The organism is Janthinobacterium sp. Bl 1, assembly GCF_058215535.1.
In genome coordinates, this window is the sequence record NZ_CM177086.1 from 3249383 (window position 1) to 3363191 (window position 113809).

At 62.2% G+C, this 113809-nt stretch carries 101 protein-coding genes, 3 tRNA genes and 1 pseudogene (2 of these 105 cut by a window edge); 60 read left to right on the forward strand and 45 right to left on the reverse strand.

The genetic code is table 11. From position 1 onward, the window contains the following. The 3 genes from otsB to AC4BCN_RS14445 all read left to right on the forward strand — a co-directional run. A protein-coding gene (gene otsB, locus AC4BCN_RS14435; protein ID WP_139091834.1) for a trehalose-phosphatase crosses the window boundary here: on the forward strand, positions 1–300 show its 3' end. Its footprint begins 462 nt before the window's first position; 300 of the gene's 762 nt are visible here — the last part of the coding sequence; its start codon lies off the left edge, out of view; the stop codon is at positions 298–300. Positions 301–303: 3 nt separating this feature from the next. Beyond that, positions 304–2145 (forward strand): glycoside hydrolase family 15 protein, encoded by a 1842-nt coding sequence (locus AC4BCN_RS14440; protein ID WP_139091833.1) that lies wholly within the window; start codon positions 304–306, stop codon positions 2143–2145. A gap of 98 nt (positions 2146–2243) precedes the next feature. Continuing rightward, positions 2244–2603 carry a hypothetical protein gene (locus AC4BCN_RS14445; protein WP_034751161.1) on the forward strand — a complete coding sequence of 120 codons (360 nt, stop codon included), beginning with the start codon at positions 2244–2246 and terminating at the stop codon, positions 2601–2603. Between the two features lie 40 nt (positions 2604–2643). On the opposite strand, the gene AC4BCN_RS14450 is transcribed toward AC4BCN_RS14445, so the two are convergent. Then, positions 2644–3567, reverse strand: a complete 924-nt coding sequence (locus tag AC4BCN_RS14450) for a LysR family transcriptional regulator (protein WP_490491007.1) — start codon at positions 3565–3567, stop codon at positions 2644–2646. A 119-nt stretch (positions 3568–3686) separates the two neighbouring features. Here AC4BCN_RS14450 and mdcA point away from each other — a divergent pair, with 119 nt between their 5' ends. Genes mdcA through mdcH form a run of 9 tightly spaced genes read left to right on the forward strand, consistent with a single transcriptional unit; the run spans position 3687 to position 10973 of the window. Beyond that, complete coding sequence (mdcA, locus tag AC4BCN_RS14455) at positions 3687–5360, forward strand: malonate decarboxylase subunit alpha (RefSeq protein WP_490491008.1); 1674 nt, start codon at positions 3687–3689, stop codon at positions 5358–5360. A gap of 17 nt (positions 5361–5377) precedes the next feature. Continuing rightward, entirely contained in the window at positions 5378–6244 is an 867-nt protein-coding gene (locus tag AC4BCN_RS14460; RefSeq protein ID WP_490491009.1) for a triphosphoribosyl-dephospho-CoA synthase, read from the forward strand. Further along, on the forward strand, positions 6231–6539 hold the full coding sequence (locus tag AC4BCN_RS14465) for a malonate decarboxylase subunit delta (protein ID WP_034751150.1): 309 nt from the start codon (positions 6231–6233) through the stop codon (positions 6537–6539). Before AC4BCN_RS14460 ends, AC4BCN_RS14465 begins: the two co-directional genes overlap by 14 nt. Further along, positions 6536–7390 (forward strand): biotin-independent malonate decarboxylase subunit beta, encoded by an 855-nt coding sequence (locus AC4BCN_RS14470; RefSeq protein WP_490491010.1) that lies wholly within the window; start codon positions 6536–6538, stop codon positions 7388–7390. The genes AC4BCN_RS14465 and AC4BCN_RS14470 overlap by 4 nt, the downstream gene beginning before the upstream one ends. After that, entirely contained in the window at positions 7387–8199 is an 813-nt protein-coding gene (mdcE, locus tag AC4BCN_RS14475; RefSeq protein WP_490491011.1) for a biotin-independent malonate decarboxylase subunit gamma, read from the forward strand. The genes AC4BCN_RS14470 and mdcE overlap by 4 nt, the downstream gene beginning before the upstream one ends. Before the next feature lie 54 nt (positions 8200–8253). After that, positions 8254–8673 carry a malonate transporter subunit MadL gene (madL, locus tag AC4BCN_RS14480; RefSeq protein WP_490491012.1) on the forward strand — a complete coding sequence of 140 codons (420 nt, stop codon included), beginning with the start codon at positions 8254–8256 and terminating at the stop codon, positions 8671–8673. Further along, on the forward strand, positions 8666–9430 hold the full coding sequence (gene madM, locus AC4BCN_RS14485) for a malonate transporter subunit MadM (RefSeq protein ID WP_490491013.1): 765 nt from the start codon (positions 8666–8668) through the stop codon (positions 9428–9430). Before madL ends, madM begins: the two co-directional genes overlap by 8 nt. Then, entirely contained in the window at positions 9430–10038 is a 609-nt protein-coding gene (locus tag AC4BCN_RS14490) for a malonate decarboxylase holo-ACP synthase (RefSeq protein ID WP_490491014.1), read from the forward strand. Before madM ends, AC4BCN_RS14490 begins: the two co-directional genes overlap by 1 nt. Beyond that, positions 10035–10973 (forward strand): malonate decarboxylase subunit epsilon, encoded by a 939-nt coding sequence (mdcH, locus tag AC4BCN_RS14495; protein WP_490491015.1) that lies wholly within the window; start codon positions 10035–10037, stop codon positions 10971–10973. The genes AC4BCN_RS14490 and mdcH overlap by 4 nt, the downstream gene beginning before the upstream one ends. On the opposite strand, the gene AC4BCN_RS14500 is transcribed toward mdcH, so the two are convergent. The 3 genes from AC4BCN_RS14500 to AC4BCN_RS14510 all read right to left on the reverse strand — a co-directional run bounded on the left by AC4BCN_RS14500 (position 10970) and on the right by AC4BCN_RS14510 (position 14833). Next, positions 10970–12652, reverse strand: a complete 1683-nt coding sequence (locus AC4BCN_RS14500) for a TonB-dependent receptor domain-containing protein (RefSeq protein ID WP_490491016.1) — start codon at positions 12650–12652, stop codon at positions 10970–10972. The genes mdcH and AC4BCN_RS14500 overlap by 4 nt on opposite strands. A gap of 9 nt (positions 12653–12661) precedes the next feature. Beyond that, entirely contained in the window at positions 12662–13273 is a 612-nt protein-coding gene (locus AC4BCN_RS14505; protein WP_490491017.1) for a TonB-dependent receptor plug domain-containing protein, read from the reverse strand. Positions 13274–13585: 312 nt separating this feature from the next. Next, the gene (locus tag AC4BCN_RS14510) at positions 13586–14833 is read right to left on the reverse strand and encodes a PepSY-associated TM helix domain-containing protein (protein WP_490491018.1); all 1248 of its coding nucleotides are present in this window, start codon (positions 14831–14833) and stop codon (positions 13586–13588) included. Positions 14834–15082: 249 nt separating this feature from the next. On the opposite strand from AC4BCN_RS14510, the gene AC4BCN_RS14515 reads away from it, so the two are divergent. The 5 genes from AC4BCN_RS14515 to AC4BCN_RS14535 are packed head-to-tail and all read left to right on the forward strand — an operon-like array spanning position 15083 to position 18926. Next, on the forward strand, positions 15083–15913 hold the full coding sequence (locus AC4BCN_RS14515) for an alpha/beta fold hydrolase (protein WP_490491019.1): 831 nt from the start codon (positions 15083–15085) through the stop codon (positions 15911–15913). Between the two features lie 11 nt (positions 15914–15924). After that, a complete protein-coding gene (locus AC4BCN_RS14520) occupies positions 15925–17460 on the forward strand; it encodes a hybrid sensor histidine kinase/response regulator (RefSeq protein WP_490491020.1) in 1536 nt (511 codons plus the stop codon). 25 nt (positions 17461–17485) lie between these two features. Then, positions 17486–18004 (forward strand): hypothetical protein, encoded by a 519-nt coding sequence (locus AC4BCN_RS14525; protein WP_490491021.1) that lies wholly within the window; start codon positions 17486–17488, stop codon positions 18002–18004. A gap of 17 nt (positions 18005–18021) precedes the next feature. Continuing rightward, positions 18022–18507, forward strand: coding sequence for a hypothetical protein (locus AC4BCN_RS14530; RefSeq protein WP_338678568.1), 486 nt, complete (start codon positions 18022–18024; stop codon positions 18505–18507). 14 nt (positions 18508–18521) lie between these two features. Continuing rightward, entirely contained in the window at positions 18522–18926 is a 405-nt protein-coding gene (locus AC4BCN_RS14535) for a hypothetical protein (protein WP_338678569.1), read from the forward strand. Positions 18927–18985: 59 nt separating this feature from the next. Here AC4BCN_RS14535 and AC4BCN_RS14540 read toward each other — a convergent pair whose 3' ends face one another. The 3 genes from AC4BCN_RS14540 to AC4BCN_RS14550 form a co-directional block, all read right to left on the reverse strand. Then, complete coding sequence (locus AC4BCN_RS14540) at positions 18986–20203, reverse strand: MFS transporter (protein ID WP_035818476.1); 1218 nt, start codon at positions 20201–20203, stop codon at positions 18986–18988. Between the two features lie 294 nt (positions 20204–20497). After that, positions 20498–20914 carry an SRPBCC family protein gene (locus AC4BCN_RS14545; RefSeq protein ID WP_338678571.1) on the reverse strand — a complete coding sequence of 139 codons (417 nt, stop codon included), beginning with the start codon at positions 20912–20914 and terminating at the stop codon, positions 20498–20500. A gap of 21 nt (positions 20915–20935) precedes the next feature. Next, the gene (locus tag AC4BCN_RS14550; RefSeq protein WP_338678572.1) at positions 20936–21952 is read right to left on the reverse strand and encodes an aldo/keto reductase; all 1017 of its coding nucleotides are present in this window, start codon (positions 21950–21952) and stop codon (positions 20936–20938) included. 102 nt (positions 21953–22054) lie between these two features. On the opposite strand from AC4BCN_RS14550, the gene AC4BCN_RS14555 reads away from it, so the two are divergent. Both AC4BCN_RS14555 and AC4BCN_RS14560 read left to right on the forward strand, forming a co-directional pair. Beyond that, entirely contained in the window at positions 22055–22978 is a 924-nt protein-coding gene (locus tag AC4BCN_RS14555; protein ID WP_338678573.1) for a LysR substrate-binding domain-containing protein, read from the forward strand. A gap of 30 nt (positions 22979–23008) precedes the next feature. Continuing rightward, complete coding sequence (locus AC4BCN_RS14560; protein WP_338678574.1) at positions 23009–23473, forward strand: DUF421 domain-containing protein; 465 nt, start codon at positions 23009–23011, stop codon at positions 23471–23473. A gap of 92 nt (positions 23474–23565) precedes the next feature. Here the strand turns inward: AC4BCN_RS14560 and AC4BCN_RS14565 are convergent, their stop codons facing one another. The 4 genes from AC4BCN_RS14565 to AC4BCN_RS14580 form a co-directional block, all read right to left on the reverse strand. Beyond that, entirely contained in the window at positions 23566–25776 is a 2211-nt protein-coding gene (locus AC4BCN_RS14565) for a hypothetical protein (protein WP_338678575.1), read from the reverse strand. Positions 25777–26042: 266 nt separating this feature from the next. Continuing rightward, the gene (locus AC4BCN_RS14570; RefSeq protein WP_128139403.1) at positions 26043–26516 is read right to left on the reverse strand and encodes a DUF6328 family protein; all 474 of its coding nucleotides are present in this window, start codon (positions 26514–26516) and stop codon (positions 26043–26045) included. A gap of 87 nt (positions 26517–26603) precedes the next feature. Continuing rightward, a complete protein-coding gene (locus tag AC4BCN_RS14575) occupies positions 26604–27311 on the reverse strand; it encodes a hypothetical protein (protein ID WP_490491022.1) in 708 nt (235 codons plus the stop codon). Positions 27312–27420: 109 nt separating this feature from the next. Further along, complete coding sequence (locus AC4BCN_RS14580) at positions 27421–27633, reverse strand: hypothetical protein (RefSeq protein WP_034751103.1); 213 nt, start codon at positions 27631–27633, stop codon at positions 27421–27423. Positions 27634–27891: 258 nt separating this feature from the next. Between AC4BCN_RS14580 and AC4BCN_RS14585 the strand changes: the two genes are divergently transcribed. Next, positions 27892–28311, forward strand: coding sequence for a YidB family protein (locus AC4BCN_RS14585; protein ID WP_034751100.1), 420 nt, complete (start codon positions 27892–27894; stop codon positions 28309–28311). Between the two features lie 167 nt (positions 28312–28478). Here AC4BCN_RS14585 and AC4BCN_RS14590 read toward each other — a convergent pair whose 3' ends face one another. From AC4BCN_RS14590 to AC4BCN_RS14600, 3 genes are all read right to left on the reverse strand, one after another. After that, positions 28479–29504, reverse strand: coding sequence for a LacI family DNA-binding transcriptional regulator (locus AC4BCN_RS14590; protein ID WP_223279010.1), 1026 nt, complete (start codon positions 29502–29504; stop codon positions 28479–28481). Between the two features lie 238 nt (positions 29505–29742). Then, complete coding sequence (locus AC4BCN_RS14595) at positions 29743–31641, reverse strand: Ig-like domain-containing protein (RefSeq protein WP_490491023.1); 1899 nt, start codon at positions 31639–31641, stop codon at positions 29743–29745. Beyond that, positions 31638–31814 (reverse strand): hypothetical protein, encoded by a 177-nt coding sequence (locus AC4BCN_RS14600; protein WP_490491024.1) that lies wholly within the window; start codon positions 31812–31814, stop codon positions 31638–31640. The genes AC4BCN_RS14595 and AC4BCN_RS14600 overlap by 4 nt, the downstream gene beginning before the upstream one ends. Before the next feature lie 179 nt (positions 31815–31993). Between AC4BCN_RS14600 and AC4BCN_RS14605 the strand changes: the two genes are divergently transcribed. From AC4BCN_RS14605 to AC4BCN_RS14625, 5 genes are all read left to right on the forward strand, one after another. Next, positions 31994–33244 carry an Hsp70 family protein gene (locus tag AC4BCN_RS14605; RefSeq protein ID WP_139091813.1) on the forward strand — a complete coding sequence of 417 codons (1251 nt, stop codon included), beginning with the start codon at positions 31994–31996 and terminating at the stop codon, positions 33242–33244. Between the two features lie 38 nt (positions 33245–33282). Then, complete coding sequence (locus AC4BCN_RS14610; RefSeq protein ID WP_490491025.1) at positions 33283–33912, forward strand: 3'-5' exonuclease; 630 nt, start codon at positions 33283–33285, stop codon at positions 33910–33912. 182 nt (positions 33913–34094) lie between these two features. Beyond that, complete coding sequence (locus tag AC4BCN_RS14615; RefSeq protein WP_139091812.1) at positions 34095–35483, forward strand: tetratricopeptide repeat protein; 1389 nt, start codon at positions 34095–34097, stop codon at positions 35481–35483. A 102-nt stretch (positions 35484–35585) separates the two neighbouring features. Continuing rightward, positions 35586–36062, forward strand: coding sequence for a DUF4262 domain-containing protein (locus AC4BCN_RS14620; protein WP_490491026.1), 477 nt, complete (start codon positions 35586–35588; stop codon positions 36060–36062). Then, on the forward strand, positions 36059–36487 hold the full coding sequence (locus AC4BCN_RS14625) for a DUF6386 family protein (protein WP_490491027.1): 429 nt from the start codon (positions 36059–36061) through the stop codon (positions 36485–36487). Before AC4BCN_RS14620 ends, AC4BCN_RS14625 begins: the two co-directional genes overlap by 4 nt. Positions 36488–36509: 22 nt before the next feature. On the opposite strand, the gene AC4BCN_RS14630 is transcribed toward AC4BCN_RS14625, so the two are convergent. Continuing rightward, positions 36510–38297: a GGDEF domain-containing protein gene (locus AC4BCN_RS14630; RefSeq protein ID WP_034751085.1), complete on the reverse strand. Its 1788-nt coding sequence runs from the start codon at positions 38295–38297 to the stop codon at positions 36510–36512. A gap of 414 nt (positions 38298–38711) precedes the next feature. Here AC4BCN_RS14630 and AC4BCN_RS14635 point away from each other — a divergent pair, with 414 nt between their 5' ends. Continuing rightward, positions 38712–40907: a prolyl oligopeptidase family serine peptidase gene (locus AC4BCN_RS14635; RefSeq protein ID WP_490491028.1), complete on the forward strand. Its 2196-nt coding sequence runs from the start codon at positions 38712–38714 to the stop codon at positions 40905–40907. A 93-nt stretch (positions 40908–41000) separates the two neighbouring features. On the opposite strand, the gene AC4BCN_RS14640 is transcribed toward AC4BCN_RS14635, so the two are convergent. From AC4BCN_RS14640 to AC4BCN_RS14665, 6 genes are all read right to left on the reverse strand, one after another. Next, positions 41001–41897, reverse strand: coding sequence for an STM4011 family radical SAM protein (locus AC4BCN_RS14640; protein WP_490491029.1), 897 nt, complete (start codon positions 41895–41897; stop codon positions 41001–41003). Next, positions 41891–43270: an STM4012 family radical SAM protein gene (locus tag AC4BCN_RS14645; protein WP_490491030.1), complete on the reverse strand. Its 1380-nt coding sequence runs from the start codon at positions 43268–43270 to the stop codon at positions 41891–41893. Before AC4BCN_RS14645 ends, AC4BCN_RS14640 begins: the two co-directional genes overlap by 7 nt. Beyond that, the gene (locus tag AC4BCN_RS14650) at positions 43267–44109 is read right to left on the reverse strand and encodes an STM4013/SEN3800 family hydrolase (RefSeq protein WP_490491031.1); all 843 of its coding nucleotides are present in this window, start codon (positions 44107–44109) and stop codon (positions 43267–43269) included. The genes AC4BCN_RS14645 and AC4BCN_RS14650 overlap by 4 nt, the downstream gene beginning before the upstream one ends. Next, a complete protein-coding gene (locus AC4BCN_RS14655) occupies positions 44102–45178 on the reverse strand; it encodes an STM4014 family protein (RefSeq protein WP_490491032.1) in 1077 nt (358 codons plus the stop codon). The genes AC4BCN_RS14650 and AC4BCN_RS14655 overlap by 8 nt, the downstream gene beginning before the upstream one ends. Before the next feature lie 6 nt (positions 45179–45184). Then, the gene (locus AC4BCN_RS14660; protein WP_490491033.1) at positions 45185–46111 is read right to left on the reverse strand and encodes an STM4015 family protein; all 927 of its coding nucleotides are present in this window, start codon (positions 46109–46111) and stop codon (positions 45185–45187) included. A gap of 93 nt (positions 46112–46204) precedes the next feature. Continuing rightward, on the reverse strand, positions 46205–46777 hold the full coding sequence (locus AC4BCN_RS14665) for a helix-turn-helix domain-containing protein (RefSeq protein WP_490491034.1): 573 nt from the start codon (positions 46775–46777) through the stop codon (positions 46205–46207). Positions 46778–46995: 218 nt separating this feature from the next. Here AC4BCN_RS14665 and kbl point away from each other — a divergent pair, with 218 nt between their 5' ends. From kbl to AC4BCN_RS14680, 3 genes are read left to right on the forward strand one after another with little or no spacing between them, the layout of a single operon-like run. Further along, the gene (gene kbl / locus AC4BCN_RS14670; protein WP_490491035.1) at positions 46996–48219 is read left to right on the forward strand and encodes a glycine C-acetyltransferase; all 1224 of its coding nucleotides are present in this window, start codon (positions 46996–46998) and stop codon (positions 48217–48219) included. 20 nt (positions 48220–48239) lie between these two features. Further along, complete coding sequence (locus AC4BCN_RS14675) at positions 48240–49205, forward strand: NAD-dependent epimerase/dehydratase family protein (RefSeq protein WP_490491036.1); 966 nt, start codon at positions 48240–48242, stop codon at positions 49203–49205. Positions 49206–49251: 46 nt separating this feature from the next. Further along, positions 49252–50664 carry an L-serine ammonia-lyase gene (locus AC4BCN_RS14680; RefSeq protein ID WP_490491037.1) on the forward strand — a complete coding sequence of 471 codons (1413 nt, stop codon included), beginning with the start codon at positions 49252–49254 and terminating at the stop codon, positions 50662–50664. Positions 50665–50820: 156 nt separating this feature from the next. Here the strand turns inward: AC4BCN_RS14680 and AC4BCN_RS14685 are convergent, their stop codons facing one another. Continuing rightward, positions 50821–51564, reverse strand: coding sequence for an AAA family ATPase (locus tag AC4BCN_RS14685; protein ID WP_490491038.1), 744 nt, complete (start codon positions 51562–51564; stop codon positions 50821–50823). A gap of 269 nt (positions 51565–51833) precedes the next feature. On the opposite strand from AC4BCN_RS14685, the gene thrC reads away from it, so the two are divergent. The 3 genes from thrC to moaD are packed head-to-tail and all read left to right on the forward strand — an operon-like array spanning position 51834 to position 54806. Further along, complete coding sequence (thrC, locus tag AC4BCN_RS14690; protein ID WP_490491039.1) at positions 51834–53315, forward strand: threonine synthase; 1482 nt, start codon at positions 51834–51836, stop codon at positions 53313–53315. Further along, positions 53315–54541, forward strand: a complete 1227-nt coding sequence (locus AC4BCN_RS14695; RefSeq protein ID WP_490491040.1) for a molybdopterin molybdotransferase MoeA — start codon at positions 53315–53317, stop codon at positions 54539–54541. Before thrC ends, AC4BCN_RS14695 begins: the two co-directional genes overlap by 1 nt. Before the next feature lie 10 nt (positions 54542–54551). Continuing rightward, positions 54552–54806 carry a molybdopterin converting factor subunit 1 gene (moaD, locus tag AC4BCN_RS14700; RefSeq protein WP_139092810.1) on the forward strand — a complete coding sequence of 85 codons (255 nt, stop codon included), beginning with the start codon at positions 54552–54554 and terminating at the stop codon, positions 54804–54806. A 41-nt stretch (positions 54807–54847) separates the two neighbouring features. Here moaD and AC4BCN_RS14705 read toward each other — a convergent pair whose 3' ends face one another. After that, on the reverse strand, positions 54848–55081 hold the full coding sequence (locus AC4BCN_RS14705; protein WP_139092809.1) for a hypothetical protein: 234 nt from the start codon (positions 55079–55081) through the stop codon (positions 54848–54850). A gap of 152 nt (positions 55082–55233) precedes the next feature. On the opposite strand from AC4BCN_RS14705, the gene AC4BCN_RS14710 reads away from it, so the two are divergent. Then, positions 55234–56490, forward strand: a complete 1257-nt coding sequence (locus AC4BCN_RS14710; protein ID WP_490491041.1) for a TIGR03862 family flavoprotein — start codon at positions 55234–55236, stop codon at positions 56488–56490. On the opposite strand, the gene AC4BCN_RS14715 is transcribed toward AC4BCN_RS14710, so the two are convergent. The 6 genes from AC4BCN_RS14715 to hpnC form a co-directional block, all read right to left on the reverse strand. Further along, positions 56477–57283 (reverse strand): head GIN domain-containing protein, encoded by an 807-nt coding sequence (locus AC4BCN_RS14715; RefSeq protein ID WP_490491042.1) that lies wholly within the window; start codon positions 57281–57283, stop codon positions 56477–56479. The genes AC4BCN_RS14710 and AC4BCN_RS14715 overlap by 14 nt on opposite strands. Before the next feature lie 10 nt (positions 57284–57293). Continuing rightward, the gene (locus AC4BCN_RS14720) at positions 57294–58082 is read right to left on the reverse strand and encodes a DUF1700 domain-containing protein (protein ID WP_490491043.1); all 789 of its coding nucleotides are present in this window, start codon (positions 58080–58082) and stop codon (positions 57294–57296) included. A gap of 28 nt (positions 58083–58110) precedes the next feature. Then, positions 58111–58266, reverse strand: coding sequence for a hypothetical protein (locus tag AC4BCN_RS14725; protein ID WP_161781480.1), 156 nt, complete (start codon positions 58264–58266; stop codon positions 58111–58113). A gap of 124 nt (positions 58267–58390) precedes the next feature. Further along, entirely contained in the window at positions 58391–59764 is a 1374-nt protein-coding gene (gene hpnE, locus AC4BCN_RS14730) for a hydroxysqualene dehydroxylase HpnE (RefSeq protein ID WP_490491044.1), read from the reverse strand. After that, positions 59757–60590, reverse strand: a complete 834-nt coding sequence (hpnD, locus tag AC4BCN_RS14735) for a presqualene diphosphate synthase HpnD (RefSeq protein WP_139092815.1) — start codon at positions 60588–60590, stop codon at positions 59757–59759. Before hpnD ends, hpnE begins: the two co-directional genes overlap by 8 nt. Before the next feature lie 46 nt (positions 60591–60636). Then, positions 60637–61518: a squalene synthase HpnC gene (gene hpnC, locus AC4BCN_RS14740; RefSeq protein ID WP_490491045.1), complete on the reverse strand. Its 882-nt coding sequence runs from the start codon at positions 61516–61518 to the stop codon at positions 60637–60639. Between the two features lie 288 nt (positions 61519–61806). Between hpnC and AC4BCN_RS14745 the strand changes: the two genes are divergently transcribed. From AC4BCN_RS14745 to AC4BCN_RS14755, 3 genes are all read left to right on the forward strand, one after another. Continuing rightward, positions 61807–62970: an efflux RND transporter periplasmic adaptor subunit gene (locus AC4BCN_RS14745; RefSeq protein WP_490491046.1), complete on the forward strand. Its 1164-nt coding sequence runs from the start codon at positions 61807–61809 to the stop codon at positions 62968–62970. After that, complete coding sequence (locus AC4BCN_RS14750) at positions 62967–66065, forward strand: efflux RND transporter permease subunit (RefSeq protein WP_490491047.1); 3099 nt, start codon at positions 62967–62969, stop codon at positions 66063–66065. Before AC4BCN_RS14745 ends, AC4BCN_RS14750 begins: the two co-directional genes overlap by 4 nt. Before the next feature lie 173 nt (positions 66066–66238). Next, positions 66239–66321 (forward strand) — tRNA-Leu (locus AC4BCN_RS14755). 59 nt (positions 66322–66380) lie between these two features. Here the strand turns inward: AC4BCN_RS14755 and AC4BCN_RS14760 are convergent. Together AC4BCN_RS14760 and AC4BCN_RS14765 are read right to left on the reverse strand one after the other, a co-directional pair. Further along, entirely contained in the window at positions 66381–67940 is a 1560-nt protein-coding gene (locus AC4BCN_RS14760) for a hypothetical protein (protein WP_490491048.1), read from the reverse strand. After that, positions 67903–68085, reverse strand: coding sequence for a hypothetical protein (locus AC4BCN_RS14765; protein WP_139092802.1), 183 nt, complete (start codon positions 68083–68085; stop codon positions 67903–67905). The genes AC4BCN_RS14760 and AC4BCN_RS14765 overlap by 38 nt, the downstream gene beginning before the upstream one ends. Positions 68086–68685: 600 nt before the next feature. On the opposite strand from AC4BCN_RS14765, the gene tig reads away from it, so the two are divergent. From tig to AC4BCN_RS14805, 8 genes are all read left to right on the forward strand, one after another. Next, entirely contained in the window at positions 68686–70026 is a 1341-nt protein-coding gene (gene tig, locus AC4BCN_RS14770; RefSeq protein ID WP_139092814.1) for a trigger factor, read from the forward strand. Between the two features lie 85 nt (positions 70027–70111). Further along, positions 70112–70729, forward strand: coding sequence for an ATP-dependent Clp endopeptidase proteolytic subunit ClpP (clpP, locus tag AC4BCN_RS14775; protein WP_374106865.1), 618 nt, complete (start codon positions 70112–70114; stop codon positions 70727–70729). Between the two features lie 200 nt (positions 70730–70929). Beyond that, entirely contained in the window at positions 70930–72198 is a 1269-nt protein-coding gene (gene clpX / locus AC4BCN_RS14780; RefSeq protein WP_034787303.1) for an ATP-dependent Clp protease ATP-binding subunit ClpX, read from the forward strand. 276 nt (positions 72199–72474) lie between these two features. Then, on the forward strand, positions 72475–74886 hold the full coding sequence (lon, locus tag AC4BCN_RS14785) for an endopeptidase La (protein WP_490491049.1): 2412 nt from the start codon (positions 72475–72477) through the stop codon (positions 74884–74886). A 204-nt stretch (positions 74887–75090) separates the two neighbouring features. After that, on the forward strand, positions 75091–75363 hold the full coding sequence (locus AC4BCN_RS14790; RefSeq protein ID WP_010398442.1) for an HU family DNA-binding protein: 273 nt from the start codon (positions 75091–75093) through the stop codon (positions 75361–75363). Positions 75364–75488: 125 nt separating this feature from the next. Beyond that, a tRNA-Asp gene (locus AC4BCN_RS14795) sits at positions 75489–75565 on the forward strand. 16 nt (positions 75566–75581) lie between these two features. Then, positions 75582–75658 (forward strand) — tRNA-Asp (locus tag AC4BCN_RS14800). 410 nt (positions 75659–76068) lie between these two features. Further along, positions 76069–77994 carry a SurA N-terminal domain-containing protein gene (locus AC4BCN_RS14805; RefSeq protein ID WP_490491050.1) on the forward strand — a complete coding sequence of 642 codons (1926 nt, stop codon included), beginning with the start codon at positions 76069–76071 and terminating at the stop codon, positions 77992–77994. 229 nt (positions 77995–78223) lie between these two features. Here the strand turns inward: AC4BCN_RS14805 and AC4BCN_RS14810 are convergent, their stop codons facing one another. After that, positions 78224–78913: an arylesterase gene (locus AC4BCN_RS14810; protein ID WP_490491051.1), complete on the reverse strand. Its 690-nt coding sequence runs from the start codon at positions 78911–78913 to the stop codon at positions 78224–78226. Between AC4BCN_RS14810 and AC4BCN_RS14815 the strand changes: the two genes are divergently transcribed. Next, a complete protein-coding gene (locus AC4BCN_RS14815) occupies positions 78912–79664 on the forward strand; it encodes an ABC transporter ATP-binding protein (protein ID WP_046685128.1) in 753 nt (250 codons plus the stop codon). The two genes, AC4BCN_RS14810 and AC4BCN_RS14815, sit on opposite strands and share 2 nt — an antisense overlap. A 108-nt stretch (positions 79665–79772) precedes the next feature. On the opposite strand, the gene AC4BCN_RS14820 is transcribed toward AC4BCN_RS14815, so the two are convergent. After that, positions 79773–81317, reverse strand: a complete 1545-nt coding sequence (locus tag AC4BCN_RS14820) for an NAD(P)H-hydrate dehydratase (protein WP_490491052.1) — start codon at positions 81315–81317, stop codon at positions 79773–79775. A gap of 132 nt (positions 81318–81449) precedes the next feature. Between AC4BCN_RS14820 and AC4BCN_RS14825 the strand changes: the two genes are divergently transcribed. Beyond that, a complete protein-coding gene (locus tag AC4BCN_RS14825) occupies positions 81450–85022 on the forward strand; it encodes a hydantoinase B/oxoprolinase family protein (protein ID WP_490491053.1) in 3573 nt (1190 codons plus the stop codon). Here AC4BCN_RS14825 and AC4BCN_RS14830 read toward each other — a convergent pair. Then, complete coding sequence (locus AC4BCN_RS14830) at positions 85004–85942, reverse strand: AraC family transcriptional regulator (RefSeq protein ID WP_490491054.1); 939 nt, start codon at positions 85940–85942, stop codon at positions 85004–85006. The two genes, AC4BCN_RS14825 and AC4BCN_RS14830, sit on opposite strands and share 19 nt — an antisense overlap. A gap of 179 nt (positions 85943–86121) precedes the next feature. Here AC4BCN_RS14830 and AC4BCN_RS14835 point away from each other — a divergent pair, with 179 nt between their 5' ends. The 5 genes from AC4BCN_RS14835 to AC4BCN_RS14855 all read left to right on the forward strand — a co-directional run bounded on the left by AC4BCN_RS14835 (position 86122) and on the right by AC4BCN_RS14855 (position 93011). Then, the gene (locus AC4BCN_RS14835; RefSeq protein ID WP_072453737.1) at positions 86122–87168 is read left to right on the forward strand and encodes an NAD(P)-dependent alcohol dehydrogenase; all 1047 of its coding nucleotides are present in this window, start codon (positions 86122–86124) and stop codon (positions 87166–87168) included. A 419-nt stretch (positions 87169–87587) separates the two neighbouring features. Next, on the forward strand, positions 87588–90014 hold the full coding sequence (locus tag AC4BCN_RS14840; RefSeq protein WP_490491055.1) for a membrane-bound PQQ-dependent dehydrogenase, glucose/quinate/shikimate family: 2427 nt from the start codon (positions 87588–87590) through the stop codon (positions 90012–90014). Positions 90015–90025: 11 nt separating this feature from the next. Then, complete coding sequence (locus AC4BCN_RS14845; protein WP_128139372.1) at positions 90026–90667, forward strand: TetR/AcrR family transcriptional regulator; 642 nt, start codon at positions 90026–90028, stop codon at positions 90665–90667. Between the two features lie 209 nt (positions 90668–90876). Next, positions 90877–92316, forward strand: a complete 1440-nt coding sequence (locus tag AC4BCN_RS14850) for an IS1182 family transposase (protein ID WP_338678595.1) — start codon at positions 90877–90879, stop codon at positions 92314–92316. Between the two features lie 290 nt (positions 92317–92606). Beyond that, entirely contained in the window at positions 92607–93011 is a 405-nt protein-coding gene (locus AC4BCN_RS14855) for a hypothetical protein (RefSeq protein WP_034748574.1), read from the forward strand. A gap of 257 nt (positions 93012–93268) precedes the next feature. Here the strand turns inward: AC4BCN_RS14855 and AC4BCN_RS14860 are convergent, their stop codons facing one another. Then, complete coding sequence (locus AC4BCN_RS14860; protein WP_139091907.1) at positions 93269–93526, reverse strand: hypothetical protein; 258 nt, start codon at positions 93524–93526, stop codon at positions 93269–93271. A 395-nt stretch (positions 93527–93921) separates the two neighbouring features. Next, positions 93922–94263, reverse strand: coding sequence for a hypothetical protein (locus AC4BCN_RS14865; protein ID WP_338678598.1), 342 nt, complete (start codon positions 94261–94263; stop codon positions 93922–93924). Between the two features lie 793 nt (positions 94264–95056). Here AC4BCN_RS14865 and AC4BCN_RS14870 point away from each other — a divergent pair. From AC4BCN_RS14870 to AC4BCN_RS14880, 3 genes are all read left to right on the forward strand, one after another. Beyond that, positions 95057–95359: an HNH endonuclease gene (locus tag AC4BCN_RS14870; protein WP_490491056.1), complete on the forward strand. Its 303-nt coding sequence runs from the start codon at positions 95057–95059 to the stop codon at positions 95357–95359. Between the two features lie 169 nt (positions 95360–95528). Beyond that, on the forward strand, positions 95529–96029 hold the full coding sequence (locus AC4BCN_RS14875) for a MarR family winged helix-turn-helix transcriptional regulator (protein ID WP_490491057.1): 501 nt from the start codon (positions 95529–95531) through the stop codon (positions 96027–96029). A gap of 108 nt (positions 96030–96137) precedes the next feature. Continuing rightward, the gene (locus AC4BCN_RS14880; RefSeq protein WP_490491058.1) at positions 96138–97196 is read left to right on the forward strand and encodes a S41 family peptidase; all 1059 of its coding nucleotides are present in this window, start codon (positions 96138–96140) and stop codon (positions 97194–97196) included. A 298-nt stretch (positions 97197–97494) separates the two neighbouring features. Here the strand turns inward: AC4BCN_RS14880 and AC4BCN_RS14885 are convergent, their stop codons facing one another. Then, the gene (locus tag AC4BCN_RS14885; RefSeq protein ID WP_490491059.1) at positions 97495–99120 is read right to left on the reverse strand and encodes a response regulator; all 1626 of its coding nucleotides are present in this window, start codon (positions 99118–99120) and stop codon (positions 97495–97497) included. Between the two features lie 348 nt (positions 99121–99468). Between AC4BCN_RS14885 and AC4BCN_RS14890 the strand changes: the two genes are divergently transcribed. Beyond that, positions 99469–100533 carry a GGDEF domain-containing protein gene (locus tag AC4BCN_RS14890; RefSeq protein ID WP_490491060.1) on the forward strand — a complete coding sequence of 355 codons (1065 nt, stop codon included), beginning with the start codon at positions 99469–99471 and terminating at the stop codon, positions 100531–100533. A gap of 193 nt (positions 100534–100726) precedes the next feature. Continuing rightward, positions 100727–104764 (forward strand): phosphoribosylformylglycinamidine synthase, encoded by a 4038-nt coding sequence (gene purL, locus AC4BCN_RS14895; RefSeq protein WP_490491061.1) that lies wholly within the window; start codon positions 100727–100729, stop codon positions 104762–104764. A gap of 120 nt (positions 104765–104884) precedes the next feature. On the opposite strand, the gene AC4BCN_RS14900 is transcribed toward purL, so the two are convergent. The 3 genes and pseudogenes from AC4BCN_RS14900 to AC4BCN_RS14910 form a co-directional block, all read right to left on the reverse strand. After that, positions 104885–106009: a DUF4062 domain-containing protein gene (locus tag AC4BCN_RS14900; RefSeq protein ID WP_338678603.1), complete on the reverse strand. Its 1125-nt coding sequence runs from the start codon at positions 106007–106009 to the stop codon at positions 104885–104887. A gap of 213 nt (positions 106010–106222) precedes the next feature. After that, positions 106223–106321: a lipid II flippase family protein gene (locus tag AC4BCN_RS14905; protein ID WP_425323990.1), complete on the reverse strand. Its 99-nt coding sequence runs from the start codon at positions 106319–106321 to the stop codon at positions 106223–106225. A gap of 157 nt (positions 106322–106478) precedes the next feature. Next, positions 106479–106655, reverse strand: a pseudogene (locus tag AC4BCN_RS14910) (lipid II flippase family protein); the annotation flags it as partial. Positions 106656–106969: 314 nt separating this feature from the next. Here AC4BCN_RS14910 and AC4BCN_RS14915 point away from each other — a divergent pair. Further along, positions 106970–107425, forward strand: a complete 456-nt coding sequence (locus tag AC4BCN_RS14915) for a tellurite resistance TerB family protein (RefSeq protein WP_128139363.1) — start codon at positions 106970–106972, stop codon at positions 107423–107425. 32 nt (positions 107426–107457) lie between these two features. On the opposite strand, the gene AC4BCN_RS14920 is transcribed toward AC4BCN_RS14915, so the two are convergent. The 5 genes from AC4BCN_RS14920 to AC4BCN_RS14940 all read right to left on the reverse strand — a co-directional run bounded on the left by AC4BCN_RS14920 (position 107458) and on the right by AC4BCN_RS14940 (position 110471). Further along, positions 107458–107982, reverse strand: a complete 525-nt coding sequence (locus AC4BCN_RS14920) for a hypothetical protein (protein WP_490491062.1) — start codon at positions 107980–107982, stop codon at positions 107458–107460. Between the two features lie 95 nt (positions 107983–108077). Beyond that, positions 108078–108521 carry a hypothetical protein gene (locus AC4BCN_RS14925; RefSeq protein WP_490491063.1) on the reverse strand — a complete coding sequence of 148 codons (444 nt, stop codon included), beginning with the start codon at positions 108519–108521 and terminating at the stop codon, positions 108078–108080. A gap of 159 nt (positions 108522–108680) precedes the next feature. After that, entirely contained in the window at positions 108681–109073 is a 393-nt protein-coding gene (locus AC4BCN_RS14930; protein ID WP_139088875.1) for a hypothetical protein, read from the reverse strand. Between the two features lie 33 nt (positions 109074–109106). Further along, positions 109107–109556, reverse strand: coding sequence for a hypothetical protein (locus tag AC4BCN_RS14935; protein ID WP_490491064.1), 450 nt, complete (start codon positions 109554–109556; stop codon positions 109107–109109). A gap of 186 nt (positions 109557–109742) precedes the next feature. After that, complete coding sequence (locus AC4BCN_RS14940; protein WP_490491065.1) at positions 109743–110471, reverse strand: helix-turn-helix transcriptional regulator; 729 nt, start codon at positions 110469–110471, stop codon at positions 109743–109745. A gap of 277 nt (positions 110472–110748) precedes the next feature. Between AC4BCN_RS14940 and AC4BCN_RS14945 the strand changes: the two genes are divergently transcribed. The 3 genes in view from AC4BCN_RS14945 to AC4BCN_RS14955 are tightly spaced (at most 3 nt apart) and all read left to right on the forward strand, a layout consistent with a single transcriptional unit that may run on beyond the window. After that, positions 110749–111432, forward strand: a complete 684-nt coding sequence (locus AC4BCN_RS14945) for a vWA domain-containing protein (protein WP_490491066.1) — start codon at positions 110749–110751, stop codon at positions 111430–111432. A gap of 3 nt (positions 111433–111435) precedes the next feature. Next, entirely contained in the window at positions 111436–112203 is a 768-nt protein-coding gene (locus AC4BCN_RS14950; protein WP_490491067.1) for a PP2C family serine/threonine-protein phosphatase, read from the forward strand. Further along, a protein-coding gene (locus tag AC4BCN_RS14955) for a hypothetical protein (RefSeq protein WP_490491068.1) crosses the window boundary here: on the forward strand, positions 112200–113809 show its 5' portion. 742 nt of this gene lie beyond the right edge of the window; only the first 1610 of its 2352 coding nucleotides appear in the window; its start codon is at positions 112200–112202; the stop codon falls past the right edge of the window. Before AC4BCN_RS14950 ends, AC4BCN_RS14955 begins: the two co-directional genes overlap by 4 nt.

Consider the following 113809-nt stretch of genomic DNA (forward strand, 5'->3'; position numbering starts at 1 on the left):
CAAGCGTGCCCCGGTCTTTTGCTGTTGCATGGCAAAATGGTTCTGGAAGCCAAGCCGGCCGCCACGGACAAGGGCGGCGCCATCGCTGCCTTCATGGCCGAGGCGCCGTTCAAGGGACGCCGGCCCGTGTTCGCGGGCGACGATACCACCGACGAGGCAGGCTTTGCCTATGTTCAACAAATTGGGGGGCAGGGCGTGAAAGTGGGCAGCGGCCCCAGCGCCGCCAGCCTGCGCCTGGCCAGCCCGGACGTGCTGCGCACCGTATTGCTGGCCGCGTCCGTATCCCCGTTCAAGGAGTAGCCGATGACGACATCCTATGACACCCCCAGCGGCGCCCACGCGTCCGCCGCCACTGCGCCGCCGGCGCAAGCGTCCCTCAACTGCGGCGTGGTGGGCAATTGCGCCTTCAGCGCCCTGATCGACCAGGCGGGGCAAGTCGTCTGGTCGTGCCTGCCCCGTTTCGATGGCGACCCCGTCTTCAATACCTTGCTGGACGACACGGAAAACGGCAGCGTGTGGGCCATCGACATCGAGAATTTTGCCCGCAGCGAACAATTCTACGAGCCGAACACGGCCGTGCTGCGCACGCGGCTGTACGACACGGATGGACGCGGCGTGGAAATCACGGACTTCGCGCCCCGCTTCCTCAGCCGCGACCGCATGTTCCGCCCGCTGATGCTGATCCGCCGGGTGCGCCCGCTCGACCACGCCGTGCGCATCCGGGTGCGCCTGCGTCCCCGCTACGACTGGGGCAAGCTGGCGCCGCAGGTAACGCAGGGCAGCCACCACATCCGCTATGTGGGGCCGGATCAGACCTTGCGCCTGAACACCGATGTGTCGCTCAATTATGTGCTGAGCGAAACGTATTTCGTGCTGGGCGGCACGGCCAACTTCCTGCTGGGCCCCGATGAAACCCTGGCCGGCGGCATCGACGAGACGGCGCGCATCTTTGAAAAGGAAACCATCAACTATTGGCGCACCTACACGCGCCGCCTGGCCGTGCCGCTGGAATGGCAGGACGTGGTCATCCGCGCGGCCATCACATTAAAACTGTCTTTATATGAAGACACGGGCGCCATCATCGCCGCCATGACGACGAGCATCCCGGAAGCGCCTGGCAGCAGCCGCAACTGGGATTACCGCTATTGCTGGCTGCGCGACGCCTTCTTTGTCGTGCGCGCACTCAATAGTTTGTCGGAAGTGGGCACGATGGAAGAATATTTGCGCTGGCTGACGAATATCGTCGCCCGCTCGAAAGGCGGCCACATCCAGCCCCTGTACGGCATCGGCCTGGAAGAGCAGTTGCCCGAATCCATGCTCGACCACTTGCCCGGCTACCGGGGCAATGGCCCCGTGCGCGTCGGCAACCAGGCGCAGGAACACTTTCAGCACGACGTTTATGGCAACATCGTCCTGGGCGCGGCGCAGGCTTTCCTCGACCACCGCTTGTTCCACCGGGGCGGAAAAGCCGAGTTCGCCGCACTGGAAGCCGTGGGTGACCAGGCCTTCAAACTGCACGCGGAACCGGACGCGGGCATGTGGGAGCTGCGCACACGGGCCAGGGTCCACACCTCGTCCATGCTGATGAGCTGGGCCGCCTGCGACCGCCTGGCCAAGGTCGCCCATACACTGGGCTTGCCGGACCGCGCCGACCACTGGAACAGCCGCGCCGTGCTGATCCGCGAACGTCTGCTGCGCGAAGCGTGGAGCGAAGAGCGCCAGGCCTTCGCGGAAAGCCTGGGCGGGCGCGACCTCGACGCCTCCGTCCTGCTGATGGCGGAAGTCAACTTCATCGACCCCATGGACCCCCGTTTCATCGCCACCGTCGACGCGCTCGAAGCATCCTTGTGCGACGGCCCCTACATGCGCCGCTATGAAGCGCCCGACGACTTCGGCAAACCGGAAACCGCCTTCAACATCTGCACCTTCTGGCGCATCGACGCCCTGGCCCGCATCGGAAGAAAGGACGAAGCGCGCAAGATCTTCGAAACGATGTTGATGGCGCGCAACCACCTGGGTTTGCTGTCGGAAGATACGCACCCGGTGACGGGCGAGATGTGGGGCAATTTCCCGCAGACGTATTCGATGGTGGGGTTGATCAACTGCGCGGTGCGGCTATCGGCGCCTTGGGATAGTGCGATTTAATTGTGCCATGTCATTACCCGCCAGGTCATCACCAGCCTAGGTGCGCAGGAACACGAAATGCCGAATGGCATCCACACTGATCAATACGAAATACCGAGATGACGACCGCAAACGACATTTTAGCGACAATAAATGACAGCATTTTTCTTGAGACTATTTTCCAGAAAGATACTGATTGGGATGCTGTATTGTGCGCCAGGGAATCTGTTGAGTTTGATGGCGCATGGTGTGCCAGCTACGAAAAAGTGACCTCATCTTGTCCACCTGAAGGCGCCCTGGTGAAGGGGATCAGGGAGGTCGCATTCAAGAAAGTGTATCAAATCACTGAGAATTCCGACCTTGCTGGCTATGTGTCGGACGATATGGGCCTGATTGCACAGGCATGCCACGATAAAGTCGAGATCGACTTTATCGACAATCTCTGGAAAACCTATATGCGCGGAGAGTTTCCAACTTGAGCTGATACAGGCATGTTCGCGGCGCATCTGCGACGCCATTTCAGCTGCCAGTTGCGCGCTCGCGCCGCCCATACAACCTGCACTCCGCCGCCAGCGCCAGCAAATTCGGGTCGCGCTCGCGGCTGCTCAGCATCAGCAGGGTGATTTGCTGGTGCGAGCCGTAGCGTGCGTCAAGCGGGATCAGTTCGATGCGCGAGCTGAAGGCGCGGACCCGGCCCGGCAGCAGGCTGTAGCCGATGCCGCCGCTGACGAGGTTGATCAGCGAGAAGATGTCGCCGACCCGCATGGCCGTGTCGGGCACGAAGCCCGCCAGGTCGAACGCGTGGTTGAAGCTTTGCGAGGTGACGAAACCTTCGTTGAGAGTGACGAATTTGTCATTGCGCAGCTGCTGCAAGTCCACCGAGGCGGCGCCCGCATAAGGCGAGGCTAGCGGCGCGGCCAGGTAGACGTCGTCCTGGAACAGGGGCACGGCCACCAGCCCGGCATGCTGTTCTTCTTCCTGTACGCCGACGATGATGGCATCGAGTCGACCATCGGCCAGGCTTTGCAGCAGTTCGCGGTTCGAGCCCAGGGTCAGGTCGATGTCGAGACCGGGACGGCGCAGCTTCAGGGCGATCACCAGTTGCGGGATGCAGTGCAGGGTCAGGGAATACAGCGAACCGATCTTCAGGCGCACGGGGTTGATGCCCGACATTTCGCGCACCTTGCGCACGCCTTCCTCGCACTCGGCCAGCGCGCGCCGCGCTGATTCGGCAAAGGTGTAGGCCGCATGCAGGGGGATCAGGCTGCGGCCCTCGCGCTTGAACAGGGGGCAGCGCAAGCCGTCTTCCAGCGAGTGCAGGGCGCGGTGCACGCTGACCGTGCTCTGACCCAGCGCATCGGCCACCCTTGCCAGGTTGTTCAATTCCATAAAGCTGAGAAAAACTTCGAGCTTTTTCAGTGTGATTTCTTCATTGATGGCCATGATCACCGTGATTGTCGTGAGTTCATTAACTTCAGGGTAATGAACATGGTAGCAGGTTGATTGTCGCGGCCCCGTTTTCGCTCTATCGTCAAGGTTCGATAGCTTAATTCGGAGGCAAGATGTCAACCGCCACAGCAGCGCCAGCGCAGCGGCAAAAACAATGGGACACGCGGCGCACCGAGAAGCGCCGCCGCCTGGAAGCCGTGCGCCACTACGCGAGCGGTCCCGTGCTGCAACAGGGCGACATGGTCGCCGTGCTCGAAGCGCTGCTCGCGCCGGGTGACCGCGTCGTCCTCGAAGGCAATAATCAGAAGCAGGCCGACTTCCTCGCCCGCATGCTGACCCAGGTCAATCCCGACAAGATCAATCATCTGCACCTGATCATGCCCAGCGTCAGCCTGCCCGAACACCTGGACCTGTTCGAGCGGGGCATCGCCCGCAAGCTCGATTTTTCGTTTGCCGGCACGCAAAGCCTGCGCATCGCCCAGTTCCTGCAGGATGGCTTGCTGGAAGTCGGCGCCATCCACACGTATATCGAATTGTATGCGCGCCTGTTCGTCGACCTCACGCCCAACGTCGTCATGGTGGCCGGCTACATGGCCGACCGCCAGGGCAATCTGTACACGGGCCCCAGCACGGAGGACACGCCGACCCTGGTGGAATCGGCCGCCTTCCGCGACGGCATCGTCATCGCCCAGGTCAATCAGATCGTCGACGACGTCAGCGACTTGCCGCGCGTCGACGTGCCCGGCTCGTGGATCGATTTCGTCGTGCAATCCGACAAACCGTTCTTCATCGAACCGCTGTTTACCCGCGACCCGCGCGTGATCAAGCCCGTGCACGTGCTGATGGCCATGATGGCGATCCGCGGCGTGTATGAGAAACACCAGGTGCAGTCGCTCAATCACGGCATCGGTTTCAATACGGCCGCCATCGAGCTGATTTTGCCCACGTATGGCGAGCAGTTGGGCCTGAAGGGCAAGATCTGCCGCAACTGGGTGCTGAACCCGCATCCGACCCTGATACCGGCCATCGAGACGGGCTGGGTCGAGAGCGTGCACTGCTTCGGCGCGGAACTGGGCATGGAAGGTTATGCGGCGGCCCGGCCCGACGTATTCTTCACGGGCCGCGACGGCTCCATGCGCTCGAACCGCGCCCTGTGCCAGCTGGCGGGCCAGTACGCGGTCGACCTGTTCATCGGCGCCACCTTGCAGATGGATGGCGTAGGTAACTCGTCCACCGTGACGAATGGCCGGCTGGCCGGCTTTGGCGGCGCGCCGAACATGGGCCACGATCCGCATGGCCGGCGCCATCCGACGCCGGCCTGGCTGGACCTGATTGAGACGGACGACCCACTCGCGCGCGGCAAGAAGCTGGTGGTGCAGATGGTCGAAACGTTCCAGGACGGCGGCCAGCCGACGATCGTCGAATCGCTCGATGCCGTGGCCGTGGGCCAGGCCAGCGGCATGCCGCTCGCGCCCGTGATGATCTATGGCGACGACGTCACGCACGTGCTGACGGAAGAGGGCATCGCCTACCTGTACAAGGCCCGCTCGCTCGATGAACGCAAGGCCATGCTGGCGGCCGTCGCCGGCGTGACGCCGATCGGCCTGCGCCACGACCCGAAGACGACGGCCAAATTGCGCGCCGGCGGCCTGATCGCGCTGCCCGAGGATATCGGCGTGCAGCGCGGCGCGGCGAGCCGTTCGCTACTGGCCGCGAAAAGCATCGCCGACCTGGTCGAATGGTCGGACGGCCTGTATCAACCACCCGCCAAATTCAGGAGCTGGTAATGATTGCAATGAGCACAATGATGATGACACCGGTGCGGGAACGTGCTGCCACGTTGGGACGGCAAGTGCTGCAGGCGCTGCTCGACGAAGTGACCTTGACGCCGAAACCTGGCCTGGTCGACTTGCGCAGCCGTGGCGCCCACACGGACTTGAACTGGGCCCTGATGTGCCATTCGGCCTGCGTGCTGGAGCCCGTGTTTGCCGCCATGGCCGACGCCGGCGCGCAGAGTGAAGACGACGACTTGCTGCGCCAGCGCATCGGCGCCATCGGCCGCGATGGCGAAGCGCTGATGCTGGCAGCCACGGGCGGCGTGAACACGCACCGTGGCGCCATCTGGGCGCTGGGCCTCTTGGTGACGGCGGCGGCGCAGCAGGGCGCGCGCGGCGCATCGCTGGCACCAACAGCCGTGGCGGCGCGGGCCGGTGCGCTGGCCCGTTTGCACGACCGCGGTGCGCCTGGCGCCACCGGCAACAAGGGCGAGCTGGCATGCCGCCAGTACCAGGTCGACGGCGCGCGCGGCCAGGCCCGGGCCGGCTTTCCCCTGGTGACAGGCGTTGGGCTGCGTGCGCTGCATGCCTCTCGGGAGCGCGGCGACAACGAAACGACGGCGCGCCTGAACGCCTTGCTGGCGATAGTCAGCCAGCTGGACGATACCTGCGTGCTGTCGCGCGGCGGCGAATCGGCCTTGCTGGCAGTGCAGGCAGGCGCTGCGCGGGTGCTGGCGGCCGGCGGCGCGGCCACTGCCGCCGGCACCGAAGCGCTGCTGGCGCTGGAAGCGGTGGCGCTGGCGCGCGGCGTCTCGCCGGGCGGCGCGGCCGATCTGCTGGCGGCCACCCTGTTCCTCGACCGATTGACAGAAGGAGAAGCGCATGGAAACGCGTGACTATACATTCCCGGCCGGGCAGCCGGCGGCAGGGCGCGCGCTGGCCGGCGTCGTGGGCTCGGGCGACCTGGAAGTGCTGCTGCAGCCAGGCAGCGATGGCGTGACCCGCATCGTCGTCAACACCTCGGTCGATGGCAAGGGCGCCGTGTGGGATGCGCTGTTGCAGCGCGTATTCGGCGGCGAGCCGCTGCCGGCGGCGCGCATCGTCATCAACGATTGCGGCGCCACGCCGGGCGTGGTGCGCATGCGCATCGAACAAGCGTACGAAGAATTGCAAGCGGGGAGGGCGGCATGAGCACATTGCAGCAATTACTCGAGCGTGACAGCTTCATCGAACGGGGCGCGCGCAGCCGGGCCAAGGCCTTGCTGGATGCGGGCAGCATGCGCGAACTGCTCGACCCGTTCTGCGGCATCGCTTCACCGTGGCTGCCGCAACAAGGCGTGACGGCCCAGGCGGATGATGGCGTGGTGATGGCCAAGGGCCTGTTCGACGGCCAGCCGGCCGTGGTGCTGGCCATCGAGGGCGCTTACCAGGGCGGCAGCATGGGGGAAGTGGGCGGCGCGAAGATCGCCGGCGCGCTGGAACTGGCGGCGCGCGACAACCGCAACGGCATACCGACGCGCGCCGTGATCCTGTTCGAGACGGGCGGCGTGCGCCTGCAGGAAGCCAACCTGGGCCTCGCTGCCATTGCCGACATCCATGCGGCCATCGTCGACCTGCGCCGCTACCAGCCCGTGATCGGGATTACGGCCGGCACGGTGGGCTGCTACGGCGGCATGTCGATCGCGGCAGGCTTGTGCAGCTACCTTGTCGTCACGCGCGAGGCGCGCCTGGGTCTCAACGGCCCGGCCGTGATCGAGCAGGAGGCGGGCGTGGACGAATTCGACTCGCGCAACAAACCGTTCATCTGGAGCCTGACGGGCGGCGAACAGCGCTTCCACAGCGGCCTGGCCGACGCCTATGTCGAAGACGACACGGCGCAGATGTGCGCCACCGTGGCCGAATTGTTCGCGCGCGGCGTGCCAGCACAGCACCGCAGCAGCCAGGCCGACGTTTTCCTCGCCCGCCTGGCGCAAGTGGACGCCGGCCCGCAAGCCACGCCGCAAGCCGTGCGCACCATCTACAGCAAAGGAACCGCAGCATGAACGCCATCACCGATACGAGCCGCGGCGCCGTCTGGCTCGCGGCCCTGACGCAGCATGCCGCGCCGCTGCCTGATTACCCGCCTTCCGTGCGCGTGGTCGACGCGCCGCTGGCGGGCGAAGCGGCGCGCTACCTCGCCGTGCTGCCCGACCCGGACAACCGTTTTACGCGCGCCCGCAAGGGTGAAGTTGGCCTGGTCGAGGCGTGGCAGCTGGCGCGCGCCGTGCAGCAGGTGGTGCTTGAAGACCGCGAGTTGGCCGTGAAACGCCCCATCGTCGCCGTCATCGACGTGGCCAGCCAGGCGTATGGCCGGCGTGAAGAAGCCTATGGTATCCACCAGGCGCTGGCCGGCGCGGCAGGCGCTTACGCCGAGGCGCGCCTGGCCGGCCATCCCGTGATCGGCCTGATCGTCGGCAAGGCCATGTCGGGCGCCTTCCTCGCGCACGGCTACCAGGCCAACCGCCTGATCGCGCTCGACGACCCGCAAGTGATGGTGCATGCGATGGGCAAGGCGTCGGCCGCGCGCATCACCTTGCGCACCGTGGAAGCACTCGAAGCGCTGGCCGCCACCATCGCGCCGATGGCCTACGACATTGGCAACTACGCCACCCTGGGCCTGCTGTGGCAAACCTTGCAGGTGGCGCAGCCCGACGATCCGTCGGCGCAGGACGCGGCCGCCGTCGAGGCCTGCCTGCAGGCGGCCCTGGCCGACATCCGCGCCGACCCGCTGCCGGACCTGTCCAGCCGCCTGGGTGCACCACACCGCCAGGCGTCGGCAAAAGTCAGGGAGGTGCTGGGGCAGCAGTGGTAGGGGAAACAACAGAGAAGACAGCAAGTCATTCCATTCCTATAACGGAGACAAATCATGATCATTTACGGAACCGCACTGCTGGCGTTATGCCATTTGCTCGGCATCTTCCTGGGCGACCTGCTCGGGCAGCTGATGGGCGTCAAGACCAACGTGGGCGGCGTGGGCATCGCCATGCTGCTGCTGATCTGCGCCCGTCTCTACATGCAGCGGCGCGGCTGGCTGCCGCAGATGACGGAGCGGGGCGTCGAATACTGGGGCGCCATGTATATTCCCGTGGTGGTGGCGATGGCCGCGCAGCAAGACGTGGTGGCGGCCCTGCGCGGCGGGCCGGTGGCCGTGCTGGCCGCCATCGGTTCCGTGATCGTTTGCGGCGCAGTGATCTCGCTGATTAATCGTATGGAAAACCCGCGCATGGAAAGCCCGGCCGCCGTCGAAGCCGACTCGATGCTGATCAAGGAGCACCGTCATGCTTGAGCTCTTTGAAAAAGCCGCCATCCACAATGGCCTGGTGACGGCATTCGCCTTTGTCGGCCTGGTCATGCTGCTGTCGGTGGCGCTGTCGAAATATCTGACCTTCGGCCGCGTGCATGGCTCGGCCATCGCCATCGTGATCGGTCTGGGCCTTGCTTACTGGGGCGGCGTGCATAGCGGCGGCCACAAGGGGCTGGCCGATCTGTCGCTGTTCGGCGGCATCGGCCTGATGGGCGGCGCCATGCTGCGCGACTTCGCCATCGTCGCCACCGCCTTCGAAGTGCAGGCGACGGAAGCGCGCAAGGCTGGCCTGATCGGCGTCGTGGCGCTGATGCTGGGCGTGGTGCTGCCGTTTCTCGTCGGTGCCGGCGTCGCGTATGCATTTGGCTATTCGGACGCCGTCAGCATGACGACCATCGGCGCCGGCGCCGTCACGTACATCGTCGGCCCCGTCACGGGTGCGGCCATCGGCGCCAGTTCCGACGTCATGGCCCTGAGCATCGCGGCGGGCCTCATCAAGGCCATCCTGGTAATGGTCGGCACGCCCGCCGCAGCGCGTTTCCTGCGCCTGAAAACGCCGCGTTCGGCCATGGTTTTCGGCGGCCTGGCCGGCACCGTCAGCGGCGTCTCGGCGGGCCTTGCCTCCACCGACCGCAAGCTGGTGCCGTATGGTGCGCTGGTGGCCACGTTTCATACGGGCCTGGGCTGCCTGCTGGGACCGTCCTTGCTGTTCTTTGCCGTCAAGGCGGTGGTGGCTTAATGGAAGCTTGGCGCGCGCATGACTTGCTGTGGCTGGACGGCTTGCCGGACGGCGCATCCTTGCCCGCCTGGGCCGACTCTGCCTGGCTGCAGGCGGCGCCGCTCGTGGTGCGGCGCGCTGGCACGGCGCCCGGGCGCATCCCCGTGGGCTTGCGCGGCATGCTGCGCAGCGAGCGGCATGCGTGCGAAGTGGACGCTGCCGCCGTCGTGCGCCGCGTCACGCCGGAAATGCTGGTGCATGCGCCAGTGTCGGATGTTTCCTGCGCCGCGCTCGACGCGCTGCGGCTGGTAGCGCCGCTGCTTCACGCCACGGGCTGGCCTTGGGGGCCGACGGGCGGTGTCGGTTTCGCGCTGGCCAGCGGCTTGCCCGTGCTGCGCGCCGACAGCGACCTCGATCTCGTGCTGCGCATCGCCGCGCCGCCCGATGGCGCCCAGGCCGACGCCCTGCGCGCCATCGCGGCCACTGTCACGGCGTGCCGGCTGGACCTGCAGATCGATACGGGCCGTGGCGGCTTTGCGTATGCCGAGTGGGCGGCGGGGCGTGAGCGGGTCTTGCTGAAGACAGACCACGGTCCCGTGCTGACGGCCACGCCATGGGAGCTGGCATGAGCGTCTTGTTTACCTTTCCCGGCCAGGGCGCCCAGACTCCTGGCATGCTGCATGCGTTGCCTGGCGATGCGGCCGTGGCGGCGGCCCTGGCCGAAGCGGCTGAAGTGCTGGGCCACGATCCTTTGGCGCTGGACACGGCTGCCGCGCTGGCGTCGACGCGGGCCGTGCAACTGTGTTTGCTGATCGCGGGCGTGGCGGTGGCGCGTTCCCTGGCCGCACGCGGCGCGCTGCCCGACATGGTGGCCGGCTTTTCCATCGGAGAATATGCGGCGGCCGTCGTCGCCGGCGCGCTCGATTTCACCGACGCCGTGCGCCTGGTGGCGCGGCGCGGCGAGCTGATGGAACAAGCGTATCCGGCCGGCTACGGCATGGCGGCCATCATCGGCCTGGACCTGGCGCAGCTGGAACCCTTGCTGGCGCAAGTGCATGGCGCAGCAACCCCCGTGTATGTCGCCAATCTGAACGCGCCGCGCCAGGTCGCCATTGCCGGCAGCGAGTCCGCCTTGCACGCCGTGATGGTGCTGGCCCTCGCGCATGGCGCCAGCAAGGCCAAGCGCCTGGCCGTCAGCGTGCCGTCGCACTGCCCGTTGATGGAGGCTGCCGCGAGCGACATGGCTGCCGCCTTCGATGGCGTGGTCGTGCGCCGCCCATCGCTTGTCTACGTGAGCAGCAGCGCGGCGCGCGCGCTGTTCGACCCGGCCCGCATCCGCGACAGCCTGGCCGCCAACATGGCGCAGCGCGTGCAATGGTCCGCTACCGCGCGCCTGGCGTGGGAAAGGGGGGCCAGGCTGGCGCTGGAAATGCCGCCCGGCAGCGTCCTGACGCGGCTGACGGCGCCAGACTTCACGGATGGCGTGGCCATCTGCTGCGACGGCAACCGGGGCGACAGCCTGCTGGCGCTGGTGAGGCGGGAGCGGGATGGCGCCGCGCCTTAGAGCCTGGCGCTCAGTCCAATCTGGAAGCCACGGCCCGGCAAGGGCGCGATGTATTTCAGTGGGGAGTTGTGCGGCCTGGCATCGTCATCGAGGAGGTTGGTGCCGCTGATGAACACGTCGATGCCGGCAAACGGCGAATTCGGCACCTGCAGTGCGCGGCTCACCTGGAAGTTCACCATGGTGTAGCCGTCGAGCGGCACTTCCTCGCTGACGCTCTTGCCCAGGTACTTCTGCTTGTCGTACCAAGTACTGGAAAGCCTGGCCTTCCACCCCTTGTTTTCCCACAGCAGATTCGCGCCATAACGGTTGGTGGGCATGTTGGGCAGGTAGGCACCGTCGTTGTGCGCGCGCAGCTTGTCCGGATTGTCCGCCTTGTTCTTGACCAGGTCGGCAAAGGCGGAGATGTTCAGCTTGCCGTAGCCGCCAAGCTCAATGAGCTCCGAGGCGTCGATCTCGAATCCCTTGACCGTCGTATCGGTCTGCTTCCAATATTTCAATGGCAGGCGATTCGCCGTCTGCAGTCCCGAGTGGCCAAGATACAGAAAGTTTTCATACTTCATGACGTAGCCGGTGGCGGACAGCTGGAAGCCGCGATGGCCGAACAATCCGGTAAACTCGGTATTCCGCGCGCGCTCGGCTTTCAAATCCTGGTTGCCTTCTTCCTGGGTCATGATCGAATAGTGGCGGTTGCTCGCATACAACTCATTGACGTCGGGCGCTCTTTCCGACGAGGCATGGCGCAGCTTCGCACCGAACAGCTGGCCCAGCTTGGCCGAGGCCCCCAGGCTATAGCTGTTCAGGCTGAACGACCTGTCCTCGAGTTTGGCGTTTTTCGCATTCCTTGACGTCTTGAAGCCGCTGTTGTGGATGTCGTGCTCGACTTTTTCATGGCGAAAACCCGCATCGAAGGTGGCCCAGTCGACGTCGAGGCTTTCCTTGACGAACAGCGCGCTGCTGGCCGTGCTTGCGTCGGGAAGGTAAAGCTGCGGCCCGTTGCCGGTGATGTCGCGGGATTGATGGCTCAGGCCAAGCACGCCGCTCAATGGCCCCGCGCGCCGGTGCGCGAGCAGGAGCTCGGCTTGATTGGTGTCGAAGCGGTAGTCATTCGCCTTCGCCGCACCGAGGCGTTCTCCCGACGTATTGTTCAGGCGCGACACGCGCAACTGCGCGCTTTCCATATACGCGACGGGATCGCGCAGAGTGGCTTCCAGTGCATATTTATCCTGGCTGATCACGACGCCGACGGGTAACCCCTCGTCATAATTCGATCCGAAAGACTTGTTTTCCATGGAAAAGCCCGGCACGCCATAGTCGCTACTCTTGGTGTCGAGGCTGACGGCCACGTAACCGCGATCGAAAAAGTAGGTGCTGCCGACGGCAAAGTGGGAATTGCTGGCATGGCTGTTGCCCAGGGTGCCGTGGTAATCGGGTGTCACGTCCTTGTTGATCTTGTTCTGCACCGTCTTTGACGTGCCCGGCACGTAAGCGGGGTTGGCCGGATTGACGTAGGTCTTGCGCTGCCAGACGGACGTCGGCTGATTCGTATAGAAGGAAAAATCGCCATCCGCCCAGTCCGGATTTTCCGTCATGAACTGGTCGATAAACGGTTGCGAAGCCTTGTTATAGACTTGCTGGATCCTCGCTTCTTTCTGGCAACTGTCGGCCAGGAAGGTATTCACGCCGCCGTTTCATGGGAACAGCTGGCTGTTGCACACGCCGGCCTTGCTGTTGCCAGGAATATCGTAGTGCCCGATCTTCTGGAAGGACATCTGCAAATTCGTCGAGAAATGTTTGCCATCGTTGAAATTCATGCGCAAGCCTTGCGCGTCGGCATCGTTGAAGCCCTTGCGCAGGACAAATTCCAAATCCTTCGGCTTGTCCTCGATCTTCCTGGAAATGAGGCCGGAATCGACGTCCACGCTGCCGCCGATCGCATTGCCGCCGAAACGTACGCTGTCGGACGATTTGTTGACGGTCACGCTGCGCGCGAACAGCGGGTCGAACGGGATGTTGATGTCGCCGCTGAGCGCATTCATGCCGAGGATGGACTGGCCATCCTCGAGGATTTGCACGCGGCTGCCACTGAGGCTGCGAATCACGGGGGCGCCGGCATTCGGGCCGAAGGCGCTGCTTTGCACGCCGGAGAGATGCTCGAGCATGCCGCCCAAAGTCCTGTTCTGCGCTTGTGTATTTTCGACCAGCACGACGCTGTCGATGCTGGAAGGCCTGTCCGCGCGGACTTTGATGGTTTGCAGGGTGACGTCGTCCGCCGCGTAAGCGAGCGGGGTAGTGGACAGCATGGCGGCTGCGAATACGTGATGGCGCATAGGACTCTCTAAAAGGCGGTATGGGATGCTGGCGCTGGACGCAGGCGCAGCGCGAAGTGATAAATGCAATTGAGTTGCAATAATAGCTGGCGCCCAATGCTATTGCAAGTAAACTGCATTTGGTCGCACGGAAGGCGCAGCACGGACAGCCGGCATGCGCCGGCTACCGTGTAGCAAAGTGAGGAGGTGGGATGGCCGCTATTATTAGTTACGCGTTGCGCGTGTGCGGCGCAGGCTGAATGCGTCCGCCTGCGCCCTTGTGGAGCGGTTGCTTCAGCTGGATTGCTAGGGCTTTTTCGCCTGCAGGCGGCGCGAACGCCGCTTTCTTTCCCAGATGACGATGCCCGTCACGGACAGCATGGCCACCATCACGCCCATGAAGGACATCATGATGCGTCCCGGCATGCCGAGGATGCGGCCCGAATGCAGGGGGAATTGCAGTTGCACGAAGACGTCGGCGGCCGTACCTTCCCATGGCTTGTGCTGGCCGATGATGCTGCCGTCCATGCCATCGACGTACAGGTTCGACAAACCCATGCCGGCCGTGCCGAATTCATCGGCCGGGTCGAAGAAGGAGACGTTGTAGAACGAGTAATTGCCGCCGTAATAAATGCCGCCGATGGGGGAGGTGATGCCGCGCTGCACGGCCTGCTTTTTGGCGATGGCCACGGCTTGCTCGAAACCGATCGCGGGCTTGATGTAGGTGCCGTATGGCGCCGGCGTCTGCGTTTCGTACGGGCCCGGCGTGGTGGTCGAGACGAGCGACATGACGGGATAGAACACTTCGCGGTACAGGTTCAGCGAGAACGACGTGAACGCGACGACGATGATGATGGCCCACACCCACAGCCCCCCCGCGCGGTGCAAATCGAAATTGAGCTTGTAGCCGCCGGCCGCCCAGCGCACCACCCACGACGGTTTCCAGCGCTGCCACCAGTTGGCGGCGTCGCGGTGGCGCGGCGCCTCGTCCTGCGCACGCGGGCGCAAACGGCGCGGCGTGGTCAGATAAAACGCCACCATGCTGTCGAGCAGCCATATGAGGGCTACCGTCCCCATCAGCCAGTAGCCCCAGCGGTCCGTGCCCCAGAAGGCCGGTACGTGCAGGCTGTAGTGCAAGTGGCGCAAGAATGGCATCAGGCTGCGGCGCGACAGGGAAATGGCCGTCGAATCGCGCGTGCCCGTGATCTGCGCCGTGACGGGATCGATGTAGACGGTGTTGTAGTCGAGCACGAACGGCTTGTTCGTGGCCGGATCGGTGAGCGGGCGCACCATGAAGGCGCCCGCATGGCCTTCTTTCAGGCCCAAGGTCATGTAATTGACTTCCACGCGCGGGTCGGCGGCGGCCACTTTTTGCGCCAGCACGAACGGCGGCTGCAGGGCACCGCGGCCTGGCGTTTCCATGATGTCGGCGTTGAGCCATTCGTCCAGTTCGTGGTCCCACGACGTGACGGCGCCCGTGAGGCCCGCGACGATGAGGAAGAGGGCGATGGTGAGGCCGGCCCAGCGGTGTATGACAGTCCAGAAAGCGCGCATGCGGTACAAACCTTCAACATAAAACCGGCTTGTTGCCGCCAGCGGGCGCCACCGGGGCGCACAGGGAAAAGCCAAGTATGGGCCTGGTACAGGCCTGTTATTTTGATAATGGGAATCGTTCTCATTATCCGCCGTGGCGTGGCGTTTGTCCAGCGTCAATGGTGTTGCCTTGAGTCAAATGGCGCATGCTAAGATGCTAGCAAGAAGTTAATTTACATTCCACATGGAAATATTCAAGGTTGAAGCGGCATGCGTATAGAAGATCGGAACAATGTCCGCGTGAACGAACGCAACGATGCACCGCTGGCGGGCGCGGCAGCCACCATGGTCTTCATGCATGGTTTTGGCTGCGATCAAACCATGTGGCGCTATCTGGAGCCGCTGTTTCGTCCGCACTACCGCACCGTGCTGTTCGATCTGGTCGGCAGTGGCGCTTCCGACCAGGGCGCCTATGATTTCGATCGCTATGCGCGGCTCGATGCGCATGGCGCCGATTTGCGCCAGGTCATCCATGCCGTTGGCGGCGGTCCCGTGATTTGCGTCGGTCATTCCGTCAGCGCCATGAGCGCCTTGCTGGCCACGATTGCCGAGCCGGAGTTGTTCGCCGCGCAAGTCATGCTGGCGCCATCGCCGTGCTATGTCGACGATGCGGCGGCCGGCTACCGGGGCGGCTTCAGCCGTGCCGATATCGACGACCTGCTGAATGCCATGGACGCCAATTACCTGGGCTGGTCCGCCAGCATGGCGCCGGCCATCATGGGCGCGCCCGGGCAGTCGGCGCTGGGAGACGATCTTGTGAACAGTTTTTGCCGCACGGACCCGGCCATCGCCCGGCATTTCGCGCAAACCACATTTTTGTCCGACCACCGTGCCATCTTGCCGCGCAACAGCACGCCAGCCCTGATCGTGCAATGCAGCGACGACTTCATCGCGCCGCCGTCCGTGGGCAAGTACTTGCGCGAGATGCTGCCGCGCAGCAGCCTGCACGTGGTCGATAATGTCGGCCATTGCCCGCACATGAGCGCGCCCGATGCCAGCTACCGCGCCATCCGCCGCTTTCTCGACGGCCTGCACCTGTAATGCGCGACACCATGCCTTCCTTGCCTGATACCAGTACCTTGTTCCAGCACGCCGCCTGCGGCTTGCTGCTGTGCACGGCCGACGGCACCATCGTGCAGGCGAACGCCACCTTTTGCGGCTGGCTCGGCTATGGCGCCGAGGAATTGCTCGGGAAAAAGAAACTGCAGGATTTGCTGACCATCGGCGGGCGCGTGTTCCACCAAACGCACTGGCTGCCGCTGATGCAGGTGCAGGGCAGCGTGTCGGAAATTCTGCTCGACATGCGCCAGCGCCAGGGGCAATCCATACCGATGCTGTTCAACGCCGTGCGCCGCGTGCACGAGGGCGTGCGTTATGACGAGATCGCCGTCTTTGTCGCCAGCGACCGGCGCAAATACGAACAGCAGCTGCAGCTGGCGCGCAAGGAGGCTGGCGAACTCAACGAACGGCTGGCGGCCGCCGACCGGCGCAAGGACGAGTTCCTGGCGACCTTGGCGCACGAGTTGCGCAATCCGCTGGCGCCCATGCGCAATGTGCTGGAAGTGCTGCACCTGGCGCAGCTGGACGATCCGCAGCTGCGCTGGGCCCGCGACGTGCTGGGCCGGCAAGTGGCGCACATGACGCACCTGGTCGACGATTTGATGGAAGTGTCGCGCATCACGCAGGGGCGCCTGGAACTGCGCCGCGCCAGCGTGGAGCTGGCGCCCGTGGTGGAAGCGGCCCTGCACAGCGTGGCGGAACTGGCCGCGCAATCGGGCCACGCGGTGCACGTGGAGCAATGGCCGCAAGCCATCTGGCTCGACGCCGACGCCACGCGCCTGGGACAGATGGTCGCCAACCTGCTGACCAACGCCGTCAAGTACACGCCCGCCAACGGCATCATCGGGCTGGAAGTGGCGTGCACGGAAAACGACGTGCACATTACCGTGCGCGATTCGGGCATCGGCATCGCGCCCGAGCACCTGGACACGGTATTCGACATGTTTTCGCAGCTGGAGCCGGCCCTGTCGCTGGCACAGGGCGGCCTGGGCATCGGCCTGTCGCTGGTGCGCGGCCTGGCCGAATTGCATGGCGGCAGGATCAGCGCGCACAGCGATGGCGTGGGGCTGGGCAGCACCTTCATATTGCGCTTGCCGCTGCCCGCCGTGCCGCTGCAAGCGCCGCCCGAGCCCAACCGTCGCTTGCTGGCCGGCACGCGCGAGGGCAAGGTGCTGGTCATCGACGACAGCGCCGACGCGGCTGAAAGCCTGGCGCTGGCGCTCGACATCCTCGGCTACGAAGTGCGCACGGCCTACGACGGCCCGGCCGGCATGGCTGCGGCGCAAGTTTTCATGCCGCAAGTCATCCTGCTCGACATCGGCTTGCCGGACATGAACGGCTACGACGTGGCACGGCTGTTGCGTAGTGAACCCTGCGGCAAGGACGCCATCCTCGTGGCTGTCACGGGCTGGGGCCAGGACAAGGATCGCCAGATGGCATCCGATGCGGGCTTCGATCTGCACCTGACCAAGCCCGTGGATTTTTATGAGCTCGATGCGGTGCTGCAGAAGATGCTGCGGGCGGAGTGAGGAGGGCATCAGCAAAATGAAAATCATGGAACAACTGACAGAACTTGAAATCGCCGTTTTCCAGCTGCGCATGGGTTTCGCCCCGGCGGACCGCTGCGTGGATTGGGCCGTGGAACGCCTGCGTCTGGACCAGGAAGGCGACGACCTGGAGGTCGTGCTGCTGGCCAGCGCCCGTGGTGTTGAGGAGGTGCTGCCGCTGGCCGACGTGATCATCGAGCGCTACCGGGGCACGCAACGGCTCGATCAGCAATTCCTCGCTGGCAAATTCATTGTCGAGTTGCGCGCCGCCTATCTGGCAGGGCGGGAAAGCGCGTCTTCGCTCGATGCCATCTTTACCCGCTTGTACCCGGCGCTCGATTATCCCGACTGGCTGGTCATGCTGAGCCGCAATTGCGAGTGTGCGACGGACGTGGCCGATTTCGAGCAGCCGTTCGAACTGGAATTCGACTACATCGCAAGCTTGCGGGCAGAAGCTGGCGATGTCGGCGCCTTTGAGCGGCTGTATGACCGCGAGAGGTCGAACCGGCAGGGCGTGCCTTGCTGAAAGGAAGGAGAGCTGTCTTGTTGCCGATACCCGAAGCGGAGTTGAGCGCTGAAGACCTGGAAGATTTTGCCAGCCGCTACCTAGGCAAGCTGTTGTTTGTTTTCTCCCGCATCGAATTAAATCTGACGCTCAATCTTGTGGTCATGTCTGTCACGGCCACGATGGGCGAGTCAGAAGCGGCATTGTCGAACTGCTACTTTGCCAGAAAACTGGATTTTTTCCTGCGCTTCGCCGATGTATTGCATCAGGAGCGCGCCGATTTTCTGCTGGCATGCCATGCGTGGCATGCGGCAGCGAAGTCGATCTGCCTCAAGCGGAACCGGTTTGCCCACGGCCGCTGGGCCATCCTGCCGTCCACGCAGCAAGTGGTGCACGTGAGCGGTTATCCTGGCGGTCATCAGGACGAAGTACGCTATGCACTGGCGGATTTGCGTGCCATTGTGCTGGAGGCGGAAAACGTCCATGCGCAATTGCTTGAACTCATCAACAAGCAACTGTGCTGATGCATGATTAATATATGAAGAAAATCGATATTTTTATCTGTTCCCACGCCGGGATGCGCGCATGTGCCAGCTGGGAAGATGCCTTCGATGCGTTTCCCGTCACCGGCATCACCTTGCCAGGGGAACTGGATTTTGCGTCGCTGGGGCAATTGCTGACCCAGTCGGCAGAACAGGCGCTGCGGCCCCTGAGGATCGAGGGGCGGGACATTCACATATTCAATGATGCGATTGCGCAAGCGATAGGCCGGATGGCGGATGACGACTTGCTGGAGCTTGCCGTGGCATGGTCCAGAACGGCGCCATGGGCGGACCTGGATGTCCAGCCAATCGACCTGGCCGGATTTCTCCTGGAATTGAAGTCGAGCTGGCATCGCTCTGCCACGCCGGGCAAGGCGCTGTTTGCGTGGGTAGACGCCTAAGGCCGCCGGGCGCTGATGCACCAGCGGCCGCCTGAACAGGCCGCCGCTCACTGAACGGATCAAGCCGGTTGCGCGCCGCCCACATTGCGGCTGCGGTTTTCCACCAGCACGGAAATACCGAGCACGACGATGCCGCCGCAGGCCAGCATGGCGCCGACCCAGCCTGTCGAGCGCAAGCCCATGCCCATGGCGATGGCGATGCCGCCGGCCCAGGCACCCAGCGCGTTGGCGATGTTGAAGGCGGAATGGTTGAGGGCGGCGGCCACGGTTTGCGCGTCGCCGGCCACGTCCATCAAGCGCGTCTGCACGGCGGGAGCAACGGCGATGCCGGCGCCGATGGCGAACAGGTTGATGGCCGTCAGCCAGACGTTGCTGCTGGTGTAGGTAAATGCAGCCAAGGCGGCCACGTTCCACAGCAGCACGCCGAAGATGGTCCACAGGCGCGAGCGGTCGGCCAGCCAGCCGCCGATCAGATTACCCACGGTCATGCCGACGCCGATAATGGCCAGCAAGATGGAAATGACCAGGGGCGACACTTTCGTGATTTCCAGCAAGGTGGGGGTAATGAACGTGTAGACTGCGAACATGCCGCCGAAGCCAATCGCTACCATCAGCAGGGTCAGCCACACTTGCAGGCGGCGGAACACGCCCAGTTCGCGGCGCGGACTCGAGTCGCCAGCGGCGACCATCGGCACGAAGATGCGCACCATCAGCATGGTCAGCAAACCCAGCGCGGCGACGAGCAAAAAGGCCGAGCGCCAGCCCAGGGTCTGGCCGATATACGTGGCCAGCGGCACCCCGAAGATATTGGCCACGGTCAAGCCCATCAGGACACGGGCGACGGCCTGGCCCCGCTTGTCCGGTTCGGCTAGCGCGGCCGCCACCAGCGCCGCCACGCCGAAATAGGCGCCGTGCGGGATGCCGGCGACAAAACGCGCGACGACCAGCAAGCCATAGTTGGGAGCGATAGCGCTGAGCAAGTTGCCGCCAGCGAACATCAGCATCAAGCAGATCAGCATCAAACGGCGCGGCATGCGGGCCAGGAAGATCGTGATCAGGGGCGCGCCGACGACCACGCCCAGCGCATAGGCGCTGATCATGTGGCTCATCTGCGGCAAGGTCGTGCCCAGGTCGTCGGCCACCACGGGCAGGATGCTCATGGAGGCGAATTCGCCCGTGCCGATGGCGAGGCCGCCGATGGCCAGGGCCAGGTCGGCATAGCCAGCGCCAAAAGGCGCGGTGACGCGCGGTATCAATGGGTCTACGGATGCGTGCATGTTCTTGTTAGTTGGATAAGGAATGACAGGGTGGAGAGGCGTGCTGTGACTCAGCCGGAAGCGGCAATGCGCCGCCAGAACCGACGGCTGGCCGGTATTTTCGGGCTATATGAGCTGCCCAAAGACAACATTGTAAAAGATTCGGGCAAGTTCTGCCGGGAGCCGGCCAAAATATGCTGCACTGCACCCAACCACGCCTGCGCTTGTTGTTAACGATAACACGGAATCTGTCCGATTCCGTCACAGGGCGGGCGAAGAAATGCCGGCTGTGGCGGAATTGGTCTTCGCGGTTTGTTACTTCGATAATGATTGCTGCAGCGCTTCCAGGCCCGCCACGTAGATGCCGTGGAACAGCTCCGTCACTTCCTGCTCGCTCACGCCCACGGGCGTGAAGCGGCCCGACCAGCTGACCCGCGCGCCATCGCTGCCGGGAATCGCGCTCACTTGCAGGGTGGACAAATAATCGGTGGCGGGAAACGGCGCCTGCAGGATGGAGTAGCTGTAGCTGCGCGCCGCATTGTCGTACGCTTCCAGCTGCTCGACGATGACGTCGCCGGCCGGATTGGCCAGATGGCGGATGCGGCCCCCATCGCTGAGGGTGCTGCTGGGAATATACGGCAGCCAGTCGGGCAGCGAGTTGAAGCCGCCAATCAGTTGCCACACTTGCGCCGGTGTGGCGGCGATGTCGATCGAGGTGGTGGTATGGGCCATGGTGAATTCCTTATGTATATATTAGAGAGTGCTGCCGGGCAGCGGCGCGAATGGCGACACCAGTTGCTCGGCGCGCATGTCTTGCCAGAAGGCGGCGGGGATGACGCTGTTCAATGCTTGCTGGTCTTCGGCCAGGCGTTGCGGACGGCTGGCGCCGGGGATCACGGCGGCCACGGCCGGGTTGGCCAGCGAGAATTGCAGGGCGGCGGCCTTCACGCTGACGCCATGGCGCGCGGCAATGGCCTTGATGCGTTCCACTTTTGCAATGATCTCGGGCGAGGCTTTCTGGTATTCGAAATGCGCGCCACCGGCCAGGATGCCCGAGCTGTAGGGGCCACCGACGACGATGTCGACGTTCTGTTTCGCGGCGGCAGGCATCAATCGCTGCAGCGCCCGTTCATGGTCGAGCAGGGTGTAGCGGCCGGCCAGCAGGAAGGCGTCGGGCTGGGCTTCGGCCAGGTCCAGGGTCAGTTCCAGCGGTTCCACCTTGTTCACGCCCACGCCCCAAGCCTTGATGACGCCTTCTTCGCGCAAGCTGGTCAGTACGCGGAAGGCGCCTGTGCGGGCCGTTTCAAATTGCGCCAGCCAGTTGTCGTCGTGAAAATCCTGGGCGATGTCGTGTACCCAGACGATGTCGAGGTGGTCCGTATCCAGGCGTTTCAAACTGTCTTCGATCGAGCGCAGGGTGGCGTCGGCCGAGTAATCGTCGACGATTTTGTTCTTGCGGCCAAATTCGAACAAGCCGCCTTTTTCACCCAGTTCGCGGCTTGCCGGGTCTTCCAGTTCGTCGAGGATGAGGCGGCCGACCTTGGTGCTCAGTACGTATTCGTCGCGGCGGCGCTGTTTCAGGGCGGCGCCCAGGCGCAGCTCGGCCAGGCCGGCGCCGTAGAACGGGGCCGTATCGAAGTAGCGGATGCCCGATTCCCAGGCCGCGTCGACGGTCGCCATGGCTTCCTCTTCAGGAATGTTGCGGAACATATTGCCCAGCGGCGCCGTGCCGAAACCCAGTTTGCCTGTCAGTAAGTGTTTGATACTCATGATGTTTTCCTTCAATGTGTGGATCAGTGAAGACAGAATAGCTGGACAAGTTAAGCCTGTCCAAGACATAATTGGCGCAACTTGAGTCCTGAAAGGTCTGATATGCTGGACATCCGCCAATTGCAATACTTCATCGCCGTCGCCGAGGAAGAACACGTGGGGCGGGCCGCCGAGCGCCTGCATATTTCCCAATCGCCGCTGAGCCGGCAAATCGCCCAGCTTGAAGACAGGCTGGGCCTGACCCTGTTCGAGCGCAGCGCGCAGCGCATCCGCCTGACGCGCGACGGCCATACTTTCCTGGCCGAAGCGCGCGCTTTTATCACGCACGGGAATCGCCTGGAAGCGCTGGCGAAACGCCTGGGACGCGGCGACGAGGGCGGCCTGTGCATCGGCTATATCGAGAACGCCATGCATGCGGGCGTCCTGCCCGATGGCTTGCGCGCCTTGCGCGCCACGCGCCCACAGGTGCACATTGCCCTGTACAAGCTGCATTCTGCCGAGCAGATCGAAGGCTTGCGCCAGCGCAGCCTCGATATCGCGCTGCTGTGCGAACCGCCGCTGCCGAACGACCCCGACCTCGATTGCGCGCAAGTGCTGAGCGACCCCATGCTGCTGGCCTTGCCGGAGACGCATCCGCTGGCGCACAAGGCGGACCTCACGCCCGAGGACCTGGCGGGCCAGGAATGGATTGCCGTGCTGCACAAGGAAAGCGTGCTGAAACACGATAACTTTATCGCCGCCTGTGCGCGCGCCGGTTTTACGCCCGATATCCGCCTGGAAGCAACGGAACCGCTGACGGCGCTGGGCCTGGTGGCGGCCGGGCTGGGCATGGCCATGATCCAGCACAGCCTGCGCCAGCACGCGCCGGCCGGCGTGATCGTGCGCGCACTGCCGTGGTTCAGCTACCGCACGCCATTGTGGCTGGCCTGGCACAAGGTCAACTTGCGTCCGCTGGTGGGGATTTTCCGCGAAACGTTGCTGGAGCAGGCCAGCGGTGTTGCCATGCCGGAGCAAAAAGACGTATAAATAAGGCAATCATCTGTGGGGAGGATTGCCATGTTCGATCTGGATGTGCCGGTGTGGGAACTGGTGGCGCGCGCCGTCATCATCTATCTTGCCTTGCTGCTGATGGTGCGCATGACGGGCAAGCGGACTGTGGGGCAATTCACGCCGTTCGACTTGCTGGTCGTCATGCTGCTGAGCGAGGCGGTATCGAATTCCCTGTCCGGCGGAGACGAATCCGTTCCTGCCGGCTTGGTACTGGCGTTGACTTTGATCTGCCTCAACATGCTGATCGCATGGCTGAGTTCGCGCAGCCGCAAGTTCGCCGATCTGGTCGATGGCACGCCCGTGCTGCTGGGCCGCGACGGGCAGATTTTCGATGATGTCGTCAAGAAATGCCGGGTGGCCGGCGGCGATGTCGAGCAGGCGCTGCGCGAGGCCGATTGTCCGTTGGCGGACATGAAATGCGCGTTCCTCGAGGCAGATGGCAAGATCACCATTTTGCAAAAGGCGGGGTAGCGCCTTGCCCATGCTGCGTTTCCTTCCGCCGTGCGTTGCCTGCCGTCTCTGTGATTCCTGCCGCCACGGCGAGCCATGGCGGCAGGACAGGCTTACAGCGTGGTCTGCCGGGCAGTTCGCAGCGGAGGCGGGGCCATGACAGGCGTCTTGGCCAGCTGTGCTTTCAAACTTGCAAATAGCGACCAGCAGGGGATGGCCATCTTCTGGACTTGTTGCGCCTGCGGGCCGCCGGGCAGCTTGCTCCACGGTCCCACGTTGAGGCTGCCATCCTTGATATTGATGCTGTAGAGGGCCGTATACAGGGCTGGCGTATCGGTCGCGATGTAGGCGACTTCTCCGCCATGTTGTACAGCTGTAACGGTGCGTGTCGTGATGCTGGCGAACAGGGTGCCATCCTTGCACGGCGACAGCGATTGGATGCCGATCAGCGGCGGGTAGGGAATCCTCGCCTGGGTGTACCTGTCCCGCCACGTTTTGCTCGGATGGGTATGCGTGTCGCCGATCAGCGCTTCGGGGATATGGCTGATCCATCTGGGCGATTTGATGATGCCGCGTATACAACTGATGACCGAGGCGTGCGTGGCGCACGCCAGGCCCATCGGCCCAAAAACCCAGACATAGTAGGGATCGACATCGATACCGGTATAGCTGCCCCACGGCGCTGGCACGTAGCAGCGGGTATTTGACTGGTCGACGTAAAGCTCGCCGGAAGCGGCAAGGGCGCCGTACATGATGGAGTTGTAATGGTCCGTCCCTTGCAGGAGGGCCGGCAGCATGGCGGCCCCGTCCGGGTCATCGGGCAATGTCGCGGGTGGATGGGTGATGGCGCGGACGTTGACGACGCCGGCCTTGGTCGCCGGCTGCCAATTTCCGGCTTTCAACTCTCCGCTGTCATTCAATTGATGGAGCTTGATGGAGCCTTGCCTGCCTTCATTGCGCGCCGTGTAGACGAACGATGCGCGGCTGTCGTCGGGGGACGGCAGCGCCCAGACGTCATGGAATTTATCACCGGATACTTCTTTCATGTCCGACACTTCAATCGTGGTCGGATCCATCCAGCCGTGTTCCATGTCGCCGTTATCGGACGCGCTCCAGTGCTGGCAGAAGAAAAGGTGATAGCGTGGCTTCAGCGAGCCTGCCTCTGTCTTTGGCATCGTCAAGGCGAAGCGGCGGCCACGATTGCCATAGCCGATCTGGAAAGGCTTCCATTCGCCGGTCCGCGTGACGTTGCCTCCCGTCGCGGCGTAGAGGTTCTTGCTCATGTTGGTGCCGAGGTGAGCGAACAGGCCCCGGTCGCGGGCGACCGGTTCGATCGCCTTCAGGCATTCCAGCATCTGGGTGTTGCCGTCGTTCCACAGCTTGGGCAGCGCCTCCATGTCCGCTTCGAGCCGTATCAAACGGTCGTAGATCGCGTCATACTCGTGCGGCGTGTTCTTGTAGTCCGGATTTCGAATCGAGGCCTGCTCCAGCTGCCGCCCCACCATTTCATGGTCGACGAGGGACTCCAGCAGTACATGGGCGAGCAACGCATCGGCGTAGGTGCGGCAGAAAACGCCGAGGATTTCCGGCCATTTCTCCAGGTCCTGGGTTTTTTCGTCTTTCAGCCATTCGGCGGTCATCCATTTGTCGTATAAAACGGAAATAATGGTAAACGCATTATTTATTGAAATAATGCAACTATCGAGACATTTGTGGACCTTCACCCGATTCTCCACCGTGTTCAAGGGCGTCGGCAGAATTTCGGACAGATCCAGTTTGATGCGGCCTATGGTCGCCATATATTGATCAACCGCACTGCCATTGGCCTTGACCTCACGCAGTTTCTCATCCGCGTTCAACCCTTTCATTGCCTCAATGATCTGATCCTTGAGAGAAGGTTGCTTTGGCCCGAAATAGGTGAGCAGTTGACCGACAATGCTGAACAGGGCGCCGAATATCGCGCCGTACGGACCGGCGCCGGCTGACAGGCTGCCGATCAGCTGCATGCCGGCGGCGCAGATATCCATGATGGCGGCGCTGCCATTGATATAGTCGCCGGACTTGAAGGCGCTCGCCGCGGACAGCACGCCCTTGACCATGTTGGGCAAGTTCTTGTTGATGGCGTCCGTGACGTCCTTTGCATATTTCTTGGCTTCCGCGCTGGCGTTCTTGTCGGCCAGGATGCGTTTTGCACCTTCATACTCCGCCTGCATTTTCCATGTCGCTGCCTCGAAAGCCCTTGCTTGCGCGGGGTCCATGCTCGATTGCGCGTGCAAGGCCATCAATTCAATCTGCTTCTTGAGGAGGTCGAGGTCGGGATCCAAGTTGTCATCCTTTCAATGCGGGTTCGATACTAGTTGTACGAAGACAAAATATTGCATTCATACTAATCTTGGCGTCGAGGTGCGCAAGCTGTATTTGCATGACGGCAGCCGTGCTGATGGCCAGGACGGAGGAATCGCTCTGATGTCACTCGGAGACGGACGGCGCAAGGAATTTCTGATCCCATGGAAAATATTGACACGTAGAATATGAAAGCGACTATGCCTACGATAGTTGCCGGGCGCGGACTGGGCGCTGCCAGCTTCGCTTAGATTTTCTTGCTGTTCTTCAAATGCAGGGGCAGCCACCACCACATGCAAATGATGAGTGACCCCATCAGCACGCCGGCGATGATGCCGGCGATATGGCCGAACACTTCAGACATCACCAGGTTGGTGCCCAGAATAAACGCCAGCGCCAGGGAAAAGGCGCCGCACATCATGATGCGGTCGGCCACGCGCTTGAAACGTTCGCGGTCTTGCAGCGGGCGCATCACGCGGTGCTGGATGGCTGGCGCGCTGAGCAGTACCAGACTCGTCATGGAAAGGAAGAACGTCAGCAGGAAGACGACTTTTTCCGCCTGCACGATCTTCGCGAAGCCGCCATTGAAGGGCAGGATGATGAGGAAGGCCGTCAGCATCTGCGCGCCCGGCAAGAGGATGCGCAATTCGCTGAGCAGGTCGGACAAGTCGCCTTCGTCGCCTGGCTGGCCGTTTTCGTCCTGGTGTTGCGTTTGTGGCATGGGGCCGTCCTCGTGGTGGTGATGGGGCCAGTCTACGCACAAGCGCCAGGCCTGACTGTGGGCGGACGCACCAGCAGACGCATTGCGTCAGAACCATTGCGCGTAGCGCAGGCGCAGCCGCCACAGCGGCGTCGAGACGATGGCCGTGGCGCTGTGCGAAGCGTCGTGGCCGCAATGGCCGCAGCTGTGGCGCCGGTGCGGCGCCAGCGCGAAGCTGCCCAGGTCCAGGTGCGGATGGCCGCAGCGGGCGCAGTCGCTGCAGTCCAGCGGCGTGCCGGCCTGCAAGGCGGCGGTGAACGCTTGCGCGGCGGGCGGCGTGATGTTCAGCTGCACGACGTCGGGCGGGAACAGGCCGGGCAGGGCGCGGCAGTCGATCGCCAGCGCGGCCGTGTCACGCGCCAGCAGGGCGCCGCCGTCATCGGCCTTGGCGCGCAGTTGCAGCAAGCCATCCTGCCCCGTGCGCAAGGCCGTGGCGTGAAACTGACTGGGATCGAACAGCGCCGGATACAGTACATAGCCCATGGGACTGGCGTGCTGGCGGCAGCGCATCTGCCGCGTTGACTGCCAGTCGGCCACGTCGGCCTGCGTGCCCCAGTAGCACTGGTGCGTGCGGCACCAGTGGCGCGCCGCGCCGTTGCGGAACTTTCCGGCTGCCAGCAGATCGCACACGATGATGGCGTCTTCGCCCGCGCCGGCGCGAAAGTGGCCCGTGATGTGCTGCGTGGTGACGGCAAGGTGGCCCGTGCTCGCTTGCAGGGGCCAGCAGATGCCAGGCAGGGTCAGCGGCGTGGTCAACGGCGCCTCCGCACGGCTATCGGCTTGCGAGCCGATAGTGGGCCTGAATGAAAAAGCCCGCCGACTGTGGCGGGCTGTGCTGAGGGGAATGCCTGCGGCATGGCCCCGTTTATTCTTCCGTATCGGCCAGGGTAACGATGGCGCGTGCCCACTTCGAGTATTTCAGATTCGCCAGATCGCGCACGGTCTTGATATTGAACGCTTGCTTGAGGAGCTCCGCATCCTTCTCGCTCACGCCTTGTAGCGCATCGACGGGTGCATCAGCGATTTCCTTGAAGGTCTTTTTTTCGTAAGCCTTGTCTACCGCTTTATTGATGTTCATGTGTTGATACTCCTCAGTAAGTGGGAAATTAATTCTACACGTTTTTGCAAACTGTCAATTTACGCTTGCAAGTTGTGTTGAACTAAATATGATGGAGGTGGATGCCTCGACAGTGAGGCGATCTGTGCGTTCGCCTCAAGATTGCAATTGTAGCATTATTATTATTCATAGTATAATGATTTCCGTGGCGCGGAATGGTCTGTGCCATACCGAAGCCGCAGTCACGCGGCACCAATCGATAGCGTTCAGGAGAATACGATGAGTTTGCTAGATCAACTTGCAGGACAGGCGATGAGCGCTTTGGGCAACAAAAGTGCTGACGGGGAAGCCCCATCGGGATTGATGGCCAGCGTGATGGACCTGGTCAACCAGCACGGCGGCTTGCCCGGCCTGCTGCAGAAATTCCAGGAAAGCGGCCTGGGCGACCAGGTAGCCAGCTGGATCGGCACGGGCGCCAATGCGCCCGTCTCCGGCGAACAGATCAAGGATGCGCTCGGTAGCGACACGATCACCCAGATCGCTGAAAAAGCGGGCGTCGCACCGGACGCGGCCTCGGGCGGCCTGGCCGCCTTGCTGCCCCAGCTGATCGACAAACTGACCCCTGATGGTCAGGTACCGGAAGGCAATGACCTCGTCAGCCAGGGCTTGAATATGCTCAAGGGCAAGATCTTCGGTTGATTCCCTGGCCTTGAAATGAAAAACCTCGCAGCAATGCGAGGTTTTTTTATGTGCAAGGTTTTTGGCAGAGAAGTGCGAGCGTCTGAAAAACGCCTGTGGCTAGGCGCGGCCCCGAAGACAGTACGAATAGTACGGCGAGGGGCAGGCAACAACGCCACGGGCGTTTTTCAGGCGGCGGCCATCATGCCGAAATATGGCTGCTCGGCAGTCAGCCTCGCCGTACTCCCTTCGACCAGATACGAGCAATAGCGGCGCCGCTCGGCGATGCCGCCGCGCCGCTCCATCAGTTCGCCCAGCATGGCGACGGCATCGGTGGCCATCTTTTGCACGGGCTGGCGCAGGGTGGTGATGTCGTAGCTGAGCCAGCCCGATGCTTCCAGCGCGTCGAACCCGGCCACCGACATCTGCAGCGGCACCTCGATGCCCATCTGGTGGCGCGCCGTGTCCAGGCAGCCGATGGCCATGATGTCGTTGCCGCAGATGACGGCGTCCGGCACGCGTCCCAGGCGGTCGATGACCTTGCGCAAGCCGCGTCCGCCGCTGGCGTAATCGTAGTTGCCGCTGACGACGATGGGCGCGGGCAAGCCTAGGGTCAGCAAACGGTCCAGCATGCCGGCCTTGCGTTCCTGTGCAACGGCCGAGTCGCCGGGGCCGTCGATGATGGCGAACTGGCGGTGGCCCGCCTCGGCCAGGCGCGAGACGAGCAGGCGCGCCGCTTCGGCCTGGTCGCACAGCACGGCATGCACGGCGTGTTCGCGCGGGCTGCGGTTGAACAGCACCAGCGGCACGTCGCGCCGGCCGAATTCGGCCATCTGTTCGTCCGACAGGCAGGCGGCCACGATGGCGCCATCGACCTGGTACTGCCACACATCGCACAAGACCTTGCCGATGTCCGCTTCGCGCTCGAGGGTAAACAACAAAAGACGCTTGCCCTGGCGGGCGATTTGCTGGCTCAGGTCGGACAATACTTGCGGATAGTACAGATTGGCCAGGTTGGAAATGATGACGGCCACCAGGTTCGAGCGCCGCGTGATCAAGCTGCGGGCGGCCGCGTTGGGGATGTAGTCGAGGCTGATGGCCGCCTGCATGACTTTGGCGTGGGTGGCTGGCGAGACGCTGGCGCCGGGCTTGAAGCAGCGCGACACGGCCGATTGCGACACGCCGGCCAGCAGGGCCACGTCATACGAGGTCACGCGCCGTCCGGCGCCGGATACGGGGCGGGTGGCGGTGCTGGGTGTCCGGGCTACAGTATTCTTTTTTCGCATATTGGTCTGGCACGCAACCTGTCTCAAAGTATTCCTGCAGGCCCGGCCGCTTGTGGCGGCCTGGGCGGGAAAAATGAGCATAGCGAAAATATTTCCATGTGGCAAGACTGTTTTCTTATCCATGTTGCAAATAATTTGATTTAATGGCAAGTGGTATGCTTGCTTCTCAATCTGGACTGTCGCAGGGGCTGCTGCCATAGGGGCTGAGGCGTCCCGGCGGGTCCACGCGGCGGGCGCTGAAATCGCTGGCCAGGGTGGGTAAGGGCAAGTCCGCCGTGGCGCTCGCTTCCGTGCCGCTCACCGTGCCCCGCACAGTCAATGCGATGCGCACCCAGGAACCGAAGTTGCGCGGATAACTGACGGTGACGGTGGCCATGCCCAGCGCGTCGCTCAGGCCGCTTGCGCTGACGGTCAGGGGAATGCCCGGGTCGAGCACGCCATTGCCGTTGCCATCGTAGGCGGCGTCAAAAATACCATTGCGCAAGATGTCCTCGTTGGCGCAGCTGTAATTGGGCAGGGCCAGGCGCCAGACGCCCGTGTCGGGGAACTCGGGCTTGTCCGCTTGCCACACATAGTATCCCTTGGCATAGCGGCTGGGCCAGGCGGCGGCCGTGATGGCGACGCCGGGCACGGCGTTGCCGGCGCTGTCGGACACGAACACGGCAAAGTCCTTCTGCAGCACGCTGGCCGAATACTCGCGCAGCAGGCTGCCCGTACCCAGCTTGACCGACAGCGCTTGCCGCGCCACCGTCAGGTGCACGAGGGCCGTGGCCGCCGCTTGCGCAGCCCCCTCGATGCGGGCCTGGATCAGCACGCCGTCGCGGCCGCTGTCGGCCGGTCCCCCCACGTACTCGGCGCGCGCCAGGCCGTCGCTGCCCGTCAGCACCCGGCCCGCCTGCCGCAGGTAGCCGCCGCTGGGGTCGCTCAAGATGGTAAACAGCACGGGCGCGTTCTTGACCAGGTTGTTGGCCGCGCCATCGCGCACCACGGCGCTGATGGTGCTCATACTGGTGCTGACGCTGGCATTGTCGGCCGATGCCGCCGTGTTGGCGCGCAGCACGGCCGGATCCGCTTGCACGGCCAGCTTGCTGGCAGGGCTCAATGGCGCGACGAATTCCAGCCGCGTCTGCGCCGAGGGCCCACCGGCCACGGCTGCCGTGATGGTGGCCACGCCCGTGTTGGCCGACTGCACATAGCTGCGCGGCAAGTTGCCATTGCTGAACATCAAGCTGGTGGGCAAGGCCTGGCTGCAGGCGCTGTCCGCAAACAGGCTGCCGCGGGAGGTCGACAGGCTGGCGCTGCCCGTTTGCGCCACGCCCGCCTTGTCGTAGCGTGCGTCGATGGGCTGGCATGCCAGGGTGGCCACTTCCGCCAGCACGTCCGCGCCGCTGGCATCCTGGCCCACGGCCGGGCTCAGGCGCAGGTCGCTGCCCGCCACGGCGTAAGGCTGCGTGGCGGCGGCGCCCAGTGCGCTGACGGACACGGCGTCCCTGCCCAGGCTGCCGGCAGTCAGGCGCAGCACCAGCTGGCCTTGCGCATTGCTGAGCGCCGCGCCGCCATCCTTGACACGTACGCCGGTGCCGGTGCCCGTGCTGTAAGCGATGGCGGCGCCGGCCACGGGCTTGCGCGCCGAGTCGCGCACGGTGACGGTGAGGTCGGCGCTCTGGCCCAGCATCAGGGCGGCCGGCCCCAGCAGCTCCACAGTACTGCCCGTCACGGCCACCGTGCCCTTGCCGCTGCGCGTGCCCACATTGGCCGTTACGGTGATGCTGCGGTTGCTGTTGGCGCCTCCCGTGCCCAGCAGGGCGCGCGCCTGGCCGTTCTTGTCCGTCACGGCGTCGACGCTGCCGAGGATGCCGGAATCGGCGGCAAAGGAAATCTTCGCGTTGGGCAAGGCGAGATTGGCGCCATCCTTGACGAGAGCCGTGACGGCCACCTCGCCGCCGGCCAGGCCCGCCGAGGCCAGTTCCGTACTGGAAAACACGAGGTTGACGGCGCTGGCCAGGCTGGCCGGTTCGGGCGGCGTGACGTGCGGAATCACGGGCGGCGTCACCGGAGGCGTCACGGGCGGATTGACGACCGGTGGCGGGCTGCCGCCGCAGCCTGCCGTGCCGTGCTGTGCAGCCCGCAACCGGCGCCGGCCTGGGTGTCGGCCGAACCGCCGCCGCAGCCAGCCAGGGAAACGAGGAAGGCGGCCAGCAAAGCTGCTGGCAGGTGGCGCAGGGGAGCATGGGGCACGATGGGTCTCCGGGAGCTGGCCGAGTTGCTCGGCGTTAATTTCCCAAGAGTATCTTTTGCGTGAGGCTAGTACTTGATGCAAAGCAAGCTTATGCTGTTGACCGGGCTGAACGGGTTTTGCTGGTGCAAAAGCCTGCCTTCTGATAACATAACGCCCCTTTATTCAGGGAAGGGTCGACATGGCCAATGCTTGCGGCGTCGATTTCGGCACGTCAAATTCCACGGTAGGCTGGGCACGTCCAGGGCAGAGCACCATGCTCGGCCTGGAAGATGGCAAGACGACCTTACCGTCCGTCGTCTTCTTCAATGCGGAAGACGAGGAAGTCAGTTTTGGCCGCGCGGCGCTGGCCGGCTATCTGGCCGGTTACGAGGGGCGCTTGATGCGCTCGCTGAAAAGCTTGCTGGGCACGAGCCTCATCGATGGCCAGACGGAAGTCGGCGGCCGCGCGCTGCCGTTCCGTATGTTGCTGGCACAATTTATTGGCGAAGTGAAACGCCGCGCCGAGCAGTCCGCCGGGCGCGAATTCTCGTCCGCCGTGTTCGGCCGTCCCGTCTTCTTTATCGACGACAACGCGCAAGCCGACCAGCTGGCGCAGGACACCCTGGCCGAAGTGGCCCGTTCCGTCGGCTTCAAGGACGTCGCCTTCCAGTTCGAGCCGATTGCCGCCGCGTTCGACTACGAGTCGCAGATAGCCAAGGAAGAGCTGGTGCTGATCGCCGACATCGGCGGTGGTACGTCCGACTTTTCGCTGGTGCGTTTGTCGCCCGAGCGGGCGAAAAAAGCCGAGCGCCGGGACGATATCCTCGCCACGGGCGGCGTGCACATCGGTGGCACGGATTTCGATAAATACCTGAGCTTGTCGTCCGTCATGCCTCTGCTCGGCTATGGCAGCCGTCTGAACAATAATAGCGAAGTGCCGTCCAGCTATTATTTCAACCTGGCGACGTGGCACACGATCAATCTGGCCTACACGAAGAAGATCTGGGTGCAGCTGGCCGACGTGTGCCGCGATGCGCGTGAGCAAGACAAGATGGGTCGTCTGCAAAAGCTGATCGACGAGCGCGCCGGCCACTGGCTGGCCATGAAAGTGGAAGAGGGCAAGATTGCCCTGTCCGACGCGGCCGAAGTGCAGCTGGAGCTGGACCGCTTGTCGCCCGCGCAAAGCCTGTTGCTCAAACGTACGCAGTTCGACGAAGCCATCGGCCACCTGTGCGGTTCCGTCGAAGAAACCGTGCTGCGTCTGCTGCGCGACGCGGGCGTGGCGCCGGAAGCCGTCGACACCGTGTTCTTCACGGGTGGCTCGAGCGGTGTGCGCCTGCTGCGCGAAAAGATCGCGGCGCTGGTGCCGGCCGCGCGCAAGGTCGAAGGCGATTTGTTCGGCAGCATTGGCGCAGGTCTTGCGCTGGACGCCGTGCGCAAGTTCGGCTAAGCTGGTCCACCGCAGCATCGCAGAAAGAGCCTGACTTCATGAATGTGTTTGACAAACCGATCGTCATGATCGACTTCGAGACGACCGGACTGTCGCCCGACATGGGCGACCGCATCACGGAAGTGGCGGCGCTGCGCATCGAGGGCGGGCGGATCACGGACCGTTACGTGACCCTGATCAACTGCAATGCGCGCATCCCCTCGTTCATCACGGGCTTGACGGGTATCACGCAGGCGATGGTCGACAAGGCGCCGCCCGTGGCCGAAGTGGTGCCGCAATTGCTGGATTTTATCGGCAGCGATGCCTTGTCGGCGCACAATGCCAGCTTCGATGAAAAATTCCTGCGCGCGGAAAGCGCCAGGCTGAACCTGACACCGGCGCACCAGTCGCTCGTGTGTTCCTTGAAACTGTCGCGCCGCGTGTTTCCCGGCATGGCCAGCTACAAGCTGGGCTTGCTGTCGAGCCAGCTGGGCATCGCCTTCAAGAGCGCCGCTCACAGGGCCGAGTCCGATGCGGAAGTGGCGGCGCAAGTGCTGATCCATATCGGCCGCCATTTGCGCAGCAGCTACGGCATCGCCGATGTCGACGCCGACTTGCTCGTGTCGCTGAACAAGCTGGCCGCCGCCAAGGTGCCGCAATTCCTGCACAAGCATCCATCGCGCCGCTGAGCGCCGTTTCCCCTCTAAGCGGGCTCATCAAAACGATATAATTTTGTTATTTCTATTGAGCCTGCTCAAGTCCTTCCCCCGCAGCGAATTTAAAATTTAAGCAACACACGATTTCGATTTCGCCGCCCTGGGCCGCCGTTTTGCGCGTGCTGCCGGCAAGCGCGATGTGGACGGGGGCGCACATGGACAAGCACCATACTGCCAGAGATAGCCACCAGGCGTATATCTGGTTCCGCACGGCTGCCGAGCAGGGCAATGCCTACGCCCAGTTCAACCTGGGATTGATGTACAAGAAGGGCGAAGGCGTGGCGCAGGACGACGCGCGTGCCTTTGTCTGGCTACGCCTGGCTGCGCTGCAAGGGCTGGCGTTCGCGCAAAATCACCTGGGCGCCATGTATTACCACGGCCGCGGCGTGGCGCAGAGCGACGCCGACGCCGTGCTGTGGTTTCGCCGCGCCGCCGCCCAGGGCGATGCCTCGGCCCAGCAAAACCTGGGGCAGATGTACCGCAAGGGACGCGGTGTGCTGCAGAGCGACGAGCTGGCCCTGGCGTGGTTTTACCGCGCCTCCGAACAGGGCGTGGCCAGCGCGCAATCTCTGCTGGGTGAAGCGTATGCCCAGGGTCTGGGGGCGAAAAAGAACGATGCGCTGGCCCTGGCGTGGTTCCGCAAGGCGGCTTTGCAAGGCGATGCGCAGGCACAGCTGAATCTGGGGCTCGTCTACAAACGGGGGCAGGGCGTGGTGCAGAGCGATGCGCAGGCGCTGGCCTGGTTCCGCCAAGCCGCGGCCCAGGGCTTGGCCGTGGCGCAGCGGCAACTTGGCGTGGCGTATGCGGAAGGCTTGGGCGTGGCGCCCGACCAGCTGCGCGCCTATGCCTGGCTGCAGCGGGCGGCCGAGCAGGATGACGCGGACGCCCAGTTCAACCTGGGCCTGATGCTGGCGCGCGGCCAGGGCGTGGACAAGGACGAGGTGCGCGCCATCGCCTGGTACCGGCGTGCTGCCCTGCAAGGCCATTGCATGGCGCAGTACAATCTGGGCGGCATGTTTGCGGGCGGGCGCGGCGTCGCCCGCGACTTGCGCCAGGCGCTGGACTGGTATGCGAGGGCGGCGGCCCAGGGCGCGTCGAATGCGCAGTTCAACCTGGGCGTGATGTATGCCAATGGCCAGGGCGTGGAGCGCGACGAAGTGTGCGCCGTGCGCTGGTACCGCACGGCGGCCGAGCAGGGCGATGCCAGCGCGCAAAATAACCTGGGCGTCATGTATGCGAACGGCCATGGCGTGCCGCAAGACGATGGCCTGGCCGTGCTATGGTATGCGCGCGCGGCGGGCCAGGGCCATGCGCTGGCCCAGTACAACCTGGGCGGCATGTACAACAGCGGGCGCGGCGTGGAGAGGGACCCCGTCTGCGGCTACATGTGGCTGGCGCTGGCGGCCGAGGGTGGCGATGGCGGGGCGGCCAGGGCCAGGGAAGCGGCTGCCACCAGGCTGGAACCGGCACAGCTGCAAGAGGCGCAGCAGCGCATGCGGCAATGGCACCAGGTGCGCTTTCCTCCGCTGCAGCCGCCCGACTGAAGCGCCGCCACCGTGCGCGCATGGACGCGTGCCGCATGCGATAATTGCCGGCAGGCATGTCGCCAAGGCGGCACGGTTTTTCGGCACGGTGAAAGGTGAAGCATGGTAAGGCAGGCAGGCGAGGATGCATCCGAGCAAAAAGTCATCGACGACATCGCCACGCATGGCTGGCATGGCGTGTATATCGGTGCCGATGAAGAAGGTCCCGGCTATGCTTTTACCATAGGCGCTGGCCACAGCTTCGGCCAGCCTGAATTCCTGATCATGGGCTTGCCCCATTTCATGGCCCACCGGATACTCGACGTGGCGCTGGACGCCGCGCGCAGCGGCGCCATCACGGATTTCACGACCACCACGGACGTCTTGCTGGAAGGCCATCAGTGCGCCTTCGTGCGCGTGCCCGTCGAGCAATACCGCGACTATGTCGGCTATGCGCGCTGGTATTACCAGGGCGATGATTTTATCTTGTACCAGATCGTCTGGCCGTCGCGCGATGGCCACTTCCCATGGCAGGCGCAAGCGAGCTCGCAATATGTGGAGAGCCAGCCCCTGCTGGGACCGGCGCCGCTGGCCCCATGACGACCATTGTGACGGGGACGGCTACCCTGTGCGTGTTCGACCCTGCGCTCCTGCGCCACAAGCTGGAAGATGACTGCGACTGGTGGAGCATCCCCAGCGAGGAACTGGCTGCCGTGAATGCGGGGCAAGTCGCGTTTTTCAACGTGGGCGGCGATGGCGCGTATGAACTTGCCTTGCACGCCGAACTTGCCGAGCCGCAGGTGAACGTGCATCTTGCCGTCGTTTCGGGCCGCGTCTTCATCGGCGCGGGGGAAGACGTCACGGGCGGCGGCCTGGAACCGGATACGGCGTATGGAGGACTGTTCGTGGACCTGCCCGCAGGCAGCTACCGCGTGCAGGCGCGCCGCGATGGTGCGCACATCAGCCTGGCATTCGTGCCTGCTACGCGCAGCGGCAATGCGTTTGTCGAGCTCGTGCGTATTTGATCTTGCGTAGTATTGTCCCTGGCTAGGCATCCATGCGCGCCACAGCCGCGCCTTGCCGCCGGTCCAGGAACAGGCTGTTGCCGTGGATTTTCTTTGCCTGCTTCTTTGCTTCGGCCGCTTGCGTGGCAATCTGGTGGTGCGTGTAGTACTGGTGCGCCTCGACCTTGATGACGCCCAGCGACAGGCTGATCAACGAATAAAATACTTTCTTGCCTTGCCGGTCTTCGCTGATGTAGCCGCCCCGTTCGCAGTCGCCCGTGCTGTAGTAGGCGAGGATGGCGGCAGCGAAGTCGTCGAGCATGGCCTGGCAGCGCGTTTCCCAGTCTTCGCTCTGGAACAGGATCATGAAATCGTCGCCGCCGATGTGGCCGATGAAGTCGCGGTTCGGGTCGCAATGGCTGCTGAGGATTTCACCCGTCAGCTGGATCACGTCGTCGCCCTTGCGGTAGCCGTACACATCGTTGAAGGGCTTGAAGTGGTCGAGGTCGCAATAGCAGACCCAGAAGCGGCTGCCGCTGTGCAATAAGCGGTCGATATGCTCGTTGATGGGCACGTTGCCGGGCAATTGCGTCAGCGGGTTGGCGTAGCGGGCCGCATTGATCTGCATCTGCGTGATTTCGCGCATCAGGTCGTGGCCCGTGCCCATGCCCAGGTAACGGCCGTGCTCGGTGATGATGAAGCCGTTGAACAGGTGGTGGGCATCGGACTGCACCATCGTGTAGCTGAGTTCCTGCAAGCTTGTCTCGTGGTCGGCAATCAGGGGCGTGGCATCCATGAACAGGCTGCATGATTTCTTGCCATACAGTTCGCGCTGGTAGGGGCGGGCGAAGTGGTCGATCATTTCGAAGCGGCTGATCAGGCCCAGCGGCACGCCGTCATCGACGACGGGGATGATCATCAGCTTCGGTTCCTTCAGGAAAATATCGTACACCTCGTTATTGTTGAGCTGCGGCGACACGGCCGCCACCTTGTGCAGCAGTTTGCGGATGCTGGCGCCATTCTTTTCCAGGCTGCTGCGCTGCGGATACACGGCCACGCCATTGCGTCCCAGCGCCTGCACCACTTCGGCTGGCAGGGCGCGCGCCGGCACCGCGTTGGGCCGCCCCAGGTGATAGCCTTGCCCGAACGCCACGCCGAGGTCACGCAAGACTAGCAATTCCGTCTGCGCCTCGATGCCTTCGGCGATCACCAGGGTGCCCGATTTCTCCGCGATTTCCTGGATCGAACGCACGAACTGCAGTTTCACGGGATCGTTGTTGATGCCCTGGATGAAATGCATGTCGATCTTCACGTATTCCGGGCGCAGTTCCGACCACAGGCGCAGGCTGGAAAAGCCTTCGCCCAGGTCGTCGATGGCGATCTGGAAACCCATGTTACGGTAATGCAGCACGGCTTCCCGCATCAGCTCGTAGTCATACGTGGGCTGGTTTTCCGTCAGCTCGATGATGACACGGTCCGGGTTGATGCCGATGTGCTCGATGTATTCGAGGGTTTCGCCATGGCGGGCATTGCGCAGCAGCAGGCATTCGGGGCTGACGTTGAGGAACAGCTTGCCCGGCAGCTGCAGTTCGGCAAAGCGTTCGAGCACCACTTGGCGGCACAGGTGCTCCACTTCCAGGGTGAGGTCATGCGCGCGCGCCACCTTGAACAGATTCATCGGTGCGTGCAGGGGGCTGTCGGACGGCCCCCGTATCAAGCCTTCGTAGCCGATGATGTCGCCGCTGTGCATGTGGATGATGGGCTGGAACAGCGCGCTGAGCTTGCGGCCCGCCAGAATGTCGTGCAAGGCGTCCGTCCCTTCGATGGTCATGGTGGCCGATGGCGGCTTCAGGTAAGCCACATTCGATGGCATCGCGGGGGCCTGCGCGGCAGTGGCGGAAGGGAGGGCGAGAGTGTGCATAGGAGGTTGTGGCGGCACGGCCTCTGGACGGGCCATGAACATGTTGCCGATAGTAAAGAAGATTTATGACAACTTGATGAAACGACTTTACTTTTGATAATGTTTCTTGCATGAACGTCAGTTTGCCGATTCCGCCGAAAGCGAGATTTATCATGGCAATTCACGTAAATTCTCCAAACAAAAGACGGCAAATCCATCAGATAACTGTGCTTTAAAAGTGGCAATCCGCGCTATGATTTCTCTTGGCGAAAGTCAACATGGGCAGCCGCGGCGCGTGTGTGTGCGGCCTGCTTTCCTCGACATCCAACAATGAGACAACAACCCATGCAATTACGTAGTGCAACCCTCATATTCAGCTTGATGGCCGCTTTCGGTGGCAATGCCCTGGCGCAAAGCGCCGCGACGCCATCGTGCCCGGCCGGCGACGGCGCTGCCGTGACGTATCCGGTCAGCAAAAAAGTCGACCAGCAAGACAGCTATTTCGGCACCACCATCGCCGACCCGTACCGTTGGCTCGAAGACGCCAACAGCGCGGAAACGGGCGAGTGGGTCACGGCGCAAAACAAGCTGACGCAGTCGTACCTGGGCACCATCCCCGAGCGCGCCGCGATCAAGCAGCGGCTGACCAAGCTGTGGAACTATGAGCGTTTCTCTACGCCAACGAAGCAGGGCGGCCGCTATTTCTACAGCCGCAACGACGGCTTGCAGAACCAGGCCGTGCTGTACACGGTGAAAAAACTGACGGACGAACCGCGCCTGCTGCTGGACCCGAACACCCTGTCCACGGATGGCACGGTGGCGCTGGCAGGCACTTCGATCAGCCCGAACGGCAAGTACCTGGCCTATGCCACGTCCGCTTCCGGTTCCGACTGGAACGAGTGGAAAGTGCGCGACATCGAATCGGGCAAGGATTTGACGGACCACATCAAGTGGGCCAAGTTCTCGGGCGCCTCGTGGACCAAGGACAACACCGGTTTCTTCTACAGCCGCTATGACGCGCCGAACGAAGCCACCAAGCTGGCCGATATCAATTACTTCCAGAAATTGTATTTCCACAAGATCGGCACGCCGCAAAGCGATGACGTGCTCGTCTTCGACCGTCCCGACCAGAAGGAATGGGCATTCGGCGGCAGCACCGTCAGCGACGACGGCAATTATTTGATCATCACGGCCACGCAAGGCACGGAACGCAAGAACCGCGTTTTTTATAAAGACTTGCGCCAGAAGAATGCCAAGGTAGTCGGTTTGCTGGAAGAGTTCGACGCTTCGTACTCGTTCATCGACAATGACGGTCCCGTGTTCTTCTTCAAAACGGACAACAAGGCGCCGAAATCGCGCGTGATCGCCATCGATACGCGCAAGCCTGCGCCTGCCGACTGGAAGGAAATCGTGCCGCAAAGCGCGGAAACCCTCGTCGCCGTCAACCTCATCAACAACCAGCTGGTGCTCGACTACTTGAAAGATGCGCAAACGCAAATCAAGATCGTCGACCTGAACGGCAAGCTGGTGCGCGAAGTGGCCTTGCCGGGCATCGGTTCGGCCGGCGGCTTTGCGGGCAAGCGTGGCGACACGGAAACGTTCTACTCGTTTACCAGCTTCACGACGCCAGCGACTATCTACCGCTACGACATGAAGTCGGGCAAGAGCAGCGTGTACCGCCAGCCGAAGGTTGATTTCGACCCGAACGCCTTTGAAACGCGCCAGCAATTCTTCACCAGCCGCGACGGTACCAAGGTGCCGATGTTCATCGTCTCGAAAAAAGGCATGAAGCTCGACGGTTCCAATCCGACCTATCTGTACGGCTATGGCGGCTTCAATATTTCGCTCACGCCGAGCTTCTCCGTGGCGAATCTTGCCTGGGTGGAAATGGGCGGCGTCTACGTGATGGCCAACCTGCGCGGCGGCGGCGAGTACGGCGAAGCCTGGCACCAGGCTGGTACCAAGCTGAACAAGCAAAACGTGTTCGACGACTTTATCGGCGCGGCGCAGTGGCTGGTGGACAACAAGGTCACCTCGCCATCGAAGCTGGCGATCGGCGGCGGCAGCAATGGCGGCCTGCTGGTCGGCGCGGCCATGACGCAGCGTCCCGACCTGTTCGCCGCGGCGATCCCGCAAGTGGGCGTGCTCGACATGTTGCGCTTCCACAAGTTCACCGTGGGCTGGGGCTGGGTGCCTGACTACGGTTCGTCGGACGACGCCGAACAGTTCAAGGCGCTGGTGAAATACTCGCCACTGCACAACCTGAAGGCGGGCGGTTGCTATCCGGCCACCATGATCACGACGGCCGACCACGACGACCGCGTCGTGCCTGCCCACAGCTTCAAGTTCGCCGCCGCCGCCCAGGCAGCGCAAGGCGGCGCGGCGCCCGTGCTGATCCGCATCGACAGCAAGGCCGGCCATGGCGCCGGCAAGCCGACGACCAAGCAGATCGAAGAAGTGGCGGATCGTTGGGGCTTCCTCAGCCGTTCGTTGAAGATGACGCCAGTGGTGGCGGAGCCGGCCAAGGTGGCTGCGAAGTAAAATACGGTAGGTCGGATTAGCGCGGCATCGCCGCGCGTAATCCGACAATACCCGTCATGCCAGCAAGATGTCGGATTACGCGGCGTGCCGCCGCTATTTCGACCTACGCTGGCTAATCCGACCTGCAGTCACGATCCTCGCCAGCACCCCCTCCCCAAACACTGCCTGAAACGGCAAATCCTTGCGCTGTGCATAGCCGATATAGCAGTCGCACTTGAAGCGCGGGCAGCGGCGTTCCTGCAGCATGTCCGCCAAGTTATCCACGTACAGATTCCCCAAGCGCTCCGGCACGAAATGGCAGCGCGTCAGTTCGCCATCGCCGTCGACGGACAGCGACGCTTCGCCCGCCAGGCACGGTTTGCCGCGCGAGGGCGACGGACGGCGGCTTTGCGCGAACCACGGATCGGCGGCGTCGAGCCAGGCCAGGTCTTCCCCGCTGTAGTAGCCGGGACCACGGCGGTCGTAGGCGTTCAGCCACAAATAGACGTGCTCCGGCAGGGCCGCGCGCAGGGTGCGGATGGCGTCCAGGTGTTCGTTCATGGCGACGACGCCGACGGAATAGCGCACGCCCATCGTGTCCAGGCGCGCGCAGCGTTCAAGAAAACGGGCCAGCGTTGTCTGATCCGGGTGGTAGGTGCACCACAGGCCGATCTTTTCCACCCCGTCCATCGCTTGCAGCCAGTTCAGGGGGCCGGACAAATTCGTCTGCAGCGCTACTTGCCGCACATGGGGCAAAGCTGCCAGGGTTTGCATGGCCGTGCGGTAGTGGCGCCGCACCAGTGCTTCGCCCCACGGCGTGAACAGGACGCTGATGTTCCGTTTTTGCGCCGCCACCCAGCTGGTAAAGCGCGCCACTTCGCGCGCATCGCGGGTCAGGGTGGCGCGGCTGTCGCGCTTCTTGGCGAACGGGCAGTAGCCGCAGGCGTAATTGCAGCTCGAAAGCGTGCCGCGATACAGCAGGGACAGCGTTGGCGCTTGCGCTGTCAGCACGCCTGGCCGCCTTCGGCCATCAGCGCGCGCACCGTATCGGAGGCCAGCCACGGGCCGATGGTGTCGGCGTAGCTGTAGCCCCGGTCATTGAGGCGCAGCAGCGTGCCGTTTTCTTCCACCAGTTCCAAGGCGTGCAGCTCGGCCAGCTGCGGCAGATCAAGCTCGCAGCGGCTGCCGAAGCGCGCCGTGTAGGCGTCGCGGTCCAGGCCCGGTTCCGTCAGCAGCGACTGGATCACGTAGCGGCGGCGCTGTTCCTGCTCATCGAGCACATAGCCGTGTTCGGCCTGCGCGAAGCGTTCCTCGTCCAGCGCCAGGTAGTTGTCGATGATGCCGATGGTCTCCGTTCTCGCCACCGCGTACTCGCTCGAATAATGCAGGCGCGAAGTGTAGGAACGGGCGCCCGCGCCCAGGCCCACCATGCCGTCATTCTGGCAACAGTACGATGGCCCGTTCTGCTCGGGCGCATGCGGTGCGCGGAACATGCGCATCGAGACCTGCTCATAGCCCTGGGCGCGCAAATGGTCGCGCGCGGCCGCGTACAGGGCCAGACGGCTGTCGCCGTCGCGGGCCAGCATGATGGGGTTGAGCGACGCGGCACCCTGGCGGCGCGCCACCTTGCCGAGACCCGTTTGTTCCCGCACGTACAGCGGATACAGATAGATTTCCTCGGGCCGGAAGGCCAGCGCGCTGTCGATGGACGCGAGCAGGCTGGCGACGGTTTGCCCTGCGATGCCGTAGATCAGGTCCAGGTTCAGGGTGGGAAAGCCGGCCGCGCGTATCAGGCCGATGGCGTGATGGACGGTGGCGTTTTGCTGGGGACGGGCCAGCGCGCGCATCTCGCCGGCGGCAAAGCTCTGGATGCCGAGGCTGACCCGGTCGATGCCATGCGCGCGGCAGACGGCAAGTCGCTCGGCCGTGATGGTTTCGGGCGACGCTTCGATGCCGGCCGGCGTGGCTTGCAAGTCGATGCCGAGGATGTCGCGCGCGCCGCACAGCAGGGTGTCGAGCTGCGCTGGCGACAGATAGGTGGGTGTGCCGCCACCGAGCGCGAAGCGGGCAAAGCGCCGCTCACCGAGGGCGTCGTCCATCGCGCGCATCTGCACCAGCACTTGCTGCACATAGCGCTCGACCATGTCGGCGCTGGGCCGGGCCATGGCGAACAGATTGCAAAAGCCGCAGCGCATCTCGCAAAACGGGATGTGGATGTAGGCGAAGAGGGCGGAGCGGTCCTGCTGCGCCCACAATGGCGCCAGCGCCGCCGCCTGCGGCAAGGCGCGGTAGGCCGCCTTGTGCGGATACGAGTATGAATACGCCTGGTAGGGCGTATGGCGCATCCGCTGCGCCAGGGTGCCCGGTTGTTCGGATGGGTTCACGGTGGGGACTCCTGGGAAATGGTATCTGACGTGAGGAAGAAGTGCGCGTACGGCACCTGCCACACGCTGTCATGGGCGACCCTGTGGCCACGGTAGCCGTCTTCGCCATACGCGCTGCCGTGGTCCGAGCAGATGATGGCGAACGTTGGCGCGCGCGCGGCGCAGGCCGTAAACAGCGGTGCCAGCGCGCTGTCGACATAGCGCAGGGCCGCCGCATGGCTGTCCAGGTTATCGCTGCGGCAGCCGGGCAGGTAAGCGCGGTTCGGCGTGTGCAGGGCGGCCACGTTGATGAACAAGAAGGTGCGCTCGTCGTTTTGCGCCAGCAGCCGGGTCGCCAGCGCCACCTGCTTTTGCGTCGAATGGCGGCTGGCCACGCCCATGCCGGCGCTCCAGTGGCTTTCCTGGAACAGCGACGGCAGCACCGTGCCCAGCGCCGTCTGTTTATTGAAGAAACCCACGCCGCCGATGCAGATGGTGCGGTAGCCGCGCGCGGCCAGCGCGGCGGGAAGGTCCGCTTCCTCGAACGCAAACGTGTGCGGCGAGGTGGTTTCGCTGCCAGCAAAAGCGGAGGCGAACAGGCGCGGATGGCGGCCCGGCGCGGCTGGCGTGGGCAAGAAACCCGCAAAGAAGGCCTGGTGCGCCGCGTAGGTAAACGTGGCGGGCGAGTGGCGCTTGTCCCAGCCGCCGGGCGGCAGCAAACGTCCCAGCACGGGCAGCTCACCCGCCTCATACAGGGCTTGCGCCACGTCATAGCGCAGGGTGTCGAGCGTGATGAAGACGATGTCGTGGCTGTCGACGATGGCGTGCATGTCGGGGATGGGGGCTGTGTCTTTAAGCATGGGCCAGTTGCGCTGCGTAAGTGTCCGCGCCTTGCCACAGCAGGCCTGGCAGCAGGTCGCCGAAGGCGTTCGCTTCGAGCACATGGGCCTGGCCGTGGCATACGACGAGGTCGTAGCCCGTCACGTGGCTGTAGGGGAAGGCGCGCGCGGCCTGGGCGCTGGCTGCTTCCAGCGCCGTCATGTCGGCTGCGTTCAGGAGGCCAGCCGCGTCGCCGCGCCGGTTGTCGAGGTGCAGATTCGTCATCATCTGGTCGCCGATGCGCGCCACCCGGTGTGCGGGCCGGCCGGCCACGGTCACGACCCGCAAGTCGTAATGGCTGTCGCCGCAGCGCGGCTTGTTCAGCCATGCTTCTGCGTACAGCTGTTGCGCGGCCAGCGCATCGACGAGGGCCGTGATGTCGTGCCGGGTTTCGTAGCGGGCCATGCGCTTGACGTTGAACAGGCGCGCCGCGCCCTCCCAGCGGTGCAAGGCGGCCGAGGTGGTGGCTTGCTGGCGTCCGGCCTTGTTCCTGCGGTAGGCGACGACACCCGATGCGGACGAGCCGTAGCGCGGTTTCAGATAGACGCGGTCCAGGTCATGTTTGTGCAGCAGCGACTGCAGATGGTCGTAGCTCTCCACTGGTCCCAGCAAGGCAGGTATGGGCACGCCATGCGCGGCCAGGTGGCGCTGGCACGCCAGCTTGTCCGTCATGAGACAGATTTCGGCTGGCGCATTGAAGATGTGCACCTGCGGCAGGTCGGCCAGTTGCGCCGCCAGGGACGCCATGGCGATGGCAAATCCTGCAAACCACGCATCCATGGCCAGCAGCTCGCCATGCGCGGGCGCCTCGAGCAGCGGACGGTTCAGCAGCCGGCAGCCCGCCTGCAGCAACAGCAGGTGGGCGGCGGGATCGTCGCCGGGCGGCTCGATCTTGAACAGGCTGGTCTGGCGCAATGAATCCTCGAGCAAGGCAGGCTGACGCAGCCAGTCGCGCCATTCCAGCACCTGCGCGGGCGGCAGGTGCAGCTGTGCGCGCGCCGCCTGCAGCAGGCGCACGCGCTTGCTGCCCTGTGTTGCCAGCAAAAGCATCAGGTTTTATTCGCCGACGGCGACATAGCGATAGACTTCGTCGTCGTCCTCGTCGTCTTCCTGCGGATCATCGAGCCTGATCGGGAAAGGCAGGGCGTTGAGTTTTTCCTGGTTCGCTTCGGAGATATAGTGATGCGACAGGTCCATGCGCTTCAGATTGCCCAATTGCGTGCCTTGCAGCAGTGCTTCGGCGCCCACGTCGCCCAGGGTGCCCAGCGACAGGTCCAGGGTCTCGACGGTGGACAGCAGCGGCTCGTTGGCCAGCCAGACGGCCAGCTCGTCGGCGATCTGCGCGTCGCGCAGGCCCAGGTAGCGCAGGGTCGGCGTGGCCAGTTGCGCCAGTACTTTCTGGTACAGCGCCACGTCGCCGGAAAAACCATAGTCGTCGGTACCGAGCCACAGTTCCAGGTATTCCAGCTTGGGCATGCTCGACTGGGCCAGCGCCTGCGCGATCTTCTGATCGAGGCCACCGGACTCGATGGTGAACTTGCGCAGGTTCTGGTGCGCGAACGGTTCGACGGTCAACTCATTGCCGCCGCGGATGCGCAGCTCTTCCAGCTGCGGGAAGGCGTCCAGCAGCGGCTTGTAGCTGCCTTGCACGATCCACGAGATTTCGCATTCCTCGTACGTCATGTCGCCGATAAACAGCGCGCGCAAGTTCGGCAACTGCGGTGCGTGGCTGATCAGCGCCGCGATTACCTCGTCGGCGCCCGCTTCGTACGGATCGCCCCACATGCCGATGATCAGCGCCTCAAGCGCATTCTTGTCGGTTTTTTCCAGGAAGCCGGCGATCAGGTCCGGCATCTTGCGCTTGTCGTCATACTCGAGCGAGAGGCGGTAGACGATATCCTGCCCCGACTGCAGCGCAATATCAGGATCGTACTGGACGACTTTTTTCTTGTGGAAGAGGGTGGTGCTTTCGGAAATCGTCATTGCTAAGGCTCCATGAAAGACAGTGAAAATCTTGTCTAATCCAAAATCTTAGCATGGGCGAAAGAGCTTATTGCACACTGCTGAGCCGCCGGATCAAGGCATGATCAGGTTTATGGMTTTTCCTTCCGTCTTGCCCAGGTTGCGTATCGTATGCGGCTGGTCCGCCGGGTAGCGCGCCGTGCCGCCATTCTTGACCTTTTTCTTCGCCGTCCCCACTTCCAGCTCCAGGTTGCCGTGGATGACCGTCAAATGCTCGGTCGTGCCCGGGTCGTGCGGCTGCGACGCCAGTTCGCCGCCCGGCGCCAGAGTCACTTCATACCATTCATATTTGCCGGCCAGCTCCATCGGCCCCAGGATGCGCAGCACGTAGCCCGCGTGGTCGCCGGGCAGGGTGGGGGTTTCGTGGGCGTCCGTGATGCGGATGGTTTCCACGGCTTTTTCCGCGCTCGACAGCAATTCGCCGATCTGCACGCCCAGCGCGTTGGCCAGGCGCCACGTAATGGCAATGGTGGGATTGGCTTTTTCGCGCTCGATTTGCGACAGCATGGACTTCGATACGCCCGCGATGCGCGACAAATCCTCGAGTGTCAGGCCGCGCGCCAGGCGCAGCCGTTGCAGGGTGGCGCCCACTTCGGGCGGAGAATTGGTCGAAACGCTGGTTTTCATCGGCAGGTGGCTTGCAAAGTTCAAAAGGCTTGGGTAATATCCACTATATTGAATTTCAGTTCGAAATAGTGGATTTTGAAGAAAAATACGGAAACGTGTAGACTTCAAACAGCGCTTCACGGTACAGCATAGTGCGCGCACCGGTCAAGCGGCCGCTTTTCCCTATGGCGGCTGAGGTCACACGGATACCACAAACGCAGGGACACACAAGGATCATCATGAGCGAGCAAGCGAAGAACACCTTTTTCAGCGGTCTGCAACAGAATCTCGATCAACTGCGCCAGCAGGGCTTGTACAAGCCCGAGCGCGTGATCGCCTCGCGCCAGGGCGCCGAAGTGGTGTGCGACGATGGCCGTACCCTGATCAATATGTGTGCGAACAATTACCTGGGCCTGTCCGGCGACCTGCAGACGCAGGAAGCATCGATTGCCGCCACGCAAAAATACGGCTACGGCCTGTCGTCCGTGCGGTTTATTTGCGGCACGCAAACCGTGCATAAAGAACTGGAACAGGCGATCTCCGCTTTTCTGTGTACCGAAGACACGATCCTGTACGCGGCGGCCTTCGACGCCAACGGCGGCGTGTTCGAACCACTGTTCGATGAAAACGACGCCATCATCTCGGACGCGCTGAACCACGCTTCCATCATCGACGGCATCCGCCTGTGCAAGGCTGGCCGCTACCGCTACGCCCACAACGACATGGCCGACCTGGAAGTGCAGCTGAAAGCGGCCATTGCCGCCGGCAAGCGCCATAAAGTCATCGTCACGGACGGCGTGTTCTCGATGGATGGCACGATCGCGCAGCTGGACAAGATCTGCGACCTGGCCGACCAATATGGCGCGCTGGTGATGATCGACGAATGCCACGCGTCCGGCTTCATGGGCGCGACGGGCCGCGGCACGCACGAACACCACAATGTGATGGGCCGCATCGACATCATCACGGGCACACTGGGCAAGGCCCTGGGCGGCGCCATGGGTGGCTTTACCTCCGCGCGCAAGGAAGTCATCGACACCCTGCGCCAGAAATCACGTCCTTACCTGTTCTCGAACACGCTGGCGCCATCGATTGCCGGCGCTTCGCTGTCGGTACTGGAACGCCTGGCCAAGTCGACGGAACTGCGCGACCGCCTGCATGACAACACGGCCTTCTTCCGCAGCGAGATCGAGCGCATCGGCTTCACCATCAAGCCGGGCACCCATCCGGTCGTGCCGGTGATGCTGTTCGACGCGCCCGTGGCGCAGAAATTTGCCGCCCGCCTGTATGAGCTGGGCGTGCTGGTGACTGGCTTCTTCTACCCGGTCGTGCCGATGGGCCAGGCCAGGGTGCGCGTGCAGCTGTCGGCTGCGCATACGCGTGAACAGCTGGTGCAAGTGCTGGCCGCTTTCGAACAGGCTGGCAAGGAACTCGGTTTGCTGACCACTACCACTACCAATTAACAAGATTTCAGGATAAATAGATGGAACGCATCTTAGTCATCGGCGCAAACGGCCAAATCGGTAGTGAACTGGTAGGCGCCCTGGCGCTGCAGCACGGCGCGGACAACGTCATCGCCAGCGACATCGGCACGAATAACCTGTACCAGGCCAAGCGCTACGCCCAGCTCAATGTGCTGGACAAGGACGGCCTGGCGGCCATCATCGCCGACGAGAACATCACCCAGGTGTACCAGCTGGCCGCCATGCTGTCGGCCACGGGCGAAGCGGCGCCGTTGAAGGCGTGGAGCCTGAACATGGATGGCTTGCTCAATATCCTGGAACTGGCGCGCGAGCGTGGCGAGGCGGGCAAGCCGCTGCGCATCTTCTGGCCATCGTCGATCGCCGCCTTCGGCCCGAACACGCCGCAAGTACACACGCCGCAAATGACGGTGATGGACCCGACCTCGATGTACGGTATCAGCAAGCTGGCCGGCGAGCGCCTGTGCGAATACTACTTCAACAAGTATGGCGTGGACGTGCGCAGCATCCGCTACCCGGGCATCATCAGCTACAAATCGCCTCCGGGCGGCGGCACCACCGATTACGCCATCGCCATCTTCCATGCGGCCTTGCGCGGCGAGCGCTATGACTGCTTCCTCGACGCGAACACCACTCTGCCGATGATTTACATGCCCGACGCGATCCGCGCCACCATCGAACTGATGGACGCGCCAGCGGCTCAGATCAAGATCCGCTCGTCGTACAACGTGGCCGGCGTGTCGTTCAACCCCGAGCAGTTGGCCAAGGCCATCGTGCGCATGGTGCCGGACTTTAAGATCAGCTACAAGCCGGACAGCCGCCAGGCCATCGCCGACAGCTGGCCGCAAAGCCTGGACGACAGCAAGGCCAGCGCCGATTGGGGCTGGAAGGCGCAGATCGGCGTCGAGCAGATGGTCACGGACATGCTGGCCAATGTCGACGTGGGCCATGCCGCCAAGGCGGCCTGAGTTTTGCAGCAGTACTAAAAAAACATACTAAATAAAGAGACACTACATGGACATGAGCGTATTTGACCTGTTTAAAATCGGCATCGGGCCGTCGAGTTCCCATACCGTGGGACCGATCTTGGCGGCGCGGCGTTTTCTGGTCGAGTACGGTCCGCTGGACCAGGTAGTGGGCGTCGAGGCGGCCCTGTATGGCTCGCTGGCGCTGACGGGCGTGGGCCATGCGACGGACAAGGCCGTCATTCTTGGCTTGATGGGCGAAACGCCGCAAGACGTGGCGCCCGATGAAGTCGACAGCAAGCTGGCCGCCATCGAGGCGGCCGGCGAGATCGCCTTGCTGGGCACGCACGTGGTGCCATTCACGGCCGCCACGGGTCTGGTCTGGCACAAGAGCGAGTCCCTGCCCGAACACCCGAACGGCATGCGCTTCACCCTGAAACTGGCGGACGGCAGCCGTGTCGACAAGGTGTATTACTCGATCGGCGGCGGTTTTATCCGCGAAGCCGAGGAAGTTCAAACTGCGGCCCAGGCCGAAGCGGCCGTGGAATCGGCCGCCAGCGCGCGAGTCGTCTTCCCCTTCGACACGATGGAGCAGTTGCTGGCCCACGGCGTCGAAAGCGGCTTGTCGATCCCGGAAATGCTGCGCGCGAACGAGTGCGTCAAGCGCAGCGACGAGGAATTGAACGCGGGCCTGGACCGCATCTGGCACGTCATGCGCGACTGCATCGCGCACGGACTGGAAACGACGGGCAACCTGCCGGGCGGCTTGAACGTGAAGCGCCGCGCCGCGAAATTGTGGCGCTTGGCGCAGGAGGCGAAAGCGTCCGACAACCGCGCCAACGACTTGCCGCACGACGCCGTGCACCTGGTCAGCCTGTACGCGATGGCCGTCAACGAGGAAAACGCGGCCGGCGGGCGCGTGGTGACGGCGCCGACCAACGGCGCCGCCGGCATCATCCCGGCCGTGCTGCGCTACTACGCGCAGGATTGCCGCCCCAGCGACCCGGTGGGCGGCGTGCGCCGCTTCATGCTGACGGCCGCCGCCATCGGCATGCTGTGCAAGCGCAATGCGTCGATCTCGGGCGCCGAAGTGGGGTGCCAGGGCGAAGTGGGCGTCGCGTGCGCCATGGCGGCGGCCGGCCTCGTGGCGGCCCTGGGCGGCACGAACGAGCAAATCGAAAACGCGGCCGAAATCGGTATCGAACACCACCTGGGCATGACGTGCGACCCCATCGGCGGCCTGGTGCAGATCCCCTGCATTGAGCGCAATGGCATGGGCGCCGTGAAAGCCATCACTGCCGCCTCGCTGGCGCTGAAGGGCGACGGCACGCATTTCGTCAGCCTCGACGAAGTCATCGAAACCATGCGCCAGACGGGCGCGGACATGCAGGACAAGTACAAGGAAACGTCGCTGGGCGGCTTGGCCGTGCATGTCATCACGGTCAATCACGCCGCTTGCTGATGCGCCGGTGGTGTTGTCGGATTACGCGCTCACGCGCTAATCCGACCTACGGTGAGTGGCAATGTCGCAGATGGGCGTTGGACGGCGTAGGTCGGCGTAGGTCGGCTTAGCGCAAAGCGCGTAAGCCGACACCACCACGGTAATAAGCCGACACCCTCACTCCTCCTCAAACAACTGCTCCAGCCTGCGCGGGTAGTTATTCAAGAAATCGCGCGTCACTGCATAGTGTTCAGTGTCTTCATACGCCACTTCGTGGATGCCGCCGCCTGTAAACATCAAAATCTTCGCGTTCGGGTAGGCGAGCAAGATCGGCGAATGGGTGGCGATGATCAGCTGCGAGTCATCCTGCACCAACTGGTGGATCACGGACAATGCCGCCATTTGGCGGCTCGGCGACAGCGCCGCCTCGGGCTCGTCCAGCAGATACAAGCCCTTGCCTCGCAGCTTGTTGATCAGGGTCGCCATGAATGCTTCGCCGTGCGATTGCGCGTGCAGCGACTTGCCGCCGTAGCTGCCCAGGTACTCCTGTGGCATGTCGTCCATATAGGTGGCGACGTTGAAAAAGCTCTCAGCGCGCAGGAAATAGCTGTCCTCGGGCTTTTTATAGCTCTTGCTCAGGCGCAAGTGCGCGTGCAAGCCCGATTCCTCGTCCGACGGCAGGGCGATGCGCACGTTGCGTGTGCCGCCATCCTTGCCGAAGCCCAGCCCCACGGCCAGCGCTTCGAGCATGGTCGACTTGCCGCTGCCATTCTCTCCCACGAAAAACGTCACGTCGCGGTGGAAATCCATGTGCACGAAGTCGCGGATGGCGGGAATGGTGAACGGATAGTGATCGAGGTCGACGACGGCGTCGGAGCGCAGCGCGGCGCTTTGCAGATACGGTTTTTTACTCAGCGACATGGCCGGTTCTCGACTCCAATATTGATCATGGCAAGGATACTCAGCACAGTGTGACGTAAATCGCCGGCGCACGCCAGTGCGTACGCCAACCATGTTCGCCTGGCTTGATCTCATGCAATTATGGCTTGTTTGATAACATTCAAGCTCTCCAATTGTCACATCTTGATCAGGCTGGCGCCACGCGATTCGCCTTGGACGGCGGCTGGCACTATAATATCCGCTGCCATTCATGATCAACCGCACTCAGCTCAACTGGACTCTTCAAATTTATGCACTACGTGTCTACCCGCGCTGATAAAGCGCCATCGAATCAGCAGCAATTCTCCGACATCCTCCTGGGCGGCCTGGCCCCCGATGGCGGACTGTATCTCCCAGAACACTACCCGCAAGTCACTGGTGCCGAGCTCAACGCCTGGCGCACATTGTCGTATGCCGACCTGGCATTCGAAATCCTGAAGAAGTTCGCCACCGATATCCCGGCCGCGGACCTGAAGGCACTGACGGCGAAAACCTATACCAAGGCAGTCTACAAAAACGCCCGTGCCGGCGAAAACGCGGCCGACATCACGCCGCTGCGCGTGCTCGAAGAAAACGCCGTCAAGGGCGGATCGACCACCCTGATGCTGCAGGCACTGTCGAACGGCCCGACCCTGGCCTTCAAGGACATGGCCATGCAGTTGCTGGGCAATCTGTTTGAATACACCCTGGCCAAGACGGGCGCCGAACTCAATATCTTTGGCGCCACGTCGGGCGATACGGGCAGCGCGGCCGAATACGCGATGCGCGGCAAGAAGGGCATCCGCGTCTTCATGCTGTCGCCGCACAAGAAAATGAGCGCCTTCCAGACGGCGCAGATGTTCAGCCTGCAAGACCCGAACATTGTCAACATCGCCGTCGAAGGCGTGTTCGACGATTGCCAGGACATGGTCAAGGCCGTGTCGAACGATTTGCCGTTCAAGGCGAAACAGAAGATCGGCATCGTCAACTCCATCAACTGGGCGCGTGTCGTGGCGCAAGTCGTGTACTACTTCCGCGGCTACCTGGCGGCCACCACCAGCAACGAGCAAAAAGTGTCGTTCACGGTGCCGTCGGGCAACTTTGGCAATATCTGCGCCGGCCATATCGCCCGCATGATGGGCTTGCCGATCTCGAAACTGGTCGCGGCGACGAATGAAAACGACGTGCTCGACGAATTCTTCCGCACCGGCGTCTACCGCGTGCGCAAGTCGGCCGAAACGTACCACACAAGCAGCCCGTCCATGGACATCTCGAAAGCGTCGAACTTCGAGCGCTTCGTCTACGACCTCGTGGGCCGCGACAGCGACCGCGTGCGCGCCCTGTTCACGAAAGTGGAAACGCACGGCGGCTTCGACTTGTCCGGCAAGCCTGGCAGCGATGGCGACGAATTCAAGCTGGTGGCCAAGTACGGCTTCAAGTCGGGCAAGTCCACGCACCAGGACCGTCTCGACACCATCCGCGACGTGGCCGACGACTACGGCATCACCATCGACACGCACACGGCCGACGGCATCAAGGTGGCGCGCGAGCACCTGGAACCGAACGTGCCGATGATCGTGCTGGAAACGGCACTGGCGGCCAAATTCAACGAAACCATCCTCGAAGCGCTGGGCGTGGATGCGGAACGGCCAGCCGGCTTCGAGAACATCGAAGACTTGCCGCAAAAGTTCGTCGTGATGGATGCCGATGTCGAGAAAATGAAGGCGTATATCGCCGCCAATACGGGACTGTGATGACAGACGCCAGCACTGTACGCAAACCGATGCTGTCGGTGGCCGAGGCGCAAGCCTTCATGTTGGGCGCGGCGCGCCCGGTGGCCGACGTGGAGCTGGTCGACACCATGCGCGCCAACGGCCGCGTGCTGGCGGCCGCGCAAACGTCGACCCTGAACGTGCCCGAGCGCGACAATACGCAGATGGACGGCTACGCCGTGCGTGCCAGTGACTGCGCCAGCGGCGCGGCCAGCTTGCCCGTGTCGCAGCGCATCGCGGCCGGTCACGTGGGCCAGCCCTTGCAACCGGGGACGGCGGCGCGCATTTTCACGGGCGCCCTGATTCCGGAAGGCGCCGATTGCGTCGTCATGCAGGAGCAGTGCACGGTGGCGGATGGCGTGGTGACGGTCAACCACGTGCCGGCAGCGGGCGAATGGGTACGCCGCCAGGGCGAGGATATCCGCGCCGGCGGCGAAATCCTCGGTGCCGGCCGGCGCCTGCGCAGCCAGGAAATGGGCCTGGCCGCCTCGGTGGGCCTGGCGCAGCTGCCCGTGCTGCGCAAGCTGCGCGTGGCCGTATTTTTCACCGGCGACGAGCTGGCCATGCCCGGCGACCCCCTGGCGCCGGGTGCCGTCTACAACTCGAACCGTTTTACCTTGCGCGGCTTGCTGGAAAACCTCGGCTGCGAGATCACGGACCTGGGCATCGTGCCCGACAGCCTGGAAGCGACCAAGGCCGTGCTGCGCCAGGCGGCCCAGGGCAATGATCTGATCATCACCTCGGGCGGCGTGTCCGTGGGCGAGGAAGACCATATCAAGCCGGCCGTAGAAGCGGAAGGGCGCTTGAACATGTGGCAGATCGCCGTCAAGCCGGGCAAGCCGCTGGCGTTTGGCGAAGTGCGGGAGGCGTTCTTTGTCGGCTTGCCCGGTAATCCCGTCTCCAGCTTCGTCACGTTTTTGCTGTTCGTGCGCCCGTTTATTTTGCGCCTGCAAGGCGTGGCGGGGAACCTGGCGCCGCGCAGCTACAAGCTGCCGGCCGCGTTCGAGCGCCTGAAGGCGGACAAGCGCAACGAGTTCTTGCGCGCCAAAGTCAATGACGAGGGCGAGCTGGAACTGTTCGCCAACCAGAGTTCGGGCGTGCTGACGTCCACCGTGTGGGGCGATGGCTTGATCGATTGCCCGCCGGGGCTGTCGATTGCGCGCGGCGACATGCTGCGGTTTATCCCGTTTAACGAATTGCTGTACTGAGGAAGCATCGATGAAGATCAATCTGCGATTTTTTGCCAGCGTGCGCGAGCTGGTGGGCACCGGCCATGAAGTGCTGGAAGTGGCCGAGCCGCTGACGGTGGGCGCGGTGAGAGCGCTGCTGATCGCCCGCGGCGGCAACTGGGAGTATGTGCTGGCGCAGGGCCGCGCGCTGCGCATGGCCCACAACCAAGTGATGTGCGATGCCGACACCGTGATCGGTGACGGTGACGAGGTGGCGTTCTTCCCGCCCGTGACGGGCGGCTAAGAATCCCGCTTCCAGGAGACGGCCTCTGAAGTGGCCGTTTTTTATGACGACTTGGTTTTCGGTTTGTCGCCGCTGCACGTGGCGCAGGCGACGGCTTTCCGGTAGCGCCAGTATTTCGAGCCGATGAAGATGGCCGAGGCCACCAGCGACCAGGCCAGCGCGCTGAGGATGTCGGCCTGGCTGGTCGTGCCCTTGCTGTACTCGACCACCGTCAGGATGATGAATAAAATGGAGCTGGCCAGCAAATAGCGGGAAATCCAGAATCCTGCGCCCATGTGTTTCTCCTCTTGTCGTCTCGTTGTCTCGTGAAGTCAAAGCTGATCGTTGCAGCATGTCCGCGCAGTATGCATCATTTTTCGGCATTCTTGCCATCCCCATGCCTTATCTCGACTAAAATGCCGGGGTTTTCACCGTCTTCCAGCATGCCATGACCCATTCCAGCCTTCCTCCCTTTCACATCGCCGTCATCGGCGGCGGCCCCGCCGGCCTGATGGCCGCCCAGGCTGCGTCCGGCCTGGGAGCCAGGGTGGAACTGTTCGACGCCATGCCGTCCGTCGGCCGCAAATTCCTGCTGGCGGGGCGCGGCGGCATGAACATCACGCATGCGGAAGGCTACCAGCCCTTCGTCTCGCGCTACGGCAGGCAGGCGCACCGGGTGAAACCGGCGCTGGACCAGTTTGGCCCGCAAAAGGTGCGTGACTGGGTGCACAGCCTGGGCGTGGAGACCTTCGTCGGTTCCTCGAACCGCGTCTTCCCGACGGACATGAAGGCGGCGCCCTTGCTGCGCGCCTGGCTGCACCGCCTGCGCGAAGCGGGCGTGCAATTTCACATGCGCCACCGCTGGACGGGCTGGCAAGATGAGGATGGCCAGCTGGCGTTTGCCACGCCGGACGGCGAACGCCTGCGCGCCTTCGACGCCGTGATCCTGGCGCTCGGTGGCGGCAGCTGGGCGCGCCTGGGATCGGACGGCGCCTGGGTGCCGCTGCTGCAAGGGCAGGGTGTGGCCGTAGCAGCGCTGGCGCCGGCCAATTGCGGCTTCGACGTGGACTGGAGTGCGCATTTCAGCAGCCGCCATGCGGGCGAACCGCTGACGACGGTGGCCATCACGGCGCATGACATCGACGGCTTGCGGATCAAGCGCCAGGGACAGTTCGTCATCACGGCGGGGGGCGTCGAAGGCAGCCTGATTTATGCCTTGTCAGCGGCCTTGCGCGAGCAGATCGCGCGCGACGGCAGCGCCACCATCTGGCTCGACCTGGCGCCCGACCACACGCATGAACGCGTGTTCGAGGAAGTGACGCGTCCCCGTGGCGCCCGCTCCATGTCCAGCCACCTGAATAGCCGGCTGGGCATCAAGGGCGTGAAATCGGGCTTGCTGCGCGAATGCCTGAGCGCGGCCGACTTCGCCGACGAAGCGAAGCTGGCTGCCGCCATCAAGCTGCTGCCCGTCACGCTTGAGCGCCCGCGTCCCATCGATGAAGCCATCAGCAGCGCCGGCGGTGTGGTGTTCGACGGCATCGACGGCAGCATGCTGCGCGCCATGCCGGGCGTCTTCGTGGCGGGGGAAATGCTGGACTGGGAAGCGCCGACGGGCGGCTACCTGCTCACTGCCTGCCTGGCGCAAGGCAAGGCGGCCGGCGAGCAGGCGGTAGCGTGGCTGGAAGAGAAGGTCAATGCCAGGTGATATCGCCTGAGCCGCTCTTCTGAGTCTCGCGCTGGCGCGGGTTGCCGTGAACGTTAATGTCGCCGCTGCCGCGCAGGGTCAGGTTGGCGGCGTCGCGCACGAAGACGGTGCTTGTGCCCGAGCCTTGCAGGCTGACGCTGGCCTTGTCTGCGGCCAGGTGCTCGGCATCGATATCGCCTGAGCCGCTCAGGTCGGCCCGAAGGAATTTCGTGTTGCCGCTGGCGGCGATGCGCCCGGAGCCCACCATTTCCAGCACCACGCTGTCGCTGTTGCCGGCGTTGATGTCGAGGTCGCCGCTGCCGTTGACCGTCGCTTGTACCTGCTTGTAGCGTCCCGTGAAGCTGACGTCGCCCGACCCCGTCAATTCCAGGATAAAACTGTCGCCGGAAAATCCCGTGATCTTGCTGTCGCCATTGCCGTGCACGTCCACGCGCACGAGGGCGGGCAGCACCAGTTCCACCTGCAGCGGCTGGCGATGGTGGAACAGCATGCCTTTCGGGCCGATGTGCAGGGTCGTGCCATCCTGTGTCGTGTCGACGTTCGACAGCAAACGCTGCTCGCCGCTGACCTTCAGCGATGGCGTGGCGCCGCGGCGCAGCACCAGGTCGATGGGGCCGGCCAGGTCGATGCTGTTGATATTGGCGGCAATCGGGCGCGTTTCGCTGCGCACGGCGCGGCCGGCGGCGCTGCTGGGATTGCTGATACCCTTGGCGCGCAGCGCCGCATACGACATGGCGATCAGGACCAGTGCCAGCAAGAGCATGGACAGGCCAACTTTGAGCAAGCGTTTCATGGCAGCCTTTCTAGTGACCTTTGAGCAGGGAGACATTCATGGCGACATAGCGTTTGATACCGATCAAGGTATAGCGCGTGACCACCAGACTGAGCAGGAAGATGGCGATGCCGCCGAGCAGCATGCCCACGCCGAAGACGGTTTGCGTGGTGCGCGCATCGCGGTCCATGTCCGTGGAGATGCGGATGCCGCCGCCGGCCAGCGCTTCGGCCCGCTCCATCACGCGCGAGGAAGCGCCCGGTGCCTCGGGCTCGGACTCGGCTTTGACGGGGCCGGGCAGGTGATCGACTTCGATGCCTGCGTCGCCGATGGTGATGCGCGTTTCGCGCCGTTCGCCGCCTTCGCCGCCGTCATCGTCATGGATGAAGACATGGCGCAGCGGGCCGTCGAGCACCAGTTCGTTGGCACCGGACAAGCCGCTGGCCGTGATGGCGATGCCGGCCAGGTAAAAGCTCAGGCCGGTGGCATACAGGGCGGCCAGCAGGGCCGCGTACACGGCGGCAGGCACGACCATGAACAGGTTGAAAATGGCCAGGCCCACGAGCGAGACGAGCAGGCGCAGCAGGTTGACGGGGGTCTTCTTTTGCTCGAAAGCCTGGCGGTGGGTGCTGCTGCGCAAGGTGAGGGCGATTTTTTTCGGGTCGCCCAGGTCGTCGGCGATTTCTTGCTCGCTGCGGCCGGCCGCAGCGCCTTCGATGAAGGTCTGTTCGTAATAATCGAGGGTCTTGGCCACCAGGTCCGGTGGCAAGCCTTCCAGCGCGCGCCGCAGTGCGTCGAGATAATTTTGCTTGTTCATCATATTCTTCCTGTCTGTCCGCTTAGCCGCTTCAGCCCATTGCCGGCAGCAGCATGCTTGCCTGGCTCAGCAGCAATGGCGCATGGGATGCCTGCTGTACGCTGACAACGATCAAGGTGGCCAGTGCCACACAAGCGAGCAGCGCCACGGCTTTCAAGCTGTTTTTCAAGTGCAAGGTGGTGTGCATGGTATTTCCCGTGGCATGGACGTTGTCGATGATCAGACTGTACCCAAGCGCACGCGAGCGCACCAGCGCGGTGCGACAGAATGCAATTTCGCGGGGGCGAGCGACACCAGGGCAGGATGCACCGTCAAGGCCGCTTTGCCGCCTTGCCCGTCGAGGCGGCCCTGGCCGCCGCCACGCCGCTGCGTACGGCCGCCTCGATGGTGGCCGGATAATCTTGCGTCCGGTCATCATTGGCCGTGTAGTCGCCTGCCAGCAGCAAGCCCGGCACGTCGCTGGCGTTGCCGGGGCGGGCCAGGTCCGGCGTGCAGGCAAACGTGGCGCGCTTTTCCGTGATCAGCTGGGTCCAGGCAGGTTGCGCCAGTTCCGGGCGTTGCAGCACCTGCGCCAGCTGCGCGGCGATCGCTTGCGCCAGCGGTCCATGGCCTTGCTCGGCGGCAGCGCTTGACGCGCTGATGACGACGGCCAGCAAGCCCGCCTGATTGCTGTCGAGCTGGCCCCGGTCGAAGACGAACTGGCCCCAGTGCTGCCGCTCCGGCGCATCGACGAGGGCGTAGAAAGGCAAGTCCAGGCTTACCGAGGCGTCGTATTGCAGGTAGCAGGTGCTGATGGCTTCCGGCGTGAAAGCTTGCATGCGGCCAATAGCCTCGTCGAGGCGGGCGTCCTGCAAGCCCTGCAGCAGGCTGATGGCCTGCACGGACGAGGTGGCGATGATGACGGCGTCGTAAGTGCCGGTCTCATCAAGCTGCCAGCGGCCATCGGGCAGCGCTTGCAAGGCGTCGACCTTGGCGCCCGTGCGCACTGCGCCGCCATGCCGTTCCACATAGCGGGCGGCCGCGTCGGGCAACAGGCTACTCAAATCCGCTTTCGGGATCAGCATGTCGGATGCCCGTCGGCGCGATGCGCCCAGGCTGTCGCGCAGCACGTTGATGAAGACACGGGCCGAGGCGCGCTCGGGTGGCGTATTCAGTGCGGCCAAGCATAAGGGATACCACATCAGCCGGTTCAGGCGCTCCGTCTGGTCGAAGCGCTGCAGCAATTCGCTGACCGTGCAATCGTTGTATAGCTGCCAGCCCATCCAGCGCATGGCCGTGGAAAAACGCATCAGGGCCAGCTTGTCGGCGCGTAATAATCCCTTCGCGCGCAGCAGGGCCCACGCCAGGTGCAGCGGCGCGGGCAGGCGCGGCGCGATGAAATCCATGCCGCCCGAGTCCGCCGGATAGCGCATCTGCAGGGGCAGGGTGAGGATCAGTTCGCCAGGGTCTTGCCCCGCGAGCTTGATCAGGCGCAAGGTTTCCGTGTAGGCGCCCAGCAGGATGTGCTGGCCGTTGTCGAGCACTGTACTTTCGCGTTCGACCCGGCGCGCGCGTCCGCCCAGGGTGCGCGCCGCCTCGAACACAGTCACGGCGTGACCGGCGCGCGCCAGCTCCATGGCCGCCGCGCAGCCGGCCCAGCCGGCGCCGATGACGGCGTAGCGTTGCTTCACGGCCTGATCAGCCACGAACCCAGGTTTTCCAGGCCAGCCACAGTTTGCGGATCGGCGTGAGCGAAATGCGCTGTTTCAGCACATGGTAGCCGTCGCGCTCGACTTCGTTGAGCAAGGTGCGGTAGATGGCGGCCATGATCAGGCCCGGGCGCTGGGCGCGGCGGTCTTCCGCCGGCAGCAGGGCGAATGCTTCGTCGTAGGCCTTTTGCGCGCGCGCCACCTGGAAACGCATGAGGTTTTCAAAGTTCTCGCTGTGGCGCGCATTCAGCAGGTCGGCGGCCGTCACGTTGAATTGCTGCAATTCGCTGATCGGCAAATAGATGCGCCCCTTGCGCGCATCTTCGCCCACGTCGCGGATGATGTTGGTCAGCTGGAAAGCATGGCCAAGCTTTTCCGCGTACAGCAGGGTTTCCGGGCGGGTCGCACCAAAGATGCTGGCCGACAAGATACCGACCACGCTGGCCACATGCCAGCAATAGCGGCTCATGGCCTGGTAATCGAGGTAGCGGGTCTGGTTCAAGTCCATTTCCATGCCGTCGATGATGGCCTGCAAATGCTTTTCTTCCAGTTTATAGATGTCCAGATGCGGCTGCAGCGCGCGCATCACGGGATGCGTGGGGTTGCCCTCGTACATGGCCTTGACTTCCTTGCGCCACCAGACCAGCTTGGTGCGTGCCACGGCTTCGTCCGTGCATTCGTCGACCGTATCATCGACTTCGCGGCAGAACGCGTACAGGGCCGTGATGGCCTTGCGGCGCTCGGCCGGCAGGAACAGGAAGCTGTAGTAGAAGCTGGAGCCGCTCTGGGCGGCCTTTTGTTGGCAGTATTCGTCGGGAGACATAGTCAAAAGAGCAAGGGTTGCAGATCGAAGCCGCTATTCTATCGTCTTACAGAGTGGGCGACGGGGGAAAAGCCGTTTTTACTTGTGTCTCTTGATGCAAGCTTTTGCGCGACATGCGCAGGGCGCGCCAGAAAATGATCAGCCAATCGCGTTTCTCCAGCTTGGGACGGCGCCGGAACACGTCGTAATTGACGGCTTCGATGCACTCGAGAATGCGCAATCCCCCTTGCACCACCAGGCGCAGTTCCCAGCCTATGCGCCCGCGCAAACGCAGGGCCAGCGGCGCGCCGGACAGCATCAGCGCGCGCGCGCGGGCCACTTCGAAGCGCATCAGGGCGCTCCACTTGCCGTGCGCCTCGGGCCGCTCGAAGGCGGCGGCGGAGACGGCAAAGCGGCTCAAGTCTTCCATCGGCAGGTAGATGCGCTCTTTTTGCTGGTCGATGGCGACGTCTTGCAAGAAATTAATTAGTTGCAAAGCTGAACATATGGCATCGGAATCGCGTACATTCTGTTCATCGGCCGCGCCATACAGGTGCAGCATCAGCAGTCCCACGGGGTTGGCGGAGCGGCCGCAGTAATCGAGCAGGTCGTCGTAGCTCGCGTAGCGCGTCGTTTCCACATCCTGCTTGAAGGCCGATAACAGATCGTAAAACGGCTTCAGCGGCAGCTGATGTTTGGCAATGACAGCGGCCAGGCGCTCGAACATGGCGGCGTTTTCGCCGGCATGGCCTTCCTGGCGGTCGATGCGGCTCAGCGCTTCTTCGTAGGCGTGCAGGGCCACGAGGCGTTCGGCCGGCGTGGCGTCGCCTTCATCGGCCAGGTCGTCGGCGCTGCGGGCGAAGGCATAGATGGCTTCGACGGCGGGCACCAGGCGGCGCGGCAGTAAAAATGATGCAACAGGAAAATTTTCGTAATGGTCTACAGGCATGAACACACTTCTCTAGTCTTGCGTTTGTCCGGCACCCCAAATGCTGGAGTGTGGCCGGACGTTGTACGTCTCAAGATTAATGACGCAAAAGTCACTAAAAACTTTTACGCACGATTATAATTAATAACCAGAAAGTCAGTAGGCGAAGAATACTCCCCGTCACGACCAAGCTGATATTGTCACAAATTTAAGGATATCGCGTGCGAAAAAGTTTGGCTTGGCCCAAAGGACGAGCAAAAAGTTTCTCCGCATAAAAATATTGCAGCCCGCATAGTAAAGGAAAATACCTTGTTTGCCCTGAAAACCCTGCGCCGCGAGACCGGCGCATCCGCACTTCCCGCCCTGCGGCTGACTGCCGCCGCGGCCCTCGCGCTGACTCTGGCGGCCTGTTCCAAGCCTGCCGTCAAAGTGGAAGACGTGCGCCCCGTGCGCGCCATCGTGTTGTCTAGCAGTAATGTTGACGTCAGTGCCGAGCTGTCGGGCGAGGTCGTGCCCCGCGTCGTGTCGCAACTGGGTTTCCGCGTGGGCGGCAAGATCGTCGCGCGCAAGGTCGACGTGGGCGCCACCGTCAAGAAGGGGCAAGTGCTGATGCAGCTCGATCCCGTCGACTTGCAGCTGTCGCAGGCGCAGGCCAAGGCTTCGCTGGTCAGCGCGGAAACGAGCCGTGACCTGGCGCGCGCGGAATTGAAGCGCTACCAGGATTTGCGCGAGAAAAATTTCGTCAGCCAGGCCGTGCTTGATGGCAAGGATGCCGCCTACAAGGCGGCGCAGGCGAACGTGGAAGCGGCCCAGGCCCTGTACCGTGGCCAGGCCAACCAGTCCGGCTATGCCAGCCTGCTGGCCGACGTCGATGGCGTCGTCACGCGCATCGAGGCTGAAGTGGGGCAGGTGGTGGCGCCCGGCGCGCCCGTCGTGCAAGTGGCCAGGAGCGGCGAGAAGGAAGTCGTGATCGGTATTCCGGAAGACAAGGTCGAGACTTTGCGCGGCGTCAAGGATGTGGTCGTGCGCCTGTGGGCCGATCCGAAGCAGGCGCTGCCGGGCAAGATCCGCGAAGTGTCGCCCGTGGCCGATGCCGCCACGCGCACCTATATCGCCAAGGTCAGCATCCCGGACGCGCCGCAAGTGCGCCTGGGCATGACGGCCGTGGTGCAGTTCGCCTCGCAGACGGCTACGCCGCAGATCAAGGTGCCGTTGACGGCCCTGTTCAATGAAAAGTCGCAAAGTTCCGTCTGGGTGGTGGAAAACGGCGCCGTGAAGCTCGTGCCGGTGACGGTGGGCGGCGTGGCCGGCAATGAGTTGCTGCTGGCGTCGGGCGTGAAAGCGGGTCAGACGGTGGTCACGGCCGGCGTCAACCTGCTCAAGCCAGGCCAGAAAGTGACCATCCTCGGCGCCGACGTGGCCAGCAAGCCGGCTGCCGCCGCTGCCGCCGTCACCGTGGGTGCGGCCAAATGAAGGGCGGCTTCAATCTGTCGCGCTGGGCGCTCGAACACATCCCGCTGACGCGCTACCTGATGGCCGTGCTGCTGATCGGCGGCATGCTCAGCTATGCCAGCCTGGGCCAGGATGAAGATCCGCCGTTCACCTTCCGCGCTATGGTCTTGCAAGCGTATTGGCCCGGCGCCACGGCCTTGCAGATGGCCGAGCAGGTGACGGACAAGCTGGAAAAGAAACTGCAGGAAACGCCGTACATCGACGAGATCACCAGTTATTCGAAGCCGGGCGAAACCTTGATCCTGCTGGAATTGCGCGAATCGGCGCCGCCCAAGGAAACGGCGGCCGCCTGGTACCAGGTGCGCAAGAAGATCGGCGACATCCAGGGCACCTTGCCGTCTGGCGTCGTGGGCCCGTTCTTCAATGACGAGTTCGGCGACACGTACGGCTCCATCTTCGCCCTGTCCGGCGACGGTTTTACCTACGCGGAAATGAAGGATTACGCGGACAAGGTGCGTCAGGAGCTGCTGGCCGTGGGGCAGGTATCGAAGGTGGAACTGTTCGGCGTGCAGGATGAAAAGATCAATATCATCTTCTCGCACAAGAAATTTGCCCAGCTGGGCATCCCTTTCGACGCCATCGTGGAGCAACTGTCCGCGCAAAACAGCATCAACGCCACGGGCGTGCTGGTGACGCCGACCGATAATCTGCAAGTACGCGTGACGGGCGCCATGGTGACCGTCAAGGACCTGGAAAACCTGGAACTGCGCGCCAACGGCACCACTTTCCGGCTCGGTGACTTTGCCACGGTGAAACGCGAATTCGTCGATCCGCCGAAGGACAAGATGCGTTTCAACGGCAAGGAAGTGATCGGCCTGGGCGTGTCGATGGAAAAGGGCGGCAATATCATCGACATGGGCAAGGCCTTGCAGGCCACCGTTACGCGCATGAAGAGTGAATTGCCGGTCGGCATAGAATTGCAGCGCGTGTCGAACCAGCCGGAAGCCGTGTCCGCTTCCGTTGGCGAGTTCGTGCATACCCTGATCGAAGCCATTCTGATCGTGCTGGCCGTCAGCTTCGTCGCTCTGGGCTTGCACACGAAGCCGCTGCGCATCGACGTGCGGCCGGGCCTGGTGGTGGCGCTGACTATCCCGCTGGTGCTGGCCGTCACCTTCCTGTTCATGCGCCTGCTCGACATCGACTTGCACAAGATTTCGCTGGGTGCCCTGATCATCGCGCTGGGCTTGCTGGTCGACGACGCCATCATTGCCGTCGAGATGATGGTGCGCAAGATGGAAGAGGGCATGTCGCGTTTCGACGCGGCCACGTTCGCCTACACGTCGACGGCCATGCCCATGCTGACGGGCACCCTGATCACGGTGGCTGGCTTCTTGCCCATCGGCCTGGCCAAGTCGGCCGCCGGCGAATACACGTTTTCCTTGTTCTCCGTCAATGCGCTGGCCCTGATCATTTCGTGGGTGGTGGCCGTGGTGTTTACGCCGTACATCGGCTACATCTTGCTGAAAGTCAAACCGCATGCGCATAACGACCATGAATTGTTCGATACGCCGAACTTCCGCCGCTTCCGCCGCGCCGTCACCTGGTGCGTGGAATGGCGCAAGACGACGATTGCCGCCACCCTGGCCATCTTTGCGCTCGGTATTTACGGTTTCAACTTTATCGAAAAGCAATTCTTCCCCGATTCCAGCCGTCCCGAACTGATGGTGGAACTGTGGTCGCCCGAGGGCACGACGTTTGCCGCGAATGAAAAGCAGGTGAAGAAGTTTGAAGCGTTTGTGGGCAAGCTCGACGGCGTGGAAAGCGTGACCAGCTATGTGGGCACGGGCAGTCCCCGTTTCTATTTGCCGCTGGACCAGATCTTCCCGCAGACCAACGTGTCGCAAGTGGTGGTCTTGCCGAAGAGTCTGGCGGACCGCGAACGCTTGCGTCAGCAAATCGTCGACGTCTTCAAGAAGGATTTCCCGGAAGTGCGGGGCCGGGTCAAGCTGTTGCCGAATGGGCCACCGGTGCCGTATCCCGTGCAATTTCGCGTCTTGGGGCCGGAAGTGGCGGGTGTGCGGGCCATCGCCGACCAGGTCAAGGACATCATGCGCGCCAATCCGAACACCCTGGGCGTGAACGACAACTGGAATGAATCGGTGAAAGTGCTGCGCCTGGACCTGGACCAGGACAAGATGCGCGCGCTGGGCGTCACCTCGAAAACGGTGATGCAGGCGGCCAATACGATTCTGTCGGGCACGGTCATCGGCCAGTTCCGCGAGGACAACAAGCTGATCGACATCCAGGTGCGCCAGCCTCTGGAAGAGCGGGCGACGATTTCCGTGTTGAATGACACGAATATCCCGACGGCAACGGGCAAGTCCGTGCCCATTTCGCAGCTGGCCCGCGCGCATTTCGTGTGGGAGCCGGGTGTCGTCTGGCGCGACAAGCGCGCATGGGCCATTACCGTGCAGTCCGACGTGATCGATGGCATCCAGGGCGCGACCGTGTCGACGCAGCTGGCGCCGCAGCTGGACGCCTTGCGCGCCAAGTTGCCGTCCGGCTACCGCATCGTGGTGAAAGGCGTGGCGGCCGACAGCGGCGAGGCGGAAGCGTCGATCTCGGCGAACCTGCCGCTGGCCATCTTCATCATCTTCACCTTGCTGATGCTGCAGCTGCACAGTTTCTCGCGTGCCTTGCTGGTCTTCCTGACGGGGCCGCTGGGTGTGGCGGGCGCCGCCTTTGCCTTGCTGGCGCTGGGCCGGCCACTTGGTTTCGTGGCCAACCTGGGCATCATCGCGCTGTTCGGCATGATCATCCGCAACTCGGTGATCCTCGTCGACCAGATCGAGCAAGACATCAAGGATGGCTCTGCCCCGTGGGATGCCATCATCGATTCGGCCGTGCGCCGCTGCCGCCCCATCGTGCTGACGGCTGCCGCCGCGGCGCTGGCCATGATCCCGCTCTCGCGCTCCGTGTTCTGGGGGCCGATGGCGGTGGCCATCATGGGCGGCCTGATCCTGGCGACGGCCTTGACCTTGCTGTTCCTGCCGGCCCTGTATGCGGCCTGGTTCCGGGTCAAGAGGCCGGTGGAGGTCAGCGCAATCGAAGGTTAATAGCCAGCCCCAGGCCACTGGCATAAAAAAGGCGGCATTCCTCTGGGAAATCCAGTAGAATGCCGCCTTTGCTTTACCGAGCGCTTGCTCGTTTAGTCCATGGTAGCCAGATCGCTCCCGAGTTGTTAAAATCAGGAGCAGGCTGCAACAAGTAGCACAAAGTAGTACCAAATGCGGATGTGGTGGAATTGGTAGACACGCTGGTCTTAGAAGCCAGTGCTTCGGCTTGGGAGTTCGAGTCTCCCCATCCGCACCAATCCGGGTTGTTCCAGCCTGGATGTGCAGCGCTATCAAGATTTTCTCCAAAGCAGTCAATTAAGCGAGTGCGCCCAGTGCGCCCAGCTGCCGGCTCGACTGTTGCACCATCTGCGCAATCACTGCCTGCGCCTGCGGGTAGCCGTTCCTTTCCATTAATTTGTCATCTTCAGTCAGCGGCCACAGTGCCTGCAAGACGCGCTGCCGTGCCTGCGGCCAGTTGTGCTCGTGCGCCTGCGTTGAGGGCGGCAGTTCCTTGTTCAGCAGGTGCAGCGCCTCGCGCGTCATCGCCAGCTCTTGCTGCGCCTGCGCGGCCAAGGTGTCGCTGCGCGGTGGCGGCTGCTGCGCCAAATAAGTGTCGAGCTTGCGGCTCTGGCGCTCGTACAGGTCGAGCAGCAAATGCACGGTGGCGCCGCCTGGCCTCCGTTGAGTGTCGAGGGCGTCGAGCACATCGAGCAGCCAGTGCGTCATCTGCCGCCCGGCCAGTCCCAGTTCCGGCCAGGTCGTGCTTTGCAACTGTTCGCCCAGGTAGCGGGCGCGGTCGATGGCGCGCCGGCTGCCGCTCATGTGCTGGCCGATGGGGCCGTACAGGGGTGACAGCGCCGCCTCCTGTTGCTCGGCCAGCAGGCACAGCAAGGCCAGGTGGACATACACATGAAAGGCGGCCAGGGTGCGGTGGGCATCCCAATAGTGATTGCCCTCATCATCGGGCGCATTCCACAGCGAGCACACCTTGGCGCCATCCTCGCGCGCATAGTCGGGCGCCAGCAGGCTGTGGCCGTGGCGGAAGTCGTACAGTTTCTGGTGCAGCGACTCGTGCAGCAAGTGCTCGGCCAGCCACCAGGGATTGCCGATCAGTTCCTGGTTCAGGAACACGCTGCCATTGACGCGAAATTGCGAGCTGGACGCCTTGCCGCGCCACGTTCCCAGCTTGGGAAACAGGGCGACCAATTGCACGTGAGAAAGCGCGCTGGCCGTCAGGCGGGGCAGCAAGGTTTCCAGCAAGCCTAGCCCGCGGCGCAGCAGGGTCCGTTCCTGCGGCGTGGGCGTGGCCAGTGGCGCGCCGTAGTTATCGTCCATCACGGCAAGGAAGGCGCGTGCGTACGGCGTGCCTTCCTGCCAGGCATGCCATAGGTAGGTGTCGTTGTCCTGCGGCGGGTGCTCGCCGTAAAGACGCGCCATGTCGGGCAAGTGCGCCGTCAGCGGGCCGCCGGGCAGGCCCGCGTCCAGGTGTGCGCTGGCCGCCTGAAACAATGCCGCGCATTGCGGCAACGGCAAGCCGTACTCGTCGCCGAGGTGCAACTGGCGCATGGCGTGCTGGACGGCGCAGCGCAGCACCGTGTCGCCCAGCAGCTGGCGCTGGCGCGCCGGTGGCGCCCCATCAAGCAGGCTGGCCAGCCGCGCGGCTTCGGGCAGGGTGCTGCCCAGCTTGTGCAGGCGCCGCCGGTAGGCGATGGCCAGCTGGTCGCGGATATAGCCGCTGTCGCCAAAGGCGCGGTGGCTTGCCAGCGCCGTTTCCACGGCGGCCAGCACGTCCGCATCCGGTGGCGCGGCGCGCGGGGTAAGCGCAGCCACTGCCGGGTCAGACGACGGTGGGGTGGTCGTGGTCGTGGTGGCCATCGACGCGCGTGCGCAATTCCATTTCATCGACTTCCGTCTGGATTTTTTGCAGGTCGTCATCGGATACGCCGTCGAGCAGGCGGCTGAGGACCATTTGCAGCTTGGCTTTGGCGTTGCTGGAACTGCCGGGTGTGTTATCGCTCATGATGTTTTCTCCATTAAATTTACTTGGAGAGGGCTTGCGCGACTTAGGTTTGCCTGAAAAATGGCCAAATTGAGGTAAATCAAAGGTTTTTTGCCCGAAATCTTCGCTGTGAGCGCATTTCTTTGTTTCGGACGGGGCGCCAGTTCGCATATACTAATGAACGAAGCAGGCTGGAAAGCCTGTCTCTGGCGAAATAAAGAATGCCGGGGCAAGAGTAAAGACAGGGCACCCCCAGGCTGTGGCGACTCGTTCGCCGCCGCTGGTATCCTCTGTGGCCAGGCTGCAAAGCCAGCCACTTTCCCGAAGTCCTTTGTTATAATGCCACGCTTTACCGAATGATGGCCGGCCCTGCATTGACTTAGACGCATGGCTGGACGCTCGGAGCCCTGTCGCAGTACTGGAAGCGGCGGATTGTTTGGTGCCTGGTGCGGGTTTTCCCTCCGCCGGGTAGACCAGGTCCATCGTCCTGTTTTCAGTACTTTTACAGATGAATATGCGAGCGAGTGAAGCTGGACCCATGTCTTGCCGCCAGTGATGGCGCAAGGGGTCGGGTCTTCTTTTCTCGCACCAACAGTGTTTATTTTTTGGACGATTTTTTACATGGCAACTGCAGTCGAAACCTTGGGCAAACTCGAACGTCGTATCACGATCTCCTTCCCGCTGACGGACGTCCGCACGGAAGTTGAGAAGCGCCTGAAAGTGCAAGCCCGTACGGCTAAGGCACCGGGCTTCCGTCCGGGCAAAGTGCCGTTGAAAATGGTCGCAGCACAATACGGCTACCAAATTGAATCCGAAGTGCTGAATGACAAAGTCGGCCGCGCGTTCAACGACGCCGCCAACGAAAACAATCTGCGCGTGGCCGGTTTCCCGAACATCGTGCCGAAAGAAGAAGCAGCCGAAGGCCAGCTGGCTTTCGACGCAACGTTCGAAGTGTATCCGGAAGTCGCCATCGGCGACCTGACGGCCGTTGAAATCGAAACCGTGCAAGCCGACGTGTCGGAAGCCGAAATCGACAAGACCATCGACATCCTGCGCAAGCAGCGCGTGCACTTCCACACCAAGGGCGAAGCTGGCGAACACGGCGACGGCGGCGAGGCTATCGCTGCGAACGGCGACCGCGTGACCGTCGATTTCGTCGGCTCGATCGACGGCGTTGAATTCCCAGGCGGCAAAGCTGAAGGCTACGCTTTCGTGCTGGGCGAAGGCCGCATGCTGCCAGAATTCGAAGCAGCGACCCTGGGCCTGAAAGTTGGCGAAGCCAAGACGTTCCCATTGTCGTTCCCAGAGGACTACCATGGCAAGGACGTTGCCGGCAAAACCGCATCGTTCACCATTACCTTGCAAAAGCTGGAATGGGCGCACCTGCCGGAAGTCGATGCGGAATTCGCCAAGTCCCTGGGCGTTGCCGATGGCGACCTGGCCAAAATGCGCGAAGACATCAAAGTCAACCTGCAGCGCGAAGTCGCTGGCCGCGTGAAAGCACGCAACAAGGAAGCCGTCATGGACGCGCTGATCAAAGTTGCTGAGCTGGAAGTGCCAAAAACGCTGATCGCTCAAGATTCCGAGCGCCTGGCCGAAATGACCCGTCAAGACATGGCGCAGCGCGGCATGAACGTCAAGGACGTGCCTTTCCCAGCAGAATTGTTCGCAGAAAAAGCCGAGCGTCGCGTACGCCTGGGCCTGATCCTGTCGCAACTGGTGGGCGACAACAACCTGCAGGCAACGCCTGAGCAAGTCAAGGCGCAAATCGAAGATTTCGCCCAAAGCTACGAAGATCCACGCGAAGTGCTGAAGTACTACTACAGCGACCGTCGTCGTCTGGGTGAGATCGAAGCCCTTGTATTGGAAGAAAACGTCGTCACTTACGTGTTGGGCCTGTCGAAAGTCACGACGAAAGCAGTTGCTTTCGACGAACTGATGGGAAGCAACGCACAAGCGTAAACCAGTTGGTATTGGGATGCCGGCTCTGGCCGAAAGGCGAGGGCGGTATCCCCTAACTGCTTCACAAGGAAATGAAATGACAGGTATGAACCGTAATCCGGCGCTGGACACAGAGATGCTCGGCCTGGTGCCGATGGTGGTGGAACAAAGCGGTCGCGGCGAGCGCTCGTATGATATTTACTCGCGCCTGCTGAAGGAACGCTTGATTTTCATGGTCGGCCCGGTCAATGACCAGATGGCCAACCTGGTTGTCGCCCAGCTGCTGTTCCTGGAAAGCGAAAATCCGGAAAAGGAAATCTCGCTCTACATCAACTCGCCAGGTGGTTCGGTCTCGGCCGGCATGGCCATCTACGACACCATGCAGTTCATCAAGCCGGACGTCTCGACCCTGTGCACGGGCATGGCTGCTTCGATGGGCGCTTTCCTGCTGGCTGCTGGCGCCAAGGGCAAGCGTTTCTCGCTGCCGAACTCGCGCATCATGATTCACCAGCCGTCCGGTGGTTCGCAGGGCATGGCGTCCGACATCGAGATCCAGGCAAAGGAAATTCTTTACCTGCGTACCCGCTTGAACGGCATCATGGCCGAGCGCACGGGCCAGTCGATCGAACAGATCGCCAAGGACACCGACCGCGACCGTTTCATGTCCGCCGACGAGGCCGTTGAGTATGGTTTGATCGACAAAGTGTTGACCAGCCGCGCTTGATGAGCCCCTACCGGTATTGCTAAGCATGTAAGTAAACGCCCGGGCGATCAAACGTTCGGGCGTTTCGCTTTTATTTCGGGTAGCATGGAGCTTGTGCACGTTGTTGACTTGCGCCATGGGTAATAGCCTTTGCGGGCAACTACCAGCATCCGGCTTGCGATTTTGCAATATTGTTAATGCAGTTCCAACCAAAATGCCTTATGTCAGACAAAAAATCCTCTAGCGGCGAAAAATTACTGTATTGCTCGTTCTGCGGCAAAAGCCAGCACGAGGTGAAGAAACTCATCGCCGGCCCGTCCGTATTCATTTGCGACGAGTGCATCGACTTGTGCAACGACATCATCCGTGATGAAACGTCGAGCATCGAGACGGTGACCGGTACCAAATCCGACCTGCCGACGCCGCAAGAAATCGCCGCCTTGCTCGATCAGTACGTGATCGGCCAGCAGACTGCCAAGCGCATCCTGTCGGTGGCGGTGTACAACCATTACAAGCGCCTCAAGCACCTGGGCAAGAAAGACGACATCGAACTGGCCAAGAGCAACATCTTGCTGGTCGGTCCTACCGGCTCGGGCAAGACCCTGCTGGCACAGACCCTGGCGCGCATGCTCAATGTGCCGTTCGTGATCGCCGACGCCACCACCCTGACCGAAGCCGGTTATGTGGGTGAAGACGTGGAAAACATCATCCAGAAGCTGCTGCAAAGCTGCAACTATGACGTCGAGAAAGCCCAGCGCGGCATCGTCTACATCGATGAGATCGACAAGATTTCGCGCAAGTCCGACAATCCGTCCATCACGCGCGACGTGTCGGGCGAGGGCGTGCAGCAAGCCTTGTTGAAATTGATCGAAGGCACAATGGCCTCCGTGCCGCCACAAGGCGGGCGCAAGCACCCGAACCAGGATTTCGTGCAGATCGACACGACCAACATCATGTTCATCTGCGGCGGTGCCTTTGACGGCCTGTCGAAAGTGATCGCCAACCGTTCCGAAAAGAGCGGTATCGGCTTCTCGGCCACGGTGCGCAGCAAGTCGCAAAGCACGGCCAGCGAACTGATGCTGCAAGCGGAACCGGAAGACTTGGTCAAGTTCGGCCTGATCCCGGAACTGGTCGGCCGTCTGCCCGTCATCGCCACTCTGGCGGAATTGACGGAAGAGGCGCTGATCCAGATCCTCGTCGAGCCGAAGAATGCGCTGATCAAGCAGTATTCGAAGCTGCTCGAGATGGAAGGCGCGGAACTGGAGATTCGTCCGGCCGCCCTGCATGCGATCGCCAAGAAGGCACTGGCGCGCAAGACCGGCGCCCGTGGCCTGCGTTCCATCCTGGAACATGCTTTGCTGGACGTGATGTACGAACTGCCGAGCGAACAAAACGTGGTGAAGGTCGTCATCGACGAAAATACAATCACCAGTGGCGCCAAACCTTTGTTGATTTATCAAGAGACTGCCAAGGCCTCCGGAGAAAATTGATTACTGCTGAGACAAATGCATAAAAAGGGTTTTGATTCCTTAATGCATGGCAGTACAATTTAAATCAATGAGTGCAGGCTTCAATCGTAAAGCCACTCGCGGCGCTTAGCTGCGCGTGGCTTTTTTACTGTGAAAACTGCATTTGTTACAGTCATGCGGGTGTGTTTTGCGAAATAGACAGATTTATGTTTGTTTCACAGAATTATTTATTCTCGCCGGTCTTGTGTTTTGGCAGCGAGCGCCAACATCGTAAACACGCTTTCTATAAGGTACGCCATGACAACTTCCAAATTAACTGAGCAAACTCAACTGCCGTTATTGCCGTTGCGGGATGTCGTCGTTTTCCCGCATATGGTGATACCGCTGTTCGTTGGCCGTCCAAAGTCGATCAAGGCGCTGGAAGCTGCGATGGAGCAGGGCAAGAGCATCATGCTTGCCGCTCAAAAAGCAGCCGCGAAGGACGAGCCATCGCCTTCGGACATCTATGAAATTGGCTGCGTCGCCAATATTCTGCAAATGCTGAAGCTGCCCGATGGCACCGTCAAGGTGCTGGTCGAAGGCGCGCAGCGTGCCCGTATCAACCACATCAGCGATGCGCCGACGCACTTCATCGCCGACCTGACGCCGCTCGAGTCCGAGCCGGGCGACGAGTCGGAAGTCGAAGCCATGCGCCGCGCGATCGTGCAGCAGTTCGACCAGTACGTCAAACTGAACAAAAAGATTCCACCAGAAATCCTCGCTTCGCTGTCCGGTATCGACGATGCCGGCCGCTTGGCCGACACGGTGGCCGCGCATCTGCCGCTTAAACTTGAGCAAAAACAAGTCATCCTGGAAATTTTCAGCGTGGCCAAGCGTCTCGAGCACCTGCTGGGCCAGCTCGAAGGCGAGCTCGATATCCTTCAGGTGGAAAAGCGCATCCGCGGCCGCGTGAAGCGCCAGATGGAAAAGTCGCAGCGCGAGTACTACCTGAACGAGCAAGTCAAGGCGATCCAGAAAGAACTGGGCGAGGGCGAAGATGGTGCCGACCTCGACGAGCTGGAGAAAAAAGTCGCTTCGGCAAAAATGCCGAAGGAAGCGCTCGACAAGGCCACCAACGAGCTGAAAAAACTCAAGCTGATGTCGCCGATGTCGGCCGAAGCCACCGTCGTGCGCAACTACATCGACACCCTCGTCAATTTGCCTTGGAAAAAGAAATCCAAGGTCAATAACGACCTGTCGAATGCGGAAAAAGTGCTCGAAGGCGACCACTACGGCCTCGACAAGGTCAAGGAACGCATCCTGGAGTACCTCGCGGTGCAACAGCGCGTCGACAAGCTCAAGGCACCTATCCTGTGCTTCGTCGGTCCTCCGGGCGTGGGTAAAACCTCGCTGGGTCAGTCCATCGCCCGCGCGACGAACCGCAAGTTCGTGCGCATGGCCCTGGGCGGCGTGCGCGACGAAGCCGAGATCCGCGGCCATCGCCGCACCTACATCGGCTCGATGCCGGGCAAGATCTTGCAATCGCTGTCGAAAGTCGGCGTGCGCAATCCTCTGTTCCTGCTCGATGAAGTCGACAAGATGGGCGCCGATTTCCGTGGCGATCCATCGTCGGCCCTGCTGGAAGTGCTGGACCCGGAACAGAACCACACGTTCTCCGACCATTACATCGAAGTCGATTTCGACTTGTCCGACGTGATGTTCGTGGCCACGTCAAACTCGTACAATATTCCGCCAGCCTTGCTTGACCGCATGGAAGTGATCCGTCTGTCCGGTTACACGGAAGACGAAAAGACCAGCATCGCGCAGCGTTATCTGCTGCCGAAGCAGATCAAGAACAATGGCTTGAAGGAAGAGGAAATCTCGGTGGCCGAGTCGGCCTTGCGCGACATCATCCGCTACTACACGCGGGAAGCCGGTGTGCGTTCGCTCGAGCGTGAAGTGTCGAAGATCTGCCGCAAGGTGGTCAAGATGCTGCTGCTGAAGAAATCCGACAAGAAAGTCATCGTCAACTCGAAGAACCTGGACAAATTCCTCGGTGTGCGCCGCTATGATTTCGGTGTCGCAGAGAAAGAAAATCAGGTGGGCCAAGTGGTCGGTCTCGCATGGACGGAAGTGGGCGGCGATCTGCTGACCATCGAAGCCGTGTCGATGCCGGGCAAGGGCGGCGTGATCCGCACGGGCACCCTGGGCGACGTCATGAAAGAGTCGATCGAGGCAGCCCGCACGGTGGTGCGCAGCCGGGCACAGCGCCTGGGCATCAAGGCGGACGTGTTCGAGAAGAGCGACATCCACATCCACGTGCCGGAAGGCGCGACACCGAAGGATGGTCCTTCGGCTGGCGCGGCCATGACGGTGGCGATGGTGTCGGTCTTCACGGGCATCCCCGTGCGCGCCGACGTGGCGATGACGGGCGAGATCACCTTGCGCGGCGAAGTGTTGCCGATTGGCGGCCTGAAAGAAAAGCTGCTGGCGGCCCATCGCGGCGGCATCAAGACGGTCCTGATTCCCGAGCAGAACGTGAAAGACCTGGCCGACATTCCGGACAACGTCAAGAACAAGCTCGAGATCGTCCCGGTGCGCTGGATCGACAAAGTGCTGGAAATCGCCCTCGAACGCATGCCTGAAGCGTTGGCGGACGTCGCTGCGGTGGAGGCTGTCACGGCCGCCGTGGCCAAGCCTGACGCGGCCGGCGAGGTAGTAAAACACTAACGTTTTACCCCTGTTTTCCCCAAACAAGCGCTTTTAGAGCGCTTGTTTTATATTGAAACGTGAATTGCGCCCCCAAAGCGCTTGACACATATACAGTGTGGCTTGTTTAATACGCCTGCACATTTTTTTCGCCGGACAGCTGTGGTGCCAAAAGTGCCGCAACGATACGGTAAACGTTTTATACCTTTGTAATTGGGGATGCTAGTGAACAAGACTGAATTGATCGACCACATTGCTGAAAAAGCTGACATTTCCAAAGCCGCCGCTGCGCGCGCACTCGACGCTGTTATCGGCGGCGTGACGGAAACTTTGAAAAACAACGACAGCGTGACGCTGGTTGGTTTTGGCACTTTCTCGGTCAGCGAACGCGCTGAGCGTACCGGCCGCAATCCGCGTACCAAAGAAGCGATCACGATCGAAGCTGCAAAAGTTCCAAAATTTAAAGCTGGTAAAGCTTTGAAGGATGCTGTAAACTAACGGACTTCGGTGAGGTGACAATCACCGGAAACATTTGGCGGCGCCTCCGGGTGTCGCGATTTCAGGGTTGAAGTTCTATGAATCGCAACCCTGAATACAAATGCAAGTAGTACTGTGTATTTTTCGGAGTGGTAGTTCAGTTGGTTAGAATGCCGGCCTGTCACGTCGGAGGTCGCGGGTTCGAGTCCCGTCCGCTCCGCCAAAAAATACGCTCTTAAGGAGTGGTAGTTCAGTTGGTTAGAATACCGGCCTGTCACGTCGGGGGTCGCGGGTTCGAGTCCCGTCCGCTCCGCCAGAATATAGAAGCCCGCGCTGCTGAATAAGTAGCGCGGGTTTTTCTTTTTCAGCGCCAGATTATCTCGGCGCGCCGCCTTTTAAAATTCTATCCTGCCGTTTTGAATAAAAACGCCCGCATTTAAATCCGCTTTAAGCTGCGCCGTGTTAAATGATCGAACCCGGCGCCTTGCCCGCCATGCGGCACCAAGGCAGGGCGCGCGCCCTGATTTACTCTTGCTATAGCGCTATGGGCATTGTAGAATCAGGAGATAATGGCTTGGGCGTCAGAATCCTGCTTTAGTTCCAGCGCCAAGTTGTTGAATCTAAAGGGGAAGTGGACATCTGTCCCGTCCATTCCGCCGAAGAAATCAAGGCGAACGCATGTTCGCCTTTTTTTATAGTGATCCACTCATCCCGAATTGGCTGACCATGTTTGAATTTATTCGTACCCATCGACGCTTGATGCAGTTTCTCCTGATGCTGGTCATCGTCCCGTCTTTTGCACTGGTCGGTATCAGCGGCTACCAAAGCTTCGGCGATGGCGCGAACACCATCGCCAAGGTCGGCGACCAGGTCGTTACGCAGCAGCAATATGAAGAAGCGCAACGCCAGCAGATCGACCGCTACCGCCAGATGATGGGCGAGCAGTTCGACCAGAAAATGTTCGACACGCCGGAAGCGCGCCAGAGCATCCTCGACAACCTGATCGCCGAGCGCGCCGTGGCCGCCGAAGTGGGCCGCAGCCACCTGGTCATCAGCGATGCCGTGCTGCAAAAGGAAGTGCTGGAAATCCCAGGCTTGACCTTGCCGGACGGTAAATTCGACCTGGAACGCTACAAGTCCATGCTGGCCGCCCAAGGCATGACGCCGCAGATGTACGATGCGCGCCGCCGCAGCGACCTGGCCCTGCAGCAACTGGCTGGCGCCGTGCAAGGCACCGCCTTCGCGCCGAACACCGTGTCCAAGCGTCTGTCCGACATCACCTCGGAAGAGCGTGAAGTGCAGGAACTGCTGCTGCCGATCGCCCAGTACGTGTCGGAAGTCAAAGTGACGGACGCCATGATCAAGGCTTTCTATGACAAGAACAGCAAGTTCTTCGAAATTCCGGAACAAGCCAAGGTCGAGTACGTCGTGCTGGATGACAGCGCCGCCAGCGAGCAGGTCGATGTCACCGACGCCGACGTGACCGGCTACTACGCGAAGAACCAGAAAGCCTACACGACGGAAGAAGCGCGCCAGGCCAGCCACATCCTCGTAGCCGTCAAGAAAGACGCGTCGGCAGCCGACAAGGCAGCCGCCAAGGCCAAGGCCGAAGCCATCCTGGCGGAAGTCCGCAAGGCGCCAGCCAGCTTTGCCGCCGTGGCGAAAGCCAAGTCGGAAGATCCGGCGTCCGCGGAACAGGGCGGTGACCTGGGCGTGATTGGCAAGGATGGTTTGCCAGCACCGCTGCTGAGCGCTGTCGCGAAACTCAAGCAAGGCGAAATCAGCGACGTCGTCGCTTCCGATTTCGGCTTCCACATCCTGACCGTCACCTCGCTCAAGCCACAGCACGTCCGTGCGCTGGACGAAGTGCGCGGCGAAATCACGGCCGACCTGCGCAAGCAATTTGCTGCCAAGAAATACTCGGAAATGGCCGAAACGTTCACCAACACGGTCTACGAGCAATCGGACAGCCTGAAGCCGGTGGCCGACAAGCTGAAGCTGAAAGTGGAAACCGTCGCCAACCTGTCGCGCACGCCATCGCCAGCACTGGGCAAGGCGCCGTTCAACAACGCCAAGTTCCTGACCGCCATCTTCTCGAACGACTCGCTGAAAGACAAGCGCAACACGGAAGCCGTCACCGTCGCACCTAACGTGCTGATCGCCGGCCGCGTGGTGGAATTCAAGCCTGCTTCGAAGCGTCCGCTGGCCGAAGTCGAAGCGATGATCCGTCAGCGCGTGACGATGGAAGAAGCGGAAAAGCTGGCCAAGAAAGCGGGCGAGACCAAGCTGGCCGCCTTGAAAGCCTCCGGTGACGCGACCGGTTTCGGCGCGGCGCAATGGGTATCGCGCAGCAAGCTCGACGGCATCAACCGCGCCGCCATCGCGCAAGTCATGAAAGCGGACACGAGCAAGCTGCCAGCCTATGTGGGCGTGGACCTGCCAGCCCTGGGCTACGGCATCTACCGCATCGCCAAGGTGCAACAGCCAGCACAAGTGGACGCAGCGCGCCGCCAGCAAGAGAAAGACCAGATCAGCGGCATCTTGGCACAACAGGAAATGTTCGATTACGTCGAATACCTGAAAGCCAAGGCCAAGGTGAAGATCGTCAAGCCGGTGACCGCACCGGTTGCAGCAGCGCCGGAAGCACCGTAATCAGTTTAGCCCACAAAAATAGCCGCTCTTGAGCGGCTATTTTTTTGTCTGTGGATTTTGTCTGTGGAGTGAGCGTGCCATGGACGCGAGCGGGATCGTCAGCATAAAGCTGGGGTCAGTCGCTTCGCGATCGGGATATGCCCCACTGGGGCATATCCCCCCGCCGGGTCTCGGCGACCCCGTCTGACCCCGGATTCTGCCTTGGGCTAGAGGTAATACCCGCCTTTGCTTACTTCGCGCCCAGCAACGGCGCCAGCTGCGGCCAGATATTCCTCAAAATCGTCGGATGCGCATTCGCATTCGGGTGCATGCGGTCGGCCTGGAACAGCTGCGGCTGGTCGGCGATGCCTTCGAACATGAAGGGCACCAGTGGCGCTTTCCATTCCTTGGCCAGCTTGCCGTACACGCCATAAAACTGCTCGCCGTAGGCGCGGCCATAGTTGGGCGGCATGCGCATGCCCACCAGCACCACCTGCGCGCCCGATTTTTTGGCTGCCTCGCCCATGGCCCGCAGATTCGCCTCGGCGGCCGCCACGGGCAAGCCGCGCAAGCCGTCGTTGGCGCCCAGTTCGATCAGCACGACGTCGGGCTGGTGCTTGGCCAGCAGGGCAGGCAGGCGCGCGCGGCCGCCGCTGGTGGTCTCGCCGCTGATGCTGGCGTTGACGATGCGCGTATCGTTCTTTTGCGCCTGCAGCCGCTGTTCCAGCAGCGCCACCCAGCCCGTGCCCCGTGCCAGCCCATATTCGGCCGACAGACTGTCGCCGAGCACCAGCAGCGTTTTTGGTGCAGAATAGGCGTTCGTCATGCCTGACACCAGCAGCAGGGCTGCCGCAGGAAGCAAGGACAGGGTGCGCCGCCGCATGCGGCTGCTGCCCTCGACACTTATTTGTTCACGAAATTTTTTAAGATAGATCAGCATGCCCGAATTCCCTAAAGCGACTTCCACCAGTTTTCTCCCATCAGACGCAGCGGCCCAGCGGCCCGCCGCACCCAACAGCCAAAATGCCCAGCCGGCCATCGAAGTGGTCCAGCTGGCCAAGCGCGTACCCGATGCCGATGGTGAGCTGACCATCCTGCATCAAGTCGATTTTACCGTGCAAACGGCGGAGACGCTGGCCATCGTCGGCGCCTCCGGTTCCGGCAAGTCCACGTTGCTGGGTTTGCTGGCCGGCCTTGACACGCCGAGCGAAGGCAAGGTCATCCTCGACGGCACCGATATCTTCGCCCTCGACGAAGACGGCCGCGCCGGCTTTCGCAAGGAAAAGCTTGGTTTCGTGTTCCAGTCCTTCCAGCTGCTGGCCCATTTGACGGCGCTGGAAAACGTCATGCTGCCGCTGGAATTGCGCGGCGACCCGGACGCGAAGGAAAAGGCGCAAGCCATGCTGGGCAGGGTCAACCTGGGCAGCCGCCTGAAGCATTATCCGAAATACCTGTCCGGCGGTGAGCAGCAGCGCGTGGCCCTGGCCCGCGCGTTCGTCACGGAACCGCCGCTGCTGTTTGCCGATGAACCGACGGGCAGCCTCGATGCCGCCACCGGCGAAGCCGTGATCCAGCTGATGTTCGAGCTGAACCGCGAACGCGGGTCGACCCTGGTGCTCGTCACGCACGACAGCTCGATCGCGGCCCGTTGCGGGCGCACGATCACGATTGCGGCGGGTCGGCTGGTGTGATTGCTGATGGTGGTTGTCGGATTACGCGTTCCGCTAATCCGACCTACCCGGCCTTCGGGGCGTAGCTTGGATTAGCGCAGCGTAATCCAACACAAGCGCGCCAAATGCTTATGCTGACAAAGCATTGATCAACTTGCGTATCGCAGGGATCAATTCCCCGGCCGTCAGCCCGATCGGGCCGCTGCCAGCTGCCACCAGCGCATCGGCCGCCGCGCCGTGCAGCCACACGGCGCCTATCGCCGCTTCCCATTCCGGCCAGCCTTGCGCGAGCAGGCTGCCGCACAGGCCGGACAATACGTCGCCCGTGCCGGCCGTCGCCAGCGCGGGGCCTCCCGTGTTGTTGACGACGATCTGGCCGTCGGGCGCGGCGATCACCGTGCCCGAACCTTTCAATACCACGATGACGCCCAGCTGCGTGGCCAGCTGGCGCGCCGCGCCCAGACGGTCGGCCTGCACCTCGGCCACCGTCAGGTCGAGCAGGCGTGCCGCTTCCAGCGGATGCGGCGTCAATATCGTCGCCCCCGCGCCCGTGCGCACGGCCAGCGCCGATTGCAGTTCCGGCTCGGCCGCCATCAGGTTCAGCGCGTCCGCGTCCAGCAGCAGCGGGCTGTCGCTGTCAATGGCACGCTGCAGCAGCTCCACCGTGCTGGCCTTGTCGCCGAGACCGGGACCGGCCACCAGCGCGGCGAAGTGCAGGCCCGAGAAATCGACATCCCTGGCGTGCCGGCACATCAGCTCCGGCTGGCCGCTGTCGAAGGCGGGCGGCGCGTCGGGAAATGCGACGTAGACTCGTCCCGCGCCCGCATGCAGGGCCGTGCGGGCCGCCAGGATGGGCGCGCCGGCCATGCCTTGCGCGCCGCCGATGATGGCCACGCTGCCGTAGCTGCCCTTGTGCGTGTTCTGGCGCCGTGGCAGCAGATGGCGGGCGAACAGGTGCAGGCCGCCCAGCTGGGCCCTGGCGGGCGGCAGCAGGGAAGGATCGATGGCCAGCGCCGCCACTTCCACGTCCCCAGCATGGTCGCGGCCATTCGCCGTGTGCAGGCCCGGCTTGTCGCCGATGAAGGTGAGCGTATGCGTGGCGCGGATGGCGACGCCGTCGATGGCGCCCGTGTCCGCGTTCAGGCCGCTGGGCACGTCGAGGGCCAGCACGGGGCAATCGAGATTGTTGACCAGCTGCGCCATGTCGCGGCATTCGCCGTCCAGGGGGCGCGACGCGCCGATGCCGAACAGGCCATCGATGACGAGGTGCCATGGCGCCGCGCCCACCGCGGCCGACGCCATCGACGTTGCCGCATCCATGAAGCGCGCGGCGCTGTTGCGCGCGCGGCTCAGCGCCTGTTCGCGCTCGGGCGACGTGGCTTGCGCTTCGGGCGCCAGCCAGACGAGTACCTCGGTGCCGCTGCCGGCCAGGTGCGCGGCCGCTTCCAGCGCGTCGCCGCCGTTGTCGCCGGGGCCAGCCAGCACCAGGACGCGCCGGTGGCCCGCGTCTTCGCCATCGTCCTGGGCATGCAGCAGCTTCAGGGCGGCACTGGCGGCAGCCTGGCCCGCGCGCTGCATCAGCAGCCCTTGCGGCAGGTCGCGCATGGCCGCCTGTTCGATGGCGCGCAGTTCGGCAATGGAATACAAGGGGGCGGCAGAGTCGATCAGGTTCATGGAGCGTGTTCCGTTAGTCAGCATATCTTCAACATAAGGCCGAAGCGGGCGAAAGGCAAGTCGCGCACGCCTGCGGTGCGCCGTAATTGTGCGGCTACAATAGCCATCTCACATAAGCACGGGGGCAAGGCGATGGACTGGCAATTCTGGATCGACCGGGGCGGCACCTTTACGGACATTGTGGCGCGCCGTCCTGACGGCAGCCTGGCCACGCATAAACTGCTGTCGGAAAACCCGGGCCAGTACCGCGACGCGGCGCTGGCGGGCATGCGCCAACTGATGGACCTGGCGCCTGGTGCGCCGCTGCCTGTCGAACTGGTGGGCGCCATCAAGATGGGCACGACGGTGGCGACCAATGCGCTGCTCGAACGCAAGGGCGAGCCGACCGTGCTGGCCATCACGTGCGGTTTTCGCGACGCCCTGCGCATCGCCTACCAGAACCGCCCGCAGCTGTTCGCGCGCCAGATCATTGTGCCCGAACTGCTGTACGGCGACGTGATCGAGATCGATGAGCGCGTCGGCGCCCACGGTGACGTCGTGACCCCGCTCGACGAGGCGGCCGCGCGCACGGCGCTGGAACAGGCCTATGGACGCGGCGTGCGCGCCATCGCGGTCGTGCTGATGCACGGCTACCGCCATCACGCGCACGAGGCGCGGGTGGCGCAACTGGCGCGCGAGGCCGGTTTTACGCAGGTGTCCGTGTCGCACGAAGTCAGTCCCATGATGAAACTGGTGGCGCGCGGCGACACCACGGTGGTCGACGCCTATCTGTCGCCGATTTTGCGCCGCTACGTTGACCAGCTGGCGATGGAGCTGCCCGGCGTGCATTTGCAATTCATGCAGTCGAACGGCGGCTTGACGGATGCGCGCGCCTTCCAGGGCAAGGACAGCATTCTGTCCGGCCCCGCCGGCGGCATCGTCGGCATGGTGCGCGCCAGCGCGCTGGCCGGTTTCGATAAAGTCATCGGCTTCGACATGGGCGGCACGTCCACCGACGTGTCGCATTACGCGGGCGAGTTCGAACGCGTGTTCGAGACGCAGATCGCCGGCGTGCGCATGCGCGCGCCCATGATGAGCATCCACACGGTGGCCGCGGGCGGCGGCTCCATCCTGCATTTCGACGGCGCCCGCTACAAGGTGGGGCCGGACAGCGCGGGCGCCAATCCCGGCCCCGCCAGCTACCGGCGCGGGGGCCCGCTGGCCGTCACCGACTGCAACGTCATGCTGGGCAAACTGCAGCCTGCGTTCTTCCCCCGCGTCTTCGGCCCCGACGCCAATGAAGCGCTGGACGTGGCCACCGTGCGGGCCCAGTTCGAAGCGCTGGCGCGCACGGTGAATTCGACGCCGGAGCAGGTGGCCGAAGGCTATGTCGCCATCGGGGTCGGCAACATGGCCAACGCCATCAAGCAGATTTCCGTGCAGCGCGGCCACGACGTCACCGAATACACCCTGACCAGCTTTGGCGGCGCGGGCGGCCAGCATGCCTGCCTGGTGGCCGATGCGCTGGGCATGCGCACGGTGTTCATCCACAGCCTGGCGGGCGTGATGTCGGCCTACGGCATGGGCCTGGCCGACCAGAGCGCGATGCGCGAGCGCGCCATCGAAGCGGCATTGGGCGCGGACCTGGCCGGCGATTTCGCGCAACTGGGTGAACTGGCGCGTGGCGACTTGCTGCGCCAGGGCGTGGCACAGGAACGCGTCGCGCTGGTGTCGCGCGTGCACCTGCGCTACGAAGGCACGGATTCGGCCCTCGTCGTGCTGTTCGATACGGTGGCCAGCATGCAGGCGCAGTTCGAAACGGCGTACAAAAAACGCTTTTCCTTTCTGATGCCGGCGCGTGCGCTGATCGTCGAAGCCATTTCCGTGGAAGCCATCGGCGCGTCCGATGCGCCGCGAGTGGCCGCGCCGGCCCATGCGGCGCGCGCGGGTGGGCTGGCGCCCGTGCAGACGGTGGACATGTACTGCGCCGGCGCGTGGCGGCCAAGCGGCCTGTATGCGGCGGACAGCTTGCGCCCTGGTGATACTATCGATGGCCCGGCCATCGTCAGCGACGCCAATGCCACCACGGTCATCGAGCCGGGCTGGCGCGCGGAAGTGACGGCGCACGGCCATTTGGTCTTGCGCAGGGTCGTCGCTTTGCCTGAACGCCGCGCCATGGGGACCAATGCCGACCCCGTGATGCTGGAAATTTTCAATAACCTGTTCATGTCGATCGCCGAGCAGATGGGGCTGCGCCTGCAAAATACGGCCCATTCCGTCAACATCAAGGAGCGGCTCGATTTCAGCTGCGCCATCTTCGACGCGCAAGGCCATTTGATCGCCAACGCGCCGCACATGCCCGTGCACCTGGGTTCCATGGGCGAGAGCATCCGCACGGTCATGACGCGCAACGCGGGCGCCATGCGGCCGGGCGACGTCTACATGCTGAACGACCCGTATCACGGCGGCACGCATCTGCCCGACGTGACGGTGATCTCGCCCGTGTTCGATGAGGAGGGTACTGCCATCCTGTTCTATGTCGGCTCGCGCGGCCACCATGCCGATATCGGCGGCACGACACCCGGTTCCATGCCGCCCGACTCCACGCGCATCGAGGAAGAGGGCGTGTTGATCGACAATTTCAAGCTGGTCGACGGCGCCACGGGTGCGGTTAGCGAGGCGGAAACACTGGCGCTGCTGGCGGGCGACAGCTGGCCGGCCCGCAATCCCCGGCAAAACCTGGCCGACCTGCGCGCCCAGGTGGCGGCCAACCAGAAGGGGGCCGACGAACTGCACAAGATGGTCGCGCATTTCGGTTTGCCGGTCGTGCAAGCCTACATGGGCCACGTGCAGGACAATGCCGAGGAAGCCGTGCGCAGGGTCATCACGACCTTGAAGGATGGCAGCTACGCGCTGGACCTAGACAATGGCGCGCAGATCAAAGTGGCGATCAGGGTCGACGCAGCTGCACGCAGCGCCGTCATCGATTTCACGGGAACCTCAAGCCAGCTGCCGAACAACTTCAATGCGCCGTCCGCCGTCTGCATGGCGGCCGTGCTGTACGTGTTCCGCACCCTCGTCGACGACGATATACCGCTGAACGCGGGTTGTTTGAAGCCGCTCACGGTGATCATCCCGCCCGGTTCCATGCTCAACCCGCAGTATCCTGCGTCCGTCGTCTCGGGCAATGTGGAAACCTCGACCTGCATCACCAACGCCCTGTATGGCGCGCTGGGTGCCATGGCCGCGTCGCAGGGCACGATGAACAACTTCACGTTCGGCAGCGCCAAATACCAGTATTACGAGACGATATCGGGCGGCTCGGGGGCCGGCCCCGGTTTTGACGGCACGGACGTGGTGCAGACGAACATGACCAATTCGCGCCTGACGGACCCGGAAATCCTCGAGTGGCGCTTTCCCGTGCGGCTCGACAGCTACAGCATTCGCGCAGATTCGGGCGGGGCGGGGCGCTGGCACGGCGGCAATGGCGGCGTGCGCCGGGTGCGCTTTTTGGAGCCGATGACGGCGGCGATCTTGTCGAACAACCGCATCCATCCGCCTTTCGGCATGGATGGCGGCGCGCCGGGCGCGCTGGGGCGCAATTACGTCGAGCGGGTTGACGGCACGGTGGAACACTTGCCCCATATCGGCAAGACGGACATGTGCCCCGGCGACGTGTTCGTGATCGAGACGCCGGGCGGCGGCGCTTACGGCAAGACGGAATAGGCCGTGGCTCCGCTGAGCTGCGCACGCACCTGGCCCACGTCGCGCATGGGCGCGCGGCCGAACTGGCGGCTGTATTCGCGGCTGAACTGCGATTCGCTGGCGTAGCCGACCCGGTAGCCGGCCGTGCCCGCGTCGATCTGCTCGACCAGCATCAAGCGCCGCGCTTCCTGCAGCCGCAGCAGTTTCTGGTACTGCATCGGCGTCATAGCCGTAATCGCCTTGAAGTGGTGGTGCAGCGATGACATGCTCATGTTGGCCATGCCGGCCAGGTGTTCGATGCGCAGCGGCTCGCAATAATTGTGCTTGATCCAGTCGATGGCTTGCCCCACCTGGTGCGACTGGCTGCTGACCAGCGCCATGTGGCGCAGGCGCGCGCCGACAGGGCCATTGAGCAGGCGGTAGGTCAGCTCGCGGCGGATCAATGGCGCCAAGGTGGCGATTTCTCCCGGTTTGTCGAGCAGGCGCACGAGGCGCAGCATGGCGTCGAGCAGCTCGGCCGACACGTCGCTGACGGAAATGCCGCGCGTGGCGGGCAGGATTTTCTGCTGCGCCAGGTGCTCGCCGCCGCTTTCGCTGTCGAGCAGCGCGGCCACGTCGGCGATGTCGATGCCCAGCACCACACACAGGTGCGGCTTGTCCACGCTTGCCTCCACCACACGCACCTGCACCGGCAAGTCGACGGACGTCAGCAGATACTGCATGCGGCTGTAGTGGAAGGTTTCCGTGCCCAGGGTGACGTCTTTCGCGCCCTGCGCGATGATGGCCACGCTGGGGCGCGCCGCGTGGAACAGCGATTCCGTGACAGACGACTGGCGGTGGAAACTGAGGTTGCCGATGGCCGTCGTGTAGTCACCCGTGCGCGGCGCGTGGCGGCTGATCAGGGCGGCGATTTCATCTTGCGGAGTAAGTGGCGTGGACATGGCGTTCAGTATGCGTGAGGCGAAGAAGGGCAGGGGCTGATCTTACGCAGATTTGGAGGATCGTGCAAAGGTCTTGCAGGATCGCGGTAACGGTGGCCGGGCATCTCGGGCACACTTGTGCAATCGCATGCATGGCACGCGTCACCCCTCGCCACACACATCTAGACACAGGAGTTTTCATGACCACCATCGCCAAAGGCTACGCCGCACTGGGCCCGACTTCCGCACTGCAACCGTTCACGTTCGAGCGCCGCGCCCCGCGCGAAGACGACGTGGCCATCTCGATCAAATACTGTGGCGTGTGCCATTCCGATATCCACCAGGCGCGCGACGAATGGGGCGGCGCCGCTTTCCCGATGGTGCCCGGCCATGAAATCGCCGGCGTCGTCACGGCCGTCGGCGCCAACGTCAGCAAGTTCAAGGTGGGCGACCACGTGGGCGTGGGCTGCTTCGTCGACTCGTGCACCACCTGCAAGACGCGCAACGTGGACCTGGAACAGTACATGCCAGGCCTGATCCAGACCTACAACGGCCTGGAAGCGGACGGCAAGACGGCCACGCAGGGCGGCTACTCGGACAGCATCGTCGTCAAGGAAGGCTATGTGCTGTCGATTCCCGACAACCTGCCGCTGGACGCCGCGGCGCCGCTGCTGTGCGCCGGCATCACCCTGTATTCGCCGCTGAACCACTGGAAAGCCGGTCCTGGCAAGCAGGTCGCCATCCTGGGCATGGGTGGTCTGGGCCACATGGGCGTGAAAATCGCCCACGCCATGGGCGCCGAAGTGACGGTGCTGAGCCAGACCCTGTCGAAGCGCGAAGACGGCCTGCGCCTGGGCGCCGACCACTACTACGCCACCAACGACGCGGAAACGTTCACCAAACTGGCCGGCACGTTTGATCTGATCATCTGCACCGTGGGCGCGTCTATCGACTGGAATCAGTACATCAACCTGCTGAAAGTCGACGGCAACATGGTTATCGTCGGCATCCCCGACGGCGCTGTGCCGCCGATCAGTGCCTTCGGCCTGGTGGGCGCGCGCCGCAGCCTGTCCGGCTCCATGATCGGCTCGATCAAGGAAACCCAGGAAATGCTGGATTTCTGCGGCAAGCACAATATTGTGTCGGACATCGAGATCATCCGCATCCAGGATATCAATGAGGCGTTCGAGCGGGTAGTGAAGAGCGATGTGCGCTATCGTTTCGTGATCGACATGGCATCTTTGTAACGCTCGAGAAAAAGCCCAGGGCGTTGTTACCGCGTCTCGCCGTACTATTCGTACTGTCTTCGACGCGGCGCCTAGCCCTGGGCATTTTTCGGGCGTTCCAACCGCTATGCTTTAAAAGCAAAAACGGCTGCTATCTGGTTGACCTGTGTTTGTTGGATTACGCGCTTTGCGCTAATCCAACCTACGCAATCCGCATGTCCGGTAGTCGGGTAGGTCGGATTAGCGCGCAAGCGCGTAATCCGACACCCCCGCCAACCCCCATCCCCGCCAAAAATCAAGCTCCCGCGTCAATTTTTCTTTCCTTGCATCAAAAATCGGCATAAAATGAAACCGTACAGTACAGTTTCACTACGTAGATTTGAAAAAAACAGCCATCCCCGGCGTATTTGCCTGGGCAGGGGAGGCGTCATGGATAAAAAATGGACACTTCAGTAAATAAAGGAGCGCCGGCGATCCCGGCGGTCTTCAGGGGCAAGCGGCTTGCCTTGACGGTTTTCGGCATTTTTCTCGGATTTTCCGGTCTGGCCCTGGCCGCCGGCGGCATCGAACTTATTACCCTCGGCGGTTCCTGGTACTACCTGCTGGCCGGTCTCGGCCTGCTCCTCGCCGGCGTGCTGTATCTGCGCCGCAAACCGCTGGCGAGCGGCATCGTCGCCGCGCTGGTCATCGCCACCCTGGTCTGGGCCGTGTGGGAAATCGGCTTCGCCTTCTGGCCCATGGTGCCGCGCCTGGCGCCGTTCCTCGTCATCGGCCTGGTGGCCGCCTTGCTGCATCCGTGGCTGGCGGGGCGCAAGCACACTGGCCAGTCGCGCGGTTTCGCGGCTCTGGTTGCCGTCGTGCTGGTGGCCGGTTTCGCCGCCATGTTCAAGCCGCACGGCGTGCTGGACGCCACCGTGCAGCCGCAGCAGGATGCGATCGCGGCGGTGAATGGCGGCAGCGCCAACTGGGCGCATTACGGCTATGGCCCGAAGGGCACGCGCTTCGCGCCGTACACGCAGATCGACAAGCAGAATGTCGACAAGCTGCAAGTGGCGTGGACCTACCGCTCGGGCGAGCTGGCCGAAGGCGCGTCCGAATCGCAAAACACGCCGCTGCAGATCGGCGACACCATCTATACGTGCACGCCGACGAGCAAGGTCATCGCGCTCGACGCCGATACGGGCAAGGAACGCTGGACCTTCGACCCGAAGCCGGCCAATATCAAGACGTGGAACCGTTGCCGCGGTGTCGGCTATTACGAGCCGGCGAAGGTGACGAATCCGTTCCATTTTGACGGCATGCAGGCGGCCAGCGCGCCGGTGGCAGGAGCGTGCGCCAAGCGCATCGTGCAAGTGACCATGGATGCGCGCCTGATCCAGATCGACGCGCAGACGGGCAAGCAGTGCGAAGGCTTCGGCGACAAGGGTTCCGTCGACCTCACCGTCGGCCTGGGCAAGGTCAAGATGAACGTGCCGTACTACGCCTACACATCCGCGCCCACGGTGGCGCGCAACCTGATCATCCTTGGCGGCTGGGTGTTCGATGGCCGCTCCACCGATGAACCATCGGGCGTCGTGCGCGCCTACAGCGCCGACACGGGGGAACTGGTGTGGGCCTGGGACCTGGGCAATCCGGCCATCACCAAGCTGCCGCCGGAAGGGCAGACGTACACGCGCAGCACGCCGAACATGTGGTCGGCGCCCGCGTTCGATGATGAGTTGGGTCTGGTCTACCTGCCGACGGGGAACGAGCAGCCGGACTTCTGGGGTGGCAAGCGTCCGCCGCTGACGGAAAAATACGCGTCGGCCATCGTTGCCCTCGACATGGCCACGGGCCGCGAACGCTGGACGTATCAAACCGTCCACCATGATATCTGGGATTATGACGTGGCCGCGCAGCCGGCGCTGTACGACGTCCCGGACGGCAAGGGCGGCAAGATCCCCGCGCTGGTGCAGCTGACCAAGCGTGGCCAGATCTTCATGCTGGACCGCCGCACGGGCAAACCGATTGCGGAAGTCGTGGAAAAACCCGTGCCACAGGAGCACGCGGCCGGCGACTGGGTGGCCAAGACGCAGCCATACTCCATCGGCATGCCGGCCCTTGGTGCGGAAACGCTCACGGAGCGCGACATGTGGGGCGCCACCTTCTTCGACCAGCTGGCCTGCCGCATCAGCTTCCGCAAGCTCAATTACCAGGGCGAGTTCACGGCGCCAAGCACGAAAGAGACCTTGATCTACCCCGGCTACTATGGCGGCTTCAACTGGGGCGGCGCGGCCGTCGATGAAAGCAATGGCTATATGTTTGTCAACGATATCCGCATGCCGCAAGTGGTCAAGCTGGTGCCGCGCGAAACGGTGGACGTGGCCAAGCTGACGTCGGGCCACGGCGTGGGCAGCACCTATCCGATGGATGGCACGCCGTTCGTCATCGACCACAAGGCCTTCAATTCGCCGCTGGGCATACCGTGCCAAAGCCCGCCATGGGGCGTGTTTGCCGCCATCGACCTCAAGACCAAGAAAAAAGTGTGGGAGCGTCCGGCCGGTACGGTGCAGGATGCTGTCGTCAACGGCGTGCGGGCGCGGCTGCCCATCCCGCTGGGCATGCCGACCCTGGGCGGCGGCATGAGCACGGCGTCCGGCCTCGTGTTTTATGCGGGCACGCAGGATTACTATCTGCGCGCCATGGATATCGCCACCGGCCATGAAGTGTGGAAGGCGCGCATGCCCGTCGGTTCGCAAGGCACGCCGATGACGTATGTGTCGCCCAAGTCGGGCCGCCAGTACGTCGTGGTGGTCGCGGGCGGCGCCCGCCAGAGCCCGGACCGTGGGGATTACGTGATAGCATACGCGCTTCCCAAGACACAGTAAGAGTTTGCTTCATGCCCCAGTTGCGCACCGTTCCAGCTTCCCCGAGTACCCGAAGCGAGGAGCGGCGGCGCAAGCTGCTGGTGGCGGCATCCAGACTCTTTCTTGACTCCGGTTACGACGGCGTCAGCATGGACGCCATCGTGGCCGAGGCGGGCGGCTCGAAAGCCACCGCCTACCGTTACTTCGGCAGCAAGCAGGAACTGCTGGTGGCCGTGGTCGAATATCTGTGCGCCGACTTCATCATCGCGCTGCGCCAGCTCGATACCTCGCAAGCGGGCCTGGAACAGGGCTTGCAGCTGATCCTCGATGAGCTGGTGGCCGTCGTCACCAGCCCCCGCCACGTGGATTTCTACCGCCTCGTCGTCACGGGCGCCGCCGCCGTGCCAGCCGTGGGCCAGACCTGGTACGAACACGGCCCGCAAGTGTGGCATGCGCTCATCCTTCGCCTGCTGGAACAGCAGCGCACCCAGGGCCGCATCGCGCCCGACACCTCATTTTCCAACCTGCCGCAAATCCTGTTCGACGCCGTCTTCTCGCACCTGACCACGCGCACCGTCATGCTGGGGCAGGGCGGTAATGCGGCCACGTTCCGGCCGCTGATTGCGGAGTTGATTGAGCTGGTGGTGGCGCGGGTGGAACGCAGGGCGGACTAGCGGGGCCGTAATCCGACTGTGCTGAAAGGTGAGCAGCTGAAGCCGTCGGGCAGCATTGCATTAGTCATAGCATCAGTGCTGTTCGCCATCTTGTCCCTGGCCGTCGTGTTCGTCTGCTTTCGCCCCAGAGTGTGTGAAAACGCACCCCAATGTAAACGAGATTTTTTCTGAAGCGTTAATAGCTCATTTGACGTAATCAGGAGAGCAGGATGAAGCGTTTTGTCGAGGGAACCGACCGCAGCCAGAGTGTTCTCTTTCCCGAGCATCTGGATGACTACGTTGCAGAGGACAATATCGTTCGGATTGTAGAGGCATTCATTGAAGCGCTTGATCTCAGGACCCTTGGCTTTGCCGGTGCCGACCCGGCACGCACCGGTCGCCCGTCCTACCATCCTGCAGTTCTCCTTGGTATTTACATCTATGGTTACCTCAATCGAATCCAGTCCAGCCGCCGCCTGGAGCGTGAGGCGCAGCGTAATGTCGAACTGATGTGGTTGACCGGGAGGCTATCTCCCGACTTTAAAACCATCGCTGACTTTCGCAAAGATAACGGCCCCGCCATCTGCAAAGTGTGCCGCCAATTCGTCCAGGTATGTCGCAGGCTTGATGTTTTCTCGGATAGCAGCGTGGCAATCGATGGCAGCAAGTTCAAAGCGGTAAATAATCGCGACCGAAACTTCACCAACAACAAGCTGGAAGCCCGCATTGAGCAGATCGAGGAAAGCATCAAGCGCTACATGGACGAGCTTGATCGCGCCGACCGTGATCCTGCGCTTGTCCCCGCAACTCGCGTGATGCGTATTAAAGAAAAAATCGCAGGTCTGAAAGAGCAGATCGAAAGCCTGGGTGAGCTCGACAAGAAATTGAAGCAGACGCCAGATCAGCAGATTTCGCTGACTGATCCTGATGCACGCTCGATGTCGACCAGCGGACGCGGAACCGCCACCGTCGGATACAACGTGCAATCTGCCGTCGACACAAAGCACCACTTGATCGTGGCGCATGAAGTCACCAACATAGGAAATGATCGCGCCCAGCTGGCGTCAATGGCAAAGCAAGCCAATGAGGTGATCGGTCTGAAGCATCTAGAAGTGTACGCTGATCGCGGCTATTACAGCGGTCCCGAAATTTTGGCGTGCGAGGAATCGGGGATGGTGCCATTAGTTCCTAAACCGCTCACTTCGGGCAATCGTGCAAAGGGGCTATTCGATAAACGCGACTTCCGATATCTGCCCGAGAGCGACGAGTTCCAATGTCCTGCTGGAGAACGTGCAATCCGACGATTCAGCACGCTAGAAAAAGGGCTGCTGTTTTACAAATACTGGTCGTCATCTTGTCCCAAGTGCCTGATGAAATCTCAGTGCACCACCGGCGCAAATCGCCGTATCGCCCGCTGGGAGCACGAAGACGCCCTCGATAGGATGAGCAAGCGGATAGCTGAGCACGGAGACGTCGCGAGAATCAGGCGGCAAACAGTCGAACATCCATTCGGTACGTTAAAAGCTTGGATGGGTGCTACACATTTTTTAACTCGAACGTTACCACGCGTGAAAACAGAGATGAGCTTACATGTTCTAGCCTACAACTTGAAACGCATGGTGAACATCATGGGAAATCAGGGGCTGAAAGCGGCGTTGTTGGGGGCGTGAGCCCTTTTTAACTTCGACTCGCACGTCGGGGAAAATCGGAGGCTTGCACGGAGCGGCCGCTCCCGATACAAAAACTCGGGTTTTCACACAGCCTGGCCCCCAAGCGGACCTTCAAAGTTCGTTTGCGGTCTGTTGAAATTGGCGTGGGATTGAAGCATTTGATCTCACGTATGCTTGAAGGCTGCCACAACCGGCATTCAAATGAATGCTTGCTCGCCGTGCTATGCTTTGCCCATGAAAACCGCACACATCGACGTTCGTCGGCACATCCCATACCAGGCCAGGGCTGCATGAAGAACGAGTACACTTTTGCGGCGCTGGCAAAGCAGGAAGTCGCGCCGGGACCGGATGCCGATGCGCTGTTTTTCAGCATGCTGGCGCCTGTCCTGCGCGGCGGCCCGCTGGTCGCATACGATTCGATGACCGACTTGCGGATGCAGTTGACGGCGCCAGCATATTACGTGGCCCACAAGCTGGTCGCACATGCCGGCAAGCGCGTTATCTTCCAGGGCCGTGTGGCGCAGGCCAGCGTCACTGAGCTGCTGGTATTTCTTGATGCGGCAGTGGCAAGTGGCGACCTGCGCCCCTTGCTGCTTGCGCCCGTGTTCGAAGGAACACCGGCGCAGGTGATACATATTGATGGAGATGTGCTGCACGTCTACGCTGCAATACCGGGGATAAAGCGGCAGGTCTGACCAATATCCTGCCGTCCTGATCGAGGACATGCTCAAGCAAAACCGCGGCGACTGACCGTCCGCTTTTGGCCTATTGTGTTGAAGAAGTCGATCGGCAACAATTTCGGGAGGTCTCAGACCTCCAAACAGTCGGAGATCGTTCAATAGCGGCGGTTCTGGCCAGTCTAGGCTGTCAGAATTTCTAACTAAACGTCAACCTACCCGCGTTTTTCAACACGATAGGCCGGTAGCAGGCGGTGGAGTAACCGAGGTTCATGTCAGGCTTCCAGAGGCTTGCCATCGATAAGTACGCGAAACCGTTCACCTGAAAACCCCGCCCGGTGGCTACCGTAAATGGCCTTCCCGAGAGATTCATACCATTTGGAATCGGTGGCCTCGACAGAAACTGCCATGTCCGGGTTCTCGGCGGAGATTTTCTCAAGAGCTTCCGCGACCTCAGTTGTTGAATGTAGTTTGACGCCATTCAAGTCTACGCCACTATTATCGGAAATTCGCAAAACAATCATCTTGTCCAAATCGATGCTCTAGGAAGAAGGATGTTTCAGTTTTTACATCGGCGAACGGCGGCTTCTGGCCGATCTCGGTCGAATTAGCGATGCAACTCGAGCACTACATCTTCAGGTCGAAACGCAACTAGCCATTGTGTAATACCGTGTGCATCACTGCATTCCAACTCGTAACCCGGAGGTAATGAGTAAATTTCAATGATGGTTGCGACGTCAGCGATTGCAGGCCGCCGAAGATTGAATGCATCAGAAAATGTGGCCTGTTGCACGTTGAATGCCACAATCTTAACTACATCGTATTGCATAAATTTCATAATTGAACCGATCATTGAACGGCTGCTCTTGGCCGGAGGCTGACTAAAAGGCATCACCTAAGCATAGCGGACGCGCAGCCTCTCACCACTTTACAAGCGCCCGTCGTTAGAGCCATGGATCGAAGTACGCGTAAGCAGAAGCCTTGCCTCCCTCATTGGCGCACCAAACCGTAACACGGCGCCTGACGTTGACAGCACCACAACCCAGCCGCCCTTGATTGTTATTTGATCAAATGGATTGGATTGATCCGAAACAAACGTCCAAACAGGTTCATGATTTTGCAGCGATTCCAAAACGACTACGCCGATTGAGCCGTGTTCCGCAGCCTCTCCGCACTTGACTATGTACTGACCACCATACAGCTCTTCTTGCGCCAGAATCGCGACATTGAGCCAACCGCCAAGCTCCTGTTTTTCATGTACTCTGGCCATCCAGGTTTCGTGCACTTCGTAGATGTCACCGTTGCTGCACACGAGGCCATTGTGGCTTCGCACCTCCTGGTTCCTCCACTTTATTGCCATCACTGTCATTGATTCCATATTTAGAAATGGGCGACTGCACGCCCCTGAATTAAACAACTTGTGTTCTTGCCCATCGCAAACTTATTCAACATCCGCTCTTGGCCAGATTCGGCATACGCAACTAGCCCTTTCTTTTGATCTTTTCACGTTGCAAAATCGACCTGCATTCGTCTTCGGTTGGCACGTTTTTCTCAATCAGTATGGTATGCCAGCCACCGCAATCAGGGTCAGGGCAGCCACACACAGTTGTTCGCACCGGGTGCTGGGTTAATCCATCGCGCTTTTGAATAGCATTAGTTCGTTCCTGACTCTTGATAAGGTGGACTAGCGCGCCTCGGCTCAAAAATTTTCCTGCCATGATTTTCCTCTAGGTGCTTGAACCGCACAAAACGTTAACGTTTTCAATGTCTGCTGTTGGCTACTGCCGTTGGCAATTCAAACCGGCGGGTCAATCCGCTGGATGCAGCACTTTACTCCAAATGGCTGGTCGCTTCATTACTGAGAGCATGTTAGTGGCCAGCGAAGCTTCTGCTTTGGCCAGGCGCCAGATGCCATGTCGCGCCGATCATGATGGCAGCCTCATCGCAGGCGCTCTGCCGCGGCTGCGTCGGTCGAATGTGATGGCCTCGCTCCGCCCCTTGCTCGCATTGCCCCAAGGGCGAATGATATAGTGGCGGAAATGTATACACTGAAAGAAATTGCCATGAAAAACGACGCAACGACTCGCCCGCAAGCTAACCAGGCGCCTGCCAGGCTCAGCAAAGGGGACTTTGTCACCGTACTGCGCAAACTGCTGCAAGACGAAGCAAAGGCTGGCAAGTCGAGCGTGGAAGTACGCGCCGCAAACCTGCACACCGAGGTTGGCGTTTATCCGGCGCGCGGCCACTCGATGCCGACCTGTTGCACGGTGATGTATGAAGAGATGCAGCCGGGTGACGAGATACTGCTGACGCCACCTGGCGGCAAGGGAGCTACGCTGCTGGTACGCTATAAACTCCCGCGCTGATGCAGGCACTGCAGTGGCAGTGAACCTATTGCCAAGAATCCATCATCGCTAACTGATAACGTGCACATGCAGCTGCTTCGCTCAGACCATCGTCGGTAGCTTGTAGCCTGCTTCAGGAGTTTTTAAATATTTATATAAGCTCTTATATAAACGGTGCTACCATGGTTGCATGAAACCTGGACTAGGCACGCAATTAAGACATCTCATCGAACTGCTCGACGGCGCGGTCGAGCAGGCCTACGTGGAAGCGGGGCTCGATTACCGGCCGCGCTACACGCCGGTGATGCGGGTGCTGGCCGAACAGCCGAGCGCGACCATCGGAGAGTTGGCGGCCCTGGGCGGCCTCACGCAGCCCGCCGCGACCCAGACAGTGGCTTTGATGGTGAAGAAGGGCCTGCTGGCGGTAGCCGCCGGCGGCGAAGACGGCAGGCAGCGCGTGGTGCGCCTCAGCGCCGCTGGCGCAGCGCTGCTGCCGCGCCTGCGGTTGTGCTGGCAGGCGACCAAGTCCGCGGCCGACAGCCTCGATGCGGAACTGGCGTTTCCCTTGTCCGACTGCCTTGCACAGGCGATCGCCGTACTCGAGACGCGTTCCTTCGGCGCGCGCATCCGCGATGGCAGGCTGCGCCTGGATGTCCGCTCTGACGCAGGCACGACAACACCTGACGAGTAACCCGAATGATGCAGCCTCGCGCACTTTTTCACACAACGATCAAATGCTTCGTAGTCCAACTTGGAGGAATGTATGTCAGGTAGAAAGAAGTTTGTCGCAGCAATCGTATTGGGCACGCTGTTGTCGTTGCACGCCTTTGCGGCGGAGGACACCGCCTTGAACGCGGCCGATCGCACGGCGATCGTGCAGACACTGGCAGTGAAAATGAACGCGAATTACATCGAGCCAGCGGTGGCCGAACGGGTCGGCAGTGCGATTGCCAGGAAAAATGCCGAAGGAGGCTATGCGACCGCCGCCAACGTGAAGGCCTTCAGTGCGGCGCTGGCCAAGGATTTGCGGGAATTGAGCGGTGACTTGCATTTCGGCGCCGCGTTTTACGAAGGTCTTCGTGAGCGCAGCGGTGCCGCCGAAGTGCCCAGCCGCGCCAAGATTGACGAATGGCGCGACCAGACCACCCGGCGCGGCTATGACATCGAGAAGATCGAACGCCTTCCCGGCAACGTCGGCTATATCGAGCTGCGCGGCTTCGGCGGTCCGGAATTCGTCGCCGCGGCGTACACGGCGGCGATGTCGCTCATGGCGGGGACGGATGCGCTGATCCTCGACCTGCGCCGCAACGGCGGCGGCAGCCCGGCCAGCGTGGCTTATCTGATGAGTCATTTCTTCCCGTTCGGCGACGAGCGTCACCTGATCGACATGTACGATCGCCCGACCGGTACGACGCGGCAGTTCTGGACCGTGAAGACGGTCGCACAGCGTTACGACAAGCCCGTGTACGTGCTGACCTCGGCCCGCACGTTTTCCGGCGGCGAGGATTTCTCCTATGGCATCCAGGCGCAGAAACGGGGGACGGTGGTTGGAGAAACCACCGGCGGCGGCTCCAATCCCGTGAGCTGGTACAACGTAGGGCAGGACATCATTGTCGCGATTCCGACCGCGCGCACGACCAATGCCGTCACCAAAACCAACTGGGAGCATGTCGGCGTGAAACCGGACATCGCCGTGCCGGCGGCACAGGCGCTGCAGACGGCGCATCTCGCCATCCTGCGCAACCTGGTGTCATCGGCCAAGGAGGGCAACGAGCGCAAGGAACTGCAGCGCGTGCTGGCGATGGCGGAGAAGGGCGAGTCCGAGAAGCCGGTCTACACGCTCAGGGGCGAGCGTTAATATCGCGGGGCTGATCAAGTGCGTAGGTCGGATTAGCGGCGGCACGCCGCGTAATCCGACACTACGGAGCCAACAATGGTGTCGGATTACGCTASGCTAATCAGATCTACGTGTCCGACCTACGTGAATGATCGGAAATGGGCTGTGCGTTTTTGACGTCAACGCACGCCACGACGCCTCTGAAAACCGTCGCGAGCAAGCCCAATGTCGGGTTGAGTAGCGCAGCCGTACTTTAGTACGGCGAGCAACGCCGACCCGAGAGTGGGCTGCGCAGCAGGTTTGCAGTGCGTTCTTCACATCAGGTAGCAATACCATACTTGTGCTGCGTCGCCTCGTACTGCTGCTTGAGCGACTCCAGCTTCGGATGCTTGGGATCGATCTTGCGGATCACCTGCATCTGGTGCTGCGCCTGTTCGGCCAGCGGGGCTTCCCAGCCCAGCATGTTGAGCTGGCGCAGGATGGCGTCGACGGAGGCGAACAGCACGGGCAGGTTGCCTGGGGTTTTGCGCAAGGCCTGGCGCAGCACGAATACGGCTCCCTTGAGCTCTCCGCTTTCCGACTTGCTGGCCGCATCCTGCATCAGTTCCTGTACCTGGTTCGTGATCTGCTGGCCCATGCCTTGCGCCAGGTCGTGGCGGCCCGCTTTTTCAAAGACGTCGACGGCCGCTTCCATCGTCACGTCGCTGTCGGCTTCGTTGACGAGTTTCATCATGACGTCGGACGCCGCCTGTTCCAGGTTGTTTTTCAGGCAGCTTTGCACGAGACCCACCTTCAGCTGCGTCGACAGGCCGCGCGCCGTGTCCAGGGCGGCGGCGGCCAGCTGCAGTTCGGTGGCGGCGGCGATGTCGTTGCCCGACAATTCATGCAGCATGGCGGCCGAGATGGCGCGGCACGCTTCCACGTTGGCGCCACCGCGCAAGGAGCGTTCCATGTCGCGCAGCACACCGCTGGCCTGCGGCGCATCGCCTTTCTTGACCAGCGTTTTCACCAGGTTGACGTGGTCTTCCGGGTCGCGGAATTCCGAGTATTTTGCCTTCGTCACCACCTGCTTGTAGGCGCGTTCGGCCGCGCCGATGTCGCCCGTGTCGAAAGCGATACCGCCCAGGTGGCGCAAGCGGCGTACCATGTGCGGCGAGATGGCCACCGCGTCCTCGAGGATTTTCTTTGCCTGCAGCTGCTGGCCCATGGCTTCATGGTTTTGCGCCAGCAGGTCATAGGCGGCCATGAAGCGGGGATAGACCTCCACCAGTTCCAGCAGCGCGTCCTGCGCTTCCTCGTGGCGCTGCTGTTCGAACAGGGTGCGCGCCAGTCCCAGGTGGGCCCAGGCCATGGGGCGCGTGGCCAGCATGTCGGCGTACAGCTGTTCGGCTTCCTTCCATTCGTCCAGGGCGATGTGCAGCTCGGCGCGCAGGCGGGCGAAATCGGCCGCCAGGCGCGGGTGCTGCAGTTCGGCCGCGCGGCAGCTTTTCACGGCTTCGCGCAAGTCGCCCTTGTCGATCAGCTGATAGGTCGGCAGAAAAATGGCGCGCCGCTCGATGGAGCGCGCGATGCGTCCGCTCAGCACGTCGACGGTGAACGGTTTCAATATGTAGTCGGACGGGGTCAGTTCGGCCGCGCTGATCACCTTGCTGTGGATGGCTTCCGAGGTCAGCATGATGAAGATCGTCCACAGGCCGATCAGCTTATGGTGGCGCAAGTCTTCCAGCAATTGCTGGCCATCCTGGCCGTCGGTGCCGCTGCCAAGATCGTATTCGCACAGGATGATGTCGAACGGTTTCTTCGTCAGCAAGCGGATGGCCGTGCCGGCATTGACGGCATATTCCACCTTGGTGATGGCCGCCTGGTTCAGCATATTGTGCAGATTGCCCCGCATGCTGGGGTTCGGGTCGACGATCAGGACAGATAAGTCGCTAGTTTCTGGCATTGTTCAGCTCTCGTTCATCTGTTCGGTCATTTGCGGGAACTCTTCTTATATGTCTCGGCCCGGCAGCATTATTTCTTATCAGCATACTGCAAAGCTGGCCGGCACTGCCAGCAAAATGCGTGCAATCGGGCGTAGGGCAGGGTGCAAGGTGCATCCCGTGGCGCGCAGCGTTGTATTTCATGGCACCGTTGTGCTGCGCGCCAGTGCCGTCGCCGCAAATTCCAGCACATAGTTGACTAGCATGATAGTATCCTAATTACAACTAATGTTGGATGCCGCACAATCTTGCGGCCAGGCATGCGCAAGGCTGTACCGGGCGCTTTTCTTCTTTCTGGTGTCGATACCCGTATGCGTGTTCCTGACCTTTCTTCCCTGCGGCGCGTTGCCGTCCCCCTCGCATTTGGCGGCAACAGCGAACAGCAGCATACCTATTTTGCGGAATTGCACCGGGTCGGCATGGTCACGCAAGCGCTGGGCATCATCGCCTTCAGCCTGACGTGGCTGCTGATGCCGCCCGCTTACCATCCCAACCTCACGCATGCCGTGCTGGCGCTGCTGGGCATGTTGATCAGCCTGGTCGTGCGCTACCGCTGCACCACCTTGCCCGTGCTGACCGTTACGGGTGCCTGCGCCGTGCTGGCCTTGACTTTTGGCTTGCGCACCATGGCCGACGCCGTCCATCACGCCAGCTTCTGGGTCTTGCCGGTGGGCGTCTTCATGACCCTGGCCATCGCCTCCATCTTCAATGGCGGTCTCAGCTACCTGGCCGTGGTGGCCGGCGTGTGGTGGAACGTGGGCCATGGCCTGTATCCCGTCAACGCGGGCTTGCCCGACCAATCCTGGGTGCCCTTGATGATCGCCGTCAGCGTGCTGTTCGGGCTGGCGCTCAATGTCAGCTTCAGTTTATTGCGCTTGCGTAACTATCACTCCAAGGTGGAATTGACGCGGCTGGCATTCCAGGACAGCCTGACGGGCCTGAACAACCGCCGCATGTTCACGCAGCGCGCCCAGCAGATGCATGGCGCAACTCATGGCGGCAAGCTGCATTTCCTGATGATCGACATCGACAATTTCAAGATCATCAACGACCAGCAGGGCCACGATGCGGGCGACGCGGTGCTCGTGCGCACGGCCGCCGTCATCGCGGACAAGGCGCAGGGTCATCTGTGCGGCCGCCTGGGCGGCGAGGAATTCGGCATCGTCTACGCGGGCGACCGGGAAGACGCGCGCGCCTTTGCCGGCGCCTTGGTCGAAGCCGTCAGCCAGGCTTTCCTGGCTGCACAGTTCGTGTCGATCAGCGTGGGCGTGGCCGAGCTGGACCGGAGCAAGGACCTGGGCCACAGCTACCGGCTGGCCGACGAGGCCCTGTACCTGGCCAAGCGGCAAGGCAAGAACCGCTATGTGATCGCCTGATGACCGGCTGAGGGTGTTGTTGCCATGTCAAAAACTGCCGCTGTGCGGGGCAAAACGGTGGCAAAGGGCCAAGTTCCGGTCATAAGGCAGGGGTAAAACGGGTATAATGCGCGCAAAGGAAATTTGCCGTACGAAAGATATTGTCATACCTACCTTTAACCCGCAGCCACGCTGCATCAACCACCTTCCAATCATGTTGATACTGCCGGGTTCCAATGCCCTGTCCGTTTTCCGTAGCCACCGTCTGTTAAGCCAACTGCAAGCCGTCTCGCCTGCGATTGTTGCCGTTCAAGCACGCTATGTCCATTTCATCGATGCCAGCGCGCCTCTCACCGACGACGACAGCACGCGCCTTGGCGCCTTGCTGACGTATGGCGAGCCGGCCCAGGCTGACAATACGGAAGGCGCTGCCGAAGAATTCTTCGTCATCCCCCGTTTCGGCACGATTTCGCCGTGGGCTTCGAAAGCCACCGACATCGCGCACAACTGCGGCATGGCGCACATCAAGCGCGTCGAACGCGGCATCGCTTTCCGCATCAACCTGAAATCGGGCATCCTGGGCAGCGCCATCGGCGCCGGCAAATTGACGGACGAGCAGGTACAAGCCGTGGCCGACCTGCTGCACGACCGCATGACGGAATCCGTGCTGCGCAGCGCGGACGACGCCAAGGACCTGTTCCGCACCCTGGAAGCGCGCCCGCTCGAATCGATCGATTTGCTGGGGCAGGGCAAGGCCGCGCTGGAAACGGCGAACACGGAACTGGGCCTGGCGATGTCGGAAGACGAAATCGACTACCTGGACGCCGCATTCACCAAGGCTGGCCGCAACCCGACGGACGTGGAACTGATGATGTTCGCGCAGGCGAACAGCGAGCATTGCCGCCACAAGATCTTCAACGCCGACTGGACCATCGACGGCGTGGCGCAACCGAAGTCGCTGTTCGGCATGATCAAGAACACGCACGAACTGCAGCCGAAGGGCACCGTCGTCGCCTACAGCGACAATTCCTCGATCATGGAAGGCGCGACGGTTTCGCGCTTCTATCCGCGCGGTGACAAGCACGAATACGCGGCATCGACGGAACTGACGCACACCCTGATGAAGGTGGAAACGCATAACCATCCGACGGCAATCTCTCCATTCCCTGGCGCCTCCACGGGCGCGGGCGGCGAGATCCGCGACGAAGGCGCGACGGGCCGCGGCGCCAAGCCAAAAGCTGGCCTGACCGGTTTCACCGTCTCGAACCTGTCGCTGCCGGACGCCGTGCGCAGCTGGGAAACGGCAGCTTCCGTGACGGCGCCGCTGGTTGGCCGCTCGGATGCGGACCAATACGGCAAACCGGAGCGCATCGCTTCGCCGCTGCAGATCATGATCGAAGGCCCATTGGGCGGCGCCGCGTTCTCGAACGAATTTGGCCGTCCGGTCCTGGGCGGCTACTTCCGCACGTATGAACAGAACGTCGGTACAGATAAAGACGCCGTGTTCGGCTACCACAAGCCGATCATGATCGCGGGCGGCATCGGCAATATCTCGGCGCAGCACACGCACAAGAACGACATCCCCGTCGGCAGCCTGCTGGTGCAACTCGGTGGCCCGGGCATGCGCATCGGCATGGGCGGCAGCGCCGCCTCGTCGATGACCACCGGCAGCAACACGGCCGACCTGGACTTCGACTCCGTCCAGCGCGGTAACCCTGAAATGGAACGCCGCGCCCAGGAAGTCATCAACGCCTGCTGGCAAATGGGGCTTGATAATCCGATCATCTCGATCCACGACGTGGGTGCGGGCGGCTTGTCGAACGCTTTCCCTGAAATCACCAACGATGCCAAGCGCGGCGCGATTTTCGACCTGCGCAAGGTGCCGCTGGAAGAATCGGGCATGGCGCCGAAGGAAATCTGGAGCAATGAGTCGCAGGAACGCTACGTTCTCGCCATCGCGCCGGAAAGCCTGCCACTGTTCAAAGCCATGTGCGAACGCGAACGCTGCCTGTTCGCCGCCGTGGGCGTGGCCACCGAAGAGCGTCAACTGAAACTGATCGACACGGAACTCGGTAACGAGCCGGTCGACATGCCGATGGACGTCTTGCTGGGCAAGCCGCCGAAGATGCAGCGCGACGTGGTCCACGTGGCCAACGATTTCCCTGCAATCGACCTGACGGGCATGGACTTGAAGGATGTGGCGCAAAAAGTGCTGCTGCTGCCGACCGTGGCTGACAAATCCTTCCTGATCACCATCGGCGACCGCAGCGTGGGCGGCATGACCGTGCGCGACCAGATGGTGGGACCATGGCAAGTGCCGGTGGCCGATTGCGCCGTCACCACCATGAGCTTCGAAGGTTACCTGGGTGAAGCGATGGCCATGGGCGAACGCACGCCGCTGGCCGTCATCGACGCCGCCGCCTCGGGCCGCATGGCCGTGGGCGAAGCCGTCACCAACATCGCTGCCGCGGCAATCAGCGATATCTCCGACATCAAATTGTCCGCCAACTGGATGGCCGCCTGCGGCCAGCCTGGCCAGGACGCGGCCTTGTACGACACGGTCAAAGCCGTCGGCATGGAGCTGTGCCCGGCGCTGGGCATCAGCATCCCCGTCGGCAAGGATTCGCTGTCGATGCGCACGACGTGGAAAGACGAAAGCACGGGCGCGGCGAAATCCGTCACGTCGCCGGTGTCGCTGATCGTTTCCTCGTTCGCGCCAGTGACGGACGTGCGCAAGTCGCTCACGCCGCAACTGAAAACGGACAAGGGCGACACGTCGCTGATCTTGATCGACCTGGGTCGCGGCAAGAACCGCCTGGGCGCTTCGGCGCTGGCGCAAGTCATGGGCCAGCTAGGCAACGCCACGCCGGACGTCGACAGCGCGGAAGACCTGAAAGGCTTCTTCGCCGCCATCCAGAAATTGAACAGCGACGACAAGCTGCTGGCCTACCATGACCGTTCGGACGGCGGCCTGTACGCCACCCTGACGGAAATGGCCTTCGCCGGCCACACAGGCATGTCCGTCAACCTGGACATGCTGACCATGGAAGGCGAGCATTCGAGCGACTGGGGCGACGCCAAGAACTGGGCCGGCCAGGTAGCGGAACGCCGCAATGAACTGACCTTGCGCGCCTTGTTCAGCGAAGAGCTGGGCGCCGTGATCCAGGTGCGCGCGGAAGAAAAGTCGCTCGTCATGGATGTGCTGCGCACATTTAACCTGGGCGCCTGCAGCCATATCATCGGCAAATTGAACGACCGCGATGTGATCGAATTCACGCGCGACGCCAAGCTGATTTACACACAGCCACGCGCCGAACTGCACCGCCTGTGGAGCGAAACGAGCTGGCGCATCGCCCGCCTGCGCGACAATCCTGCCTGCGCGGACGCCGAATACGACCGCCTGCTGGACGCGCAAGATCCGGGCATGTCGCCTATCGTCACCTTCGATCAGAACGACAACATCGCCGCGCCATTCATCGCCACCGGCGTGCGTCCGCGTGTCGCCATCCTGCGCGAGCAGGGCGTCAACTCGCATATCGAGACGGCCTACGTGATGCACCAGGCAGGTTTTACCGCTGTCGACGTGCACATGAGCGACCTGATTGCCGGCCGCGTGAAACTGGATGACTTCCAGGGCGTTATCGCCGTGGGCGGTTTCTCGTACGGCGACGTGCTGGGCGCGGGCGAAGGCTGGGCGAAAACGATCCTGTTCAACGCCAGCCTGGCGGAACAGTTCGCGCGCTTCTTCAACCGCACGGACAGCTTCGGCCTGGGCATCTGCAACGGTTGCCAGATGATGAGCAATCTGAAATCCATCATCCCCGGCGCCCACGCTTGGCCCAAGTTCACGCGCAACAAGTCGGAGAAATTCGAAGGCCGCTTTGCCATGGTCGAAGTGATGGATTCCCCATCGATCTTCTTCAACGGCATGGCCGGCACCCAAGCCGGCATCGCCATCGCCCACGGCGAAGGCTACGCCGACTTCTCGCAAACGGGCGACATCACCCAGGTCACCAAAGCCATGCGCTTTGTCGACAACAAGGGCGTCGCCACGGAAGCGTACCCGTACAACCCGAACGGCTCGCCGGAAGGCATCACCTCGGTCACCACGCCAGACGGCCGCTTCACGGTGCTGATGCCGCACGCGGAGCGCGTGTTCCGCAGCGTTCAACAGTCCTACCACCCTGAGGCGTGGGGCGAGGATTCGCCGTGGATGCGCATGTTCAGGAATGCGCGGAAATTTGTGGGGTAATTCAGCTATTTTCGGCGCGGCGCCTTGGTTAAGGGCGCTGCTGCTGGGGTGGGAATGAGAAAGCCGCTGTCGGGAGACAGCGGCTTTTTTGTATTGTAGCTATGTGGAATATTATTTTTATTAATCGAAGGGTGAATTGTTGATTTTATTTAATATTTTTTTCGAACTAAATGCAGCGTATTTTTCAAATATTCTACGTAGCGCTTTTTCTCTCTGTTTTGCTGATGATGACTGTATGCATCTTTGAAATATTGATGAAATTTCTTGATTCTCCTCATCTTCGATCCCTATCATGAAAAAACTATTACTTTCGATAGTGGCTAGGCATGTTACTGCATCGCTAAATCCCTGCGCCTCATCGTCAACGTCGAGCGGAAATTGGTCGTATCTGAAAAGCCCGGTATCCACTAAATACTCATGCCATTTTTTCTTGGATGGGGAGATTTTGGAAATTTTTATCAAATCAAAATTTTCAATATTCAGCAAATATTTCCCATCTTTAATCCAGTTTGGGTGGAGAACGCTTTCATAAAATGATTCAATATCGCTAATCACTTCAATCGAAGCTATTTCTTTTTCCGCATCAACTTTGTTTGATGATATATATAGACTTTTCACTAAATCCTCAAGTTTTTGACTTGATGTTCTTATGCCAGATATTAGCTGGTTAGTAACGTCCATTTGTGCTGCAATTTCTCTTGATCTTAGTAAATCAAAAAACATCCCCGCCCATTGCTTTCTGAGATGATTTTCTATTCCCTGGAAATTATCGAATCCTTCGATAGCATTGTTTGTAGGATTTCTTCTGACCTCATCAATGAACTTAAAAATATCTACTGCATGTTCTTGCTTCTCTATTGCTGGATATTCAATATTTGCTGCAAAAGCATGCTTTTTATTTTTCTGATATAGATTGTGATTTGATAGTAAATTATTTTTAATGTAAGTAAATACGGGCATGTTTGTTTGCCGTGCTGCAGAATACTCGGCATTGGTAATGGATTTGCTCTTATCCGAGACATACTCTCCGCCGAATCGCCCGCCTATTATTAGGATAAAAAGATGACAATTTGAAACTTCATGAATGCAGGACTCATGTGTGTGAAACTCTGGTTTGTAAAAAACGTCACCATGTTCACTTAAGATTGGGTCAAATCCATATGATCTCACAAACCTAGTTAATTGCTCTCTTATTTCACCAAGATCGAAACATGTTGAACTAATAAATACTTTTGGAGTTGCCATAATGTGAGTTGGGGAAATTGGTTAAGTGAATATTTGTATTTCTATTTTACAGCGTATGTGAATTTAAATATTTAATTTTTAATAATTAATTTTTTGCATTCCTTATTGGTGCAGATTTCATTACAATCCCTTCGCCATCCCCACAATCACCGCCGCCGCCGGCACCAGCAAAAACTGCGCAATCAGCGTTCCTGCCAATCTGTTCCCAACCAGTCACACCACCGCTCGCCGGAACTGCGATTCTTCGATCTTGCCTTCGATGACGTCATCCGTCATGCCCGACATGTGCGGGTCGATGAAGACGGCCATCATGATGGTGGCGCCGCCGTTGATGATTGATGATTGATGAAAGCGTGCTGGAGGTGACGCGCACGCTGGGGTCGAGCACGCCTGCGTACAGGGCCGCGGTGTAAGGTGGACAACGATGCGCCCACCGTCCAAAGGGCCGTGGCGATGACGTTCATGGCGTAAACGGGCCCAGAAAAGAGTTCGAAGTGCGCGACAGCAACATCAAAATGCTGAACAGCGCCAGCGACACGGCGATGCGCCGCGTGCGGATGCCAGCGATGCGCACGGAGTAGGCGAGCGTGCCGATAATGTGGATGATGAACGTCAGTGCGCAAATCAACAGCAATTGCTTGTCCATCACAACCTTGCAGTAAAGAAAATATCATTCCATGCTGCCATGGAGTTACTTATTTTTCAACTGCAAATGAGATAATTTTATGTTATTGGGGTTTTGTGGTGGTTTGTGTGGAGTTGACTGAATTTCACCCCAAGGCAGAAATTGGGGTCAGACCCGACGGGTCTGACCCCGGCCTTTGCCTGTGGGTGAGATAAATGCCGCCAGTGAGCGTCTGACTGGTTTCCTTGCTTGTATTTCAAGCTTGCACCCTCAACTACCCTGGGTAGCGGCAAGACTTGCCGCTCGACATGAATCAATCAACCCGGAGGTACACCATGAGTTTCGATTCCTTTCTGTCCAAACTGAAGACCAAAGCCAGCGAACTGAAAACCGAAGCGCTGAAGTACAAGAACAAGGATTTCCTGAATGCCGCGATGGCGGGGTCGGCCCTGATCGCGATGGCGGACGGCAGCGTCAGTGCGGAAGAGAAGCAGAAGATGGTCAAGTTCATCGAGAGCAATGATGCGCTGTCGGTGTTTACCACCACGGACGTGATCAAGGCTTTCCAGGACTATGTCGGTCAGCTGGAGTTCGACAAGGATATCGGTGAAGCCAAGGCCTACCAGGCGCTGGGCAAGATGAAGTCGAATGTGGACGCGTCGCGCTTGCTGGTGCGCATGATTATCGCCGTCGCTTCATCGGATGGCAATTTCGACGCCAATGAGCAGCGCGTGGCCAGCAAGATCGCGCGCGAACTGGGCTTGAACCCAGGCGAGTTCGAGCTGCAGTAACTTTTAAGCCAGCCGGCCACGGCTGGCCAGATTTAACTCTTGTCCCACCACGGCGGCGTGCCCGACGACCAGGGGCACGCCGTTTGCACTTCGCTGATCCTGTAGCGGATCTCGATCACTTGCCCATGGTGAAACGGACCGCGTCTCCAGTCGCCGGAGTCAAAGACGTAGCTTTTGCCCTTGATGCAATGGTGGTTCGGATTGTTGCCGATGGGGCCGGTCGAGTGCAGGGTGACGCGCACTTCGCCGTTGGCGTCCAGCGGGGCGTCGCCACCCATGAAGAGTGCATCCGAGCCGATGTCGCAGACAGTGGTGCTGCCTATCTTGCTGCAGTGCTTGATATACGTTTGCTGGCGCGCATTGGCCACGTAATCGTCATGCCGCATCGGCTTGCCGTCGTCATAGGTAAAGCGCAGGATGACTTGCGTGGGCTCGCTGGCCGGATGGCGCGTGGTGCTGGTGCAGGCGGCGCTGAGGAGGGCCAGCAAGGGCCAGGCCAGCAGGCGCAGGCCGCCGCGCAGCACGGTGAATATCGGACTAGTGCCAGGTGTCTGCATTGCGCTCCATGGGCCGTTGCCATTCGTTTAAGGAATTTGGCGGCGATGATAGCACGCGATGGCAGCGCCTGTGCCTGCCGCGCCTGTGCGCCGCCTCAACGCGACGCCAGGCCGATGTTTTGCACGTGGGAAGGCACGATGCCGCCGCTCGATACCTTCTGCGACGGCACTACCATCACCAGTTCGCCGTCCACGCTGCCGTCATCGTTGTGGTTGATGCGTACTTTCAGCTGGCGGTCCAGCGCGACGAAGGCGTTGCGGTCGGTGGCGACGATGCGGTGCTCTTCCTGCTTGCCGATACGCGCATACTTTTCAGCGCCGGCGAGGCGCAGTTCCAGGGTGTCGCCATTCGACAGATCATAGGTGCCGACGAATTTCTTGAAATCCTGGCGCATCATGTAGCGCGGGTGTTCGGGCACATCGATGCGCAGCGCGTTGCCCGGCACGGTGACAGTGTGCTCGGGCGGCAGGGTTTGTGCGATGGCTGCCGTGCTGGCTGCGGCGAGGCACAGCAGTGTGCCCAGGATGATGGTTTTCATGTTGTTGTCCTCGTTGGTTGACGGCCTCTGGCGCGTGATGCGGGCGGGCATGGGGCAGGAATCAGTCTAGGCACAGGTTTGGCGCTGCGCATCGTTCATTCGGTGGAGACTGCAATGACATTTTGCGTGGTAGCCAATCGCATGTCGGCGAACGATGCACTACGGCGCACCGTGATTCATTTCTTGCAGCACTTTCTTGCATAGCTCGCCGTACCCCACGCCCGTGCCCCGTTTGTGTGCGGCCAGGTCGTAGCGGGCGCTGATGTCGTCCCAGGCCGCGCTGCCCGGCAGGGGGCGCAAATCGGCGTCGAGGTCCATCTTGAAATGGATGAAGTGCCCATCGGCGCTCAGCAGCCTGCCGTACACGGCGGGCATGCCGGGGTAGGCCAGTCGCAGGTCGAGCATGAGGGCCGCGCCCAGCGCCACGCCATGGCTGGCCGCGTACTGGCGCAGGGCGTCGGGCAGGGGGCGGGCGCGCCACCAGGCCGCCGTCTGTTTGATGGCGGCCAGGGTCAGCGCGTTTTGCTGTTGGACAGAATATTGTCTGCTCATGGCTGCCACCCATGCTGAACACGGCTTGCAGCGTCAGCGCGATGCCAGGCCCATGCTTTGAACGTGGGCCGGCACGATGTCGCCGCTGGCCAGTTTTGCGGCCGGCATCTGCATCAGCACTTCGCCGTCCACGCTGCCATCGTCGCGCAAGTCGATGCGCATGGCCAGCTGCCGGTCGAGCGCCACGAAGCTGTTGCTGCCGGTGGCGACGATGCGGTGTTCTTCCTGGTTGTCGATGCGCGCATACATGAGGGCGCCGATGCTGCCGATATTGCGCAGGTGCAGCACTTGTCCGTTCGACAGCTCATAGCCGCCGCGGAACGGGGCAAACGTTTCCGCGTTCATAAAATGCCTTTGTGCCGGTAGTTCGATCGTCTGCAGGCGTCCGCCTGGAACGACGACGGTCTGGCTGTCGGGAAGCGACTGTGCATTTGCCAGCAGGGCGCAGACGCCCAGAGTGCCGGCCAGTATCCATGTTTTCATTTTTCTACCCATCCTTGAACTTTGGTGCCGTCCGCTGCCGGCGCGGCGATATTGTTGTCCATACCAGGAAAAGCGAACCGGCTGGTCCGTACGCGTTGTGGTGACACTGGCAAGGTGCGGGCGACCGGTCTTGCCAGTGTAGGCAGGCAAGTTGTCCTGTACATCATCCGATCGGATGAGACAGCCTCATGCGTCAAGCACGGCCAGGTGCGCGGTCGCGCCGTGGATCAGCGCGATCAGCTCGCCCTGGCGCCGCGTGTCCGTTTTCAGATAGGTATGGTGCAGATGCGTCTTGACGGTGTTGACGCTGATGCCGCTGCGTGCGGCGATTTCCTCGATGGTGGCCCCTTGCGCCAGTTCCTTGCCCACCAGCGCTTCGGCTTGCGTCAAGTCGAACAGCTGGCGCAAGGCGGGGACGGACGTGCTCGCTTGTGCAGGATCGCGCGCAATCAGCAGTGCGCATGGGGGCTGGCAGGCTGCGAGCAGGGTGACGGTCAGGGCCAGCGGCGTTTGTTGCTTGCGCGCCAGGCGCAGCGACTGGCATTGCGGCGCGCTGCCAGCGCTGGCGATGACGAGGCGCACGGCGCGCACGAGGGCGGGCGGCACAGCGTGCGCCAGTTGCGCCGCATGCAGGGCGTGGCCGGCGGGCGTGGCGAAGCGCAGGCCGAGGCCCGCGTCGAGCACCAGCACGGCAGCGCCCATGGCGTCGAGCGCCGCCAGCGCGCAGCGGCTGGCCAGTTGCGCCTCGCGCAGGCGCTGCTGCAGGCACAGGGCGCGTTGCAGATGCGGCAAAAGTTCCTGCCATTGCTGGCTGTTCAGGGCGGCGCTGTCGAGCTGCGGCCAGTCGTCCGTGCCGCAAGCCGTCTCGTACAAGGCGGCGATCAGTTTGCCCACATCCGCGCTAGCTGTGCCCATGCTTGTCCCCATAACCTGATTAGATCAGCGTGCCGCAGGCGTGCAGGTGCGGAACTGGGTAAGGGCGGTGTTGCGCAGCGATCCGCCCCGCCTTTGTGAGGAGGGGCTGGCCGCTGCCATCTGGCCTGGGCAACTATCAAGATAGTACAAAGACATCAGTGCTGCAATGGTTTGCAATAATATGGTTGGATAGTGTTCTGTAGGAAACTTGCACGGGCAAAACACGTCGATGATGTAAGATTCGCACTATGACCGATTTCACATTTACCGATTGCCCATGAGTTTCATAATGATTCCCGACGTCGCCCTCGTCGACAACACCGAACAACGCACGCCATTGGTGCTCGTGCTCGACTGCTCCGGCAGCATGGATGGCGAGCCCGTCGCGCTGCTGAACGAAGGCCTGGCCTTGCTGGAACAGGAACTCAAGTCCGACGTGATCGCCGCCAAGCGCGTGCGCATCCTCGTGATTCAATATGGCGCCCACGATGAAGCCGTGGTGGCCAGCAACTGGTGCGACGCCATGGATTTCACGGCGCCCCGGTTGGAAGCGAACGGCACCACGCCGACCGGCGCGGCCGTCGAGCTGGCGCTGGCGGAAATCGAGCAGGAAAAGCAGCGCTTCCGCCAGGCGGGCGTGGCGTACACGCGGCCGTGGCTGTTCCTGATGTCGGACGGCGAGCCGACGGACCGCTGGCAGCACGGCGCCGAGCAGGCGCGCGCGGCCGAGCAAGCCAATAAGGTGGCGATCTTCCCCATCGCCGTGGGCGACAACGCGAACATCGATTCCCTGGGGCAGTTTTCCAGCCGTGGCGAACGGGGCGTGAAGCAGCTGAAGGGCTTGCAGTTCCGCGAACTGTTCCTGTGGCTGAGCGCCAGCATGCAAGTGGTGTCGCAATCGCGTCCTGGTGCGCAGGCACAGCTGGCCTCGACGGACGGCTGGTCTGTCGTGAGCACCTGATCGATGGCAGCAGTGCAAGCAACACAGGATTCCTGGCGCACGTTCGGCGCCTCCGTCACGGGCAAGGCGCATCTGGATAAAGATATTCCTTGCCAGGATGCGCACGCGCACGCCGTCGTGGGCGACGTTTTGGTGGCCATCGTCTGCGATGGCGCCGGTTCGGCCAGGCTCAGCGAGCAGGGCGCGCAGTTTGTCGCAACGCAGACCGTGCAGGCGCTGGCCGGGCGGCTGGAGCAGGGCGCCACCGTACAGGATTTACATGACGGCGCGCTGGCCGGCACCCTGGCGCAGATCCGCGCCGCGCTGGATGATATCGCCCGCGCCGCCAACGCCACCCTCGACGACTACGCTGCCACTGTTGTCGGCGTGGTGATGGGGCACGACAACGGCTTCTTTTTCCACCTGGGCGATGGCCTGGGTGTGGCGCAACTGCTTGATGGCGGCGAACTCATCTCGCTGCCCGCCAACGGCGAATACGCGAACGAAACCTATTTTATTAGCGGCGAACGCTGGCGCGAACAGCTGCGCCTGTTGCCGATACACCAGTCCGTGTGCGGCGTCGTGCTGATGTCGGACGGTTGCATGCCCTTTGCCATGAGCAAGAACAATGCGGCCTTGTACGCGCCGTTCATGGACGCCGTGCAAGGCTATCTGCGCACCGTCGAGAGTGTCGGACTGGGCAATACGGCGCTGGCGTCCACCCTGGCTGACCCGCGCACGCACCAGATCACGGGGGACGACAAGACCCTGCTGCTGGCCTTGCGCGCATGAGCCGGAAGCAGGGCGTGACACCCGGCCTGAGTCCGGGCGGAAAAATTTGGCTCGATAAAGTCCGTAGCCTGGTGCTGGGTAAACTCATCAAGAGTGGCGGTGCGGGCAGCGTGTATCTGCTGCCGGGCGCGCCCACGCAGGTGGCCAAGCTGTACCACCCGCACCTGGACCGGGCCGCCAACCGGCGCAAGCTCGAAGCGATGCTGGAACTGACGCCCGAGCTGCCCGACCAATTGGAAAACGGCAAGCGCTACGTGCAGATCGCCTGGCCGCAAGCGGCCGTGTTCGACGGCCAGGGCGGCTTTGCCGGCTTCGTCATGCCTTTGCTGGACATGGCGCAGACGGCCGAGCTGGAACAGATCATGCAAGAGCGGCAAGCGCGCGCGGCCGACTTGCCCACGGGTCTCGGACCCAAGCTGACCCTGGCCGCCAACTTGGCCGCCGTCATCGATGCGCTGCATCAGCAGCAGCATTACGTGGTCGATCTGAAACCCGTGAACTTGCGTTTTTACCGCGATTCGCTGTACATCGCCATGCTCGATTGCGACGGCTTCAGCATCCAGGGCCATGCCGAGCGTTTTCCTGCCGAGCAATTCACGGCCGACTACCTGGCGCCGGAATTCCAGCGCAAGGGCATGCCGGCAGGCACGGAAATGGCGCAAGACCGCTTCGCGCTGGCCGCCGTCATCTTCCAGTTGCTCAACTTTGGCATCCACCCTTACAGCGGGCGGCCCGGCAATGCGCAAGTGGCGACCGACATTCCCGGGCGCATCCGCGACGGCTGCTATGCGTATGGGATAAAACGCCACAAGCAGCTGGCGCCGAACGCCACCAGCGGCCATGCCTTGATGCCGCCCGAGCTGCGCGCCATGTTCGACCGCGCTTTTTCTCCTTCACCGAAGCCCCAGCGGCCCTCGGCGGCCGACTGGGCGCAGTTGCTACGCGGCTATGCGCAGCGCAGCGACGGCAAGCTCGTCGTGTGTACCGCGAATCCCGAGCACCAGCATTTCGCAGGCCTCGGCTGCGCCGCCTGCGCGCGCGACAAGGTCATCGTCGCGGCCGGACAGGCGTCCGTGCTTGCCCAGCAGCAGATACTGGCGCAGTCCCAGCCGCAGCAGCGCAGCGCGCGCGGCGCGCACCATACGGCGCCGGGGCAGGCGCCCGTGCGGCTGCCTGCAGGTGGTGCGCAGGCCAAGGCGGTCGGCATTTCCGGCAAGGGCTGGGCCGTGGTGGTGCTGCTGATCGTGCTGTTCCTGATCGGCTTTACGGCCTGGACCTCGTCGTCCGATGAAGTGACGGACAAGGCCAGCCTGCAGGCGCAAGCGGACCAGGCGGCAGGACTGGAAGTATTTCGCTGGCGCTCGCCCAAGGCGGCCGGTTTCCAGCCGTCCGATGCGCGCAAGGCCGTGCGCAGCCTGTCGCAAGCGATCAGCAAGGGCGACGATGATGCTGTCATGCGGGGCTTGCAGCTGTTGTATCGTTCTGGGGAGAAAAAGTCGACCAGCTACGCTGGCGACCCGATACGCGGCCGGCTGCGCGCGTCGTTGCTGGAGGGCCTGGGCTGGGTGCCCGGCTATGCCGGCGACTGGTCGGCTACCTATCTCGA

What these genes read in the sequence shown, in the direction of transcription:
- AC4BCN_RS14805 (WP_490491050.1), top strand. Translation starts at nt 76,069, where the DNA reads ATGTTTGAATTTATTCGTACCCATCGACGCTTGATGCAGTTTCTCCTG.
- AC4BCN_RS14725 (WP_161781480.1), bottom strand. Translation starts at nt 58,266, where the DNA reads ATGCACACCACCTTGCACTTGAAAAACAGCTTGAAAGCCGTGGCGCTG.
- AC4BCN_RS14905 (WP_425323990.1), bottom strand. Translation starts at nt 106,321, where the DNA reads ATGATGGCCGTCTTCATCGACCCGCACATGTCGGGCATGACGGATGAC.
- AC4BCN_RS14505 (WP_490491017.1), bottom strand. Translation starts at nt 13,273, where the DNA reads ATGCTGTCCACTACCCCGCTCGCTTACGCGGCGGACGACGTCACCCTG.
- AC4BCN_RS14695 (WP_490491040.1), top strand. Translation starts at nt 53,315, where the DNA reads ATGACAGACGCCAGCACTGTACGCAAACCGATGCTGTCGGTGGCCGAG.
- AC4BCN_RS14550 (WP_338678572.1), bottom strand. Translation starts at nt 21,952, where the DNA reads ATGAGTATCAAACACTTACTGACAGGCAAACTGGGTTTCGGCACGGCG.
- moaD (WP_139092810.1), top strand. Translation starts at nt 54,552, where the DNA reads ATGAAGATCAATCTGCGATTTTTTGCCAGCGTGCGCGAGCTGGTGGGC.
- AC4BCN_RS14840 (WP_490491055.1), top strand. Translation starts at nt 87,588, where the DNA reads ATGGACACTTCAGTAAATAAAGGAGCGCCGGCGATCCCGGCGGTCTTC.
- AC4BCN_RS14525 (WP_490491021.1), top strand. Translation starts at nt 17,486, where the DNA reads ATGGAACAACTGACAGAACTTGAAATCGCCGTTTTCCAGCTGCGCATG.
- AC4BCN_RS14655 (WP_490491032.1), bottom strand. Translation starts at nt 45,178, where the DNA reads ATGCTTTTGCTGGCAACACAGGGCAGCAAGCGCGTGCGCCTGCTGCAG.
- AC4BCN_RS14660 (WP_490491033.1), bottom strand. Translation starts at nt 46,111, where the DNA reads ATGACGATTTCCGAAAGCACCACCCTCTTCCACAAGAAAAAAGTCGTC.
- AC4BCN_RS14950 (WP_490491067.1), top strand. Translation starts at nt 111,436, where the DNA reads ATGGCAGCAGTGCAAGCAACACAGGATTCCTGGCGCACGTTCGGCGCC.
- hpnC (WP_490491045.1), bottom strand. Translation starts at nt 61,518, where the DNA reads ATGCCTGTAGACCATTACGAAAATTTTCCTGTTGCATCATTTTTACTG.
- AC4BCN_RS14710 (WP_490491041.1), top strand. Translation starts at nt 55,234, where the DNA reads ATGACCCATTCCAGCCTTCCTCCCTTTCACATCGCCGTCATCGGCGGC.
- AC4BCN_RS14830 (WP_490491054.1), bottom strand. Translation starts at nt 85,942, where the DNA reads ATGTCCACGCCACTTACTCCGCAAGATGAAATCGCCGCCCTGATCAGC.
- AC4BCN_RS14890 (WP_490491060.1), top strand. Translation starts at nt 99,469, where the DNA reads ATGCGTGTTCCTGACCTTTCTTCCCTGCGGCGCGTTGCCGTCCCCCTC.
- AC4BCN_RS14520 (WP_490491020.1), top strand. Translation starts at nt 15,925, where the DNA reads ATGCCTTCCTTGCCTGATACCAGTACCTTGTTCCAGCACGCCGCCTGC.
- AC4BCN_RS14720 (WP_490491043.1), bottom strand. Translation starts at nt 58,082, where the DNA reads ATGATGAACAAGCAAAATTATCTCGACGCACTGCGGCGCGCGCTGGAA.
- lon (WP_490491049.1), top strand. Translation starts at nt 72,475, where the DNA reads ATGACAACTTCCAAATTAACTGAGCAAACTCAACTGCCGTTATTGCCG.
- tig (WP_139092814.1), top strand. Translation starts at nt 68,686, where the DNA reads ATGGCAACTGCAGTCGAAACCTTGGGCAAACTCGAACGTCGTATCACG.
- AC4BCN_RS14765 (WP_139092802.1), bottom strand. Translation starts at nt 68,085, where the DNA reads ATGAGCGATAACACACCCGGCAGTTCCAGCAACGCCAAAGCCAAGCTG.
- AC4BCN_RS14440 (WP_139091833.1), top strand. Translation starts at nt 304, where the DNA reads ATGACGACATCCTATGACACCCCCAGCGGCGCCCACGCGTCCGCCGCC.
- madM (WP_490491013.1), top strand. Translation starts at nt 8,666, where the DNA reads ATGCTTGAGCTCTTTGAAAAAGCCGCCATCCACAATGGCCTGGTGACG.
- purL (WP_490491061.1), top strand. Translation starts at nt 100,727, where the DNA reads ATGTTGATACTGCCGGGTTCCAATGCCCTGTCCGTTTTCCGTAGCCAC.
- AC4BCN_RS14605 (WP_139091813.1), top strand. Translation starts at nt 31,994, where the DNA reads ATGGCCAATGCTTGCGGCGTCGATTTCGGCACGTCAAATTCCACGGTA.
- AC4BCN_RS14615 (WP_139091812.1), top strand. Translation starts at nt 34,095, where the DNA reads ATGGACAAGCACCATACTGCCAGAGATAGCCACCAGGCGTATATCTGG.
- AC4BCN_RS14555 (WP_338678573.1), top strand. Translation starts at nt 22,055, where the DNA reads ATGCTGGACATCCGCCAATTGCAATACTTCATCGCCGTCGCCGAGGAA.
- AC4BCN_RS14875 (WP_490491057.1), top strand. Translation starts at nt 95,529, where the DNA reads ATGAAACCTGGACTAGGCACGCAATTAAGACATCTCATCGAACTGCTC.
- hpnD (WP_139092815.1), bottom strand. Translation starts at nt 60,590, where the DNA reads ATGTCTCCCGACGAATACTGCCAACAAAAGGCCGCCCAGAGCGGCTCC.
- AC4BCN_RS14490 (WP_490491014.1), top strand. Translation starts at nt 9,430, where the DNA reads ATGGAAGCTTGGCGCGCGCATGACTTGCTGTGGCTGGACGGCTTGCCG.
- AC4BCN_RS14940 (WP_490491065.1), bottom strand. Translation starts at nt 110,471, where the DNA reads ATGGGCACAGCTAGCGCGGATGTGGGCAAACTGATCGCCGCCTTGTAC.
- clpX (WP_034787303.1), top strand. Translation starts at nt 70,930, where the DNA reads ATGTCAGACAAAAAATCCTCTAGCGGCGAAAAATTACTGTATTGCTCG.
- AC4BCN_RS14445 (WP_034751161.1), top strand. Translation starts at nt 2,244, where the DNA reads ATGACGACCGCAAACGACATTTTAGCGACAATAAATGACAGCATTTTT.
- AC4BCN_RS14470 (WP_490491010.1), top strand. Translation starts at nt 6,536, where the DNA reads ATGAGCACATTGCAGCAATTACTCGAGCGTGACAGCTTCATCGAACGG.
- kbl (WP_490491035.1), top strand. Translation starts at nt 46,996, where the DNA reads ATGAGCGAGCAAGCGAAGAACACCTTTTTCAGCGGTCTGCAACAGAAT.
- AC4BCN_RS14750 (WP_490491047.1), top strand. Translation starts at nt 62,967, where the DNA reads ATGAAGGGCGGCTTCAATCTGTCGCGCTGGGCGCTCGAACACATCCCG.
- AC4BCN_RS14540 (WP_035818476.1), bottom strand. Translation starts at nt 20,203, where the DNA reads ATGCACGCATCCGTAGACCCATTGATACCGCGCGTCACCGCGCCTTTT.
- AC4BCN_RS14535 (WP_338678569.1), top strand. Translation starts at nt 18,522, where the DNA reads ATGAAGAAAATCGATATTTTTATCTGTTCCCACGCCGGGATGCGCGCA.
- AC4BCN_RS14925 (WP_490491063.1), bottom strand. Translation starts at nt 108,521, where the DNA reads ATGAAAACCATCATCCTGGGCACACTGCTGTGCCTCGCCGCAGCCAGC.
- AC4BCN_RS14580 (WP_034751103.1), bottom strand. Translation starts at nt 27,633, where the DNA reads ATGAACATCAATAAAGCGGTAGACAAGGCTTACGAAAAAAAGACCTTC.
- AC4BCN_RS14845 (WP_128139372.1), top strand. Translation starts at nt 90,026, where the DNA reads ATGCCCCAGTTGCGCACCGTTCCAGCTTCCCCGAGTACCCGAAGCGAG.
- AC4BCN_RS14930 (WP_139088875.1), bottom strand. Translation starts at nt 109,073, where the DNA reads ATGAGCAGACAATATTCTGTCCAACAGCAAAACGCGCTGACCCTGGCC.
- AC4BCN_RS14885 (WP_490491059.1), bottom strand. Translation starts at nt 99,120, where the DNA reads ATGCCAGAAACTAGCGACTTATCTGTCCTGATCGTCGACCCGAACCCC.
- AC4BCN_RS14620 (WP_490491026.1), top strand. Translation starts at nt 35,586, where the DNA reads ATGGTAAGGCAGGCAGGCGAGGATGCATCCGAGCAAAAAGTCATCGAC.
- AC4BCN_RS14465 (WP_034751150.1), top strand. Translation starts at nt 6,231, where the DNA reads ATGGAAACGCGTGACTATACATTCCCGGCCGGGCAGCCGGCGGCAGGG.
- AC4BCN_RS14570 (WP_128139403.1), bottom strand. Translation starts at nt 26,516, where the DNA reads ATGCCACAAACGCAACACCAGGACGAAAACGGCCAGCCAGGCGACGAA.
- AC4BCN_RS14810 (WP_490491051.1), bottom strand. Translation starts at nt 78,913, where the DNA reads ATGCTGATCTATCTTAAAAAATTTCGTGAACAAATAAGTGTCGAGGGC.
- AC4BCN_RS14680 (WP_490491037.1), top strand. Translation starts at nt 49,252, where the DNA reads ATGGACATGAGCGTATTTGACCTGTTTAAAATCGGCATCGGGCCGTCG.
- AC4BCN_RS14760 (WP_490491048.1), bottom strand. Translation starts at nt 67,940, where the DNA reads ATGGCCACCACGACCACGACCACCCCACCGTCGTCTGACCCGGCAGTG.
- mdcE (WP_490491011.1), top strand. Translation starts at nt 7,387, where the DNA reads ATGAACGCCATCACCGATACGAGCCGCGGCGCCGTCTGGCTCGCGGCC.
- clpP (WP_374106865.1), top strand. Translation starts at nt 70,112, where the DNA reads ATGAACCGTAATCCGGCGCTGGACACAGAGATGCTCGGCCTGGTGCCG.
- thrC (WP_490491039.1), top strand. Translation starts at nt 51,834, where the DNA reads ATGCACTACGTGTCTACCCGCGCTGATAAAGCGCCATCGAATCAGCAG.
- AC4BCN_RS14715 (WP_490491042.1), bottom strand. Translation starts at nt 57,283, where the DNA reads ATGAAACGCTTGCTCAAAGTTGGCCTGTCCATGCTCTTGCTGGCACTG.
- AC4BCN_RS14610 (WP_490491025.1), top strand. Translation starts at nt 33,283, where the DNA reads ATGAATGTGTTTGACAAACCGATCGTCATGATCGACTTCGAGACGACC.
- AC4BCN_RS14635 (WP_490491028.1), top strand. Translation starts at nt 38,712, where the DNA reads ATGCAATTACGTAGTGCAACCCTCATATTCAGCTTGATGGCCGCTTTC.
- madL (WP_490491012.1), top strand. Translation starts at nt 8,254, where the DNA reads ATGATCATTTACGGAACCGCACTGCTGGCGTTATGCCATTTGCTCGGC.
- AC4BCN_RS14870 (WP_490491056.1), top strand. Translation starts at nt 95,057, where the DNA reads ATGAAAAACGACGCAACGACTCGCCCGCAAGCTAACCAGGCGCCTGCC.
- AC4BCN_RS14460 (WP_490491009.1), top strand. Translation starts at nt 5,378, where the DNA reads ATGATGATGACACCGGTGCGGGAACGTGCTGCCACGTTGGGACGGCAA.
- AC4BCN_RS14545 (WP_338678571.1), bottom strand. Translation starts at nt 20,914, where the DNA reads ATGGCCCATACCACCACCTCGATCGACATCGCCGCCACACCGGCGCAA.
- AC4BCN_RS14510 (WP_490491018.1), bottom strand. Translation starts at nt 14,833, where the DNA reads ATGCGCGCTTTCTGGACTGTCATACACCGCTGGGCCGGCCTCACCATC.
- mdcH (WP_490491015.1), top strand. Translation starts at nt 10,035, where the DNA reads ATGAGCGTCTTGTTTACCTTTCCCGGCCAGGGCGCCCAGACTCCTGGC.
- AC4BCN_RS14850 (WP_338678595.1), top strand. Translation starts at nt 90,877, where the DNA reads ATGAAGCGTTTTGTCGAGGGAACCGACCGCAGCCAGAGTGTTCTCTTT.
- AC4BCN_RS14835 (WP_072453737.1), top strand. Translation starts at nt 86,122, where the DNA reads ATGACCACCATCGCCAAAGGCTACGCCGCACTGGGCCCGACTTCCGCA.
- AC4BCN_RS14900 (WP_338678603.1), bottom strand. Translation starts at nt 106,009, where the DNA reads ATGGCAACTCCAAAAGTATTTATTAGTTCAACATGTTTCGATCTTGGT.
- AC4BCN_RS14935 (WP_490491064.1), bottom strand. Translation starts at nt 109,556, where the DNA reads ATGAAAACATGGATACTGGCCGGCACTCTGGGCGTCTGCGCCCTGCTG.
- AC4BCN_RS14650 (WP_490491031.1), bottom strand. Translation starts at nt 44,109, where the DNA reads ATGCTTAAAGACACAGCCCCCATCCCCGACATGCACGCCATCGTCGAC.
- AC4BCN_RS14585 (WP_034751100.1), top strand. Translation starts at nt 27,892, where the DNA reads ATGAGTTTGCTAGATCAACTTGCAGGACAGGCGATGAGCGCTTTGGGC.
- AC4BCN_RS14820 (WP_490491052.1), bottom strand. Translation starts at nt 81,317, where the DNA reads ATGAACCTGATCGACTCTGCCGCCCCCTTGTATTCCATTGCCGAACTG.
- AC4BCN_RS14705 (WP_139092809.1), bottom strand. Translation starts at nt 55,081, where the DNA reads ATGGGCGCAGGATTCTGGATTTCCCGCTATTTGCTGGCCAGCTCCATT.
- AC4BCN_RS14915 (WP_128139363.1), top strand. Translation starts at nt 106,970, where the DNA reads ATGAGTTTCGATTCCTTTCTGTCCAAACTGAAGACCAAAGCCAGCGAA.
- mdcA (WP_490491008.1), top strand. Translation starts at nt 3,687, where the DNA reads ATGTCAACCGCCACAGCAGCGCCAGCGCAGCGGCAAAAACAATGGGAC.
- AC4BCN_RS14450 (WP_490491007.1), bottom strand. Translation starts at nt 3,567, where the DNA reads ATGGCCATCAATGAAGAAATCACACTGAAAAAGCTCGAAGTTTTTCTC.
- AC4BCN_RS14685 (WP_490491038.1), bottom strand. Translation starts at nt 51,564, where the DNA reads ATGTCGCTGAGTAAAAAACCGTATCTGCAAAGCGCCGCGCTGCGCTCC.
- AC4BCN_RS14630 (WP_034751085.1), bottom strand. Translation starts at nt 38,297, where the DNA reads ATGACCATCGAAGGGACGGACGCCTTGCACGACATTCTGGCGGGCCGC.
- AC4BCN_RS14825 (WP_490491053.1), top strand. Translation starts at nt 81,450, where the DNA reads ATGGACTGGCAATTCTGGATCGACCGGGGCGGCACCTTTACGGACATT.
- AC4BCN_RS14945 (WP_490491066.1), top strand. Translation starts at nt 110,749, where the DNA reads ATGAGTTTCATAATGATTCCCGACGTCGCCCTCGTCGACAACACCGAA.
- AC4BCN_RS14675 (WP_490491036.1), top strand. Translation starts at nt 48,240, where the DNA reads ATGGAACGCATCTTAGTCATCGGCGCAAACGGCCAAATCGGTAGTGAA.
- AC4BCN_RS14865 (WP_338678598.1), bottom strand. Translation starts at nt 94,263, where the DNA reads ATGGCCAGAGTACATGAAAAACAGGAGCTTGGCGGTTGGCTCAATGTC.
- AC4BCN_RS14920 (WP_490491062.1), bottom strand. Translation starts at nt 107,982, where the DNA reads ATGCAGACACCTGGCACTAGTCCGATATTCACCGTGCTGCGCGGCGGC.
- AC4BCN_RS14815 (WP_046685128.1), top strand. Translation starts at nt 78,912, where the DNA reads ATGCCCGAATTCCCTAAAGCGACTTCCACCAGTTTTCTCCCATCAGAC.
- AC4BCN_RS14515 (WP_490491019.1), top strand. Translation starts at nt 15,083, where the DNA reads ATGCGTATAGAAGATCGGAACAATGTCCGCGTGAACGAACGCAACGAT.
- AC4BCN_RS14625 (WP_490491027.1), top strand. Translation starts at nt 36,059, where the DNA reads ATGACGACCATTGTGACGGGGACGGCTACCCTGTGCGTGTTCGACCCT.
- AC4BCN_RS14855 (WP_034748574.1), top strand. Translation starts at nt 92,607, where the DNA reads ATGAAGAACGAGTACACTTTTGCGGCGCTGGCAAAGCAGGAAGTCGCG.
- AC4BCN_RS14560 (WP_338678574.1), top strand. Translation starts at nt 23,009, where the DNA reads ATGTTCGATCTGGATGTGCCGGTGTGGGAACTGGTGGCGCGCGCCGTC.